A 115,343-nucleotide genomic window follows, 5' to 3' on the forward strand; every position below is an offset into this window, starting at 1 on the left:
ATCTGATGCTGATTTCTAAAACAGAAAAGGCGACCCGCGGGTCGCCTTATTTGCTCTGCTTAGTGCTACTTCAGATACTGACCGCTGCGCAGTGCTTCAATACGCTTATCTAACGGCGGATGCGACATAAACAGCTCACTGAATGATTTGCCTTTGCCGTTGATGCAGAACGCCATCATGCTGCTCGGCTCCTGCGGTTCATAGCTGGTTTTCAGACGCTGTAACGCCGCAATCATCTTCTCACGACCAACCAGCTTCGCTGAACCGGCATCGGCATGGAACTCACGGTGACGGGAGAACCACATGGTAATGATGCTGGCGAGAATACCAAACACCAGTTCCAGCACCATCGACACCGCAAAGTAGACCAGCGGATTGCCGTTGCTGCTCTCCTCACCATCACGGTTGCCGGACATAAAGCCTGCCGCGATCTGCGCCAGAATGCGTGAAACGAAAATCACAAAGGTGTTCACCACGCCCTGGATTAGCGTCATGGTGATCATGTCGCCATTAGCGATGTGCGACACTTCGTGTGCCAGTACCGCTTCCGCTTCATCACGGCTCATGTTTTGCAGCAGACCGGTTGAGACAGCAACCAGTGAGGCGTTACGTCGTGCGCCGGTCGCAAAGGCGTTGATGTCAGGTGCGTGATAGATTGCGACCTGTGGCATCGCAATGCCCGCCTGCTGGGCCTGACGGCCAATAGTATCCACCAGCCAGCGCTCGGTTTCGTTGCGTGGCTGTTCAATCACTTCACCGCCAACCGATCGCAGCGCCATCCACTTCGACATCAGCAGTGAAACAAACGCACCGCCGAAGCCAAACAGGCCTGCCATGATCATCAGGCCCTGAACACTGCTTGACTGGATCCCTGTCAGGCTGAGAATCAGCCCGAATACCAACATCACAGCCAGGTTGGTCATCAGGAAAAGAGCAATACGCATCATTTTTGTTAATCTTCCTCAGTAGTTCACGCGCCTATACGCGGATCCATATCCTATGGGCATTGGGCTGCTTTTCAAGCAACCTTAACGTTTAAGTGCCTAAAAAGACATAACTTTACATTCTGACACGCCTGATGAGCAACCCAGCCTGCAGGCGGCTTCTCGCGCGCTAATCATTGGTTAATGGAAACTTTTACGGACGCAAAAAAAAGCACCGCTTAGCGGTGCTTTTTCTGGCAACAGCGGCTTATTTCGCCGCGGGTGCGTCTGGCTGGGATTTCTCCAGCTGGGCAAGATCATTTGCGATCTTCACCGTCTCGTCGAGATACGGATCCGGTTCTTTATAATCTTTCGGCAGCTCATCCAGGTTTTTCAGCGGTTTTTTGCCTTCTGCCTGATAGCGCGCGTTGATGCGCTCCAGTCGTGATGCATCATCTTCGTGGTTCTCTTTCTCGCGCTGAGCAAGATTAAGTGACACGATATTGCGCTTATCTTTCAGAGCATTGTAACGGGCAATGTCCTTCATGATGTACTGGAACTCGCGATCCTGTGCGATGCGATCAGCATGCTGCTTCGTCAGCTGCGCAACCAGCGGTTTAACATCACCGGTTTTGGTGTAGGTTGCCGCTTTGATGCTGTCCCACGGCAGTGCGTTATCCTCAAATTTCTCACCGGTTTCAGCCGCTTCTACGCCGGTTGGCATCAGCAGATCCGGCGTGACGCCTTTGCGCTGTGTACTGCCGCCGTTAATGCGATAGAACTTCTGGATGGTATAAGAAACGGAGCCTAACGCTGGCCACTCCGGACGCAGCATCTGATCATAGATGCGGTTCAGAGAGCGATACTGCTGAACGGTGCCTTTACCAAAGGTTGGCTCGCCAACAATCACTGCACGACCATAATCCTGCATCGCGGCAGCGAAGATCTCAGAGGCTGAGGCGCTGAAGCGATCGACCAGCACCACCAGCGGACCTTTATAGTAAACAACGCCGTCGTTATCGCTGTCTTCGCGCACCCGACCATTGTTGTCGCGAACCTGCACCACCGGACCACTCGGAATAAACAGGCCGGAAAGGGATACCGCTTCGGTCAGCGCGCCGCCGCCGTTGGTACGCAGGTCGATGACCACGCTGTCGACGTTCTGTTTCTGCAATTTCTGCAGCTGGACCTTCACGTCGTCGGTCAGACCGACATAGAAGCCAGGAATATCGAGCACGCCGACTTTCTGCTTGCCGACATTTTTAATGGTCAACTTCACCGCACGGTCTTCCAGACGGATTTTCTCACGCGTCAGCGTGACAGTACGGGTTTTCGTGCCCTTACCGGCTGGCAGAACTTCCAGGCGCACTTTGCTGCCTTTAGGCCCTTTGATTTTTGCAACAACATCATCAAGACGCCAGCCGATAACATCTTCCATTGGCTTGCCTGGCTGCCCGACACCCACAATGCGATCGCCAACGGTTATGGCTTTGCTTTTCGCTGCCGGACCGCCTGCCACCATTGAGTTGATCACGGTGTAGTCGTCATCCATCTGCAGAACCGCACCGATGCCTTCCAGAGAGAGGCTCATCTCCGTGTTGAACTGCTCGGTGTTACGCGGCGACAGATAGCTGGTGTGGGGATCGATTTCGCGGGCGAAAGCGTTCATCACCAGCTGGAAAACATCTTCACCGTTGCTCTGGGCCAGACGGCGGATCGCGAAGTTGTAACGCTTAGTCAGAACGTCGCGAATCTCATTGTCGTCTTTACCGGCCAGCTTCAGGCTCAGCTGGTCATATTTAACCTTGGCATCCCAGAGCGCGTTTAGTTCAGCCTCATTTTTCGGCCATGGCGCTTTGGCGCGGTCAATGTCGATAGTGTCATTGCCGCTGAAATTCATCGGACGCGCCAGCACCGTCAGCGCATACTGATAGCGCTCAAAACGGCGCTTCTGCGCCAGATTATAAATATCGTAAAAAAGATCCAGCTTGCCACTGCGGAGCTCATCGCCCACGGTGGTTTTTTTGCTGGCAAACTGCGCCACATCCGATGCCAGCAGCACATTGTGGCTGTAGTCGAGCATGTTCAGATAGCGATCAAAAATTTTCGCTGAAAAGTTCTGATCCAGATCGAACTGGCGATAGTGGGAACGGGTAAAGCGCGACGTGACGCGCTCACTGACAGTGGGATCCTGCGGGTCTTCGTGAAGCTGGGGAATCTGGTCGGCGCGCGTAATGTTCTCTGCGCCGAAGGATGGGCCTGCTAATAGCAGGCCCGCAATAAGTCCAACTTTAAAAAGGGTGTTCATGCCGGGGTTAGCCTCCGTTTCAGAACTGCAAGTGTTCTGCGCGCACAATCATTGCCATGCCGGAAGCGAGCTGGACCCGAACGCCGTCTTTTGATACTTCAAGAACGGTAGCGTCCATCGCACTTTTGCCTGCTTTAACTTTAATACTCTGGCCGGGTTGCAAAGTTGAGGTATCAGTGATGGGTCGGGCTTCCTGCTCCGGACGTGGGGCTGGCTTGCGATGCTGTGAAGCGGTCGCACGCGGTGCTGCAGTGGTCTGCGGACGCGGTTTACGCGCAGCGTCACCTTCTGCAGGCTTACGAGCCGCGGGCTTGCGTGGACGACGCGGTGCTGCGCCCTCTTCGCTTTCACCGGCTTCACGACGTGCAGCGCGCTGCTGGTCACGCTGCGCCTGGACGCGGGCTTTCGCTTCTTCCAGCTGCTTGCGTGCATGCTCTACGTGTTGCTCATCCAGCACGCCACAGGCGTTGCCGTCGAGATCGACACGGATAGCACCGGCTTTAATGCCGTACAGATAACGCCAGCTTGACGTATAAAGACGCAGCGCGGAACGCAGCTGTGTTTTGCTCAGACCCATTTCGCCCTGAACACGCTCGACCAGATCCTGAAAGATACCGATTTTGAGCGGACGCGCTTCACCTTCAGCGCTAAAGCAGTGCGGAAAGCGCTCCGCCAGAAAAGTGATGACTTCTTTACTGCTATTCAACTTAGGTTGATTTTCCATGAAATTTCCTGATTACAACGGGTTTGCCGACCAGCGCAGGCATGAACAGGCGACATTATAATGACAACATCGCTAAATGCCATGTGATCCAGTCGATTAGCTGCGCGTCAGCTGCAGATATTTTTCTAAGTCGCTGTTCGCAAGCACTTCACAAAGCCCATCAGTCAGTGTGACCAGCCCCGATTCGTCTTCGCTGTCAAAGCGATTGTATGTCACGCTGTCGATGTCCAGCACGCCAACCACCGTGCCATTCACTTTCAGAGGAATCACAATCTCAGCATTGCTGGCAGCGTCACAGGCAATGTGGCCCGGGAAGGCATGCACATCGTCAACGCGTTGCACTTTTTCTTCTGCCAGCGCCGTGCCACACACACCTTTACCGACCGGAATGCGCACACAGGCAATTTTGCCCTGGAAAGGACCCAGAACCAGCGTATCGGCTTCCGTCAGCAGGTAGAAACCCGCCCAGTTCACGCCATCGAGACGTTCATACAGCAGCGCGCTGAAGTTTCCCATCGCGGCGAGGAACGCCGTTTCTCCCGCCAGTAAGGCGCGCATATCGCGATTCAAATCGGCGTAAAAGGCAGTTTTGTTCATTATCCAACCGTTACCAATGACATCTGTACAGGAGATACAGACCGTTCGTTAAAAATAAGTTTTAAATATCCAGAGCCACAAGGTGAATCATAGCGTTAGTTGCTATACCCTTAGCATTCTGTGGATCGAAGCGTGATGCCCGAGACAGGCACACAGACAATGTCTTAATGACCGATATCTGTTACTTCTGAAGAGCGAAGATTGCATCACCCTATGAAAATTCACGCTATCAGCCAGACATTGCCTCACGCACGTTATCAGCGTTGCCCGCAATGCGATACCCTTTTTTCCTTACCGGATGTGAAATCGCATCAGTCGGCTTATTGCCCGCGCTGTAACGCCGAGATTCTCAGTGGTCGGGACTGGTCAATGACTCGCCTTATGGCGATGGCCGCCACCATGATGGTATTGATGCCCTTTGCATTCTCATTGCCGCTGGTGGATATCCGGCTGCTTGGCATGCGCATCAATGCCAGCGTGCTGGAAGGCGTGATCCAGATGACCCAGCAGGGTGATGTACTGACCGCCTCAATGGTGGCGTTCTGCACCATCGGCGCACCGGTGACGCTGGTGGCTGGCATCTGTTATCTCGGCATTGGTCATCAGCTTGGTATGAACCTGCGACCGGTGCTGCTGATGCTGGAGAAGCTGAAAGAGTGGGTCATGCTCGATATCTATCTGATCGGCATCGCCGTGGCGTCGATTAAAGTGCAGGACTATGCGTCGCTGGAGATCGGTTACGGGCTGGCAGCTTACATTGCCCTGACGGTACTGAGCGTGCTCACGATGATCCACCTGAATATTGAGCAGCTGTGGGAGCATTTCTACCCGCAACGTCCCGGCAATATGGCCCGCAACGAGATGCAGGTCTGTCTGAACTGTCACAACACGGGCGTAGCCGATGAACGGGGCCGCTGCCCGCGCTGCCATACGCCGCTCGACTTCCGGCGCCGTCACAGCCTTCAGAAATCCTGGGCCGCACTGATCGCCTCGATTGTGCTGCTGATTCCTGCGAACCTGATGCCCATTTCCGTGGTTTATCTGAATGGTTCACGGCGTGAAGACACGATCTTTTCCGGCATCCTGGGGCTGGCTGAAGGCAACATTCCGGTGGCAGCAATTGTTTTTATCGCCAGTATTTTAGTGCCCTTTATCAAGGTGCTGGTGATGCTGACGCTGTTGCTCAGTATTCATTTTCGCTGTGAACAGGGGCTGAGAACCCGCATACGGTTATTGCGCTTTGTCACCTGGGTTGGCCGCTGGTCAATGCTCGATCTGTTTGTCATTTCGTTAACCATGTCGCTGGTCAACCGTGATCAGCTGCTGGCTTTTACCATGGGACCGGCGGCGCTGTTTTTTGGCGCGGCCGTCATCCTGACCATTATGTCTGTTGAGTGGCTGGACAGCCGCCTGCTCTGGGATGCACATGCAACAGGAAACGCCGACTACACCGACTAACGCCACGCTGCGCAATAAGCGTAAAATTTCGCCTTTCTGGCTGCTGCCGATCATTGCGATGCTCATCGCAGGCTGGCTGCTTTGGGCTAACTATCAGGAGCGCGGCACCACCATCACCATCAATTTCCAGACGGCGGATGGTATCGTGCCGGGCCGCACACCGATCCGGTATCAGGGTGTGGAAGTGGGCACCGTGCAGGGCATTAATCTCAGCGACGATTATCGCCGCATTCAGATTAAAGCCAGCATCAAAAGCGATATGCGCGACGCGCTGCGTGAAGACACGCAGTTCTGGCTGGTGACGCCTAAAGCCTCACTGGCAGGTGTGTCGGGGCTGGATGCGCTGGTCGGCGGTAACTATATCGGGATGATGCCAGGCAAAGGTAAACCCAGCGAGGCGTTTACCGCGCTGGATACTCAGCCTAAATATCGCGTGAATACCGGCGAACTGATGATTCATCTGCATGCGCCGGATCTTGGCTCGCTCAATACCGGCTCGCTGGTCTATTACCGCAAAATTCCGGTTGGCCGTGTTTATGACTACAGCATTGATAATAAGGCTGATGGTGTGGCAATTGATGTACTGATTGACCGTCGCTTTATCAATCTGGTGAAGACCAACAGCCGCTTCTGGAACGTGTCGGGCGTCAATGCTGACGTCAGCCTGAGCGGCGCTAAAGTCCAGCTTGAGAGCCTGGCAGCGCTGGTGAATGGTGCAATTGCGTTTGACTCCCCTCAGGGTTCGGAAACCGCCAAAGCGGAGCAGAATTACCGGCTCTATCCCGATCTGGCACACAGTCAGCGTGGCGTTCAGATCACACTGGACCTGCCTGACGGAAAAAATCTTAAGGCAGACAGCACTCCGCTGATGTATCAGGGCCTGGAGGTCGGCACACTGACCAAACTGAACCTGCTGGATGGCGGCAAAGTCACCGGCGAGCTGACCATCGATCCTTCCGTGGTGGGTCTGATGCGCAGCGGCACCCGCATTGAGATGCACAGCCCGAAAATCAGCCTGACCGATACCAGCCTCAGCTCCCTGCTGACCGGCAACACGCTGGAACTGGTGCCTGGCGAAGGCGAGCCGCAACAGCACTTCACCGTGCTGCCATCCAGCGAGACCCTGCTGCAGAAACCTAACGTGCTGACGGTCAAACTCAGTGCACCGGAGAGTTATGGTATCGACCAGGGCCAGCCGCTGATGCTGCACGGTATGCAGATTGGCCAGGTGATATCACGTTCGCTGGATGAAAATGGCGTTAACTTCGTGGTGGCGGTTAATCCTGAAAATCGCGATCTGGTGCATGGCGACAGCAAATTTATCGTTAACAGCCGGCTTGATGTGAAGTTTGGCCTTGATGGCATGCAGGTGTTAGGCGCCAGCGCCCGTGAGTGGGTGGATGGCGGTATCCGGCTGGATCCGGGCAAAAAGGGTGAGCCGAAAAGTGCCTATCCGCTGTTCGCTGATGCTGAAAAAGCGGAAGAAGGCATCACGGGTGATGGCCCTTCTACAACGCTGACGCTGACCGCCAACAGTCTGCCCGACGTGCAGGCCGGTTCTGTCGTGCTTTATCGCAAGTATCAGGTGGGTGAAATTGTCAAAGTCACACCGCGCGCGGATGCCTTTGATATTGCGGTCCATATCCAGCCGGAATATCGCAAGCTACTGACCAGCGAGAGCGTGTTCTGGGCTGAGGGCGGCGCACGTGTGAGCCTTAACGGCAGCGGCCTGACGGTGCAGGCATCGCCGCTTAACCGTGCGCTGAAAGGCGCAATCAGCTTCGACAATATGAGTGGTGCGCAGTCGGCCAAAGGGGCAAAACGCGTGCTCTATCCGTCTGAGACGGCGGCACGCGCGGTGGGCAGTCAGATTACGCTGCACACCTACGACGCCAGTAAGCTCTCGGCCGGTATGCCGATTCGTTATCTGGGAATTAATGTCGGCCAGGTAGAGTCACTGTCGCTGAGCAAAGATAACAACCAGGTCGTAGCGAAAGCGGTGCTCTATCCGGAGTATGTGAATGATTTCGCCCGTCTCGGCAGCCGTTTCTCCGTGGTTTCACCGGAGATTTCCGCCACCGGAGTGAATCATCTGGAAACCCTGTTGCAGCCTTACGTTAACGTGGATCCAGGCAAAGGCGGTGCGGTGCGCACCTTCGAGCTGCAGGAGAGCACGATCACCGATTCACGTTACCTGAATGGCCTGAACATTTATGTTGATGCCACGGAGGCAGGCTCGCTGTCGCTGGGCACGCCGGTGCTGTTCCGCGGTGTCGAAGTGGGTACGGTGACCGGCACCTCGCTGGGTACGATGGCAGATCGCGTGCAGATCGCCCTGCGCATCAGTAAGAAGTACCAGCATCTGGTGCGTAATAACTCGGTGTTCTGGCAGGCGTCCGGTTACAACCTCGACTTCGGCCTGGTGGGCGGCGTGGTGAAAACCGGTACCTTCCAGCAGTTTATTCGGGGTGGCATTCAGTTTGCGACGCCGCCGACGGTGCCGCTGGCACCGCAGGCGAATCCGGATAAACACTTCCTGCTGCAGGATGAAGCGCCGAAAGAGTGGCGTAACTGGGGAACGGCGATTCCGTCTCCGCGTTAATTGAGTCTGAACGGGCCGCTTCTTTCAGACGGCTCAAAACGTAAAGCGATGGGAGTATACGCCTGTAGCAAAGCATCGCGGCCCAGGGATGGGCCGCGCTGAGCATGCCAGGGATGCCCGGCCCTCGCCATCTCTGGCGCGGGACGCTTTCCTCTTCTGCCCGTGTTCCCTGCGCGTTGAGTTTATCCGTTGCGGTCAGATTCACCCTGATTTGGATTTGTCAGCAGCCTCAAACGGGCAGCAAGGCTACCCGTTTCCTTTCCGCATGATACACTGCCGCCTTTGCCTTAACTGGAATGTGCCCGTGTCCGAAGCTTCTTCGTTTTTCCCCGCCGATTTTCTCTCGTTAATGCGTCAGAGCCTGCCCGATGAGGGGAGCTTCGCGCAATTTATTGCGTACAGTCAGCAACCCCTGCGCCGCAGTATTCGCGTCAATACCCTGAAGATAAGCGTGGCCGATTTCCTGAGCCAGACTGCAGGTTATGGCTGGCAGCTGACGCCCGTGCCGTGGTGCGAAGAGGGATTCTGGATCAGCCGGGAAGATGAGAGCCTGCCGCTGGGCAGCGTCGCTGAGCACCTCAGCGGCCTGTTCTACATTCAGGAAGCCAGCTCCATGCTGCCGGTAACCGCCCTGTTTGACGCTCAGCCAGAGGTCAGCGCGGTGATGGATATGGCGGCGGCGCCGGGTTCTAAAACCACCCAGATCGCTGCGCGGATGGGCAATCAGGGCGTTATCCTGGCAAACGAATTCTCATCCAGCCGGGTAAAAGTGCTGCACGCCAACATCAGCCGCTGCGGCGTCAGCAACAGTGCCTTAACGCACTTTGACGCGCGGGTATTTGGCCCAGCATTGCCGGAACAGTTCGACGCCATCCTGCTCGACGCGCCCTGCTCCGGCGAAGGGGTGATTCGCAAAGATGCTGACGCGCTGAAAAACTGGTCGCTGGCCAGCACAGAAGAGATCGCCGATACTCAGCGCGATCTGCTCGACAGCGCCTTTCACGCACTCAAAGCGGGCGGCACGCTGGTTTACTCGACCTGTACCCTGAACCAGATTGAGAATCAGCAGGTGATTGACTGGCTGTTGCAGCGCTACCCGGATGCAGTTGAGGTCGTGCCGCTGGAGGGGCTGTTTAGCGGTGCCGAAAAGGCCGCGACGCCAGAAGGTTATCTGCATGTCTTCCCGCAGATGTTCGACAGCGAAGGTTTCTTCGTGGCCCGTCTGCGTAAAACCGCATCGGTCGAGCCCCTTCCAGTGCCAGGTTATAAAGTCGGTAAGCTGCCCTTCTCTCACCTTAGCCGCAAACTGGAAAGTGAGATCGCGCAGGCCGCCGCGGCCGTCTCTATAAGATGGGATGACTCACTGGAGCTGTGGCAGCGTGATAAAGAGATCTGGCTATTCCCTAAAGCCGTCACCCCGCTGCTTGGCAAAGTGCGGTTTTCACGCATTGGCCTGAAGCTGGCAGAAACCTTTGCTAAAGGCTATCGCTGGCAACATGAAGCGGTCATCGCGCTGGCGCAACCTGATACAACGCAGTCTTTCGAGCTGACGGCGGCAGAGGCGGAAGAGTGGTATCGCGGCCGGGATATCTATCCGGAAACCGCACCCGCAAACAACGAGATGATTGTGACGTATCAGCACCAGCCGCTGGGGCTGGCAAAGAAAGTCGGTACCCGCATCAAAAACAGCTACCCACGTGAACTGGTTCGCGACGGACGCCTGTTCCGGTAACTCACTTGAGTCGCAGCAGGGTCAGATGATTGCCAAACACTGCACCGGTATCGATATAGTGCAGATTGGCAATCGTCAGCGATTGTTTTAGTGGCGTGTGCCCAAAGTAAAAGGCGTCCGCGCCACGGATGCCTGCCTGTTCACCTGACTCAATACCCTCCAGCCGCTGACGGCTCCAGACCACCTGTTGCCAGTCGAGTGGCTTATTGAGCGCGTATTCCTGAGCAGGATAATCCGCATGAGCAATGACAATAATGCGCTCGCCGAGTTGCAGATGAAGGATCAGCGGCAGCTCGCGGCAGCGGCGCAGCGCGTGACGTGCCGCGATCAGCGCCGCGCCACGCAAACGAAAAAACCAGTCTCCCCCGTTCATCTGCCAGAGCGCCATCTCCTGGCCCTGCAACGCCGACAGCGCCATCTCCTCATGATTTCCCCGTACGCAGCGAAACCAGGGTTCCTGCAGCAGCGCCAGACAACCCAGACTGTCCGGCCCGCGATCGATAATGTCGCCAACCGAAATCAGTAAGTCCTGCTGCGGATCAAACTTATGCTGCTCCAGCAATAGATCCAGTTCGCGACGGCAACCATGCAGATCGCCAACGACCCAGATCCGCCGCCACTTCGCGCCATTCAGGACGTGGTAACACATCGCTGCCCCCGCCTCTCTGCTGAAAATATCCCCAAAGTATAGTCAGAGCTCAACCTGAACCGGCATGGGGAAAAAGAAAGCAGAGTGCAAAGGAAGCAGGCAGAGAGTGTAAGGCTATTGGGGAAAGAGAAATAATGGTGGTCAAGAAGTGCGTCCCTTCCGGCGCTTATCTCCGGCACTCAGTTAAGGTGGTAGCTCTGTAATGGACGTAATTTATGATAACGACATCAGAGACGACAGGCTATTCTGTCCGAAACATTTTCGTTGTCATTTGAGATCAACTGCGCAGTTTAGCCGGGTATTTTTGCAACTTCTCTGCCGGACGCACCGGACGGCGCACCAGTTCGCCGCTGCAGTTGGGACAAATATGCGCGAGATGTTCATCGCAGTCAGCGCAGAATGTGCATTCAAACGAGCAGATGCGAGCCGCCAGAGAGGATGGCGGAAGATCAACATCGCAGCGTTCACAGTTGGGGCGAAGTTCCAGCATGGTGTATCTCCTGAAGAAGCGTATCCGTCAGCATCGCGGTTACTGGCCTGAATGTCGAGCCAGTAAACGGACAGGTGCGCGCCAGATCCGGACATCCTGCTTAAACCGTACAGACAGCGGCGAGCGTCGCAATGCCATGCGGGCGCTATTTATGTTGCTGATTCTCAGGGATATCATCCGTCAAATTTTCTTCGACCCTCGTGTCTTCGTCACTTTCGCGTTCATCTTCCGGCTCCTGACCGCCCATTGACGCATGAATCACCTCCTCTTCCAGCGTTGGGATCAGCGCAGCACCCAGTGGCGAGGTCGCCAGACTGTCAGGCATCACCACGTGCGGCAGCGGCACTTCGGTCGTCGGAAGCGGGCCAGGCGCTCGGACAAAGCTCAGTCCGCCGATCACCAGCGCGCAGAGCATAAAGAAGAGATAGAGCATATTGCTGCCGAGCGGCTCCATCAGCGCGCCCACCACCAGCGGCCCGATACTGGCGCCGATACCAAACGCCATCAGCAGACAGGCGGTTAACGAGACACGACGCTCGGGGGCAACCTGATCGTTGGCCAGCGCCACCTGCAACGGATAGAGCGCAAACTGCATCATGCTGGCAGCAAAGGCGATGCCGATCATCCAGTGGAAGGTCAGGTGCGGCAACACCACCAGCGGCACACAGGCTACGGCAAACAGGATGGCAATGATAAACAGCAGTCGCTGACGATCGAAGCGGTCAGAAAGCCAGCTCAGCGGAAATTGCGATACCAGACCGGCAAAAATCGTCAGACTCATAAAATAGCCGGTCTGGCTGGTAGTAAATCCCTTACTGCTGCCGTAGACCGGTGCCAGGCCGTAGAACGCGCCAATGGCCATACCGGTCACCAGTGTGGTGCCGAGAAGTTTGGGGATAGTGCGGATAAAATAGCCCAGCTCCATCGGCGCAGGTGTCATCGGCCTGACGTGAGTGCGGGTCGTCAGGGCAATTGGTACCAGACAGAGTGCGAAACAGAGTGCCACAATCAGCAGGGTGCTGACGCCAAAGCCCGTTTGCAGGCTCAGTATCACCTGTCCGCCACTGAGTCCAAGATAGGTGGCGACCATGTATAAGCCGAAAATCATGCCGCGCTGGGATGATTCCGCCTGATCGTTAAGCCAGCTCTCCAGCACCATGTACTGACACATCATGCAGAGCCCGATAATCAGACGCAGAAAGACCCACAGCGGAATAAAGTCGGTGAGCCCGTGACCAACCACAGACGCGGTAATGATCCCGGCACAGGCCACGTAGGCGCGTATATGGCCAACGCGGGCTATCAGGTTGTGCCCCACTTTGCCGCCGATCACCAGTCCGATGTAGTTGGCCGCAATGATTGAGCCAATCAGCGCGCCGTTGACATGCTCGCTGGCCAGCCGTAATGAGACATAGGTGGTCAGCAAACCGGAACCGAGCAGCATCAGCAACGTGGTCGTGTAAAGCGGCAGAAACGTACTGAATATTTTTCCCATCATGACTCCCTGTCTGTGCTTTTCTGGCATCAGGCCAGAAAGCCCTAAAGATAGTCGATTTCGTCAGGTGAAGACGGTTAGTTCAGGACGACGGTAGCGAAAAAAAAGCCCGCCAGCAATTGCTCACTGACGGGCCCTGTTCAGACGCTCGGGAAGCTGATGTTGCTGCCCGGTGCTTCACGGTTGAGATGGATGAAGTTCAGGTGTCGCTCATACTGATCCAGTATGTCGATGATCACCTGCTCTTTGCTGTAATCCATCAAGTCGTTGCCCTGACTGCCCTCCATCAGGAAGGTTTCCAGGCGGTAGTAGGTCGACTTACCGCTCCGGGCGCGATAGGTAAAGCCCGGGATCGAATATTGCTGCGGCCAGACCTGATAGACAAAGTCCTGCTCTTCGCCCAGATGAACGCGCAGATCCAGATAGCCAATCGGGTTAGCCTCATCAGCCTCAACGCTTTCCAGCGTGACGCGGCCATCACGCAACTCCAGCTCCTTCGCCACCTCCTGCATCGCCGGATAAATGGTCTTTTCCATCATCTGCTGGGTGTAGCGCGAGCCAGGATAGTTCATCAGACGCGACAGGCGTTTCTTCCAGGTCAGACGATCGGTGGCATGCGCCAGATAAGGCGCAGTGTCGCGCGTGGCGCTGGCCCGACGGTGGTCTTCAATCTTCAGAGATTTAAACAGCCCGGCCATCACAAAGAAGATAACAAAGCTGAACGGCAGCCCCATGATCACCGTGGTGTTCTGCAAGGCAGTGATACCGTTGGTCATCAGCATGCTCAGGGTCAGTACCCCAATCGCCACAGACCAGAAGATGCGCAGCCAGTTCGGTGCATCGCTATTGATGTCTTTCAGGCGTGAGGTGAAGTTACCCAGTACCAGCGAACCGGAATCCGCCGAGGTCACATAGAACAGCATACCGGTGATGGTGGCGATCGATGCGCTGAGTTTAAACGCCGGATATTGCGCCAGCAGGCTATAGAAGCCGCGTTCTGCATGGTTCATCACTTCCTGCGCAAACTCGGTATTGCCATGAATGATCTGATATAGCGCGGCATTACCGAACACAGAGAGCCACAGCAGCGTAAAGGTGAAAGGAATAATCAGCGTGCCCAGTACGAATTCACGGATGGTACGACCGCGTGAGATACGTGCCAGGAACAGGCCGACAAATGGCGACCAGGCCACCCACCACGCCCAGAAGAAGAGCGTCCAGCTGTTCATCCATTGGGTCGGACGATCAAAGGCAAAGGTATTAAGCGTCATGCCCATAAAGCGGTTGATGTAATCGCCGACGTTCAGTACCAGCGCATTCAGCAGGAACTCGGTGTTGCCAAAGAACAACACAAACAGAATCAGCCCCAGAGCCATGATCACGTTGAGCTCAGAGAGAAAACGAATTCCTTTATCGACGCCTGATGTGACAGAGATTGTAGCGATCACGACGGAAAGGACTATCAGCGCAGCCTGTGCGGTAAGGCCTTCCGGAATATCAAACAGCACTTTCAGGCCGTAGTTCAGCTGTACGACCCCTATCCCTAATGTAGTGGCGATACCAAAAATGGTGCCGACCACGGCTGCGATATCCACCGTGTGACCAATCGGGCCATAGATGCGTTTACCAAAAATAGGATAGAGCGCCGAACGGATAGTCAGTGGCAGATTATAACGATAGCTGAAGTAGCCCAGTGCGATGCCCATCAGTGCATACATCGACCAGCCGGTCAGTCCGTAGTGGAACAGCGTCCAGACCATCGCCTGACGGGCCGCTTCAAGGGTCTGCCCTGCGCCCTCCGGTGGCTGCATGTACTGCGTCACCGGTTCAGCGACCGAGAAGAACATCAGGTCGATGCCGATCCCGGCGGCAAACAGCATGGCAGACCAGCTGAGCACGCTGAACTCGGGTTTGGAGTGCTCAGGCCCGAGCTTGATCGAGCCAAAGCGTGAGCAGGCCATGTAGAGCACAAACACGATATAGAGCGTGGCAGCCAGCATGTAGTACCAGCCAAAGGTGGCGGAGACCCAGTTTACCGCCTTGAGGATCCAGCTCGCGGCCAGTTCACTGTAGAGAATCGTCACAAGTGAAAACGTCAGAATCAATCCGGCAGAGGTATAAAATACAACGGGATTGAGTCTGTCTTTTTCACCGGCAGGTGGATTATTCATCGATTACCTCTGGTTAATGTCCTGAAAATACGCAATGGATACGTTGTGCCGCCCCCGGACTACGGGCCGTGCGGCTATGTTTCTATCTGTGACTTCCTGTTAGAGCGTGCAGCAAACCAGCCTATTTTAGCACTCATTGCCGTTTCGCTTTTGCTACATTTTAAGAACAGCATCCTAACAAAGTTTCTTTTTATATTGAACGTGCAATCAAAAAAAGTTTAAATAGGGGCTCGATTTGAGGGTGGAGCTGGAGCAATGCCAAAGGTAGGGATGCAGCCGATACGACGTCGGCAACTGATTGATGCGACCCTGAGCACGATTAATGAAGTAGGGATTAATGATGCCACTATCGCCCAGATCGCCCGTCGGGCGGGTGTGTCCACCGGCATCATCAGTCACTATTTCAAAGATAAGAACGGTTTGCTGGAAGCAACAATGCGTGATGTCACGCGCCAGCTCCGTGAGGCAGTACTGTCGCGGTTACAACCGCTTCGCGATGCACCGGCAGAAGAGCGCCTGCGTGCCATCGTTGACGGGAATTTTGATGAAACTCAGGTGCACACGGCAGTGATGAAAGCCTGGCTCGACTTCTGGTCGAGCAGCATGCATCAACCCCAGCTCAACCGCCTGGAGCGGGTCAGCAGCAGGCGACTCTACTCTACGCTGGTGGTCGAGTTCCAGCGTGAACTGCCACTGGAAAAGGCACGACTGGCCGCACATGGTCTGGCCGCCCTGATAGATGGTCTCTGGCTCCGCGCCGCGCTGAGTGGAAAGCCCTTCAGCCCGGTCATCGCCCGTACACTGACCACCCAATTCATCCGTCAGCAACTGGCTGGCGAGCACGAATAACGGAAGGAGAAAACATGTCCCGATTTACCGAGCAGAAACTCTACATTGATGGCGCTTATGTTGCCGCAGCGTCTGGCGAAACATTCCAGACGATTAATCCGGTCAACGGCGAAGTGCTGGCAGAGGTTCATGCCGCCGGCCAGGAAGATGTCAATCGCGCCGTTGCTGCCGCCAGAAAAGGCCAGAAAGTCTGGGCCGCGATGACCGCCATGGAGCGTTCGCGCATCCTGCGTCGCGCTGTTGATATTCTGCGTGAGCGGAATGATGCGCTGGCTGAGCTGGAAATGCTCGACACCGGTAAGCCTTACAGCGAAACCTCAGCGGTCGATATCGTCACCGGTGCAGACGTGCTGGAGTATTACGCGGGCCTGGTTCCGGCGCTGGAAGGTCAGCAGATCCCCCTGCGTGAAACCTCTTTCGTCTATACACGCCGTGAACCGCTGGGCGTAGTCGCCGGTATCGGTGCCTGGAACTACCCGATTCAGATCGCCCTGTGGAAATCAGCCCCAGCGCTGGCTGCGGGTAACGCAATGATTTTCAAACCCAGCGAAGTGACGCCGCTTACTGCCCTGAAGCTGGCTGAAATCTACACCGAAGCAGGTGTGCCGGATGGCGTATTTAACGTGCTGCCGGGCATCGGTTCGGTCACCGGCCAGTTGCTCACTGAGCATCCTGGCATCGACAAAGTCTCCTTCACCGGCGGCGTTGTCAGCGGCAAAAAAGTAATGGCGAATGCAGCGGGTTCAACGCTGAAAGAAGTCACCATGGAACTGGGCGGTAAATCCCCGCTGATTATCTTTGATGATGCCGATCTCGATCTGGCCGCCGACATCGCCATGATGGCGAACTTCTACAGCTCCGGACAGGTCTGCACCAATGGCACCCGCGTCTTTATTCCTGCAAAACTGAAAGCGGCATTCGAAGCCAAAATCAGCGAACGCGTTGCCCGTATTCAGGCCGGCGATCTGCGTGATCCCGCCACCAACTTTGGCCCGCTGGTCAGCTTCAGCCATCGCGATAACGTGATGCGCTACATCGAATCGGGCATTGCTGAAGGCGCACGCCTGCTGTGCGGCGGTAAACGTCTGACCGGTGGTGATTTCGACCAGGGTGCCTGGGTTGCACCGACTGTGTTTACCGACTGCCGTGATGAGATGAAGATCGTCCGTGAAGAGATCTTCGGACCGGTCATGTCGATCCTGAGCTATGAAACCGAAGAAGAAGTGATTCGCCGTGCCAACGACACCGAATTTGGTCTGGCCGCCGGACTGGTGACGCAGGATCTTAATAAAGCGCACCGCGTGATTCATCAGATCGAAGCAGGAATCTGCTGGATTAATACCTGGGGCGAATCAGCCGCAGAGATGCCAGTGGGTGGCTATAAGCACTCCGGCATTGGCCGTGAGAATGGCCTGATGACACTGCAGAGCTACACCCAGGTGAAGTCCGTGCAGGTTGAGCTGACGCGTTTTCAGTCAGTCTTTTAATCACTTAACCTGAGGAACGACGAATGGAATATGATTACATTATTATTGGCGCCGGATCCGCAGGAAACGTTCTGGCCACCCGCCTGACCGAAGAGAGCAACGTCAGCGTTCTGTTGCTCGAAGCGGGCGGCCCGGATTACCGTTTTGATTTTCGCACTCAGATGCCTGCTGCCCTCGCCTTCCCGCTGCAGGGAAAACGCTATAACTGGGCGTATGAGACTGAGCCAGAGCCGTACATGAACAATCGCCGCATGGAATGTGGTCGCGGAAAAGGCCTGGGCGGTTCATCACTGATTAACGGTATGTGTTACATCCGTGGTAACGCAATGGACCTCGATAACTGGGCCAGTGAACCAGGGCTGGAGAACTGGAGCTATCTGGACTGCCTGCCTTATTACCGTAAAGCGGAAACCCGTGATATCGGCCCGAACGATTTCCACGGTGGAGATGGCCCGGTATGCGTCGCCACGCCTAAAGCCGGCAATAACGTGCTGTTTGAAGCCATGATTGAGGCAGGCGTGCAGGCGGGTTATCCGCGCACTGATGACCTCAACGGCTATCAGCAGGAAGGTTTTGGTCCGATGGATCGTACCGTAACACCAAACGGTCGCCGTTCCAGCACCGCACGTGGCTATCTCGACATGGCCAAAGGCCGTGCAAACCTGAAGATCATTACTCATGCCACCACCGATCGCATTGTGTTCGATGGCAAACGCGCAGTCGGCGTGGAATATCTGCAGGGCGACAGCAACACCATTAATAAAGTGACCGCTCGCCGTGAAGTGCTGCTGTGTGCCGGTGCTATTGCCTCGCCGCAGATTCTGCAGCGTTCTGGCGTGGGCTCACCGGAGCTGCTGAAGCAGTTCGATATTCCACTGGTTCACGATCTGCCGGGCGTGGGTGAAAACCTGCAGGACCATCTGGAGATGTATCTTCAGTATGAGTGTAAAGAGCCGGTTTCAATCTATCCGGCCCTTAAGTGGTGGAACCAGCCGAAAATCGGTGCAGAGTGGATGTTTAATGGCACCGGTATCGGCGCCAGTAACCAGTTTGAAGCGGGTGGTTTTATCCGTAGCCGCGAAGAGTTCAGCTGGCCGAACATTCAGTATCACTTCCTGCCGGTAGCAATTAATTACAACGGTTCTAACGCCGTTGATGCGCATGGCTTCCAGTGTCACGTCGGCTCGATGCGTTCGCCAAGCCGCGGTCATGTGCGCCTGAAGTCACGCGATCCGCGTCGTCATCCGGCCATTCTGTTTAACTACATGTCGCATGAGCAGGACTGGCATGAGTTCCGCGATGCTATCCGCATCACGCGCCAGATCATCAATCAGCCAGCGCTGGATAAGTATCGTGGACGTGAAATCAGTCCGGGCCTGGATTGCCAGACGGATGAACAGCTGGACGAATTCGTCCGTAATCACGGCGAAACCGCTTATCACCCGTGCGGTACCTGTAAGATGGGTAACGATCCAATGTCTGTCGTTGATGGCGAAGGTCGCGTGCATGGGCTGGAAGGATTACGCGTGGTGGATGCGTCGATTATGCCGTTGATCATCACCGGTAACCTGAATGCGACCACCATCATGATTGGCGAGAAGATTGCCGATAAGATCCGTGGACGCGACCCACTGCCACGCAGCACCGCTTCATACTATGTTGCTGGTGACGCCCCGGTTCGTACAGTCCCCCAGCGTGCTGAATAGTTAGTTACAGTGTCACTTATAAGGTGCCGGGCAGACTGTTGTCCGGCACTTTTTTTGCCCGATTTATCGCACTTATTATTACACGCCATCATTTTCTAAACTCGCCCCGGTAAACCCCTGAACCTTAACCGCAATCAAACCAGGCAGTATCTGCTGTTGATTTAATGATTTGCAGAATGCTGTAAACCCAGCATCTGTTTTACCGGAGACACTATTCGTCCACTGATGAGAAGCAACAATGTGGATGCGTTGTAAATTTTATGAGCAGAATGTTCATGTCCTGCCTCTTCCCCGCTTTCCCCTCTTGCTGGAATGCCGCCGATCAGCACTGGCGTAACGCCCTGTAGTTTCCTCACCACATCGATACTGTTTTGAGTCTGCCTGCACACTGTGCGTTATGGCAGGTCGTCATTTTTCGTTGCTGGAGAGTTCCCATGCGCGCCTGGGTTTTATTGTCACTCGCGATTATCACTGAAATTATTGGCACCCTTTTTATGAAATGGTCCAGCCTCAACGGCAGCCACTCAGGCTACCTGATGATGCTGGGCATGATTGCCTGTTCTTATATCCTGCTGAGCTTCGCCATAAAACGTATTGCTCTGGGCGTGGCTTACGCCCTGTGGGAAGGCGCTGGCATCCTGCTGATTACATTATTCAGCGTACAGCTGTTTGATGAAGTGTTGTCTGCGATGAAAGTCTGCGGACTGATGACGCTGGTCGCTGGAATTGTGTTGATCAAAACCGGCATGCACTCATCAGCGGAGGTTAATCATGGTCATCGCTGATTTCGTCCACGCAGCCTGGCTGGCGCTGGCTATCGTGCTGGAGATTGCCGCCAATATATTCCTTAAATATTCTGATGGGTTTAAAAGACCGCTGCACGGTCTGCTTTCACTCTGCTGTGTCCTGCTTGCGTTCAGCGCACTGGCTCAGGCGGTAAAAGGTATCGATCTGTCGATGGCCTATGCGGTCTGGGGTGGTTTTGGAATTATCGCGACTGTCACGACCGGCTGGGTATTGTTCGATCAACGGCTGAATCGTAAAGGCTGGGCTGGCCTGACCCTGCTGCTGGCCGGCATGATCCTGTTAAAGCTGGCATAACAGGCATTTTGATTCAGTTATTTTTGTTATGGGTGTGCCTTTGTACACCCTTAACTTTCCGTGCTCTCTTCTCCAGTTTGAGTTGATTTCCCCTTCCCGACCGCGTCGGAATCTTCTCACTTTTGTAAAGACCCGTTTACATATCTGTTGTCTTAAGGCTTAGTGAGCGCCAAAAGTCGGATAAAAACGAGGAAGAGTTATGTCTGCAACACGAGGTTGGTCCACGGAGCTGGAGGGGTTACGCGGCATCGCCTCTCTCTGGGTACTGGTTGGCCATATCAGCTTACTGATACATTGCCACATCACACTGATTTCATCGCCTGGCATCGGGGTCGATCTGTTTATTCTGTTATCGGGTTATCTGATGGCGAAAAACTATGTTGAACGTCAGCAGAAAGAGCCGTGGCAGAGCATGGAGACCATTAAAAAGTTCTGGATCCGTCGCTTCTTCCGTATCGCCCCGCTCTACTATCTGCTTTTAATCATCGCGCTGATTTATGGCCCGTGGTTTGGCGAGATGCGTGACACTATCGCGCATTTTTATTCCGGCACCGCCACTGAATCGTCGCGTTACACCGATCAGTCGCTGGCAAACATCCTCACTCACTTCAGCTTCCTGTTCGGCCTGCTGCCCGAATATGGTTTCAATACCGTGCTGCCTGACTGGAGCATCGGGCTGGAGATGCAGTTCTATGTGCTGTTTCCGTTCATTATGCTGGTGACGCTGCGCTTTGGTTATGCGGCCTCACTGATAGGCATTATGGCGCTCTGCTGCGCCGGACGGTATGTGCTGGCAGATTATTATGAGGCGTTTGAAATGCCTTCCATGATTCTGATAAAGCTAAATATGTTCCTGGCGGGCATGCTGCTGGCGGAAGCAATTCGCCGTAAATCTCTGCTCTATGTCGCCTTCGCGCTGTTCGGCCCGGTCGTGAGCGTGGCAATGGGAATGGGCGCGATCAAGCTGCAGGTGATAATGGAAGCGCTGATGATTGTCGGGATGGCAGCAATTCTGTGGCAATATCCACAGGGCAGCCTGATGGCAACGCTGATTGCTCTGCCACGTAAGCTGCTGAACAACCGTCTCAGCACCTGGCTGGGTGACGTCTCGTTCTCGGTCTACCTGCTGCATCTGCTGATTGTGATACCGATGATTGCGCTGCTGCTCACGCACACCGACATTGAGTTTAAGAGCGACATGATGCGCTTCCTGATCGTCTGTGTCTCAACCATCCCGCTAACCTATGCCCTGGCCTCTTTACTCTATAAGTATGTTGAGAAGCCCGGCATTCAGATGGGTAAACGCGTGCTGAAGCCGAAGCTGGCCGATCAGACCAGTTGAGTTTTTAACACCGGCCGTTCTTTTTTTAAAAGCCCGGATGGGGCTTTTTTATTGCCGCTTACACAATCTATCTGCTCTGAACAGGTGTTTATCACATGCCGTCGCCAGCACGCCTGCTGAGGTGAACTAGACTTTGCTGGTCGAACTCCACACCACCCGCTAAATGTCTGGCATAAAAATATACCATTGCCAAAACGCGGTATCAGGATTTAAAACGAGGATAAGCATTATGGAAAAGAAGAAGTGGTTTGTTTCTTACGTGATCAAGCCAAAAGGTGAAAATCATGTTACGACTCACGCCTTTATTGAGGGTGACGATGTCGAGGAGGCGCTGGAAACCTTTATGTTCGAAACCAAAAAAAGTCTGTCGCTGGAAACCGAAGAGCTGATACTGCTGTCAGTGAGTCTGGTATAACGTCAATTCAACCTCGCCATCGCGGGGTTGTTTGCCCTGTGAGAGGGTCATTTTATTAATGCTTTCCCTGGTGTGGCACTCAGTTACTGATTGGGATAAGGCCAGGCATGATCCACGCCTGTTGATGACAGTAACCCTGTCAAAATCAGATATGCCAGTATCAGAACAAAGAGCACAATCGCTGTTATTTCAATGGATTTAAGTAAGTGATGCTTCGCCATAAATAACCCTCCTTCACGTGTGTGTAATAACCTTTCACCCCATAAACTATAATGTTACCGGTAAAGTTCAAGTCAAAATCACATCATGAAACATAAAGACTGGCTTATTAATGGTTAGAAGGATTGTGCTCTGAAGGGCTCAGAGAGATCTTAACGATATTAAAAAGCCCGCAGGATGCGGGCCTTTGCAGGAGTCAGATGAACTTTAATCAGCAGAGTGACCGGTGAAGTCGATTACCATCCTGCCACGGATTTTGCCCTGCACCATCTCATCAAAGATGTCATTGACCTCACCAATCTTCCTTTTGGTCACTTTAGGCACGACTTTCCCTTCTGCCGCAAACTGGAAGGCTTCTGCCAAATCGTTTCGCGTTCCGACCAGTGATCCCACCACCTGAATGCCATCAAGTACCAGACGGGGAATATTAAGACTCATCGCTTCCGGCGGCAGTCCGACAGCCACGACGCGCCCTCCTGCTCTCACCGCATCCACCGCCGAGTTAAAGGCCGCTTTAGCTACCGCCGTGACCACAGCAGCATGTGCTCCGCCGGTTTTCTCCTGAATAATGCGCGCTGCATCTTCGCTGGCCGAATTGACCACCAGATCGGCTCCCATCTCCTTCGCCAGTGCCAGCTGACCATCACTGACATCAACCGCGATCACTTTGGCGTTGAAGACATTTTTTGCATATTGCAGCGCGAGATTTCCCAGCCCGCCAAGACCATAAATGGCCAGCCATTGTCCCGGTTTAACTTCTGACACCTTAACCGCTTTATAGGTGGTGACACCGGCACAGGTGACGCTACTGGCAGCGTAAGGATCAAGTCCATCAGGGACTTTGACCGAGTAATCTGCAACGACAATGCACTCTTCAGCCATGCCGCCATCGGCTGTGAAACCGGCATTGATGACCGATCTGCAGAGGGTTTCGTTACCGGAGTTACAGTATTCGCAGTGACCGCAGCCCTTGAAAAACCAGGCGACGCTGGCCCGATCGCCAGGCTTGAGTGACGTCACATCCGGTGCGACTTCCTCAACGATACCGATCCCTTCATGACCCAGGGTCACACCCGTTTTATCGCCGAAATCACCGTTCTTCACATGCAAATCGGTATGGCATACACCACAGCATTCCATCCTGAGCCGGGCTTCACCGGTTTTGAGAGGACGCAGCGTCTTCTCAACAACTTCAACCTTGTGTTCACTATTAGCAATTGCCGCTTTCATAAACGTTACTCCTTTTGATTGAATCTCAAGAATATGCCATACGGGAATGATGGCAAGATTACAGATTAGCTTTGGGTGCGGGACAGAAAGAGTTGTTGCTGCCTTTGTGAGTGAAGTCAGTTTTGAGGTGCGTTGCTAAAGGGATTTTGCGTGTTAAAGCTTTGGAAATCATGAGTGACTTACTGGATGCGTGAAGCACGTTTATCGTGAAGAACCTTTTCAGACGGCGATTACCGGTTAAAAGGGGCGATAGCGCCCCTGTTCATCTAAATGCTTCGTATCAATTACTCAGCGGAGTCGCTCGGTTGCCAGCGGTGAATGCCACTGTCAGTTGCCGGTCCCCTGTGTTCAGTAGAATCATCCGAGGCTGGCGGTGGCCCCAGATGCTGGGCTGCACTATACGTCGCTGGCGGTGGCCCCAGATGCTGAGAAGCGTTATTTTCTGATGCGGCTGGTCCGGCATGGTGGCTCCAGCCATTATCATTTTGCTGGTCCTGATAAGACGCATGGTGATGATGCCATTCAGATGATGGGCCGCGATGGTATCCTCCCTCTGCCATCACACAACCAGACATGGATGCACTCGCTAACGCTACGAGCGCACAAGGAATAACTTTTTTTAAGAACATAATAAACCCTGGTTAAAAATCACCGGGGCAGGTTACGACGTGGTTTTTATACGTTAAATAAACGTGGAGGACCGTTCGGGGAAGATGTTTAGATATATTGATTGAGATCAATTTTGAGGAGAAGCGTCCGGAAAGCCTCTGTTCTGCTGGCAGTAAAATGGGGGGTATCATGAGTATTAAGGGGACCCAAAGTAAGAATAACAGAGCAGTTATTAAGATGATTTACATATCAAAAAATAAGAAATAGCGCGAGCCTGATTCAATCATATCTCAGACAGGACTTAACCAGAGAAACCAGATTATATAATCGCTAAATGGCAGCCAACCTCACTAAGGAGATCATTTTTTTCGTCACACTTCACACTTTAACGCTATCGATTAAATCAGGATCACGAAGATCTCTTAACAAACCTAATACCATCGATTGTATTTAATATACACATAAGAAACAACCATCACCCATATTATGCTAATAATCGCCGCATGTTCAGGAATAAATCGAATGAAAATATAAACTCCTGCAACAATCAAAACAGCAGGAATTAAATAGATAAATGATTGCATGAGCCATAAAAATACACGCTTCACTTATTCAACCTCTCATTTATAGCATCTGATTTTTATTCGTTGTAAACACTGCATCTACGTGAAATAGTGTCATGATCATTTTAATATCCAATAAGCATATAGAATGTCAGAAGAAACATCCAATCAGACAGGACGAGATGTTATAACGCGCATGGCGTAGCCATTTTCCTGCCGCAACGGGCTGGCTATGCGTAACTGATGTTAGCTTTAGCTTGTGGGGAAAATAAAATCTAAATCATGAATGAACAACCCGAAGACATTCAGCGCCCGCGCGGGTAAAACCCGCTCCTGGAATGCGCCGTCAGTGGGTAAGCAGGTGCTTGAACTGTGCCTCGGTGGTGAACTTGATACCGGCTTTGTGATGCCGGGAATTTTCTCTTATGACAATCCGGCTCCGTCTGCCTGGGCCGATGCGCTGGTCATTTCCTGACGATGCGGTGATCGAATACGAGCCGGAAACCGGCGCACTGACCGCAACCGGCATACAGACGGCAACCATCAAAGCGACGGTAAAATCCTGTTCGACTCGCCAGAAGTGGAATGCGCAACGCTGCTCAAAACTGCGCAGCTGGAAGTCAAAAAGGGCGGCACGATGAAAGCCAACATTAGCGTGCCGGACCATCGCGGTGAAACGGCTTACCCGATTTCAGGCGGCGCGCCGGTGAAAATCACGGTACTGGGCGACAATCCGGCGGACACCATAACGCATTCTCCGGCAACCGCGTTTGATAAGTGGGACGGTGAAAAGTGGCTAACCGACAGCGATGCGCAGCAGCAGCTACTGCTTGACGCAGCGGCCAGCGAAAAGTCAGCGGGCGTGAGTGAGGTCAACGGAATTACTCAGGCATGGCAGACGCAGCTGCTGCCCGGCATCATTACTGATGCGGATAAAGCCACGCTGACCACCTGAATGAAGTACGTGCAGGCGGTACAGGCTGCAGATATCACAAATGCGCCAGCTATCAGCTGGCCGAAAACGCCTGAATAGAAAATTCGTTTTACGCCCGTAGCTTTCTATTAAAATTTTCAATGGCAGAATGTTTAATTCTGCCATTGAATCATTTCATCAAGTCGATTCAGAATGTCGGGGAAATAGCTTTCATCAAGGCCAAAGCTGCCTTTAACCTGGACGCTGTCGGCATGTGGTTCCGGGCGAAGAATGAAATCAACAGTTACGCCATCAATACTTTTTTCATTGGTCAGTATCATGTCCAGTTGATGAATATCGCTCTGATAGTTAAACGACTTGATCTTTTGCAGATTAATAAGCGCCTGATGAAAAGCTGAGAATTCTTTTTTCAGCATTTTCAATTCTCCAACGGTGAACTCCGTTTTAAATGCCACTTTCAGGCCGCTTACCGAAAACTCCACCCAGGACTGTATCCAGTCCCAGTGATGGTTAACAGGATCGGCTTCGTTATCCACTACGCGTTCAAAGGGAGCGATTGCGAATGTAAACTCTTCATTCCTGATATCAAACATTGAAATTTCCTTGTCAGCTAATAAAAATATTTAAAATGAGATATTGTCCAGTCTGATTCCCTGACTATTACTTCAAATTTGTATTTCTGATGAACATATTCCCTTCGCTGCTTATCGTAGCGCAGTTTATAAATATCCGTTTCGTATCGGAACATTCCTTTTCCTTCACGAGGGTCTGGCATTCGCTTACCAAAACGAATAGCTCTTTCCTGAATCTGCAAAGGTACATACCGACTGGGTTCAAGCATATGTTTTGCTGCTGTTTCGGTCATTTTCAAATTGCGCGCATGCAGCCCGATTTTAAGCCGCCCTCGCAAAAGAGATATGGTCCCTTGACTGATTCTGGCTGTAACAGCCGCGCGCGCGCCTGCTGTAAGCGCCTCATTTTGTGAAGACTGTGATGCCCCAATTCCTGAAAAGCGCAGGCGCGCGTATCTGGGTGTGACTCGCTGCGTTTCCTGCCAGGAAATTGAGGAACATCGCAGTAAACACCGGCAGGGTAATTCCTGATGCATGAGGAATTTGCTTACCCGTGGAATGCTCCACGGGAAGCCATCGCCAGCCCCTATCCCACCTATGAGGAAATGCACAGCCGCACTCAGATGATTGCGGCTTTAGTGCGTGCGCAGGAGTTGCTCGTTATGCAGCCTGCTCTGATACAACTCGACGTTAAACGCCGCGTCAGTGATCTGGAAAAGACACAGGGAACAGCCCGCGCCAATGCGTACTTAACAAAGACATTTGTTGAGCGCACATTGCCACGCGTTGAAACCGTTAACGCTAAATATCGTGTCGGCGTAATGAAGGGGTGCACATTAAATTTACTCGGGGGTAACGCAACTGAGCGTGACAACACGGCTCTAGCAGGTGGTCAGCTTTTCAATCTAATGCGCCGCTTTAACCGACTGCCTGACATGGCGCGTGCCGACGTCGATCTACTGGCAGGGGATGTCGCTAATTTCATCCTCGCCGAGCTGGTACAGGCTCACGCGCAGTCCAGCGACGAGTCAGATTACAAATACACGCACCGCGTTTACATGACTGCCGCCACCATCACCCGCGAGCTGAGCCAGACGCCGCCATTGTGGGATAAAGTCACGTCGCGGCTGTTTGACCCGGAGGAAGTTACCCCGGCGATCATGCGTATGCAGACGGAAAAATGGTGGAAAGGCCGACTGCGCCGCGTGGCCGCATCATGGCGTGAGCATCTTCAGATTGCCCTGGCTAACGTCAGCAAAAAACACACCCCCTACGCCAGCAGCATGACCGTTTCAGAGTGGCGCGAGCAGAAGCGCCGCACCCGTGAATTTCTGAAGGGAATGGAGCTGGAAGACGAAGAAGGCAACCGCATCAGCCTGATTGAGAAATATGACGGCAGCGTGGCCAACCCGGCGATCCGCCGCTGCGAGCTGATGACCCGTATTCGTGGCTTTGAAAACATCTGCAATGAAATGGGCTTTATCGGCGAGTTCTACACGCTGACTGCCCCGGCGCGCTATCACGCCACGATTAAAACCGGGCATCGTAACCGTAAAATGGAACGGTTCCAGCCCGGCCGACACCCAGCGTTATCTCTGCAGTGTCTGGCAGAAAATTCGCGCCAAGCTGCACCGCGAAGAAATCCGCATCTTCGGGATCCGCGTTGCTGAGCCTCATCATGATGCGACTCCGCACTAGCACATGCTCATGTTTATGCGTCCGGAGCAGGCTGAACGCGTGCGCGAGATTATGCGCGACTACGCCTGGCAGCAAGACGGCAGCGAGCTGACAACCGACAAAGCCCGTAAGGCCCGCTTTCACGCCGAGGCTATCGACCCGGAGAAAGGTAGCGCGACGGGTTACGTTGCTAAATACATTTCCAAGAATATCGACGGCTACGCGCTAGACGGCGAGACGGACGCCGAAAGCGGCAAAGACCTTAAGGAAACTGCCTCGGCCGTTTCTGCCTGGGCGGCACGCTGGCACATCCGGCAATTTCAGTTTGTGGGCGGTGCGCCGGTCACGGTTTACCGCGAACTGCGCCGCATGGCAGACAGCGAAACCGCGCACGGCCTGAGCGTTGAGTTTGCGGCCGCGCATGACGCCGCCGACGCAGGAGACTGGGCCGGATACGTTAACGCGCAGGGTGGCCCATTTGTGCGCCGCGACGAGCTGGCTGTGCGCACCTGGTATCAGGCAAGCGAAGACATGAATGAGTACGGAGAGGAAACTGTGCGTATCAAGGGTGTTTACGCAACTGAAGTTGGCAACGATACGCCAATTTTAACCCGTCTGATGCAATGGAGGATTGTCCCGAAACGTGCCGTTGATTTGGATTTTGAATTTAAGGACGCGCCTGCGTCCTCTCGGAGTTCTGTCAATAACTGTACGGAGCCGACAGGCTCTGAAGCCGCTATCGATTTCACAAAGCCCCCTACTCGCGCCGAGCGAAGAAGGATTCTTAAGCGATTAAGAGAAAAGCCAGCGCAGGAGCAACCTGAGCCGGACAAATATCACTCTGAACGGAGTCATTGCGCAGAACGTGAGGCGTTGAAAAAGAGTTTCTTTGAGATCTCCAGGTTAACACTGTCCGACGGTGAAGCTGTGCGCATGATGAAAGGCCACACAATCAAGATTGGAGAGCTTTCTTATTGGAGCGGAACAAGCGGCTATCTGTTCCATAGACGTCGCATAAATGCCGCCCCATTAAAGCGCTTCAATGCACTAGCGAGAAAAAGAGGCATACAGTTGCCTGATTAATAAAACGGCAGTCGGACTAATCTGAGCCGCACGATTGTTTACGATTTTAGTTCATCATGACACTGTTTACACATACAGTACATTTTGACTAAAAGGAGTTAATCATTTGATGAAAATAGATAATCTAAGTGAAACGGTTGCACGCATTCAGTTCATTGCTGACGTATCGCTGATCGCACATTGCAAAGAAGATGAATTAAAAATGGCACTGTCGATGATTAGCGACATGGCAGGGACAATCGACACAGCTATTTTCGAAGCCGCTATTTACTGCCAGGCAGAATGATTAATTGCCCCTTCCCTACCGTTCACTAGCCACCTTTAAGGTGGCTTTTTGCTTCTGCATCAAAGTGCATATGCTTGCATTAATCCGCATGATCCAAAGTGGATCGCTAAGCGTCTGTAAGACCAGAGCTGGCGCGCTCAGAGGTTGTACATGCAAATGCATGAAAAGCGATACATAAAGCGGGCAGGCGTGGCGGGGATAGCATTGCGCGCGAGGGGTACAAACATGCATGCGGAGGCTGCGCCAGGGGCACGGAGGGGCACGCAATGGTTTGATGAGATTGAACTGGTGAAGAGGATTTGAGCCTCGCAAATCGGGCCTGAGAGCGGCAGATGAGGTATGGCACTGATCGGAATTAATATGATAAATTTTTGACCAATACGGTTAACCATGTAAGGGAATAATATGGATACAACTGAGCAGTTAAACGGGACTTACTTCTATGGCGGGCTTACCAACCTTTCCCCGGCAGAGCTTTATTTCTGGATTATGATTGATGTGACCGCTGAGCATTTTAGCGGTGCAAAGGATATCATAGCCATAGCTGCAATTTACTCGGGACAGAATACGATTGACGTGTCAGGAAAGTTAAAGGGTGCCTGGAAAGGTACCTCTTATGCCTCGGTGTATTCTCGCAAGCTGTTGCGCGATTACCGTCTCCCGTTCAGGTTGCCTACGTGGATACAAAACCCTAAAAAACCATTCCAAATTAAAATGTTGATGACCCATAAATTGGGTACTTTCGTCGGTCGCACAATACCGGTTTTAGGATGGGTAATTATGGCCGCTGATGTGGCGGAGATAGGCTGGAAAACTACGGTAAAATACAACCTTATTGCCCATAAGGACGACAGAATATGGTAAGTGAGGATATAGAGAAGGCAGTATTTGCGCTGGTTGAAGATTATAACGGCAGAAGCTTGTTTACATTAAAACGTTACAAGCTTGAGCTGGACACTGATCTGAACAACGACTTTCGCATGGATCCCATCGACGCTTATGAATTACTTGAGCGGTATGCTGACAGTTTTGGCATTGACCCCGGCACCATCTCTTTTAACGACTATTTCCCGGAAGATTTCACCGCACCGCATGATCCGCTTACTCTCCGTTTGTTGGTTGAGTCTGCACAGGCCGGGCGCTGGTTGGGTAAATAACTAACGCCTGCACAGGCAGGCGTTACATCTTCAGTTTGTTGCCGCTTCCAGCGAATAAGGGCGGAAGGCGATCACCTCTTCGCCCAGCCAGTTATTGATTTCCTTCAGACGTTCCTGCAGCGGTGTCAGTTTGTTACGCACAAACACCTATGCCGCTTTCACCGCATCACCGAATCCGCCGGAGTTGTCCGGGATAATCCCCATCATCTGCGGCGGCACGCGGTGTGCGCTTAGCAGGTCGTCGCGGCTGGCCTTCTTGATGTTAAAGAAATCGTCCTTCGTCGCTACCTCGCTGAGCGGCAGAATCTTGATCCCGTCCGGCTTACCGTTCGGCGCGTACATAAACAGGTTGCGGAAGTTGCCGATCCCTTTCGTGTCGCGCATAGCCTGGCACATCCGGTCAACGTCGCTGCTGCTCTGCGCCGCGTCGGTCATATACAGGATGTAACCGGCGTGCGCGCCGTTCTGGTAATACTTGCGGCGGAACAGGGTCGCCGCCTCATTCAGCCAGGCGGAATTAAGCGCGCTGAGGTATTCCGGCAGGCCGTAAAGTTCCTGATTAATATCCGGCTCCAGCAGGTGAAACACGCTGCCGGCTGAAAACTCATGCAGCTCTTTCCAGTCATTCACAAACCAGTAAACACCATCCTTCACGCCTCTGCGGGTGAATTTAGCTGGGGTGGTCTCAAGGCGGAGCGGCTTACCCAGACCATTGCGGCGCAGCTCGGCAAAGGCGTTACCGAAGACCAGATAATCCAGCGCAAACTTGCTGAACTCCTGCTGGCTCATCATCGGATGCGGGATAAAGGTCGAGGCCAGAATGTTGCGCTTTACGTAAATCGGCGAGCTGTGATGCACGGCCGAGCGCAGGCTCTTAGCCAGCCCGTTAAAGCTGACCGGCGGCTCAAACCAGCGCCCGTTACCGATGCACTCGGCATAATCCAGAATGTCGCGCTTATCCATGACCGGCGTCGGATCGCCAAAGGTAAACGCCTCGGCGTGCTGCTGGGGTGCGGTTGGCTGTACAGGCTGCGCGGTGGCGGTGTGAGCCTTGCGGCCTCTGCGTTTGCTCATCAGTAAAATTCCAGAATTGAGGGATTAGCGCCGCCGCTGGCTGCGGTAGCCTTCTCCTGCGCGTCAGCAATCTTCTGGCTAAGAGCGGCGTCAGCCTTGGTATAAGCTTCCTTATCAACAAGCTTTTTGTCGTAATTTGCCTTCAGTTGATTGCGTTGAACCTGAAGTTTTTCCACCTCAGATTGTCCTGCGCTGATTATGGCCTGCGCTGAGTTTTGTGCGGTTTTAGCCGCGAGGTTTCTTATATATTCAGGGGATTCACCGCCCGCAGATTGTCCTGATGTTGCTGACTGAACCTCTTTTGCTGTCTGCTTAGAGAGATTCAATATCCTCTGCTCACCCTTGAGCCGATCAACCGTTGCTTGGGCTTGCTTCGTTGCCCAATCTACGCCTGATTTTTTCGCCAAGCTAAGTGAGTTTTCAGCAGTCTTTAAATCATCTGCATTTTTTATTAGTTTCTAGTCTATCTGGTCAATCGCAGATGCGTTGCCGGTAACTAAGTTTATCGTTAGCGCGGCACCATCCAACAGCTTGGCAAAATACTTCGTAGCTCCAATTCTCTGGTCTATTTGCGCCGCAGCCATGCCAAGGCTGTTAACTAGAGCGTTGCTGGCCTGCGCCACTGTGCGAGGCATATCCTCAAATTTTGAGTTGATGTTATCTGTTTGGTTATAAATGGCATCCAGAACCGACCCAATATCCAGCTTTCCTGCAAGCATTAACTGCCTGAGTTGGTCAAACGGGATGCCCATACCTTCCGCAATTTGTCGGCCAAGTTCTGGCATTTGCTCGATTATTGAGTTGAATTCCTCTGCCTGAACACGTCCGGAAGCCATTGACTGCATGAATTGGCGCAAGGCATTGTTCATCTCCTCCTGAGAAGAGCCGCCAATTGTACCTATCTTCTGAAGGGTGCTAACAAGTCGCTGAACATCACCAGACGTTGCACCAACGCTTTTTAAAGTTGCGCTCATCTGCGTGAATAGATTTACAGTTTCTTTAAGGTCAGATCCATTCTGTGCAGAGATAGCAAGTAGAGCGCGAAAGTTCGCTTCTCCTTCCGCGGCGCTTTTTGATGCCATTGTCACGCGGGTAGCAAGAAGTTCAAACTGCTGAGCGGTCTCAACAATTTTCATTGCCGCCTGTACCGTAATGTATGCTTTCACAGCAGATGCCAGACTGGTAAACCCACCGCCTAAGCTGTCGGTTTTTTTCTCTAACCTGTCCAAGCTATTGCCTGCTTTGTCGGCAGTTCCACTCATCTTATCTAATCGATTGTTAACCTCACGCTGCGCCTCAATAAGCTTTGCAACTTCAAGCTCTACCTCATAGACGATATTTCCAAGCTGTTTCTCGCTAGCCATAGGATCTCCGGGCAATAAAAAACCCGCCGAAGCGGGTTCATGTCTTATTCTTGTGTGTCATTGAATGTCTTTACCGCAAAATCGGCAGAGTATGGCCTCTTTTTTTATTTCTTCTGCACAGAATGGGCACTTCTTAGTCTCCGAGGAGCTATTTTTCATCGCATTCATTGGGTGCAAAGATGGAGAGTGCTTGCCGTGTTCAGGGTTTGTAAATGACCAAACCAATGCAACAACCCACCCAAGACCAGTCCATCCTAGAACTACCGTAAGCACCCATATAGCAGTTGAGTTTTTGTGGCCCCTGCCGCTTGCGATAATTCCAGGCAAAAGATAAAAAATTAAACCCAGAATAAAAACTATCATCTCTCCCATCAACCCGCCCATCCTTCAAATTTACGCTTAGATTCAATCCGTTCTAGTGTATCAAAATCCTTTAAACGGCGCAGGATGATAGCGTACTGCCGATAGCCATGATGCGCAGGGGCCGAAAAGACACCATTAGAATACATATGAGGGTTTTGCTTCATTGCCTGTATCGTAAGGGGCGCAAGAGCAATTTGCTGCTCGCAAAGGGCGATCGCCTTCTTCAGATGCTCTGGTTCAGAGCGAAGCTTGTAATGTTTTATGATCTGCTCTTGCAGGCTGAAGTGGGCTTGCAATATCTGCTCGCTGCTAAGGTGGCGAAGGCCATCAAGCCATTCTTCTTCAGTCATGTCCCTATCCCCAGAGGTAAGTATGGCAATCCTAAAGCGGAACTGATGCAATGGGAAGCGAGAAACCTGCAGTTAAGCGGGTTAAGGGCTTTTGCGCGACTTAGTGATAAAGGTGACGATCTGTGAGGATAAACTCTCACGAACTTTTGCTGTTGTCTGGTCTCTGATTTTTGTAATCGCTTCTTTTTGCTGAGAACCTAAACCAGACCACTGTGCTTGGTCAGGACCAATTGAGTCATGGTACTCAGAGAGTTCAGTACTACATTTATTAAAAGATTCATCAGTGACGATGTCAGCTGATTTGGTAGTTTTGATTTGGCTGTCTGCATATTGGGTTACGCAGTCGCTTAAGTTTTTTGCAGCACTCTCTAAATCAGCATACGCCATGGAACACATCAGAAATCCCATCACAACTAAAGCTAATTTCATGTCCCTATCCCCAATGTTATCTGTCTGATGAATCCTAGCCGGGTTGGGATGCAATAGGAAGTAATACAACTATTTGGTAGCCGCGGTCTCTTTGACGTTTCTTTCATGCTCATTGCGTAAGAAAGTCACCATGCCAATTCTTGGGTTAATGTCTTTAGTGCAGGTTTTGAGATTACTTGATATGTTCTCAAGCTCCCCCCCTCTGATGGTGTTGATGTCACGATCTAACAGTGACATGACGCTGTTAGAAGCATCTTCCTGACAATTCACCATCTGCTTTAGAAACATTCCTTCCTTCAACTGCAGACCTGACATTGTTAAGGGAATGCCAAAAATCATGCTCACTCCAACTATGACTAACTTTGCTTTGCTGACCATCATCCACTCCTCCTATAGACTGCTACCGATGTCGATATCGGCAAATAGGAAATGAACTTCATCGTTATTACAGTTATTTACGGTATTGCAAAGACTATGAGCAAGAAGCCCGCCGGAGCGGGTCAACTGAATTTAATGATTTTTTTTATCTTATAGTGATAGGAATGGAAGGTTTAACCCTATGCCCAAGCGTATAAGTATATACTTGTTTTCCTTCAGATCTTGCGAACTTAATAATTGGCGCAAAATCTGAATCACCAGTTACTAAGCAAAAGATGTCTGCTTGGTTTTTGAGTGTCATTGAAGAAATATCCAATGCAATCCTCATGTCTACGCCTTTTTGCTGCAAGTTTGGCGAGACATCTTGGGCGGTAATTGTAGCATTTCCATTGGCGCCGGCCTGTAATGCTCGATCTGCGACTTTCCACCCGCGAAAATTCAACTCCCCCAAGCGAACAGCAAAAGAAGCAGGCGCTTATTAAGCACATTGAGTATGATTGAGATATGCTGCGAAACATGACGCTGACACAGTGCGATCAATGTGAATGTTAATATGCTGAACACTCCATCGAGGTTCGGATGATTGCACTCATTACCCTGACCGCTCCGCCAGTTAAGTTGCTTTAAGGTATGTGACGAAGAACAAATCTAATGATAAAGTTTTTATGAGAATATAGAGTTATTAACTTGATAACACAAATGAGGTGATTTTTTATGACGCAATCAATTAATGAGAGTAAAAATCCGCCCCCTCAAATAAGACAAGACAGTAAAAATCCTCCCCAGCCAAAGGTATCCGTAAGGCCAGCACCGCCACCAATGCCCCCTAAAGCAGAAAAAAAATGAGGCGTAAACTGATATAATGGAAGCTGTGAGCGGAGACCTCTTCAAGATTTTGATGTTACTGTTGCCTGGTTTTTTGACTGCGTGGATTTTCCACGCCTTCACCGCATACCCAAAGCCTTCTCAGTTCGAGAGAGTTATACAGGCGTTAATTTTCACTGTCTTCGTTCAGGCATCAATACACCTTGTCAAACCTGTGGCGCTTTGGATTGGAGGTTTTCACAGCTTTGGAAGTTGGGATTCAACTACTACTACATTCTGGTCGTATGTTAATGCATTCGTTCTTGGAATAGCATTTAGCTCATTAGCAAATAATGATAAATTCCATGCACTTATGCGATTATGTAAAGTGACTAAACAAACTTCTTACCACTGCGAGTGGTTCGGAACTTTCAATTCGAACATAACGCATGTGATACTCCATCTAACAGATGACAGAAGAATCTTTGGATGGCCAGAAGAATGGCCAGCAGATCCCGAGAAAGGTCAGTTTCTACTTCGAAATCCTTCCTGGGTGACTGAAAGCGGCTATGTAGATATGCCAACAGTTAAGTTCATAATGTTCAAGGCATCGGACATTAAATGGGTTGAATTTATGCAAGATAATCCTGAGGTAATATATGTCGAGAAAGATTCCGAATCCTCCTCCGTACAACATACCTAGCCCAGATGGTTCAAGAGGAGGTAAAAACCCCCCGCCTCCAACTACTTATCAAAGGCCAGCAGCGCCCCCTTCGCCACCGCCTGGAAAGAAGAGTTAAAAAACCCTGCTTAGCGGGGGTGTTTGTTGCCAATTCTATAAGCGCTGGCTAAATTACTGTTTATGTAAACAGCTGTTTGTGCAAAAGATGGGGAAGTACCAGTGCGGCACAGACCCGGTTTACCAGAAGGAGGAAGAAAAATAGCCTATAAGCCCAGAACATGCCCCTTCTGCAATTTCTGGGGGCCGAACAAAAACCCTGGCGGAAAATGGTCCTGCGGTATGTGCGGACTCGAATGGAAGCCAGAGCAGGATAAACGCGACAAAGACAAACAATGAAACCTCGCCCAAGCGGGGTTTTTTATTGCCTGCGCAGCTAAACTTTTATCTTGAAAGGTAGATGAAGTTTCCACGGGGATCGGACCCGGTTTATCAAAGGGAGGAAAAATGATGGGCTCAATTAAAACGCCTGATGATGGGATTGACGAGTGGTTCGAAAAGCAGCGCTTACTAGCTGAGCAAGTAAAGGTCAGTGATGGCTGTATCGTCGTAAGCGTCCACTACGACTACAACATCCCACTGGATGCTTGCGAAACCTATGAGCAAATAATTAAGTGGACATGGCAGCTAGCTGAAAAGAGTTGGGCATCAAAAGAAGTTATCATGATGTTTATTAAGGTAGCGTGCACGCATCATAAATTGCAGTATCGACTCTAGAAATAGTAAGCACATCGAACCTCGCCGCGGCGGGGTTTTTTATTGCCTGTAAAATGGAGATGACTATGAACTTTCCAGACCCAGCAGATGAAGCTGCACAGCTTGAGCAGCAGATGATTGAGATTGCCCTGGCTAACCGGCCAAAGCCTACAATGACCTTTACCGGCACATGCCACAATTGCGAGGAGTCAGTCGATAAAGGCTTTTTCTGTTGTCCAGAGTGCTGTGAGGATTTCCAGCGCATTGAGCGCGCTAAGCAGCACCGCAGGGTGGCGTGACGCCGGTAGCTGAGAATGCGCTAAGGGCCGTAGCGCGTAAGTGCAGGAGCGAAATCATCAAAGCCATAGACGGCAGGCCCAAGAAAGAACACGACCGCATCATCACTGCCATTCTCGACAAACACGCCAGATCAATCACCGCACTGCCGCCGAATACGTTTCCAGCAAAGCTGTGGCTGAGCTATTACGTGCGGCAGGTAGATAGGGAGATAAGACAATGAGAGGAATAAATGAATGAGCTGGCTCTTTTCGCAGGCGCTGGCGGAGGAATACTCGGCGGGCACCTCCTTGGATGGCGAACAGTTTGCGCCGTTGAGCGTGACGCATACGCAGCACAAGTTCTGGCGCAACGACAAAACGATGGAGTTCTCCGACCTTTCCCGATTTGGTCTGACGTGTGCAGTTTTGACGGAAAACCATGGAGAGGAATTGTTGATGTCATTTCTGGCGGGTTTCCCTGCCAGGACATTTCAGCGGCAGGCTCCGGAGCAGGAATATCAGGAGAGCGATCCGGACTTTGGAAGCAAATGGCAAGAATCGTCGATGAGGTTCGACCTCAATACGTGCTGCTGGAAAACTCACCTCTGCTTGTGGGAAGAGGACTTGCCGTGGTCCTTGGTGATATTGCCTCGCTGGGGCTCGATGCGGAATGGTGTTGTATTTCAGCATCAGAGTGCGGAGCGTCCCATAACCGCGACAGAATCTGGCTTGTTGCCTACCCCAAGGGCCAGCATGGGCGGGCATGGAATAGCATGGTGTCGGGCGAGGACTGGCGATCACAGGCACAACCTCGAGGATTATCTAGCCTGGCAGCACCTGGAGGCTGGCGGGGAAGAAACGCCTGGCCTGAACGCCTGCCCCGATTATGTCGAGTGGCTGATGATGTGGCCTATGGGGTGGACAGACTTAAAGCCCTTGGCAATGGGCAAGTTCCACGAGTGGCAGCAATTGCATTCCACATCCTGAGCAGCAAGACATGAACACCATCCGCGACATCTCCCCTGGCGAGTTCACTCTGTGGCTCGCCTTTTTTATTTGCATCGTGCTGGTCTGGAGCTGGTCGCTTAAGGAGTAGAAGTCGCTCCGAATGAAAACTTGCGTTAGTTTGCGAACAAGTTCTGTTAAAAAGTGCAGGAGAAATTATGGCTAAGCTAATGAACCTTCAGGAGTGGGCGTCGGCAACATATTCGCAGCCGCCCTCTTTATCCACCCTGCGCCGCTGGGTCAGGGAGGGCAGGATTTATCCGTGCCCGGAGCTTCACGGAAAAGAATACAAACTCGAACCGGATTCGGTGTACGTTGACCCGCGCAAGAAGATGATGAAGCGCAGGCCAGAATACGTAGCGCCACCGAAAAAGGGATCGCTGATGGAGAAACTGAAACATGTCGAACAGGCCAAAGCGGTACGACGCTAATCTGCCAAGGAACCTGACGTTTCGTAAAACGAAGCAGATTTACTCCTGGTGAAATCCTATGACCGGTCAGGAGATTTCACTGGGTAAGATACCCCGCAAGGACGCGGTTGCTCAGGCTATCGAAGCGAACAGCTACATTGAACAAAACTACCTACCATCCGCCCTTCTCGATCGGCTTAAAGAGACGCCTGATTTCACAGTGAGTAAATGGCTTGAGCGGTACGACGTCATCCTGGGGCGTCGCAACCTCAAGCCAAGCACCATGAAAATACGTAGCAACCAGTTGCTTACCATTCAGGTCGAGTTCGGTCGGCGGCCTATTACCGCGATCAGTACGCGTGATATTGCAGTTTTCCTTGAATCGTATGTCCAATGTGGAAAGCACAGCATGGCGGTTGCATTGCGATCGCTGCTGATGGATGTTTTCCGCGAGGCTGTTGTTGAAGGTATTATCGACAGGAATCTTGTAGAGCCAACCAGAACCCCATCACCTGAAGTCAGGCGCGAGCGCTTATCACTTGAGCAATTTCTAGCTATCCGCAAGGCTGCTGAAAGCATGGGAGATTGGCTGCAGAATGCGATGAACATCGGCCTGCTCACAGGGCAGCGCCGGGAGGATGTAACGCGTATGACCTTCAGCGCGATCAGAGATGGGCGGCTTTTTGTGACACAAAGCAAGACTGGCCATAAGCTGGCGATGCCACTGGATTTAGAGCTGAAAGAACTGGGAATATCACTGAAGGGGATCGTAGAGGAATGCCGGAAGGATAACCCATCGGATAACCTGATTTATTCTGCAGTCCGTCGGGGGGGCAGGAAGCCGGGACCGGTTTCACCAGATGCACTCACAGGTGCATTTGCAGAAGCGCGTGAAATAAGCGGAATTAAATTTGGCCCTAACCCTCCGACATTTCATGAAATCAGAAGTCTTGCCAGCCGACTGTATGAAGTGGAAAATGGAGAGGATTTTGCGCAAAGGTTACTCGGCCATAAAAATCTTTCTATGACTAAAAAGTATCTCGATTCACGCGGTCAGGAATATGTGATGGTATAGGTTGGATATAGTGATTTCGGGAGATTTCGTAACCACTGCAAAAAATACCATATAATTCATAGCACTAAAAAAAGACCGAATACGATTCCTATATTCGGTCCAGGGAAATGGCTCTCAAGGAGCCGTGCGCTAAAAGTTGGCATTTATGAAGGCGGTGTCGCCTTGCCATTTAAGATTAGAACAGCGCGGTGGAAATGCCAGCAAACGCGGGAATCAGGGCCATAAACTGGATCAGATTGTGATCGCAACGGCAAAATTTCGGAGAGTGGGCGCAGCGCGAGGCTGCACCCGAAAGGCCTATTTTCCGCACAGCGCCTGAGTGCGTTCGATAATCGGCTGCAGGCTCATCATCTGGCCCGGATGGGCTTTGTCTTCGGCCTGAATCACGCTGATCGGCTGGGCTTTCACCTGCTTGTTTTTAAACAGTGTGTCAGCGATGTCGTTCAGCGGGTATGTCATCAGCGTACTCGGATTGATGGCAAACATCGCACCATCTTTCTCGCAGGTCAGCATCACCTCTTCACGATTAAAGGGCCACTTATCTTTACCGATCTCAAAGCGGCTGACGGTAATGATTTGCGCCGCCAGCGCCTGGCCGCATACGGATAACAACAGGATTGCGGGAATCACTTTCTTCAGCAACATAACTACCCTTTTCTCTCTTAAACTACATTCAGGCTGGCGACAGCGTGGCAAATACGCTGACCAGCCCAACCACGCCGCATGCCAGCAGTAGTTCAAGCTGCGTCATGCGAATAAATTTTTGCTGCGCCCCGCTGCCCGCCAGGCGGAATCGCGGCACCAGCCAGTATCGATTAATCAGCGCCACCAGTACCATCAGAGCAACCAGCAGCACTTTGCACAGCAGCAATATAACGTAGCGTGAATCGTGCCACATCAGCGGCCAGCCCGCGATCATTACGCTGTTTATCACCCCGCTGAGCAGCGTTAACGCCACCGCCAGATGACCATAGCGTGAGAAACGCATCATAGTGCGAATCGCATCGGTGCGGCGATCAATCTGCCGTGCCTCGCGCATCAACAGCAACAGTGGCAGTAATCCACCTGCCCAGAACGTCGCCGCAATCAGATGCAGTGCATGGTTAATCTGCTGAAGATCGCCGGGCCAGCTATCGCGCATCGCAGCATGGCCTATCAGCGCCATGCAGGCCAGTTGCAGAACGCCAGCCAGCAGTAACACCTGCTGACGCAGGCTTCCGGTCAGTAATAGCGCGCCAACAGCCAGCACGCCGAAAATGATTTCCCACTGCCACACTTCACCAAAGTGCGTGCCCAACACTGCCAGCCAGATATCGATGTCGGTCAGGTTAGTGCTGGTGCCGCTCATTAACACATTCTGGCAGGCCAGCATCGCCACCGCACTGAGCAGCGCCAGCCAGGCACTCCCCTTCACCAGCGGATTTAATTGAATCGCCAACAGGGATCGGTAGCGTTTGGGCGCCAGCAGCGCACTGTAACAGGCGCTGCCGGTCAGCAACATCACGGCAGTAAAATGCAGCGCGCGCAGCAGGATCCAGAGGGTTGTCACCGGGTTACTTCACACTAAAGCGATAGCTTCCAGCGGTTTTATGTCCATCCACCGACAGCACATGCCAGTTAACCTGATAGCTTCCCGCTTTTAGCGGCTGCGGCAGGCCGACAATCAGGCGTTTTTTCTGGTCAGACTCAACACGGGCTTTGGCGGTCTCGACGGGCTTCTGTGCACTGTCCAGCAGCGTCACGCCACTGAACGCCGCTTCAATATCTTCACTAAAGTTCAGCGTCAGCGCATCGGGGGATGTCGTGACCTGCGCTTTAGCCGCCGGGAGAGAAGACTGGAGGTGTGCATGCGCCCCCGCCAGCGAGCTGAAGGCCATCATGCCCGCTGCCGTCACTGCTATAATCATGCGGGAAATAGTTTTTTTCTGCATAAGATCATCCTTTTAACCGCCGCCAGGGCGATAAACGTGGCAAAAGGATACGCTGCTGGTTTTACACTGTCGAGGCCAGCGATGCGATCCTTTATCCTTGATTCAGACCGACGAAAACATTACTTTTGCCGGCTATCGTCAGGAGATAATTATGAGCCGTAACCTTGCATTGCTGTCCCAGGAAGAGAAAGACAAGATAAATGTCGATTTGGCGGCCGCGGGCGTGGCGTTTAAAGAGCGCTATAACATGCCGGTCGTCGCCGAGATGGTGGCGCAGGAGCAGCCTGAAGCGCTGCGTGACTGGTTTCGTCAGCGTCTGATGCAATACCGTCAGGCATCACTCAGCCTGTCGCGCCTTCCTTATGAACCGAAGATGAAGCAATGATGTTCCGCGTTATTGATACCGAAACCTGCGGCCTGCAGGGCGGCGTAGTTGAAATTGCGTCCGTGGATGTGGTCGACGGTAGAATTGTGAATCCAATGAGCGATTTGACCCTACCGGACCGCCCGATCAGCCGTCAGGCGATGGCTGTACATCGCATCACCGAAGCAATGGTCGCCGGTAAACCCACGATTGAAGAGGCGATTCCACGCTATTACGGCAGCGCTTTTTATGTCGCGCACAACGCCAGTTTTGATCGGCGGATGCTGCCTGAAATGTACGGCGAATGGATCTGCACCATGCAGCTGGCGCGCCAGCTCTGGCCGGGCATTAAATATGGCAACCAGGCGTTACGTCATTCGCTGAAGCTGGATGTCACGCCACCCGCTGAACTTCATGCGCACCGCGCACTGTATGACTGCTATGTCACGGCGGCGCTGCTGATCCGTATCATGGAGACCTCCGGCTGGAGTGCCTCCGAAATGATTGTGCGTTCGCAACCGGCGGCCCAGCGCGACGACATTCTGCCATTCGGCAAATATCGCGGCCAGGCGATTGCCGTAATTGCCAGAAAAGATCCTGGCTACCTGAAGTGGGTACTCAATAATGTCAGTGATTTGCGCCCGCCATTGCGGCAGGCGCTGAATAAATACCTCTCTGAATCTCAGTAATCCTGGGCTGGCGGCAAGGTACCCTGCGCCAGTCCGAGCAGGAAAGTGTACTCCATCGCGATCCCTTCGTAGGCTTTGTAGCGTCCGGACTTGCCGCCGTGACCGGCATCCATGTCGGTGCAGAGCAGCAGAAGATTATTGTCGGTTTTCATCGACCTTAGCTTCGCCACCCACTTGGCCGGTTCCCAGTACTGCACCTGTGAGTCGTGCAGGCCAGTCGTGACCAGTAGATGGGGATAATCCTTCGCCTCGATATTGTCATAGGGGCTGTACTGGCGGATATAACGGTAATATTCAGGATCATTGGGGTTGCCCCACTCGTCATACTCACCGGTAGTCAGCGGGATCGATTCATCCAGCATCGTGGTAACCACATCCACAAATGGCACCTGAGCCACCACGCCGTGGAACCGTTCTGGTGCCAGGTTAATCACCCCGCCCATCAACAGCCCGCCTGCGCTACCGCCCATGGCATAAAGCCGCTCCGGGTGGCCGATGCCGCGTGCCACCAGCGCATCCGTCACCTCAATAAAATCAGTAAAGCTGTTCATTTTGTTCAGCAGACGACCACCGTCATACCATTGCTGTCCCAGCTCACCGCCACCGCGTACCTGAATCAGGGCATAGACAAAGCCGCGATCCAGCAGGCTCAGACGGCTGACGCTGAAATCGGCATCCATGCTGCTGCCATAAGCGCCGTAGCCATAGACCAGCATCGGGTTCTGACCGGGCTGATAATGCTTGCGGTGATAAACCAGCGAGACCGGCACTTCGGTGCCATCGCTGACTTTGATCCAGTGGTGCTCGCTTTTGTAATCTTCCGCGTTAAAGCCTTTCACCGCGCTCTGTTTCAGAATGCGACGTTCACCCGTATCCATATCCAGTTCAAACAGCGTGGTCGGCGTGGTCATGGACGAGTAGCCATAACGCAGTTTGCTAGTGCGGGGCGTGGGATTATAAGCAAGCCACGTCACATAGGTCGGATCGTCAAAGGCGATGCCGCTGGTCTCGCCGCTGGTCCAGTTGATCTGACGCAGACTGGTTAAGCCGCGCTGACGCTCTTCCACTACCAGCCAGTCGCGGAACAGCTGAAAATCTTCCATCACCACCTGTTCCCGCGCAGGAATCAGCGTTTCCCAGCGTGACTCATCCAGATAGCGACTGCGGTAGAGCCCGAAGTTTTTCCCGTCACGGTTTGATCGAATGAAAAACTGATGATCGTAATGATCGATGCTGTATTCGTGATCGCGACGGCGGGGCAAAAACACATGCGGCTGCGCATCAGGGAAGTTCGCATCGATTAACTGGATTTCGCTGGTGTTAGTGCTGTAGAGCGCAATCATGATGAACTGCTTGGAGGTGCTCTTGTGCACGCTGAGATGATAGGTGTCATCGCGTTCTTCATAGACCAGCTTATCATCGGACTGCGGCGAACCGAGTTCGTGTCGCCAGACCTGATAAGAGAGCAGCGTCTGCGGGTGCTTGCGCACATAGTAAAGGGTGCGTGAGTCATTGCCCCAGGCGAAGCTGGATGAGGCGTTGCTCAGTACTTCGGGATACCAGCTGCCACTTTCCAGGTTACGGAACCGGATGCCATATTGCCGCCGCGACAGGAAATCTTCCGCCAGCGCCATGACCCGGTTATCCGGGCTGATATGCAGCGCGCCCATGGTGTAGAAATCGCTGTGCGAGGCGCGCTGATTGGCATCCAGCAGCAGGCTCCACTCGCCCGATTCATCGCTTACTGCAGGCTGACGGTAATAGGCCGGGTATTCGTTACCGCTCTGATAACGGCTCTGATAGCGGTAACCGTTTTTGACATAAGGCACGGAGTGATCTTCCGGCGGCAGCCGATCAATAATCTCTTTTAACACCCGGTCCTGCAGCGGTTGCTGCGACGACATGATTTTTTTGCCGTAATTATTTTCGGCTCGGAGGTAATCAAGAACCTCGCTGTTTTCGCGTTTGTCGTCGCGCAGCCAGTAATAATTATCAACGCGGGTCTCGCCATGCTGCGTCATCTCGTGGGGTATTTTTTTTGCGATGGGTGCTTTCATCCATCCGTCTCCATCAACGTAATGATCTGTAAGCGTAACACTTCAGCAGCGGGAAGCCAGACATAGGGTGAGAAGCTGCCGCCAGCGGAACATCTTCAGTGACCCGCTGGCGGAGAATCGAAGGTTTAACTGGCAGGCAGACGGGCTTTTTCGGCCTCGAGGTCCTGCTGAATGCCATCACGAACATCCTGAGGAATTTTCAGGGCGTCGCCCAGGGCGGAGAGATAGCTGCGCTCCATAAAGTGGTCGACGTCGATAGCGGCACAACTCAGGAAATAAAGCTCCAGCGCCTCCTCTTCATTTTTCACATCAGCCGACAGCCACTGCGGATCCAGTGGGCGATTCATCGCTTTCTGAATCAGTTGCTCTGCATCCTGACCATAACCGGATTGATGAATGTTCTGCTCAATCGCGGCTCGCTCCTGATCGTCGATATGCCCGTCACTTTTAGTAGCAAACACCAGCGCAGTGACCAGACGCTCAGCGCGCAGGTCCACGGGCGTCTGTGCCACACCAAAGTCAGGCTCATTCTGATGCGCTTCGCTAACCCGCTGCTTGTATTTGTTCCACAGTACCGCGCCTGCTGCCGCACCCCCTCCCACAATCAGGGCTTTGCCGCCATATTTGGTCAGCAGTTTGCGCGACGACTTACTGGAGATCAGCATCGCAGCCAGACCGCCCAGCGCGCCGGGTGCCAGCATGTCACTTAAGCCGCCGCCCGGATTGCTCTCACCGCTCTTCTTTGTCAGCACCGACTGAATCTGTTGCAACCAGTTATTCATCGTTCACTCCTTTCAGGATGTCAGCCGTTATCCTGACCAAAAGGATGTCAGGAAACGTCAGAGCGGGAAAAGTACGGCAAAAAGCGGTGTCACAAGGATGGAAGATGAGAACGCAAACGTTTTCGTTTATACTTGCGCGCGAATTTTGACTGCTTAGGGGAATGTATGACAACTCTCGGAACAGCACTGCGTCCGGCGGCGACGCGTGTAATGCTATTGGGTTCAGGTGAACTGGGTAAAGAGGTGGCGCTGGAGTGTCAGCGTCTGGGGGTGGAAGTGATCGCGGTTGATCGTTACGCCGATGCCCCGGCGATGCATGTCGCCCATCGCAGCCATGTGATTAACATGCTGGATGGCGCGGCCCTGGCTGCGCTGATAGCGGAAGAGCAGCCGGATTTTGTGGTACCGGAAATTGAAGCCATCGCCACGGATACCCTGGTTGAACTGGAGCAGCAAGGCCAGCGCGTGGTTCCGACTGCCCGTGCCGCACGCCTCACGATGAATCGCGAAGGCATTCGTCGCCTGGCGGCTGAAGAGTTGTCACTGCCAACTTCCCGTTATCGCTTTGCCGACAGCAAGGCGCGCTTCGACGAAGCCGCTGCAGAGATTGGCTTTCCCTGCATTGTGAAGCCGGTGATGAGTTCATCGGGTAAAGGCCAGAGCTTTATCCGCGACGCCAGCCAGCTTGATAAAGCCTGGGACTACGCACAACAGGGCGGTCGCGCCGGAGCCGGTCGCGTCATTGTTGAAGGCGTCGTCAACTTCGATTTTGAGATCACCCTGCTCACTATCAGCGCCGTCGATGGCATTCACTTCTGCGCACCGATTGGTCATCGTCAGGAAGATGGCGATTACCGTGAATCATGGCAGCCGCAGCAGATGAGTGAGCTGGCGCTGCAGCGGGCACAGGATGTTGCCGCAGAGGTCGTTAAGGCGCTTGGCGGCTATGGTCTGTTTGGCGTTGAGCTGTTTGTCTGCGGAGATGAGGTGGTGTTCAGTGAAGTATCACCGCGCCCACACGACACCGGCATGGTGACGCTGATCTCGCAGGATCTGTCTGAGTTTGCGCTGCACGTGCGGGCGTTTCTGGGTCTGCCTGTTGGCGGGATTCGTCAGTATGGTCCATCTGCTTCCGCCGTTATCCTGCCGCAACTGACCAGCCAGAACGTACAGTTTGTGAATGTCGAAGCAGCACTGGGTGCAGGGCTGCAACTGCGACTGTTCGGCAAGCCGGAGATCAGCGGTCAGCGTCGTCTTGGTGTGGCGCTCGCCAGCGGTGATAGCACCGAACAGGCGATTGCGCGTGCGGTTGCCAGCGCAGCCGCGGTCACGGTTCAGGGTTGACGTTATGCGGTGAGCAAATGCTCACCGCCATTACTTACTTCGCGCCTTCCACAGCTTCGCGTGCCAGGCGGGTAATGCGATCCCAGTCGCCCGCTTCCAGCGCATCGTTAGGCACAAGCCATGAACCCCCGATGCAGAGCACGCTTTTCAGCGCCAGATAGTCACGATAGTTGGCCGGGGAGATACCGCCGGTCGGACAGAAACGCACCTGCGGGAAAGGTCCGCCAATCGCCTGCAGCGCTTTAACGCCACCATTCGCTTCTGCCGGGAAGAACTTAAACTCGCGCAGACCGTAGTCCATACCCGTCATTAACTCAGAAACGGTGCTGATACCCGGAATCAACGGAACCGGCCCGTCAACCGCCGCTTTCAACAGCGATTCGGTGACGCCGGGGCTGATAACAAACTGCGCACCGGCATCGGTCACTTCCTGTAACTGCTGCGGGTTAATTACGGTTCCCGCACCAACGATCGCATCCGGCACTTCTTTGATCATCGCCCGTAAGGCATCCATCGCCACCGGTGTGCGCAGCGTCACTTCCAGCACTCTGACACCGCCCGCCACCAGTGCTTTCGCCATCGGCACCGCGTGTTCGAGTTTGTTCACCACGATGACCGGCACCACAGGTCCGGTGGTCAGAATCTGTTCAGCACTCGTTTTCCAGTTTTTCATCAGTTCCCCTTGCTTGATAACACCGGGATTATGACCCGGTCATGGAGCATCGGCTCCTGCCCTGTAAATTGCGTCACTACCATACATGATCCGCTTCCTGAGCGTCTATCACCCTGCGACCATTTTGAAACAGCAGTTCAATTTTACCTGCATGCTCTGGCCCGGTTTAACGGCGAAAAAAAAGCCCGCGTTGCGGGCTTTATCATCACTTTAGTTATTCAAATTCGTTCCACGACCGGCCATCGCGGGTGATCATCGCGACCGAAGCCACCGGACCCCAGGTGCCCGCCTGATACGGTTTGGAGGAATCGCCATCCGCAGCCCATGCTTCGATAATAGAATCGACATAGGTCCATGCGGCTTCCACTTCATCACGGCGCACAAACAGCGCCTGGATACCGCGCATGCTCTCCAGCAGAAGACGCTCATAAGCATCAGCGAGGTGCGACTGGTTAAATGTCTCGGAGTAACTCAGATCGAGCTTGGTGGTCTGCAGTTTGTGCTTGTGATCGAGGCCTGGCACTTTATTCAGGATCTCGATATCCACACCTTCGTCCGGCTGCAGACGAATCGTCAGCTTGTTCTGTGGCAGTTCTGAGTAGGAATCCTTAAACAGGTTCATCTCAGGGTTTTTGAAGTAAACCACAACTTCAGAGCACTTGGTCGGTAAGCGCTTACCGGTACGCAGGTAGAACGGCACGCCTGCCCAGCGCCAGTTATCGATATCGACACGAATCGCCACGAACGTCTCTGTTGCGCTCGTTTTATTGGCGCCCTCTTCTTCCAGGTAGCCCGGCACTTTTTTGCCCTGCACAAAGCCAGCGGTGTACTGACCGCGCACGGTTTTCTCACGTACGTTGGTCTGATCGATGCGGCGCAGCGAGCGCAGCACTTTCACTTTTTCGTCACGGATGCTGTCGGCGCTGAGATCGGACGGCGGCGACATCGCAATCATGGTCAGAATCTGCAACAAATGGTTCTGGATCATGTCGCGCATCTGGCCCGCTTTATCGAAGTAACCCCAGCGGCCTTCAATGCCCACTTCTTCGGCCACGGTGATCTGCACATGGTCGATGGTGCGGTTATCCCAGTTGTTCACGAAGATGGAGTTAGCAAAGCGCAACGCCAGCAGGTTAAGCACGGTCTCTTTGCCGAGATAGTGGTCAATACGGAACACCTGGCTCTCTTCAAAGTATTCGCCAACGCTGTCGTTGATCTCCTGAGAGGTTTCCAGTGAGGTGCCCAGTGGCTTCTCCATTACCACGCGCGCCGGTTTGGCATTCAGCTTCGCCGTGCCCAGGCCCTGACAGATCGCGCCAAAGGTGCTGGGTGGCATCGCAAAATAGTTGATGGTGGTGCGGTTTTTCTGATCCAGCATCTTGCCCAGTTTCGGGAAGTGCGTGGTGTCATTAACATCGAGGTTGCAGAAGTCGAGACGGTTGCTGAGTTTATCCCACAGCGCTTCGTCAATCTTCTCCTTCATGAAGGTTTCCAGCGCTTCACGTACCACTTTGGTGTATTCCGCTTTATCCCACTCAGCACGGCCGACACCAATAATGCGGGTTTCTTCATGGATCTGACCCGCTTTCTCTAACTGGTACAGTGAAGGCAACAGTTTACGGCGTGCAAGATCGCCTTTGGCACCGAAAATCACCAGATCGCATGCCTGGGCTATTTGTGTTACCGCCATTTTCCTCTCCTCGTTGCAGGATAATCCGGTGGTGATGCATCTTCTGCCACCGGGTCCAGGTTATTATTTTCTTTCAGCACAATGTACTTTTTTCCCTGCGCCAGGTAAACCGACTCGCCGGGTCAACCGCATTAACTCTGTACCGGATGTGCTAAACACGTGTGATGACACGTGCGGATTGCCGTTTTTTTCTGTTTCTGTTGGTGTCAGGAAAATCTGGCACCGGTCAAAGTATCCCAAAAAAAAGAGCAATCAACTTGTCAGCCGTTGCGCTTGCCAGGTGCTGCCGCGATATAGTCTCTGTTAATCGGCGCCTGCGACAGTGATAATTGAAATGATAAAAGTGATTATGGTCATCAGCTTATGAATATGCTGGAAAAAATTGAGGCGCAGTATGCAGCGCTGAGCAAAGCGGAAATGAAAGTCGCCCGGCAGATTCTGGCTGAACCGCAGGCGGCGATGCACTCCAGCATCGCAACACTCGCCGGCATTGCCGGCGTCAGTGAACCCACCGTGAACCGCTTTTGCCACCGACTGGGTGCACGGGGCTTTCCCGACTTTAAACTGCATTTGGCGCAGAGCCTGGTGAAGGGCAGCAACTGGGTCAGCCGGGGCGTTGAAGACGACGACACAGCAGAGAACTACAGCCACAAAATCTTCGACTCAGCGCTTGCAGGACTGCAGCGGGTGCGCGATCAGCTGAACAGCGCGCATCTGCAACAGGCGGTAACCCTGCTCGCGCAGGCCGATAAACTCGCCTTTTTCGGGCTCGGTGCGTCCGCTGTAGTGGCGCATGACGCTTTCACCAAATTTCTGCGTTTTAATCTGCCGGTCATCTGGTCGGACGATATTGTGATCCAGCGCATGAGTTGCATAAATAGTCGAGCCGGTGACGTATTTGTTCTTATTTCGCATACTGGACGCACAAAAAATATGGTAGAACTGGCTCGCCTGGCCCGTGTAAACGGTTCCACCGTTATTGCCATCACCTCTCCCGATTCACCCCTTGCTCATGAAGCAGCGATAGCTTTAGTGCTTGATGTACCGGAAGATACTGATGTCTATTTGCCGATGGTGTCGCGCCTGGCGCAGTTGACCGTGATTGATGTGCTGGCGACTGGTTTTACTCTGGAACGGGGTGCGCCCTTCCGGGAAAACCTGAAACGCGTGAAAGAGGCGTTGAAAGCGTCGCGTTACGAAAAGAACACCCTTCGGGAAAAGGATGATCAGCAAAAAAATTAACATCACATTTACAATGTGAGTCGTATCACAACCCATCGATCATATAGAATAGATAACCTTGCTGTGTCCACTGTCCATGACACGCTTAAATGTTTACGGAGTCCTCGATGTCAAGACGTCTCAGAAGAACCAAAATCGTTACAACCCTCGGCCCGGCTACCGATCGTGATAATAACCTGGAAAAAATCATCGCTGCCGGCGCGAACGTTGTACGACTCAACTTCTCTCACGGCACGCCAGAAGACCACCAGCTGCGTGCTGATAAAGTGCGCGAAATCGCGGCAAAACTGGGTCGCCATGTGGCTATCCTCGGTGACCTTCAGGGCCCAAAAATTCGCGTTTCAACCTTCAAAGAAGGCAAAGTTTTCCTGAATATCGGCGACCGTTTCCTGCTGGATGCCAATCTGGGTAAAGGCGAAGGCGATAAAGAGCGTGTCGGAATCGACTACAAAGGCCTGCCTGCAGATGTGGTGCCAGGCGATATTCTGCTGCTGGATGATGGTCGCGTGCAGCTGAAAGTGCTGGAAGTTCAGGAGATGAAAGTGTTCACCGAAGTTACTGTCGGTGGCCCACTGTCGAACAACAAAGGCATTAACAAGCTGGGCGGCGGCCTGTCGGCTGAAGCGCTGACCGAAAAAGATAAAGCGGATATCATCACCGCCGCTAAAATCCGTGTTGATTACCTGGCTGTCTCCTTCCCCCGCTGTGGTGAAGATATGAACCTGGCACGTCGCCTGGCGCGTGAAGCCGGTTGCGACGCCAAACTGGTGGCTAAAGTGGAACGTGCCGAAGCGGTTGCCAGCCAGGAAGCGATGGATGACATCATTCTGGCCTCTGACGTGGTGATGGTTGCGCGTGGCGACCTGGGCGTTGAGATTGGCGATCCGGAACTGGTCGGCATTCAGAAAGCGTTAATTCGCCGTGCCCGCCAGCTTAACCGCACTATCATTACCGCGACCCAGATGATGGAGTCGATGATCACTAACCCGATGCCGACCCGTGCAGAAGTTATGGACGTGGCAAACGCCGTGCTGGATGGTACCGATGCCGTGATGCTGTCTGCGGAAACCGCCGCAGGTCAGTATCCGGCTGAAACCGTTTCAGCGATGGCGAAGGTCTGCCTGGGTGCAGAGAAGATTCCAAGCGTTAACGTCTCCAAACACCGTCTGGATGTGCAGTTCGACAACGTCGAAGAAGCGATCGCTATGTCTTCTATGTATGCTGCGAACCATCTGCAGGGCGTGACCGCCATCATCACCATGACCGAGTCTGGCCGTACGCCGCTGATGACCTCGCGTATCACTTCAGGCCTGCCGATTTTTGCGATGTCGCGCCATGAAAGCACCCTGAACCTTACCGCACTCTATCGCGGTGTCACGCCGGTGTTCTTCGACAGCAACAACGACGGCGTCGCTGCTGCACACGACGCGGTTAACCTGCTGCGTGATAAAGGCTTCCTGGTCTCCGGCGATCTGGTCATCGTGACGCAGGGTGATGTGATGGGCGCCACCGGCACCACCAACACCACCCGTGTGCTTCGCGTGGATTAATTGAGTCTGGGTTGACATTGTCGGTGTAGAATCAATGACGCGACTGCCAGGCAGTCGCGTTTTCTTTTCTGACAAGGAGGCAAGATGCCCCGTTTCCAGCCTATCAGCCAGCTTACCGGCCGAATTTTACTTTTTCCTCTGGCGTTAGTGCTATTCGAGTTTGCTACCTATATTGCTCACGACATGATCCAGCCTGGTATGCTGATCGTCACCAGTGAGTTCTCTGTTGGCCCTGAGTGGGTCTCTACTTCGCTAACCGCCTACCTGATTGGTGGTGTAGTGCTGCAATGGCTGCTGGGTCCGCTCTCTGATAAGTTTGGCCGGCGACCGGTGATGCTGTCTGGCATCCTGTTTTTTGCTGTCGCCTGCATGCTGACGCACTGGGTCAGCTCGATTGAGGAATTTGTCAGCCTGCGCTTCATTCAGGGCATCAGCCTCTGCTTTATCGGTGCAGTTGGCTATGCCGCGATCCAGGAAGCCTTTGATGAGGCGCTGGCGGTGCGGATGATGGCGCTGATGGCTAACGTAGCGTTACTGGCTCCGCTGGCAGGCCCACTGGCTGGTGCCGCCTGGCTCACTGTTGGCAGCTGGCGCAGCATGTTCTGGCTGTTTGCCGCCTGCAGCCTGGTCGCTTTTGTGGTGCTGTGGCGTGTGATGCCCGAAACTGCAGGCGACCGCAGTCATTCTATCGCCCTGCCCAATCTGGCGCGCAACTATGGCCGGTTAATGAAAGACCGTCTGGTGGTGTCTGGCTCTTTTGCGATCGGGCTGGTGTTTATTCCAATCCTCACCTGGGTTGCCCTTTCGCCGGTGATCCTGATGCATGATGAAGGTCTGTCACGCATGCAGTACGCCCTGCTGCAGCTGCCGGTGTTTCTGGCGATGATCGCCGGTAACCTGACGCTGAGTAAGCTGGCGGGACGGGTGCCGATTGAACAGCCGGTGAAGTTCGCCGCCTGGCCCATTCTGATTGGCCTGAGTCTTGCGCTGGCCGCAAGCCTGCTCAACAGTCATAGTTATCTGCTGATTACCGCCGGCCTGAGTCTCTACGCTTTTGGTGCCGGAATGGTAAATGCCGGGCTGTATCGCCTGACGCTTTACGCCAGTAATGAAGGTAAAGGTAGCGTAGCCGCGATGCTGGGTATGATCAGTATTCTGACGCTGGCGGTAGGAATTGAACTGGCGAAAAGTGGCTATTTCAGTGGCGGCACGCTGTGGTTCTGTCTGATTAACTTTATCAGCGGCGTGCTGTGGTTTGGGCTGGTTATTCTGTTTATGCGTGAGCGTAAACGCCGCAGCCGGCTCGAGGCGTTATAACAAGCTGCGCAGTCGTTTTTCTCAGACGGCGACCCTGGCCAAAGCGATGGAGCATAGGCCTAGTGCAAAGCATGCTCCGTAGCGCAAACTTCATGATCAAAAAAGGCCGCGAGAGCGGCCTTTTTCTATTTGCGCGGATAAAGCTCTTTGCGCGAATAAGGTTCGATGTCACCCTCTTTGCGGGTTTTCAGCAGCTTGAGGATCCAGGTGTACTGCTCGGGATGCGGACGGACAAACACTTCCACCTCTTCATTCATCCGGCGCGCCAGCTGACGATCGTCTGCTTCCAGCAGGTCATCCATCGGTGGACGCACATAAATCTCAAGCTTGTGCGTGTCGCTGTTATAAACCGGGAACAATGGCACCACGCGGGCACGACACACCTTCATCAGTCGACCGACTGCAGGCAATGTTGCTTTGTACGTGGCAAAGAAATCGACGAACTCGCTGTGCTCCGGGCCATGATCCTGATCGGGCAGATAGTAGCCCCAGTACCCCTGCCGAATCGAACTGATAAACGGCTTAATCCCGTCATTGCGGGCATGCAACCGGCCTCCATAACGGCGACGTGCCGTATTCCAGGCATAATCCATCAGCGGGTCGCTCTGATTATGGAACATCGCCGCCATCTTCTGCCCTTCTGACGCCAGCAACATCGCGGGGATATCCACCGCCCAGCCGTGTGGCACCAGGAAAATCACATTCTGCTGGTCAGCCATCATCTGATCGATAATGTCACGGCCGTGCCACTCAACACGCTCACGGATACTCGCCGGATCGCGCAGCACCAGCTCGGTCATCATTGCCATTGCCTGCGGTGCGGTCGCAAACATCTCATCGACCAGCGTTGCCCGCTGCGCTTCACTCAGTTCCGGCAGACAATAATAGAGGTTAATCAGTGCACGGCGACGTGCACCCTTTGCCAGCTTACCGGCAAAACGGCCTAAACGGCCCAGCAGCGGATCGCGCACTTTCGGCGGTAAATAAGCCAGACCCGCCAGCGCACCAATTGCCAGCCAGCTGCCCCAGTACTTAGGTTTGAGAAAAGAACGTTCAAAAACGGGAATAAATTCAGTGTTATTTTTTTTACGGGTTTCCATGCACTCGCCTCAAGCAATGACCGGCTTATGATAGTGACGACCTGAAAATTTGCAATCATCCTGCGCCAGATAGCAAAAAACCGACGGAGATGCCGTCGGTTTTTGTGCGATTTGACGAAATTCGCTTACTTCAGACCCAGCTGAGGCAACCAGGCTTTCACCTGCGCCATATAATCACTGCGATCTTTGCCGGTCAGACCTTCCATGCGCGGCAGTTTCGCCGTTAATGGGTTAACCGCCTGATTGTTGATCCAGATTTCGAAATGCAGATGCGGGCCGGTAGAGCGTCCGGTATTACCTGACAGCCCGATACGGTCGCCACGCTTCACTTTCTCACCGGGTTTCACCAGCACTTTCTTCATGTGCATATAGCGGGTCATATACTGACGGCCATGACGGATAGCCACATAGTTACCCGCAGCGCCGCCGTTCTTCGCCACGACAACCTCACCATCCCCGACTGCCAGCACGGGCGTACCGATTGGCAGCGCAAAGTCGACGCCTTTATGCGGCGCAATGCGACCGGTCACCGGATTAAGACGACGCGGATTAAAGTTCGATGAGACACGATACTGCTTAACCGTCGGGAAACGCATAAAGCCGCGCGCCAGACCGGAGCCGTTGCGATCGTAGAACTTGCCATCTTCAGCGCGGAAGGCGTAATAGTCTTTCCCGCCGCTACGCAGGCGCACACCCAGCAACTGGCTCTGTGCACTCTTACCCTCCAGCATTTCGCGTGACATCAGAACGCTGAACTGGTCTCCCGCACGCAGTTTGCGGAAGTCCATCTGCCACTGCATCGCTTTAATGACGGCGCTGGCTTCGGCACTGCTCAATCCCGCCCGCATGGCGCTGGCGGCAAAACTGCCGCGCACTTCACCCTGCATTACGCTGTTGCGCCATTCACCCTTCTGCATCTCCGCTTCCATCTTAAAGCCACCCGATGGGGTGCGCTCATAGGTGCGGGTTTCGCGGCGGGAAATTTCCCAGCTCAGGGTTTTCAGGCCGCCATCATCATCCAGCGTCCAGCTCAGTTGCTGACCCACCTGCAGATTACGCAGATCCCGGTCGCTTACCACCAGCGCGTTAATGTCGCTGATGTCGATGCCATACTGATTCAGTGCGCTGCTCAGGGTATCGCCGGATGAGACGGTGTAGTCGTGAACCCCAGCCGTTTCCGGCGCGTCGGTGTCCACATCGTCCGCTGGCAGCTCTTCGTCCGGTTCCGGTGTGCTTTGATCGATCGGCTCACTGGCTTCCGGCAACAGCGTGCGGAAGGTGTTCTTATCCAGCTCAATGTTTTTAACGATGGGCGTCACATCATCCGTGGGATGATAAACGTAAGGCCGCCAGACAGCGACGGCCAGAGTGACGACAGTTAACGATCCCAGCATTACGCGGTGGGGGCGCGGCAAATTATTAAATGCGAGGGCGACAGAGCGGGCTATCTGCTGCACTTTTACCTATTCCTCATGCTCCATTCAGGCAGCTTTCATACTGGCTCGACAGTTGTGAGAGGAATTTCACATAGCTGTCTTTGGCTAAGCTGATGTCTGTGCCCAGAGGATCGAGTGTGCCTTTACGCACCTGCGTTCCACGGGAGACAGCATCGATGACTGCTGGCCTGAATTGTGGCTCAGCAAAGACGCAGACCGCCTTTTGCTCAACCAACTGTGTTCGTATCTGGTGTAAACGCTGAGCGCCCGGTTGAATTTCAGGATTGACGGTAAAGTGCCCGGTGGGCGAAAGACCGTAGTGCTTTTCAAAGTACGTGTAAGCGTCGTGAAAAACGAAATATCCTTTATTTTTAACCGGAGCAAGTTGTGCGCTAACGCGTTTGTCCGTGTCCGCCAAAGCTACCTCAAACTGCTGGAGGTTGGCGTCAAGTTTGGCTTTATCTTGCGGCATAAGTTCCAATAATTTTCCATGGATTGCAACCGCGGTTTTGCGCGCAATCTCTGGCGACAACCACAGGTGCATATTAAACTCGCCGTGATGATGGTGATGAGCATCTGCGTCCTGATCTTCGGATTTTTCCGCTGCATGTTCCTCTTCATCTTCACCACCGCTAATCAATAACGGTTTTACCCCGTCGATGTTCACCATGGCGAGGTTTTTTTGGGCTGGAAGTTCGGCTGCAGATTTCGCCATAAAGGCTTCCATTTCAGGCCCGACCCAGACAACTAAGTCCGCGTTTTTTAAGCGTTTTGCATCAGAAGGTCGCAGGGAGTAATCGTGTTCAGATGCCCCGTCCGGCAGCAGCACTTCTACCGGCGTGACGCCATCGGCGATGGCCGCAGCGATAAAACCTACCGGTTTGAGTGAAGCCACGACATTTGCCTGGACAGGAAGGGTTAATAAAGCTGAAACAGTTAAAGCCCCTAAGGCGAAAATTGCGCCCTTTTTATTGTGTAACATATTGCGTCATTCCATCGTGACCATGAGGTGGAGTGTGATATTATAACATTCGAAATTCTGTGCAACCTGTAAATACTATGACCTCACTTGTCACACTCGATAACGTTTCGATAAAGTTTAACCAGCGCAATGTGCTGTCTGGCGTCAGCCTGACCCTGCAGCCTGGTCGCATCCTCACTCTGCTGGGTCCCAACGGTGCCGGTAAATCAACACTGGTGCGTGTGGTGCTTGGCCTGCTTGCCCCGACGTCCGGTTCCGTTCAGCGTGATCCCGGCCTGCGTATTGGTTATGTCCCTCAGAAGCTGCACATCGATCCTACTCTGCCGGTAACAGTAGAGCGTTTTATGCGCCTGACGCGTGGCAGTAAAAACGCGGAGATTCTGCCGGCCCTGAAACGGGTGCAGGCGGGCCACCTGCTTCATTCGCCGCTGCAAAAACTGTCGGGTGGGGAAACTCAGCGTGTGCTGCTGGCCCGCGCGCTGCTGAATCAGCCTCAGCTGCTGGTGCTTGATGAGCCAACGCAGGGTGTGGATGTGAACGGTCAGGTTGCGCTGTATGACCTTATTAATCAGTTACGCGTGGAACTGAACTGCGCCGTGATGATGGTCTCCCACGATCTGCATCTGGTCATGGCAAAAACTGACGAAGTGCTGTGCCTTAACCACCACATCTGCTGTTCCGGTACCCCGGAAGCGGTCTCGCAACATCCGGAATTCATCGCGATGTTTGGCCCGCGTGGCGCAGAAGAGCTGGCGATTTACCGTCATCATCATAATCACCGTCACGACCTTCAGGGACGTATCGTTTTACGCAAAGGACAGGGTTCATCATGATTGAGTTGCTATTACCGGGCTGGATAGGCGGTGTGATGTTAGCGCTGGCTGCCGGTCCGCTGGGTTCGTTTGTGGTCTGGCGCAAGATGTCCTATTTCGGCGATACCCTGGCGCACGCCTCTCTGCTCGGGGTGGCATTTGGCCTGCTGTTAAATGTGAATCCTTACTATGCGGTGATTCTGGTCACGGTATGCCTGGCGCTAGGCCTGGTCTGGCTGGAGCGTCGTCCGCATCTGGCTATTGATACCCTGCTGGGCATTATGGCGCACAGTGCGCTGTCGCTGGGTCTGGTGGTGGTCAGCCTGATGAAGAACGTGCGCGTCGATCTGATGGCGTATCTGTTTGGCGACCTGCTGGCGGTCACACCCGACGATCTCTGGATGATGGGTGGCGGCGTGGTGATCGTGCTGCTGGTGATGGCGTGGCAGTGGCGGTCGTTGCTGTCGATGACCATCAGCCCGGAGCTGGCGCAGGTCGATGGCGTCAATATCCAGCGTACCCGGTTGGTTCTGATGCTGGTCACGGCGCTGACAATTGGGGTAGCGATGAAGTTTGTCGGTGCGCTGATCATCACCTCACTGCTGATTATCCCGGCGGCGACCGCACGCCGTTTCGTGCGCTCACCGGAAGGCATGGCGGGCGTCGCGGTGGTCATCGGTGTGATTGCCGTCACCGGCGGTCTGACCTTCTCCGCGTTCTACGACACGCCTGCCGGGCCGTCGGTTGTGCTCTGCGCTGCCATCCTGTTTATCTTCAGCATGGTACGCAAACCGGCCATGTAGTTACTCTTCGCGCGTCATACCGAAGTGACGATAAGCATGCTGCGTGGCCATCCGGCCACGTGGTGTGCGCTGAATGAAGCCCTGCTGAATCAGGAAGGGTTCAATCACATCTTCAATGGTTTCCCGCTCTTCACCAATGGCAGCAGCCAGGTTGTCCAGCCCCACCGGCCCACCCATAAATTTGTCGATGATCGCCAGCAGCAGTTTACGGTCCATATAATCGAACCCTTCGCTGTCAACGTTAAGCATATCCAGCGCGCTGCAGGAGACTTCACCGCTGAGATCACCGTTTGCCCGCACTTCTGCGAAGTCACGAACGCGACGCAGCAGGCGGTTGGCGATACGCGGTGTGCCGCGTGCGCGACGGGCGATCTCTAATGCCCCTTCATCACTCAGCGCCAGGCCCAGACAGGCGGCACTGCGACCCACGATATGCTGCAGATCTTTAACCTGATAGAACTCCAGACGCTGCACAATGCCAAAACGGTCGCGCAGCGGCGAGGTCAGCGAGCCAGCACGCGTGGTGGCACCAATCAGCGTAAACGGCGGCAGATCGAGTTTGATTGAACGCGCAGCCGGGCCTTCACCAATCATGATATCCAGCTGATAATCTTCCATCGCCGGGTAGAGTATCTCTTCCACTACTGGTGAGAGGCGATGGATTTCATCGATAAACAGGACGTCATGGGGCTCAAGGTTGGTCAGCATCGCCGCCAGATCGCCCGCCTTCTCCAGCACCGGACCGGATGTGGTGCGCAGATTGACGCCCATCTCATTGGCCACGATGTTGGCCAGAGTGGTTTTACCCAGCCCTGGTGGACCGAAGATCAACAGATGATCGAGCGCATCGCCGCGCAGTTGCGCTGCCTTGATGAATATTTCCATCTGCTCACGCACCTGCGGCTGACCGACATATTCGGTCAGCATCTTCGGGCGAATCGCGCGGTCAATAACCTCTTCTTCGCTGATACTGGCAGCGGAGATCAGGCGGTCGGCTTCTATCATGACTTACCTCAAATGGCGGCGCGTAGCGCTTCGCGGATCAGGGTTTCGCAATCCGCATCCGGTCGACCGACTTTACTGATCATACGGCTCGCTTCCTGCGGTTTATAACCCAGTGAAACCAGCGCTGCAACCGCTTCGGATTCCGCATCATTGGTTTCCGGCTCGGCGCTCGGCGTGGTGAGCGTAAACGCAGAATCGCCGCCAAACAGGTCGCCGTGCATCCCTTTGAAGCGGTCCTTCATCTCGACCACCAGTCGCTCAGCCGTCTTCTTGCCCACACCGGGCAGTTTAACGAGTGATGCGATCTCTTCTTTCTCGACGGCAGTCACAAACTGCTGCGCCGACATGCCGGAGAGGATCGCCAGCGCCAGCTTGGGCCCGACGCCATTCACTTTAATCAGTTCGCGAAACAGCGCGCGCTCCTGCTTGCTGTTAAAACCAAACAGCAACTGCGCATCTTCACGCACCACAAAATGGGTAAAAATCACCGCTTCGTGCTGAAGTTCAGGTAACTCATAAAAACAGGTCATGGGCATGTAAATTTCATAGCCGACGCCGTGTGCCTCAAGCAGCACCAGTGGCGGCTGCTTTTCCAGAATATTGCCCCGTAAACGACCTATCACCTGAATGCTTCCTTAACTAAAGAATGTGGCGGATTTTATAACATAAAAAAGGCTGGATGAATATCCAGCCTGAGAGTGAGACCTGAGCGATAAGCGCTAACCTGAGCGCAATCGTCCGCGCGTCAGCACCAGCTTGCTGTCACTCATGCGCGCCGCGTTTTGGGCCACGTGACAATGAGTGATGGCTATCGCCAGGGCATCGGCGGCATCCGCCTGCGGGTTTGCGGGCAGCTTCAGCAGGGTTCGCACCATGTGCTGCACCTGACTTTTCTCGGCGCTGCCGATGCCAACCACGGTCTGTTTCACCTGACGGGCGGCATACTCAAACACCGGCAGATCGTGGTTAACCGCGGCAACAATGGCGGCACCGCGCGCCTGGCCAAGCTTCAGCGCCGAGTCGGCATTCTTCGCCATAAACACCTGTTCAATGGCGAAGAAATCGGGTGAAAACTGCGTGATGATTTCGCAGACGCCCGCATAAATCAGCTTCAGACGGGCGGGCAACTCGGTGGTATTGGTGCGGATACAGCCGCTGCCCAGATAGGTGAGCTGGCGGCCAGTCTGACGAATAACACCATAACCGGTGATGCGTGAGCCGGGATCAATTCCCAGGATAATCGACATTACGCCTCTCCGGTTAACAGGGCGACAGACGCCATTACAGCGTTTCCGCCACCTCGTCGGAGATCTCACCGTTGTGATAAACCTCCTGCACATCGTCGCAATCTTCCAGCATGTCGATCAGACGCAGCAGTTTTGGTGCGGTTTCCGCATCCATTTCGGCTTTGGTCGTCGGGATCATCGCCACTTCTGCTGTATCCGCTTTCAGACCAAGTGCTTCCAGTGCATCACGCACCGTGCCCATCTCTTCCCATGCGGTGAAAACATCAATCGCGCCGTCGTCATAGGTGACAACGTCTTCGCCGCCCGCTTCCAGGGCCGCTTCCATTACCGCATCTTCATCCTGACCTGGCGCAAAAGAGATCACGCCTTTCTTGTTGAACAGGTAAGCCACGGATCCGTCAGTACCCAGGTTGCCACCGGTTTTGGTAAAGGCGTGACGCACTTCACCCACGGTACGGTTACGGTTGTCACTGAGGCATTCAATCATGATGGCTGAACCGCCTGGACCATAACCTTCATAAATGATGGTTTCCATGTTGGCGTTGTCATCGCCGCCCACACCGCGCGCGATAGCGCGATCCATGGTGTCGCGGGTCATGTTGTTCGCCAGCGCTTTATCCATCGCGGCACGCAGACGCGGGTTTGAGCCCGGATCACCACCGCCCAGCTTGGCCGCTGTCACCAGTTCACGAATGATTTTGGTGAAGATTTTGCCGCGCTTAGCATCCTGCGCCGCCTTACGGTGTTTGGTGTTTGCCCACTTACTGTGTCCTGCCATTTTAACGTTTCTCCGATCTTTTACAGGGTGCAGGCTATCCTGGCTGCGAGCCTGTTTACCGTCGGTGCTTACACCGTTTTTAAAAACCCGTGTACCCGCTTTGGGCGAGCATCGCGCATGATCATCACGTACAACAGTATGCTGATGACTTCACGCGGGTGGTAAACAACGTCGCAGCGTAGATGATGCCTGGCTGTTCAATATATTGGTGAAGTCCTGTTAAAACTCACCAGATTCATAAAATTTAATCTATCCGCCGCCGGAATACCGGGCGATGGCGAGCATTCAGATAAATTCTTCAATTGCCTGGCGGTTACTCCATGATCGGGTTAATGCTGCAGCGTCAGCAGGTGCCAGCCAGCGAAACGCCAGATGCTCCGTGAGCGTCACATCGCGCTCTTCCGGCAGTTGCAGGCGAAACCAGTGCTCGTGATTATGGGTGACATCAGGCGCATAGCGATGGCGGAAATGGGGAAAGATTTCAAAGTCGATTTGACGATGACAATCCTCCACCTCCAGCTGCTCAGTCAGCACGTCAATGCCGACCTCCTCATTCACTTCACGACACGCGGTCGCCAGCGGTGACTCCCCCGTTTCCAGGCTGCCGGTAACCGACTGCCAGAATGAGGGATCGTCACGCCGCTGCAGCATCAACACCCGGCCAGTATCGCGCGCCGAAATAACCACCAGCACTGAAACCGGGTGTTTATAGCCCATTATTTAATCTCAGGCTTTTCTTTTTTAATGACCTGAATGCCCAGTTCCAGCAGAGAAGCCGGGTTCGCTTCGCTTGGCGCTTCGGTCATCATGCAGGCTGCCGCCGTGGTTTTCGGGAACGCAATAACGTCACGAATGTTGTCGGTGCCGGTCAGCAGCATGGTCAGGCGATCCAGACCAAACGCCAGGCCCGCATGCGGTGGTGTACCGAATTTAAGCGCATCCAGCAGGAAGCCAAACTTCTCGCGCTGCTCGTGCTCTTCAATACCCAGAATGCTGAACACCGTCTGCTGCATTTTGCCGTTGTGGATACGCACTGAACCGCCGCCCACTTCATAACCGTTGATCACCATGTCGTAGGCATTCGCCACGGCACGGGTTGGATCCGCAGCCAGCTCTTCTGCGCTCATCTCTTTTGGTGCAGTGAACGGATGGTGCATCGCAGCCAGACCGCCTTCCTCGTCCTCTTCGAACATCGGGAAGTCGATCACCCACAGCGGTGCCCAGGCTTTTTCATCGGTGATGTTCAGCTCGCGACCCACTTTCAGGCGCAACGCACCCAGTGCATCCGCGACCACCTTGGCGCGATCGGCACCAAAGAAGATGATGTCGCCATCCTGCGCGCCGGTGCGGCTCAGAATGCTTTCGACGATCTCTGCATTCAGGAACTTGGCAACCGGACTCTGCACGCCCTCCAGGCCGTCCGCGCGGACGTTAACTTTCATCCACGCCAGGCCTTTCGCGCCGTAAATTTCTACGAACTTGCCATATTCATCAATCTGCTTACGGCTCAGCTGCGCACCAGTTGGCACACGCAGTGCCGCAACACGGCCTTTTTCATCGTTAGCCGGGCCAGAGAAGACCTGGAACTCCACATTTTTCAGCAGGTCACCTACGTCCACCAGCTCCATCGGGTTACGCAGATCCGGCTTATCAGAACCGTAACGATGCATCGCTTCCGCAAAGGTCATCTGCGGGAACTCGCCGAGATCAACGCCCTGCACGTCCTGCCACAGATTGCGGATTAAACGCTCCATGATTTCACGCACCTGCGGCGCGGTCATAAAGGAGGTTTCAACGTCGATCTGGGTAAATTCGGGCTGACGATCGGCGCGTAAATCTTCATCACGGAAGCATTTAACGATCTGATAGTAGCGGTCAAAACCCGACATCATCAGCAGCTGTTTGAACAGCTGCGGTGACTGCGGCAGCGCGTAGAACTTGCCTTTATGAACCCGGCTAGGCACCAGATAGTCACGCGCGCCTTCTGGCGTCGCTTTGGTCAGCATCGGGGTTTCGATATCCAGGAACCCTTCGTCATCCATAAAGCGACGGACAAAGCTGGTGATTTTTGCGCGGGTTTTCAGACGCGTCACCATCTCAGGACGACGCAGATCCAGATAGCGGTATTTCAGGCGCGCTTCTTCGCTGTTGGTCTGATTAGAGTCCAGCGGCAGTGGCTCAGAGCGGTTGATGATGGTCAGCGCCTGGGCAAACACTTCGACTTCGCCGGTCGCCATGTCGCTGTTTTTATTCTTCTCATCACGCGCACGCACGGTGCCGGTGATCTGGATGCAGAATTCGTTACGCAGTTCAGAAGCCAGCTTAAATGCGTCCTGACGATCGGGATCGAAAAACACCTGCACGATGCCTTCACGGTCGCGCATGTCGATAAAAATCAAACTGCCCAGATCGCGACGGCGGTTTACCCAGCCGCAAAGCGTGACTTGCTGACCTACATGAGACAGATTGAGCTGTCCGCAATATTCTGTACGCATAACACTATCCTTTTAACTTCGCCGCTGCAGCTGACAGCATCCGGCCGCGTTACCTGTTGCGATGCTGTCGCAAAAATGGCGGTCATTATAATGGAAAAAGCCAGGCAGGATAAGCAGATCCACGCCAAAGCACCGATTTCCTGTGTGCATTTGCCCACCTGACCGAACATAGAAGATAATGGGGCATCTTAACCCATCGCCAGGAGCGCGCGTGACACTTCGTATTGGCCTGCCCCAGTGGGGGCATTCACACTGGAAACGCTGGGGTATCACGAGCCTGGCGGACTATGCCCGATACTTCCATTGTGTAGAGGGAAACACCACGCTTTATGCGCTGCCTGATACCGAAACGGTGATGCGCTGGCGCGATATGACGCATGATGCGTTTCGCTTCTGCTTTAAGTTTCCCAACACCATCAGCCATCAGGCGGCGCTACAGCACAGTGACGACCTGCTGACCGATTTCCTGCGCCTGATGGAGCCGCTGGCCGATCGCATCGGTCAGTACTGGCTGCAGCTGCCTGCCAGCTTCTCTCCGGCGCAGATCGCCGATCTGTGGCGCTTTCTGGATAGTTTGCCGCGTCGTTTTCACTACGGCGTCGAAGTCCGCCATCCCGCTTTCTTTGCCAAAGGTGACGCAGAGCGGGCGCTGAATCGCGGATTGCTTGAGCGCGGCATCAATCGCGTCATGCTGGACAGCCGCCCGGTTCACGCCTCCACCTCGCAAAGCCCGGCAGCGCTGGTGGCCCGTGCTCAGAAGCCTAAAGTGCCGCCTCATGCCTTACGAACCGGCTCGCAGCCAATGGTCCGTTTTATCGGCAGCGACAGTGTGGAAGAGACCGTGCCGCTATTTCAGATCTGGCGTGACAAGCTCTCGCAATGGCAGCAACAGGGCGACGCCATGTTGTTTCTGCATACGCCCGATATGGGTCAGGTGTTTCCGCTGGTGCAGGCGCTATGGCCGCAGCTGCAGCAGATCGATCCGGCTATTGGCAATGGACCCGACTGGCCGCAACAGACATCACTGTTTTGATCACTGCACAGGACAGCGTGCTGTACGCTGGATAGAATAGCTACTTTACGGATGGATACCGGAGTGACAATGATTAGCGCGTTATACGTCGTACTGGGTGCATTGCTGGTAATGAAATTTACAATGGACGTGGTGCGTTACCGCCGTTTCTATCGCGTGGCGTATGGCGATGGCGGCTATCACGACCTGAAAATGGCGATTCGCATTCACGGCAATGCCATCGAAACTATCCCGCTGGCGCTGTTGCTGCTGGTGATGATGGAGATGAATGGCGCCGATATCTGGATGGTGCATCTCACTGGCCTGCTCTTTTTCATCAGCCGGTTACTCCATGCCTGGGGTTTACGCAGCAGCGCCATGGCTGGCCGTAAATATGGCATGCTGCTGACGCTGTTTTCCCTGTGCGGCATGGTCATTTTTAATCTTATTTATCTGCCGTGGGAACTGGTGCTGACACTCCATTAAGTCGCCCTGGGTTAAGGGGTGCAGGCCGCCCCACTTTCTGCGAGAATAGCGCCCTTTCCGTCGTCTCTTCGGATTTTCGATATGTCTGACCGCGATCAACTCTTCTCAGCGCCCATTGCAAAACTGGGCGACTGGACTTTTGACGAGCGCGTAGCTGAAGTCTTTCCAGACATGATTCAGCGCTCGGTGCCGGGCTACTCCAACATCATTTCGATGATTGGCATGCTGGCAGAACGTTTTGTTACGCCCGACAGCACGGTTTATGACCTGGGCTGCTCGCTGGGCGCCGCCACCCTCTCGGTGCGCCGCAATATTCATGTCCCGGGTTGCCAGATCATCGCAGTGGATAACTCCCCGGCGATGGTGGAGCGTTGCCGTCGTCATCTGGATGCGTTTCGCGCTGATACGCCGGTGACGGTGCTGGAAGCGGATATCCGTGATATTGACATAGAAAACGCCTCGCTGGTGGTGCTTAACTTTACGCTGCAGTTTCTGGAGCCACCCGCACGTCTGGCTCTGCTGGAAAAAATCTGGCAGGGACTTAAACCCGGTGGCGCGCTGGTGCTGTCGGAGAAATTCAGTTTTGAAGATGCCGAAGTCGGTGAACTGTTGTTCAACATGCACCATGACTTCAAGCGCGCCAACGGCTACAGCGAACTGGAAATCAGCCAGAAACGTAGCATGCTGGAAAATGTGATGCTGACTGACAGCGTCGAAGCCCATAAAGCCCGCCTGAAACAGGCCGGTTTCTCGCACGCCGAACTCTGGTTCCAGTGCTTTAATTTTGGATCTCTGGTGGCGTTGAAATGATCGACTTTGGCCGTTTTTATCAGCAAATTGCCGTAGGTCCACTGGCGAAGTGGCTGGAAGTTTTACCGGCGCAAATCAGCGAGTGGCAGCGTGAAAACCTGCATGGGCACTTCCGTGACTGGTACAAGTCGCTGGAGTATCTGCCGCTGCTGGAGCCGCAAAAGCTCGACCTGCTGCATAGCGTCACCGCCGACCGCGATGACATCAGCGATCGTCATCGTCAGGGCATTGAGAAATTACTGCGTAACCTGATGCCATGGCGCAAAGGGCCCTATTTCCTCTATGGCACCCATATCAACACTGAGTGGCGTTCTGACTGGAAATGGGAGCGTGTCCTGCCGCATATATCCTCGCTGGCGGGCCGGACGGTGCTGGATATTGGCTGTGGCAGCGGTTATCACATGTGGCGAATGATTGGTGCGGGTGCGCATCTGGTGGTCGGCATTGATCCGATGCAGCTCTTCCTGGTGCAGTTTGAAGCCGTGCGTAAGCTGCTCAACGATGATCGCCGGGCGCACATGCTGCCGCTGGGTATTGAACAGTTACCGGCGTTACAGGCATTTGATACCGTATTTTCGATGGGTGTGCTCTACCATCGCCGTTCCCCGCTGGATCACCTGTTACAGCTGAAAAATCAGCTGGTGAGCGGCGGTGAACTGGTGCTGGAGACGCTGGTCATTGAGGGCGATGTGAATCAGGTGCTGGTGCCCGGTGAGCGCTATGCGCAGATGCGCAACGTCTTCTTTATCCCCTCCGCCGAGGCGCTGAAAAGCTGGCTGGAGAAAAGCGGCTTTGTCGATGTACGGATTGTCGATTTCGCCCTGACCACCACCGAAGAACAACGTCGGACAGACTGGATGACCAGCGAGTCGCTGGCGGAATTCCTCGATCCCGATGATCCGAGCAAAACGGTTGAGGGCTATCCGGCTCCGCTGCGCGCCGTGCTGGTCGCCACCAAACCTTAAATCTCAGCGGCGAGACAACGCCAGTTTCGCCGCAAATCCAATAAACACGCAGCCGGTCAGGCGATCCATCACCTTTAATACCCGCGGTTTTTGCAGATGACCCGCAAAATAGTGACTGCCGCCGATTAACACGGCATTCCATATCAGCCCCAGCAGCATGTGTGCCAGCGCCATCAGCGTACACCAGAGCGCCACGGACGCCCCGGCCGGAATAAACTGTGGCAGGAAGGTGACGTAAAACACGCCCACTTTTGGATTCAGCAGATTCCCCATCAACCCCCGACTGAAGCAGGCCAGATAACCCTGCGACCTGGCAGGCTGTTCGTCCACGATGAGCGGTTGCTGACGCGGTTTAAGCAGTAGCCTGATACCGAGCCAGAGCAGCCAGGCCGCCCCCATCCACTTCAGCAGGTTGTATGCAATTTCAGAGGCCAGCAATAGCGCACCCAGCCCCAGGCCTACCGCCACTCCCCAGATCAGACAGCCCAGCGTCACGCCGAGCGCGGTGGCGCAGGCGCGCTGCCAGCCCTGCGCGATAGCGGTTCGCAGCACCAGTGCGGTGTCAAATCCGGGTGTGAGCGTCAGAATGGTTATCGCAAGCAGAAATGAAAAGAGCATTGCGCTCATCATGATTTCTCCGTTATCTCCTGGGTGTTCACGCAGCTTAACAGCTCCGGTGACCGCAATCCTTCATCAACTGTCACTCTTCCCGGATTGTGCCAGACTGGATCAGGTTGATTCATTCATATCAGGGAGTTTTGATTATGAGTAAATTTATTTTTTCCTCACCCCGTAAATATGTACAGGGCGCAGGAGTGCTGGACGAGCTGGGAACGTATCTGACTGAACTGGGCGATCAGGCTTTTCTGGTGGCTGACAACACGGTCTGGACGTTGATTGGCGAACGGACGCAACACGCCCTGCATTCCGCTGGCGTGACATTCAGCTGGCAGCAATTCAATGGCGAAGCCTCCAGTAATGAGATTTCCCGACTCAGTGCGCTCGCAAAAAGTCAGGGCTGTAATGTGATTGTCGGCCTGGGCGGGGGAAAAACGCTGGATACGGTTAAAGCGGTGGCGGATGAACTTAAACTGCCGGTGGCTATCGTGCCAACCATTGCGTCCACCGATGCGCCCTGTAGCGCCCTGTCGGTCATCTATTCTGACAGCGGTGTATTCGAGAGCTATCGCTTTTACAGCAAAAATCCAGATTTGGTGCTCGTGGACACGGCAGTCTGCGCCAGTGCGCCAGCACGGCTATTTGCATCAGGCATTGCAGATGGACTGGCGACCTGGGTTGAAGCGCAGGCCGTGGCACGTTCGCATGCGAAATCAATGGTTAACGGTGATCCGACACTTGCCGGGCTGGCCATTGCCCGAGCCTGTGAAGAAACGCTTCTTACATGGGGTTACAGCGCCTATGTTGCCGTTTCCGAAAAACGGGTAACGCCAGCGGTGGAAGCGGTCGTTGAGGCCAATACGCTGCTCTCGGGACTGGGGTTTGAGAACGGTGGTCTGGCAGCCGCTCACGCGATTCATAATGGTTTTACCGCCATCGATGGCGATATCCACCATCTGACTCATGGCGAGAAAGTTGCCTATGGCACGCTGACGCAGATGGTGCTTGAGAAGCGTACGGATGAGGATATTGCGCGCTATATACGCTTTTATCGCTCAATCAATATGCCAACCACACTCCGGGAGCTGCATCTGGAAAATGAAAACTGGGAGAATCTGGTGAAAGTGGGGGCGCTGGCAAACAGTGAGGGAGATACGCTGAAAAACCTCAACCCACACCTGTCACCCGAAGATATCGCAAATGCCCTGCTGGCACTGGATGCCTTTAGTCAGACCGTAAAATAGGTCAGGAGCGGGCGATCACCCGATCGCCTGTTACTCTTCTGCCGCAGGCTGGTTCCAGTACTCATATTTGTAAGCCGAACTGAGGTGGCGCTCGATAGTGCCACGCGTAAAGATCTCGGTCTCATGCAGATAGCTGAGTGTACAGTTGCCGACCTCATCCCATGACTGGCACTCATCAACCGACCGGATGGTGCTGAGCGGTGTGGTCTCGGTGCCGTTAAGTCGTACTTCACGCCATTGAGGATCATAGGTGTATTCGTCGGTGCCTCTTGCAGATGTGGTGCGCGTGACCAGACCTTTTGGGTTCCAGTGATAGTGAAATTCACCGTTGGTCAGCGGATCGCTACCGCGCGCCACGCTCTTCTCCAGCCGTAGCTGGGGATCATAGCGATAGGTGATGTCGGTAAAGCCGCTTTTCCCCATGCTGGTAAATCTATCAGAGGCGCTGGTAATCGTGCCATGCCGGCCTTTCTGCCAGTTAATCGTTCCCTGTCGATTATCCACGACGACTTCCTTACCTTCTTTCAGCACTTTGACCAGATAGGCGTATTCCGCCACCCAGCCGCCCTGCACTCTGGCGATATGTTGCTCCATGCTGAGAATCACATTACGTTCGCTTTTATCGTAGCTGACGTCGGCGACGGTCAGATCGCCGCAGGCGTCAAATTGCCCCAGCACCCGCTTTTGCGAGTTCACATCTTTGCCAAACTCGCCCGCAATCACCTGCTTCACAGCGCCTTTCGCGTTTCCCCCCAGCAGAATAAGGTTATTGCTGTTTGCAACGGCCGCATTATTCGGGCTGCAGGCGCTGGCCGCTGCGCTTTCAGTCCAGGCAGTCAGCATCAGGCTTAAAACAAGAATCTGATTGCGTTTCATAGGGTAATTTCCAGGCGACGTTGCTTTCAGTGTAAACGCTGTGGTGATAAACAGCGCCAATCTTTGACGATTCCGGCCTGCAGTGCTTTAAATGATGAGAGAGGTGAAAAGGCACAAACGTCAGATATCATCTCCCCCTCACATCATGACAATGCCAGAGAACCCCGGAATAAGGTCACTGCACTTGAGAGGGCTTCAGACAAAAAGAACCCCAGCAAGAATACTGGGGTTTGGTACTTGCAAACACCACGTCAAGAATCGGCGTGCTGCGCGGCAAAATCTGTTGTGATTCAGGCGACCCGAACGGTGCTCATCTGCATCACACTTTTCATCGCCTCAACGACATCGCCGTCTACACAGTAGCGGCTGAACTCATCGCTTTCGGCTTCAGAACACATGGAGACCCCCGCTTTGCGGTAGCGCATCGGCGACACCATCAGGCGACTTGCCGAGCTGTGAACTTCATCAATCCCCATGTCGAGAAACTTTTGCAGGTTGCTGAGACGAACCCCGGCACCCGCCATAATAATAGGACCGGTGCTGGCCTCATTTAGTTCCCTGAGGAGTGCAATTCCGTTTTCAGCACTGTGTTGCTGACCGGATGTCAGAATGCGCGCCACCCCCAAATCTGTTAATTCTTCCAGCGCTCGCTTAGGGCTGTGGCACAGATCGAAGGCGCGATGGAACGTCACTGACAGGCCGTCACACAGCGCCATAATCTGCCGCATCTGACCATGATGGATATGCGCGTCCTCATCAAGCATCCCAATGACCAGCCCCGGAAAACCCAGTTCGCGTATCAACGCCACATCCGATTTCATCGCTTCAAACTCGCGCGCGGTATAACAAAAGTCACCACCCCGTGGCCGGACAATAGGATGAACCGGGATTGAAACCTCGCGCCGGGCGGCATTCAGCATTCCTGCCGATGGGGTCAGACCACCCTCACGCGGTGCGGCACAAAGTTCAACCCGATCGGCGCCCGCCTGTTGTGCGGTCACGGCGCAATCCACGCCATAGCAGCAAATTTCCAGTGTGGTCATTCTCTTCTCCTTTACATGACTCTGGTTCAAGGCAGATTCATCAGTTAGTCTGGCTGCTGATATGAGTTTACCGGGAAAGTTAACTATGGCATTCAATTTCGACCAACGGATAGACCGTCGTCACAGCGATAGCCTTAAATGGAACAAATATGCGGACCAGGACATTCTGCCGTTGTGGGTGGCAGATACCGATTTCCGATCGCCTGACTGCGTTATCGATGCGATCAAAACCCGCGCCGGGCATGGCATTTTCGGCTATGGCGATACGCCGGTAGCGTTTCTCGACAGCGCAGTTGCGTGGCTCGCCTCACGCTATCAGTGGCACGTCAATCCGGAATGGATTGTGGTTTTACCCGGCGTGGTGAGTGGACTGAATCTCGCCGTGCGTGCCTTCACTGCGTCGGACGAGCTGACGATTTCTCCCACGCCGATCTATCCACCGTTTCGCGGGGCGGCAAAACTGGCAGAGCGAGGTCAGATCAATGTGCCTGTCACGTTGCAACAGGGGCGCTGGCTGCTGGATCTGGATGCAGCCGAAGAACAGACTGGGGGTAAAGAACGGCTGTTAATGCTGTGTAACCCGCAGAATCCGGGCGGCACGGTCTATCGCCAGGACGAACTACAGGCGCAGCTGGAATTCGCCCGGAAACACAATCTGATTGTCTGTTCCGACGAGATCCACAGCGATTTGCTACTGGAACCGGGCGTGCAGCACATTCCGTTTGCTTCGCTAAGTGAGGATGCGGCCCAGCGAAGTGTCACGCTGATGTCGCCCTCCAAGAGTTTCAATATCGCCGGTCTGGGTGCGTCCATCGCCATCATACCGAATGCTGAACTGCGCGCGCGCTTTAACCGGGTGCGACGCGGCATTGTGCCGGATGTAGATATTCTGGCCATCACCGCAGCAGCAGCAGCCTGGCGCGAAGGTGAGCCCTGGCTGAAGGCACAGAATGCTTACCTGCGCAGTAACCGGGACTGGCTGGTATCTCAGGTCAATAAAATGCCCGGTCTGTCAGTTGCCACGCCGGAAGCAACCTACCTGGCCTGGATTGATGCCAGCGCGCTGGGTGTGGCCAGTCCTGCCCTCTATTTTGAGAAGCACGGACTGGGCTTAACCGCCGGACGTGAGTTCGGCAACGACCAGTTTGTCCGGCTCAATTTCGGCTGTACCCGAGCGCTACTGGACGAGGCGGTTGCCCGACTGAAACGCGCCGTGGCTGCCCGCATTTAGTGCTGCTCACTGGCGACAATTTCCTCCAGTCGCCACGGATGAAACTTGATGGTTGTCTGCCCGTCCGTCACCGCCAGGGTCGGATTAGGCAGACGCTCATTCTCGCCCTGCGGTGAGCTGGTTTTAAAGGAAATGCCGGGCTGCGTCAGTGCCTCATCAGACAATAATGCCATCGCGCGCATGCCCAGCGTTCGATGATCGCCACGTAACACCACTTCAATGTGCTCCCAGCCTTCATGGCGATAACGCTTCTCACCCGGCCACGGCAGCTCAACCACATCGATCTCTCTGCCCGCCACAACCAGTGGATCATGTAGTTTAAACAGGCAAATCTGCCGTCCGTTAATCATCGTCGCGGAAAACTGCGTACCCATCTGCTGCAGGCCTTGCTGCCAGCGGATCGCCGTCGTGTCCTGATGACAACGCACCGAAATATGGTCCACTTCAAGATCGTTAAGGCGCAAACCAAGTTGCTGCGCAAAACTTTGCAACGATTTTTCAAAACGCCTTAAATCTGTCCTTAAATCGTCCAATTCTGTCGGAAAAGATCGCTCTGACACCGTAAATCCTCTCAATTTGTTTAGCATTTATAAACAGTCTCGTTTATGGAGCGCCGCGTGCCTGACGTCACATAATGATAAGATTCATCTTATTTGGACTGAAATTTAACGCAAAACCTCATAATAACATCTTTCATTTCGGATTTATCTCCTGTTTAGGGCCATAAGTTCCTTGATGAAATTGAGTTAACTATATGATTATAATCAACTTCTTTAATACAATAAGATAAGTCTCAATTGACTGATAAACAATTGCAGCATTCTCTGCCTTCCTATAAATTTGACCTAACACAAACAAAAGGAATGGCTATATGTCTATGCTCATCGTTGTCGCTGTACTGATCGCACTGATGGGATTCGCAATTGCGCGCCACTGGAAGGTGCTTGAAGATAAAAGCGTAAAGAACCCACGTCGTCATCTGCGACGTCGTTAACGCCTCCGGGAAACATCTTCTTCAGCTCTGTTTCCCCGCTTCATCCAACTGCTGACGCCCATCCACATTTCACGTATACTTTTCCCCTCATTTTTTTCCATTTTGTCTGCCCCATCCGTTTCTGCCCCGCCGTAACGCGATGTGCTCAGGCAAGATGATGACAGCCCGGTTTAGCAGTCCAGGGCGTTGTTCAGCTTATGAAGGTAACTCGGTGAATATTCAGGCACTTCTTTCCGCAAAAGTCAGTCAGGCAATGGTTTTAGCCGGCGCACCCGCCGATTGCGAACCACAGGTTCGTCAGTCTGCACGGGTTCAGTTTGGAGACTATCAGGCCAACGGCATTATGGCCGTGGCGAAAAAGCTGGGACAGGCACCGCGACAATTAGCGGAAGCGGTGATTCAGCACCTCGACCTGACCGGCATCGCCAGCAAGGTTGAAATTGCCGGGCCGGGTTTCATTAATATTTTCCTTGACCACAACTGGCTGGCAACACACGCCCGTCAGGCACTTAGCCTGCCGCGTCTTGGCGTGCAGCTGGCTGAGCCGCAGATCATCGTGGTCGACTATTCCGCCCCTAATGTTGCAAAAGAGATGCACGTCGGTCACGTCCGCTCCACCATCATTGGTGATGCGGCGGTGCGTACGCTGGAGTTTCTCGGCCATAACGTTATCCGCGCTAACCACGTTGGCGACTGGGGTACGCAGTTCGGCATGTTGATCGCGTTCCTTGAAAAGCAGCAGAATGAAGATCACGCAGAGATGGCGCTGGCCGACCTCGAAGGCTTCTACCGTGAAGCAAAACGCACTTATGATGAAGATCCTGAGTTTGCCGAGCGTGCGCGCAGCTATGTCGTGAAACTTCAGGGTGGCGATGAATATTGCCGCCAGATGTGGAAGAAGCTGGTCGACATCACCATGAGTCAGAACCAGAAAATCTACGACCGCATGAACGTGACGCTGACGCGCAACGATGTCATGGGTGAAAGTCTTTATAACGACATGCTGCCCGGCATTGTTTCCGACCTGAAACAGAAAGGCTTAGCGGTCGAGAGCGAAGGCGCAACCGTGGTGTTCCTGGATGAATTCCAGAACAAAGAGGGTGAGCCGATGGGCGTCATCATCCAGAAAAAGGATGGTGGCTACCTCTACACCACCACGGACATCGCCTGTGCGAAATATCGTTATGAAACGCTGAAAGCCGATCGCGTACTCTATTACATCGATTCACGTCAGCATCAGCATCTGGTGCAGGCATGGACGATTGTCCGTAAAGCGGGTTATGTGCCGGAGTCTGTGCCGCTGGAGCACCATGCATTCGGCATGATGCTGGGCAAAGATGGACGACCATTTAAAACACGTAGCGGCGGTACTATTAAACTCTCTGATCTGCTGGATGAAGCCTATCAGCGTGCCTACTCGCTGGTGCGTGAGAAGAACCCGGAGATGAGCGAAGCGGAAGTGAAAACCCTGGCGGAAGTGGTGGGGATCAGTGCTGTCAAATATGCTGATCTGTCAAAAAGCCGCACCACCGACTACATCTTCGACTGGGATAACATGCTGGCGTTTGAAGGCAATACCGCGCCTTACATGCAGTATGCCTATACCCGTGTGCTTTCCGTGTTCCGTAAAGCGGGCATTAATGCCGATTCGCTGGATGCAGAGATTGTGATCAGTGAAGAGCGCGAAGCACAGCTGGCCACGCGTTTGCTACAGTTCGAAGAGGTCATTACTCAGGTCGCTCGCGACGGCACGCCACATGTGATGTGTGCCTATCTCTACGATCTGGCCGGTCTGTTCTCCGGCTTCTACGAGCACTGCCCGATTCTCAGCGCAGAATCAGACGCAACGCGCCTGAGCCGTCTGCAGCTGGCCGCGCTGACGGCGAAGACGCTGAAGCAGGGTCTGGATACTCTGGGTATCGACACCGTCGAGCGCATGTAACCTGTAAAACGGAGAGGGATTTCCCTCTCCGTTGCTGTTCCCAGTTATCCGCTCTGAACGCCCCCCAAATTTCCGCAGCAGGATGGTGTTATGTCTGTCGCCGCGCACCTTATCAGCAGTCATCTTCCCACCATAAAGCAATTGCAGTGCTTTCTGGCTGTTGCGCACGAGCTAAATTTTCGCCGGGCCGCAGAACGCCTCAGCATGACGCAGCCGCCGCTCACCCGTCAGGTTCAAAGCCTGGAAGATCTGCTCGGTCAGCCGCTGTTCAGCCGAACGACTCATGAGGTGATGCTCACCGATGCTGGCCGTGCGCTGGTTGCAAAAGCAGAAGCGATTCTTACCGCGCTGAATAGCCTAAAGCAGCCTGCTGCTGTGCGACCACGTATCGGACTGACCCGCACGCTCAACTTTGAATTAATGGCACCGCTTAACCGGCAGCTCGCCAGTTTCCATGCCAGCGATGAAATGGAGATGCCCAGCCTGACCTCCGCTCAACTGCTGCAAAGCCTGGCCAAAAACAGCCTGGATTTAATTCTCACTGGCGAAAAAGGTCCTGAAGCGGAAACCCTGGTTCAGTACACCTGGGTTTACCGTGAACCGTTGCTGCTCGCTATGCCGTCAACGCACCCTGCCAGTCTGGCAGGAGAAAAGGTCGCACTGGAGGCGCTGGCCGACCTGCCGCTGTTCTGGTTTGCGCGCAGTGCCAATCCGCAGTTTTACGATAAATGCGAACGCTACTTTGCGACGCTCAACGTCACGTTAAAACGAATAAGAGAGCCGGATGATTCTCTGCTGATGCTGTCGCACATTGCCAGAGGCAAAGGATTCGCCCTGATGCCGCAGTCAAAATGTACCTTTAACCAGACAGGACTCTGTTATCGCCCGCTGACTGAAAGCGCGGCGCGGCAATTGACGATTGATGTTTATGCGGCCATTCGCGCCAATGAAAAAAATGCGGCAGTGCTGAATGCGCTGAGCGTGCTTTCACAGTCGGCTGATCACGACGCTCACCCGCATTCATCGGACTGAGTCGCCGCCCTCTTACGTCGCGCTGCCTGTGGCTGATGATGCGCGGTTCCGCCCGCTCCTGTGTTGTCCCCGGTCTTACCTTTCCTGATACCTTTTTTGCATGACGAAAAGAGCAATTCATTGCCTTCACGCGGGGTGAAACAATCGCCTTTCACTCTCGAGGAGAAACAATGAAAAAGCGAACCTTAAGTCAGGGTCTGGATGTCAGCGCCATAGGCTATGGCGCAATGGGGCTGAGCGAATTTTACGGTCACTCCGACGACCGCCAGTCTCTCCAGCTGCTTAGCCAGCTGCGCGACCTGGATATCACCTTCATTGATACCGCCGATCTTTACGGACGTGGCCACAATGAGCAGCTGATCGGTGAGTTTCTTGCCGGGATGAGCAAGGCTGAACGCCTGACGTTCACCGTCGCCACCAAATGTGGTATCGAGCGTCCGGCAGATGAGGCTTATGCCCGTACCATTAACAATAAGCCGGACTACATTACCCGCAGCTGCCATGCCTCCCTGAAACGATTGGGCGTCGAGCGTATCGATCTCTTTTATCTGCATCGTATCAGCGCGGCAACACCGATTGAGGAGAGCATGCAGTGTCTGAGCCGTCTGGTAAAAGAGGGGAAAATTGCCCGTATTGGATTGTGTGAAGCGTCTGCTGCCACGCTCAATCGGGCGCACGCCGTCCATCCGCTGGCCGCGCTGCAGACGGAATATTCTCTGTGGACGCGTGACATTGAAGAAGACATCCTGCCAGCGGTGAAACAGCTCGGTATCGGTCTGGTGCCCTATTCCCCGCTGGGCAGAGGTTTTCTGACCGGTAAATACCGCCAGAACAGTGATTTTGCCGGGGATGATTTCCGCAAAAATAACGCGCGTTTCCAGCAGGAGAATATCGATCACAACCTGCAGCTGGTAAATGCGATTACGCCGCTGGCGGAGAAATATCACGCCACCACCGGGCAGATTGCGCTGGCCTGGCTCCTGGCCCAGTATGAAAGAATTGTGCCGATACCGGGCACCAGGCAGATCGCATATCTTAATGAAAACGCGCAGGCCGCGGATATTCAGCTGGAAGAGAACGATCTCCTGTTGCTGAATGCACTTCACCGGCAAATAGAAGTTAAAGGGGGGCGTTACTCGGAAGAGGGAATGAAAGGCGTTAATGCCTGAATTCTGACCTTTGCGTCGGTGCCTGATGTATCGGCTGAGAGTCAGTGCGTTAATTGTTGCTCTGTAAACGACGTAACAGCCGATGCACATATCTGATGTGCATCGGCGTGTCCCGCGCAGGCATCAACGTTGCTGATACATTATTCGTAATTGACCATCACTTCACTGCTGACCACCCGTAATCCGGGTGGAAGCGCCCCACTGCCCGCAAAACCAAACACCATGTGCAATGTCTCACCGGCATTCAGATGCGCCAGCCCGCGCGTGGTGCCGCTGGCACCTTCAAGCGACGTGCAACGCTGTTCGCCGCACAGCCGCACTTCCAGGCCAGAGGGCGCCGGCCTGCTCAGCTCATAACGCCAGTTAATGATGCTGACTTCCCCACCAACGCCGGCGGGTGGCGTCAGCGGCTGCGCCCGTTGCCAGCTGCCACGGTTCGCCAGTAGCGGCCCGTTAGCCGAGGCACTCCAGGCCCCTCCAGCCGCCTGAGCCATCAGTGGCATCATTAACAATGCCATGATCAGTCTGCGCATTATTTGCCTCCAATGGTGGCAGTCATACGGATCTGACGGTTATCGCTCAGCTCCAGGTTTGAGAGCACCACCAGCTGTGGCAGATTGCGGCGCAGGAATCGCGCCAGCAGCGCACGCAGTGGATGATTGACCAGCAGCACCGGCGGTGCTCCCAGCATCTCCTGGCGCTGCAATGCGGCCTGTGCCTGACTCAACAGCCGATCGGCCAGACCCGGCTCCAGTCCGCCACCACCCTGCAACGCCTGCAACAGCAGACGCTCCAGCGTTGAATCGAGCCCGATAACCTGCACTTCGTCATTACCCGGGAACCACTGTTGCGTAATCGCACGGCCCAGCGCCACACGGACCACGCTGGTCAGCTCCTGGGGATCGCTCTGCACCGGCGCGTGTTCCGCCAGCGTTTCGATGATGGTGCGCATATCGCGAATCGACACCCGCTCCACCAGCAGGTTCTGCAGCACCTTGTGCAGCGTGGTGAGTGAAATCACGCCTGGCACCAGATCTTCGGTCAGTTTCGGCATCTCCTGGGTTACGCGATCCAGCAGTTGCTGCGCTTCCTGACGGCCAAACAGTTCGCTGGCGAACTGGCCGATCAGATGGTTAAGATGAGTTGCTACGACGGTACTGGCCTCGACGACAGTAAAGCCCTGAATCTGCGCCTGCTCTTTGAGTGCGCTATCAATCCAGACCGCTGCCAGACCAAAGGCGGGATCGACGGTCGCTTCACCAGGCAGACTTCCGGCAGCCGTCCCCGGGTTAATCGCCATCCAGCGGCCAGGATAGGCATCACCGCTACCAATCTCTACCCCTTTCATCAGGATGCGATAGCGCGCAGGCGGCAGCTCCATGTTGTCACGGATATGCACCACCGGCGGCAGGAAACCAACATCCTGAGCAACCTTCTTACGAATACTGCGGATACGTCCCAGCAGTTCACCGTTTTGCTGATGATCGACCATCGGAATCAGGCGATAGCCCACTTCCATGCCCAGGGTATCTTCCAGCTGCACATCGGTCCAGGACGCTTCGGTGGCGGCTGGCGTGTCGGCTGGTTTGTTGCTGATGCTGCCTGCAACATCCACTTTCTTCTTCGGCTGTGCTTCGCGACCACGCAACCACCAGGCCAGACCCAGTAAGGCGGCGGTGAACAGCAGGAAAACAAAGTTAGGCATGCCAGGCACCAGACCCAGTAAGCCAATCACCCCGGCGCTGAGCATCAGTACGCGGGGATCTTTGAACAGCTGAGTGACCATCTGCTCACCGACATCCTGATCGGTGGCAACGCGCGTCACGATAACACCGGCAGCAGTGGAGATAACCAGCGCCGGGATCTGCGCGACCAGTCCATCACCGATGGTCAGCAGCGTATAGGTCTCTGCGGCATGACCCGCATCCATACCGTGCTGCACCACGCCCACCAGCAGGCCGCCGATGACGTTGATGACCATGATCATGATACCGGCGATGGCATCACCACGAACGAACTTACTCGCACCGTCCATCGAACCGTAGAAGTCGGCTTCCTGGGTCACTTCTGCACGGCGGCGTTTGGCATCATCTTCACCGATCAGACCGGCGTTGAGGTCGGCATCGATTGCCATCTGCTTACCGGGCATGCCGTCCAGCACAAAGCGCGCACCCACTTCCGCGATACGACCGGCACCCTTGGTGATAACCATAAAGTTGATGATCACGAGGATGATAAACACCACGATACCGATGGCGAAGTTACCGCCCACCAGGAAGTGACCGAACGCTTCAACCACCTGTCCGGCCGCAGCGGCACCAGTGTGCCCTTCCATCAGGATGATACGGGTTGACGCAACGTTCAGCGCCAGACGCAACAATGTTGAGAAGAGCAGAATGGTCGGGAACGCCGCAAATTCCAGGGTCCGCTGGGTGAACATCGCCACCAGCAGGACCATGATCGACAGCGCAATGTTAAAGGTGAACAGCAGATCGAGGATAAACGGCGGCAATGGCAGAACCATCATCGACAGGATCATCAGGATCAGTACCGGCCCGGCCAGTACCTGCCACTGCATATCTTTAAAGCCCGGTAGACGTAGCTTTACGGCCAGGTTATTAGCCATCGTTTTTGCTCTCTCCTGCAAAGTCCATCTCTGCCGGAACCGGCAGGTCTTTTGGTTTGGTTGGAATCAGGCCGCCTTCGCGCTTCCAGCGACGCGACTGCCAGACCCACGCCAGCACCTCGGCCACGGCAGCATACAGCGCGCCAGGGATGTGCTGACCAATTTCGGTATGACGATATAACGCACGCGCCAGCGGCGGTGCTTCCAGAACCGGGATGCGGTGTTCAGCAGCCAGTTCACGAATTCTCAGGGCGATCTCGCCGGCCCCTTTCGCGACAACTTTTGGCGCACTCATCTTTTTCTCGTTGTACTGCAGGGCGACGGAGTAGTGCGTCGGGTTGGTAACGATGACATCGGCTTTTGGCACATCTGCCATCATTCTGCGTCGTGCAGCGGCGCGCATCTGCTGACGGATGCGTCCTTTAACATGCGGGTCGCCTTCCTGCTGCTTATGCTCGTCGCGAATCTCCTGCATCGACATCTTCAGCTTTTTAAAGTGGCTGTAGAGCTGCCAGAAAACGTCATAGCCCACCATCGGTATCAGCCCCAGCATCACCAGCGAGCAGCAGACCGCAATCATCTCCATGCCGTGGATGAGCGCGGTCACCGGTGCTTCGCTGATCAGCCGCAGCATCTCAGGCCAGTGACTCCAGATGTACCACCAGCCCACTGCGCCAACCAGGATAGTCTTGAGGATCCCTTTAAACAGTTCGGTCCAGGCCTGAGCGGCGAACATTCGCTTAAAGCCGGCAATCGGGTTCATCTTTTTCGGATCAAACTTGATCGATTTACCGCTGAAAACGATACCGCCCAGCAGCATAGGGGCGGCAATCGCCACCAGCACCAGACCGCCCATCAGCGGCAGCAGCGCCATCAGTGCCTGCGTGATCAGGCTGCCAATGTGGCTGACGATAATTTTGTCATCTCTGACCATGCCGTGGTCAAAACGAAGCCCGGTAGCGACCATCGCCGCCAGCCGGTGCGCCATCATGTTGCCGCCCATCCACAGGATCATGATGCCGGCCAGCAGCATCAGTACGGATGTCAGTTCGCGCGAACGCGGAATCTGGCCCTCTTCACGCGCTTTCTCAAGTCGGTGGGCCGTGGGCGATTCTGTTTTGTCCTCGTCGCTATCAGACACGACAAACCTCGGTTGGCAGGAATTCTGAGCATAGGATGCCAAATCTGGCTTAAGTCAAAGCGGAGATAAGATGGGAAAAACAGGCGTTCTTTCGGGGATGGATCTGACAATGCAGAACGGGGCCACCGGAAGGTGACCCTGTTTAATATAATATGCCGCTGTTTCGCCCGCACGCGGGCGAACGACGCTTAAAACCCTAAGCTGTCCAGCAGGTCATCAACCTGATCCTGGTTCGCCACCACGCCTGGAGCATCAGCGTGAATCTGCGGTCCGTTCAGCAGGCTGGTGCCTTCCTGACGCTTTTCAGCACTGACTTCTGGCATGTTTTCCAGCAGCACCATTAACAGCTGGCGCTCAATTTCCTGAATCACATCCATCATACGCTTGATCACCTGACCGGTAAGGTCCTGGAAATCCTGCGCCATCATGATTTCAAGCAACTGCTTGTTGGTAAAGGCGGTATGCTCTGGCACGGCGGTGAGGAATGCGCGCGTATCCGTCACCAACTCCCGCGCATCACCCAGTTCAATTGGGTTCTCAAACCACTCATCCCAACGTCCTTTCAGCTGGGTTGCCCCGGCTTCCATTTTATCCTGATGAGGTTGTGCTGCTTCAACACAGTTCAACGCACGGTCAGCGGCCTGCGCCGTCATCTGCACAACATAATCCAGACGATCGCGGGCATCAGGAATGGCTTCAGCCGCATCGGCAATGGCTTTATCCAGCCCCAGCTCGCGCAGACTGTCGCGCAGCATGCGCGTCAGAGAGCCAATACGTGAAATGATGTCGTGTGCCGCGGCATCCTCAGTTGGTTTCGGAAAGTCGCTCATCACATCCCCTTACATGCCCAGTTTTTCGAAAATTTTACCCAGCTTTTCTTCCAGGGTTGCCGCAGTGAAAGGTTTCACTACATATCCACTGGCACCCGCCTGGGCGGCGGCGATAATGTTCTCTTTCTTGGCTTCCGCAGTGACCATCAACACCGGCAGCGAACTCATTGCCGCGTCAGCACGAATGGTCTGCAGCAGCTGCAGGCCATCCATGTTTGGCATGTTCCAGTCGGAAATCACGAAGTCGAAACCACCCGCTTTCAGTTTGCCGAGGGCATCCACACCATCTTCCGCTTCTTCAACATTATTGAAGCCAAGCTCTTTCAGCAGGTTACGCACAATACGACGCATCGTATTGAAGTCGTCTACTACCAAAAAGCGCATGTTTTTATCTGCCATATCTACTCCTGAGTTGTCTCGCCCGGCGGGACGGGCCTGTTAAATACGCAATGCCTGTCCGGCGCTAATTTTCGCCAGCATGTGCTGGCTGATGTTGCTTAAATCTACGACTTCGCTCACGCCGCCCGTGGCAATAGCCTCACGCGGCATGCCAAATACCACACAGCTGGCTTCGTTCTGGGCGATGGTCCAGGCGCCTGCCCGGTGCATTTCCAGCATCCCGGCCGCACCATCGTTGCCCATTCCGGTGAGGATGACCCCCACCGCATTTCGTCCGGCGTTAATCGCCACCGATTTGAACAGCACATCCACAGAGGGTTTGTGCCGGTTTACCGGGGGCCCTTCATTCAGTTTCACCACATAGTTGGCACCACTTCGGCCCAGCTCCATGTGCATTGCGCCTGGAGCGATATAGGCGTGGCCTGGCAAAATACGTTCACCATCTTCGGCTTCTTTTACCGTGATCTGACACAGCTTGTTCAGACGCTCGGCAAAGGAGCGGGTAAAGCCTGGCGGCATATGCTGGGTAATCAGCAGTGCCGGGCTGGTTGCCGGTAACGGCTGCAGCACATGGCGAATCGCCTCAGTTCCGCCGGTTGAGGAGCCAATCGCAATCAGCTTCTCACTACTCAGCAGCGGACCCGCTTTCAGTGTTGCCGGCACCGGCATCGCTGTGCGGTTGTGCAGGCGCGCACGGGAAGCCGCACGAATTTTGTCGCCAATCATCTGGCTGTACGCCAGCATCCCTTCGCGGATGCCGAGCTGCGGCTTGGTCACGAAATCCACCGCGCCCAGCTCCAGCGCCCTCAGCGTAATTTCGGAGCCTTTTCCGGTCAGCGATGAAACCATCACCACCGGCATTGGCCGTAACCGCATCAGTTTTTCCAGGAAATCGAGGCCATCCATGCGCGGCATTTCCACATCCAGTGTCAGCACCTGCGGATTGAACTGCTTGATCAAATCGCGGGCGACCAGCGGATCGGGCGCCGTAGCGACCATCTCCATATCCGGATGGCTGTTGATGATCTCTGTCATCAACTGCCGCATCAGCGCAGAGTCATCTACGCACATCACGGTGATTTTGCTCATCATCTTTCCTTCGTCAGTCCATAGACGGTTTGCCCACGCAGCCAGAACTCTTTACTGATCTGACTGAAGTTTTCTGAGTGTCCGGCGAAAAGGATTCCGCCCGGTTTTAGCAGTGGGACAAACCGACGCAGAATCTTCTCCTGCGTCTCTTTATCGAAATAGATCATCACATTGCGACAGAAAATAGCGTCGAACTGACCCGGCAGCGCCCAGTCATTCGCCAGCAGGTTAAGCTGCGCGTAAGTGACCATATTGGTCAGCTCGGGACGCGCCCGCACCATACCGGCATGCGGACCGGTTCCGCGCAGGAAGAAACGCTGCATTTGCGCCGGTGACAGCGTGCGCAGCTCTTCCTGGCGGTAAACCCCTGCCACCGCCTTTTCCAGTACCTGAGTATCGATATCGCTGGCATGAACCTGGAACTTGCCAGGTCCTGTGCCCAGCGTTTCCGCCAGCGTCATGGCGATCGAATAAGGCTCTTCACCCGTTGACGCTGCGGTACTCCAGACGCTGAAGTTGCCCTGTCGCTTACGTGCATGCTCCGCCAGAATCGGGAAGTGATGCGCTTCGCGGAAGAACGCGGTCAGGTTGGTCGTCAGCGCATTGATAAAAGCCTGCCACTCGGCACTGTTTGGATCGGACTCCAGCAGCGCCAGGTAGCGACCAAAATCGTCGATATTCAGCGTACGCAGACGACGAACCAGACGGTTGTAAACCATCTCACGCTTGTGGTCGGCCAATACGATGCCGGCACGCTGATAGATCAGCTGGCTGATACGGCGAAAATGCGTATCGGAGAGCGGCAAACGCTGCACCATTTGCGACAGCAGTGTTGTCGTCTCATTTTGATCTAAAATCGTCGATTTTTTCATCTCTGCACCTGGCCCGAACTTTATACATTAACTGTCTGCTGCGATGCCCGGCGCTATAACAGCGAACGGACCACGGGCGTTTAAAAGGTTTCCCAGTTGTCGTCGCTGCGTGACGCAGACGAACGACCAACGGCTAACGGTGCATCTAACTGGAGAGTTTTCATCGCCGTTGTCTTGTTAACGGCCTGAGCGACAAATTCTTTACCAATATTGAACACTGAAACCGCTTGTTTTAAGTGACTTGCCTGATCTTCGAGCGCTGCAGCGGCGGCGGCTGACTCTTCAACCAGTGAGGCGTTCTGCTGTGTAACGCGATCCATCTCGGTCACCGCAAGGCCCACCTGGTCAATGCCACGGCTCTGCTCGTCTGACGCGGAGGCGATCTCACCCATGATGTCGGTGACGCGGGTAACCGCGCTGACGATGTTGCTCATGGTGTCACCGGCACTCTCTACCAGCACTGAGCCGGTATTAACGCGGCTAACGGAATCTTCAATCAGCCCTTTAATCTCTTTGGCGGCCTGGGCGCTGCGCTGTGCCAGGCTGCGGACTTCACCCGCCACTACCGCAAAACCACGACCCTGTTCTCCGGCACGCGCGGCTTCAACCGCGGCATTCAGCGCCAGGATGTTGGTCTGGAAAGCAATGCCATCAATCACGCTGGTGATATCGGCAATCTTCTTAGAGCTGCCCGCAATCTCTTTCATGGTGGTGACCACGCCATCCACCACTTTGCCGCCCTGCTGCGCGGTTTCTGAGGCAGTCAGCGCCAGCTTCGACGCCTGACGGGCGTTTTCAGCATTCTGTTTCACGGTTGCGGTGAGCTGCTCCATGCTGGCTGCAGTCTGCTCCAGCGAGGCGGCCTGCTGTTCCGTTCGCGAAGAGAGATCGTTATTGCCGATGGAAATTTCGCTGGCGCCGGTATAGATGGCGTCGGAGCCATCACGGACAGTGCGAACGGTACGCACCAGCTCCTGCTGCATGTGCTGCAGTGAAGTCAGCAATTCGCCGATTTCATTTCGTACGTTAATCTCAACCGGCTGGGTCAGATCACCACGTGCAATGTGCTGGATGTGCTCAATGCTCTGACGCAATGGACGGATCAGCACTGAACGCATCACGTTCCACACCAGAACAATCATCAGCAATGTCACAGCCAGCGTGGCAATGACAATGGTGATAGAGCGGCTGTAAGCCTGCTGGTTTGTTTTTACACCCTCCTCTGCAAGCTCTTTGTTGTGCTCAAGCCAGGCGCTGTAATCTTTCTGGAACTTGTCCTGGAAACTTTGCGTAGGCTGATCGACAAAACCTTTGAAGTTACCGGTCGTGAAGAAGACCATCAGTTCTGCCAGGGCATCATGATAGGCCTTATAGTTCGCCTGTAACGTCAGGACGTTTTCAGCTGTTTTGCCCTTTTCTGACAGGTTATCGTTGAAAATCTGATAGCTGGTTTCGGCCTGTTTCAGCTCCTCGCCCGCCAGGGCGACCAGCTCTTTCACGCTGGCTCCCGACCCCGACATCTGTGCATCCTGCAAAAAACGGATACCGGCGCGGTTAAGGGTGTTTCGCGCCTGAACAAGCGAAACCCATGAGGTGCCCATCGCCTGTTGCAACGTATTCAGACGCTGGTTGTAAGCAAAATTCTCTTTATCTGAGCTGACAGTTTTGAAAAACATTCCGCCGGAAAAAAGCTGCAGCAGCGCAAACAGCGCCAGCACACACAGCAGGCCGGAAACGACTCGTACACGACTAAACATACACACCTCATTGGTTGGCGATTCGTGTTTATTTATCGGCGGAGTCAGGGGGAACTTTATGCATGGCAGCAGCTTAAAGCCGCTGCCATGGTGAAAAGCAGAAAATCAGGCGCGGGAAATTTTGAATACGGAGACTGCCTGGGTCAGAACGCTGGCTTGCTGCTCCAGAGCGGCGGCGGCGGCGGCAGACTCCTCAACCAGAGAAGCATTCTGCTGCGTCACGCGATCCATTTCAGTAACGGCCACGCCGACCTGTTCAATACCGCGGCTCTGTTCATCAGACGCTGAGGCGATTTCGCCCATGATGTCGGTAACGCGGGTCACGGCACCCACAATCTCATTCATGGTACTGCCGGCGCTTTCAACCTGCAGTGACCCATCGTTAACGCGAGAGACGGAGTCTTCAATCAGGCCTTTGATCTCTTTGGCGGCCTGGGCGCTACGCTGTGCCAGGCTGCGCACTTCACCCGCCACTACTGCAAAACCACGCCCCTGCTCACCGGCCCGCGCGGCTTCAACGGCGGCATTCAGCGCCAGTATATTAGTCTGGAAGGCGATACCGTCGATCACACTGATGATGTCAGCAATTTTCTTCGAGCTGTCCGCAATCTCTTTCATCGTGGTGACAACGCCATTAACCACTTTCCCGCCCTGCTGTGCGGTTTCGGAGGCGGTCAGCGCCAGTTGCGACGCCTGACGGGCGTTGTCCGCATTCTGCTTCACCGTGGCGGTCAACTGCTCCATGCTGGCGGCAGTCTGTTCCAGTGAGGCGGCCTGCTCTTCGGTGCGTGACGACAGGTCGTTGTTACCGGCGGCGATTTCGCTGGCACCGGTAAAGATGGCATCTGAGCCATCACGGACATTACCCACGGTCATTACCAGAGACTGTTGCATCTCATGGATGCCTGCGGCCAGCTGGCTCATCTCATTGCGTCCCTCAACCACAATAGTCTGTGTCAGATCACCGGAAGCGATAGCACGAATCTGTGCCAGCAGCTGTTGCAGGGGCTGAATCAGTACCTGACGCAGGCCAAACCAGCAGGTAATAATCACCGCCAGTACCGCAACGCCAATGGTGGCCAGCAGCCACATCATCTGGGTGTACGCGTTGTGGTTCTGTTCCATGCCCTTGTCAGAAAGTGCAGTCTGCAGCGCACGCCATTTATTGTAACTCTCCTGCATCGCCACCTGCTTCTGTTCGATGTTCTGTTTGAACATCCCTTCCAGGTCACGTGCCTGCAGACTTTTTACCATCGCTTTCAGGCCGTTTTCATAATTGCCGTAATCAGCTTCAAGCTTGTCCCCCAGCGTCTCGTCAAGACCAGCGGTGGTAGGCAGATGGTAATAGATTTTGAAGTGACGATCGGCCTCTGCTAACTGGTTATTGGCTTTGGTGATAAGTTCATCAAGCTGACCGCCGTTCATCTGCGAAGCCATGCTGGTCTGTAACCGAAGCATGCCGCGGTTCAGCGTGGTACGGCTGTTGTTTAAGGAAATATAAGCATCTGTCATCTCAGTAACATTACGATTAGAGACCTGAGACAGCGCGAAGGAAGCTTTGTCTTTATTCAGTGCTGACCAAAAAAGGCTGCCAGAGACTAACTGGAGCGCGCCAAAGATAACCAGTACTGCGATTAAACTGGTTACCACTTTTATTTTTTTTAACATCTTGTTCCCCTGCAGGTTGATTAAGGTGCAGCGGCTATATCGGCGACCCTTCAGGATTAATTAACGCTTTTTGGCGCTTTCAGGAGAGAAGTGGCTTTTGTAATTATTTTTATCAGCATGAGCTGCTGAGTTTGGCTTTAAGCAGAGGAATAACGGGGAGTGTTGCGCATCCCTCAGGATGCGCAACGGGACATCAAAAGGTTTCCCAGTGGGTATCACTGACGGGGGCCGTCAGGGCTTTGCGGGGGATCTGCGCAACCGTGGCTGGCGCGGCAATCGGCAGATGCTTTGTCAGCGTCTGCTGCACGGTGCCGCGTGTAATGTTGAACACCGACACGGCCTGGCTTAACCGGCTGGCCTGGTCTTCCAGCGAGGCGGCCGCCGCAGCGGATTCCTCCACCAGCGAGGCGTTCTGCTGGGTCACGCGATCCATCTCAGTAACCGCCTGACCGACCTGATCGATGCCGCGACTCTGCTCGTCCGACGCCGAGGCAATTTCACCCATGATGTCGGTGACGCGTGTGACGGCACTGACGATATCGCTCATAGTTTCGCCCGCGGTGCCAACCAGCTGCGAACCGACGTTGACCCGGCTCACGGAGTCATCGATCAATCCTTTGATCTCTTTGGCCGCCTGGGCGCTGCGCTGCGCCAGACTGCGCACTTCACCCGCCACCACAGCAAAACCGCGACCCTGTTCTCCGGCACGCGCCGCTTCAACGGCCGCATTAAGCGCCAGAATATTGGTCTGGAACGCAATCCCATCAATCACGCTGGTGATATCGGCAATTTTCTTCGAGCTGCCGGCGATTTCGCTCATGGTTTTCACCACGCCAGCCACAACGTTTCCGCCTTTCTCTGCGGTTTCGGAGGCGCTGAGTGCCAGCTGTGACGCCTGGCGGGCGTTTTCAGCATTCTGTTTTACCGTGGCGGTGAGCTGCTCCATGCTGGCTGCCGTCTGCTCAAGTGAGGCCGCCTGCTGTTCTGTGCGAGCGGACAGGTCATTGTTCCCGCTAGCGATCTCACTGGCGCCGGTGAAGATCGCATCCGATCCTTCACGCACATTGGTCACGGTGCGCACCAGCGACTGCTGCATATCATGCAGGCTGGCTGCGAGCTGGGTCATCTCGTTGCGCCCTTCCACCACGATCGGCTGGGTTAAATCGCCCCGGGCGATATGCTGGATGTGGTTAATGCTGCTGTTCAACGGCGTTATGACGATTTTGCGCAGGCCAAACCAGCAGAGCACGATCACCGCCACCACCGCGGCCATAATGATGGAGAGGATCCACATCATACGGGTATAGGCACTGCTGTTTTCTGCCACACCCAGGCTGGTCAGACGACTCTGGTCGGCGCGCCACTCACGGTAGAGCGTCAGAAATGCACTCTGGCTCGGTGCGACCGGGGCTTTAGCGGCCGCGACCATGTCGTTTACCTGCAGCGCGCTCTGCAGGCTGCTCAGCGCGCCCGCATAGTCTCTGAAGCGCTGGTCAAGCTGGCTGCCGAGTTGCTCATCCATTCCTGGGGTTTCTGGCGTCTCTCTGAACGCCTTGTAGAAGCCCGCGGCCGCCTGCTGGAAACGCTGACTCTCTTCAAACAGCGTAGCAACATCCGCCGGTTTGCCTTCAAGTTTACTGGTGGCAAAACGCAGCTGAATGCGGGTCAGCAATACACGGCTCTGGTTAAGACTCATATAGGCATCATTAAGCCCCTGCGTATTTTGCATGGCAAGCTGTGACACGGCGAAGTTTTGCTTATCGTGACTTAATGCGGAGTAAAAGACAGAACCGGAGAAGGCCTGTAACAGCCCGAACACCAGCAACACCAGTAACAGGCTGGTGACAACACGGATTTTCGTTAACATGAGTAACCCTGAACAAAGTAGGTAATTAAAAAGTGACTCAGGGATTATCGGCAGGTGATCGCAGGAAATTAGGGAGGACGTAACTTTATTCTATGAATTTAAAGGGATTATCACATGAAGTAATTATCACGGGCCAGCCATAACTGGCCCGTGAAGATTCGATTACGCGCTACGCAGATTATCAACCAGCGCCATCTCGTCGCTGCTCAGCAGCTTTTCGATGTCGACCAGAATCAGCATGCGATCGCCCAGTGCACCCAGACCGGTCATGTACTCGGTCGACATGGTCACCGCAAACTCCGGTGAAGGTCGGATCTGATCCTGAGTCAGCGACAGCACGTCAGAAACGCCGTCAACCACAATACCAACCACACGATTTTCCAGATTCAGCACGATAACCACAGTGTTTTCATTGTACTCAACATCGGGCTGCGCAAACTTCACGCGCAGATCGATAATGGGCACGATGACACCGCGCAGGTTAGTCACTCCGCGGATAAAATCAGGGGTATTCGCAATACGTGTTACCTGATCGTAACCGCGAATTTCCTGAACTTTGAGGATATCGATGCCGTATTCTTCGTCGCCCAGCGTGAAGACCAGAAACTCCTGACCCACAGTTTCGCCAGCAATTTTTGTCACGGTTGCCATTCCATTCATGTTATTTACCCTTTCGTTATCAATCAGGCGGCAGCGCCAGCCACACGTTTTTCACGGTTAAGTGATTGCAGTGCTGAAACATCGACAATCAGCGCTACGCTACCATCGCCAAGAATGGTGGCAGCAGAGATGCCCGGCACTTTGCGATAGTTACTTTCCAGGTTCTTCACCACCACCTGATGTTGACCAATCAGCTGATCGACCAGCAGCGCATAGCGTTTGCCCGCGCTTTGCAGGATCACCACGATGCCCTGAGTGGCTTCGGTTTTAGCATCCTGCACATCAAAGACGTTCCACAACTCAACCAGTGGCAGATATTCACCACGGACTTCCAGTACGCACTCGCCACCGGCCATCGGTTTGAGATCTTCGGCACGCGGTTGCAGCGACTCCATCACCGCATTCAGCGGCAGAATAAAGACTTCATTGGCGACGCGAACGGACATGCCATCAAGGATGGCCAGCGTCAGCGGCAGCAGAATACGAATGGTCGTGCCTTTGCCCTGCTTCGAGGCGATTTCAACGTGACCGCCCATCTCCTGAATATTTCGTTTCACCACGTCCATACCGACGCCGCGTCCTGAAACATCCGTCACCTGCTCCGCTGTAGAGAAGCCTGGTGCGAAAATCAACATGCCGACCTCTTCGTCGCTCATGTTCTCATGGACTGGCAGGCCCGATGACAGTGCTTTTGCAAGAATACGTTCACGGTTCAGACCGGCACCATCATCAGAAACTTCGATGCAGATGTTGCCACCCTGATGTTCCGCTGAAAGCGTCAGGTTACCGGTTGCCACTTTACCGGCGACAAGGCGTTTCTCTGGCGTTTCGATACCGTGGTCAAGACTGTTACGCACCAGGTGTGTTAATGGATCAATGATGCGTTCAATCAGGCTCTTATCGAGTTCGGTTGAACTGCCCAGCAATGTCAGTTCGACCTCTTTGCCAAGTTTGCTTGCCAGGTCACGCACCAGACGCGGGAAGCGGCTGAAGACATATTCCATTGGCATCATACGAATCGACATCACCGATTCCTGCAGATCGCGGGCGTTACGCTCCAGCTGACCCATGCTGTTCAGCAGGTCGCCGTGCGCCACCGGATCGAGTTCGCCGGAACGCTGGGCGAGCATTGACTGGGTAATCACCAGTTCGCCCACCAGGTTGATCAGCTGATCGACTTTCTCCACGGCTACGCGGATGCTAGTGGATTCGCTTGATTTAGCCGGCGCTGCAGCGCGCTTAGTTTCACGCTTCGCCGCTGCCACAGGCAGTTCGGTGACGGTCGCGGTGTGAACCTCTTCCACCACAGGTGCGGCGGGAGCGGCGACGGCAACCGGCTCAGCAACAGCGTCATCAGCTGCCGGGAAGCGAATTTGCGCTTCGTCAATGACGAAACAGAGCACCGCCACGATGTCATCTTTACCGACGCCATCAATGCAGACGTCCAGCATGTTGCTGCCCTTCTGCACATTGGTCAGCGTGCCCAGATTACTCATCTCTTCCAGCATCAAATCGACCTCTTTCTCTTTGAGATCGATCAGCTGTACACGCAGGCCGCTGGTGCTGGCGGGCTCTGCGCTGGCAGTGGCAACACTGGCCGGTGCTTCAACCGGCAGACCTTTGGCCTCTAACGCCAGCTGGCGCAGCGCTTCACAGATATATTTGAAGCTCTCCGCGTTAGGCTCCTGCGCGGTTTTATAAGCATCGAGCTGTTCCTGCATAATATCTTTGGTTTCCAAAAACAGGTTGATGATGTCGGTGCTGAGCTGCATCTCGCCGCGACGAGCACCATCCAGAATGTTTTCCAGGATATGAGTCGTTTCCTGCAATACCGTAAAACCAAAGGTTCCGGCCCCACCCTTTATGGAGTGAGCGGCACGGAAGATGGCGTTAAGCTGTTCCGAATCTGGCTCCTGTGGGTCCAGACCCAACAGGTGTTGTTCCATATCCGCTAATAGCTCATCGGCTTCATCAAAAAACGTCTGGTAAAAATCGCTGATGTCCATACTCACGGGAATCACCTCGGCTGTGAGGGGGCTGCTGTATTCACCGCGCTGCCTGGTGTTGCAGGTGCGGTAATCTGTTCAATCGCCGCCGGATCGCTGATCTGGACGGCATCACTTTCTGCGTTCTCTTTTTCAATTGCCGCTTCGGTGTCGTGGTTCAACACCAGCAGGCTAATGCGGCGGTTTACTGCATCATTCCCGCCACGATTTTTCAGGCTCATGGTGTCGGCCATGCCTAACACCCGTAAAATCTTGCCACTGTCCAGGCCGCCAATAACCAGTTCACGGCGTGAGGCGTTCGCACGGTCAGCCGACAGTTCCCAGTTGCTGTAGCCTTTATCACCGCTGGCATACTGAAAATCGTCGGTATGTCCGGCCAGGCTGATGCGGTTCGGGATGTCATTAAGGATGGGCGCTATTGCACGCAGGATATCGCGCATATAAGGCTCCACCTCGGCCCGACCGGTTTTAAACATCGGGCGATTCTGACTGTCGATAATCTGAATACGCAGCCCCTCTTCCACCATGTTGATGATCAGATGCGGGCGCAGCGTTTTAAGGCGCGGATCCGCTTCGATCAACTGGTCGAGCTTTTCACGCAAACGGTTAAGGCGAATCTCATCCAGCTTGCGTTTCTGGGCATCCATATCGACGACTTTATTAACCTCGCCAATCTTTTTGGTCGGATCATCTCCACCGCCAGGGATTGGACTGGTACTGTCGCTGCTGCGTTGACCACCGGTAATCGCAACTTTAAGGGGTGTTTTAAAGTAGTCTGCAATCTGCACCAGCTCCTGCGGGTTGGCGATAGAGAGCAGCCACATCACCATAAAAAAGGCCATCATCGCCGTCATAAAGTCGGCGTAGGCAATCTTCCACGATCCGTGGCTGCCTTCATGGCCTTTATGTTTGCGCTTTTTGATCAGCACAATTGGGCGATTGCCGTGTTTCATGAAGCCTCGTCTGACGTCTGTTTAGCCGGGTTCTTGGCGTTACGCACGTGCTCTTCCAGTTCGCTGAACGATGGGCGCTCGGCGGAATAAAGCGTCTTGCGACCAAACTCCACCGCGATTTGCGGCGCGTAACCATTCAGGCTCGACAGCAATGTCACCTTGATGCACTGCATCATCTTGGTGGTTTCCGCACACTTCTGACGCAATACTGACGACAGCGGGGAGACAAACCCGTACGCCAGCAAAATGCCCAGGAACGTCCCCACCATCGCATGCGCGACCAGCGCACCCAGCTCAGCGGCCGGACGGTCAGCAGAAGCCAGTGCGTGAACCACGCCCATTACTGCTGCGACGATACCGAATGCAGGAAGACCATCACCGACTGCAGCAATACTTTGCGCTGGTACGTCACACTCATGTTCGTAGGTCTCTATCTCTTCATCCATCAACGCTTCGATTTCAAAGGCGTTCATGTTGCCGCTCACCATCAGACGTAAATAGTCAGTGATAAAATCGACTAACTGTTTATCGGCAAGAATACGGGGATAATTAGCAAAAATTTCACTCTGGCTCGGATCTTCAATATCCCGTTCCAGCGACAGCATCCCCTGCTGGCGCGACTTCGCCATCAGGCGATAAAGCAGCGCCATTAAATCCATGTAAACGGCTTTATTGTATTTGGAGCCGCGAAATAATTTAGGCAGCGCTTTCAGCGTTTTTTTAATCGACTTGCCATTGTTGCCGACTAAAAAAGCACCCGCACCGGCACCGCCGATCATTAATAATTCAGCAGGCTGATAAAGCGCGCCAAGATGGCCACCTACCAGCGCATATCCGCCCAACACGGAGCCTAAAACAATCAGGTAACCTATAATTATCAGCACAAAAAATCCTTACGTCCGTAACGTGTTGGTGGAAGTTAAGCCAGAGAGCTGCAGGTGCTATTCCTGAACCGCAAGCAAAAAAAAAGCAGCGGTATTAACCGCTGCTGGATGGCTTCCACAATGCGAACAAATTTAAACGGCGTGTTTAACCTGTTCATCCAGCAGTTGTGGAAATATATCGGCAGGTTCTGCAGAAAGTTTACGTCTTTTTACGGCACGTGATGGCGGCTGGCACAGGCTGCAGGTAAAGCTGCCAACCGGCTGATGCGCATGGTTAATAAAGCTGCCGCTGCAGCTCTTACAATCCGCCAGTTCCAGCATACCGCTATCAACAAATCGGACCAGGGTCCAGGCTCGAGTCAGCGCCAACAGTGGGCCCTCGTCCGATTGAGGACACTGTTCAAGATACAGGCGGTAAGCTTTAATCACGGCATCTACGCCGCTGCACAGGCCAGTTTTCAGTAAAAACTTCCAGGCGTTACAGAACATCGAAGCATGGATGTTCTGCTCCCACGTCATAAACCAGTCCGTGGAGAACGGCAGCATGCCTTTCGGTGGCGGACTGCCACGTAATTCTTTATAGAGCTTGATCAGACGACCACGACTGAGCTGGGTTTCACTCTCTAACATCTGTAAGCGTGCACCCAGTGTGATCAACTCCATTGCGAGCTGAATATCACGTGCTTCCTGAACAATACTTTTCTCACTCATGACATTGCTCTCTTTTTAGCAGGCGCATCATCTTTAGACGCATTACGCAGTAAACGGCTGGATAATAAAATTCCTGTATGGATTTGCTGTAAATCATCCACGCGAGATTCCTGCGTCAGCCGACTAATGCTGCTGCTGTCGGTAAAACGAAACTGACAAACCAGTTGATTGGTTTCTGCCATTTTTACCATTTCAGGCAATGTTAATTCAGATAATGCGTTCGCCATTTTCTCGTCAATGCCGAGGCGAAACATCGCTGAGGCTTTATCCTGGTTAATTAAGCGCTGTGCCAGCAGTAAATAAGACAAGTTGAGATCGTAAATATGTTTCAGTACTTCAGAGGTGCCCATTATTTTTCCATCCTGAGAGATGCGACGTAACTGTATCGCAGATAAAACTCTGCGGTTCGAGCTGCTGTTTGTTAAATCAAAAGATGGCAAAAAAAACTTCACATATAATTAATGTCACCGTTTTCGCCTTCTGTTTTTTGTGGGTTTCAGACCCACCGAAGGTCGAAAATCCATGCCATTCTATTTTCGAGTTCTGGACATCTTCCGTTACATCTTCTTACGTTTTTTAGGACTAATCCGAAAACAAGGCAAATCTATATCGTCTGATTTCGACATACAACGACAGTGACGCGTAATTTTAGATAAAGTGTGACGCAGATCACACTTTTAAGGCAAATTTCTTCAGCAACCCTTTACGATTTCTTACCGACCGGTCATTTTTTGCTCAAAAAAGAGCAATTTTAAGTCCAATTGGTCCTGAGAAAGGTTTAATAGGGGGTAAAATCATCGCTATTCGACGCTTTGAGCAGTCCGGAATGAATATTGGGTGTTAATCGTTTTAACACCCTATTTAGAACCAGCCAAACACGCGTTATCAGAAGATTGTGCTGGCAGGCGGTGCGCGTAATTGCTGTTAAATTAGTTACTTAACGGGAGTATCGCAGAAGGTAAGTAATGAAACCGTTAAGGTTTATACGGCAGTACGCGAATTTTCTGACAACGGGTGTTAACAGTTGCAGGGATGTGTCCGGGCTGAGATATCCGATGTAACAAGGGGTTACATAAGAATGTCGAATGAATTAACGAGGAGTTATAGGTTGGCACTAACACTATCGGCAGCCTGTCGGAAAACTTGAGTAAAGAAGGTAAATAAAGCGGCAGGGGCCGTGCTGACGGGGTTCGGGACATGGTGGGTGTTGCAGGGATCGCGGAGATTGCAGGAATCGCGCCACTCTGCGCACTCACGCGTGCTTACCACATTCGGTCCTTAACAGATGCGGGGCGGCTTTTCTGTGAGCGGTACCAAAAAAAAGCAGCGAAACCCTGACTCGGGTATCGCTGCTTTTATCATCTTAACCTGGACTCAGATCAAGCCAGTTTTGGGAAGGTTGCAACCTTGTTGGCCGTGTTGTGGTCAACGCTACGTGGGTCGATGCGTTCCAGGTCTTTCAGGAAGCTTTCACGCCATGCGGTAATATCATTCTTACGCAATACCGCCATCATGTCGTTGTAGCGTGAAATCCTTTCGGTACGCGGCATGGTAATCGCCTTGTCCAGTGCGGCGGCCACTTCATCACGGTCATAAGGATTGACTATCAGCGCTGAGGTCAGCTCATTTGCTGCCCCGGCAAAGCGCGACAGCACCAGTACGCCTGGATCGTCCGGGTCCTGCGCAGCAACATACTCTTTGGCCACCAGGTTCATCCCATCACGCAGCGGCGTCACCAGACCGACATCGGTGAGGCGGAAGATCTTCATCAGCAGGCGACGGTCGAAATGCTGGTTAAGATAGTAGAGCGGGGTCCAGCCCAGCGTTCCGTACTTACCGTTGATGCGCCCTGCTTCGGTCTCCAGCTGATGACGGATATCCTGGTACGCCTGCACATCGCCACGCGAAGTTGGGGCGATCTGCGAATAGCGGATCTTGCCGCGATGCTCCGGGAAGTTTTCCAGCAGCGCTTCATAAGCCAGGAAACGCTCCGGAAGACCTTTGGAATAGTCGAGACGTTCGCAGGCAATGATGTTGCGCGCATCGCCAAGCTCTTTCTTCATGGCAGCCATTTTCGGCGGCAGCGGTCCTTCGGCCATCTCTTTAATGCTGTCTGGCTCAATCCCGATCGGATACACCTCCGTCATAAAGGTGTTGCCAAAGGCACGATGCTTTTTGTCGCCCTTATTCTGTAACTGCGTGAGCTGGCTGACGCTGTCAAGGAATGCCACCCGATCGGATTCGGTCTGGAAGCCCAGCAGGTCATACTCACACAGCATTTCCAGCAGCTCTTTGTGTGGTGGCAGCGCGTTAAAGATTTCAGGCGTCGGGAACGGAATATGCAGGAAGAAACCGATGCGGTTATTGATGCCTGCGCGACGCAGTGCGGCGGCAAACGGTAAAAAGTGATAATCGTGGATCCAGACAATATCATCAGGCTTGATCAGCGGTTTTAAACGCTGCGCCACCGAATCATTGACGTCGCAATACCCTTCCCACGCTTCACGCTGGAACTGCACCAGGTCGAGGCGATAATGGAAGGCAGGCCAGATCACTGTATTGGAGAACTGACAATAATAGAGATCGTAATCGTTTTGGCTCAGCGGGAACGAGGCATATTCGATACCTTCATGTTCCTGAACCTTGACGTCCTCTACCTCCTCGCCAGTGAACTCGCTGATTTCACCGTTCCAGCCAAACCACATTCCACCGGTGCTTTTCAGAGCATCGAGAATGCCTACGGCCAGGCCGCCAGCACTGGTTTTAGACCCATCTGGCATGGCGACACGGTTAGAAACAACCACTAAACGACTCATAACCTAAACTCCTTACCGACGTTGTCTTGCTCTAATAGTAATAATGTTTTTTCCAGCCAGCCGTAAACCGCATCGACATCACTTAGCCGATAATCGGCCTGGCTGAACCCTTCGCCGACTTTGACAGAAACGCCCTGTCGTTCGTTGACGGCCAGAAAGCCCTTCTCATCAGTGAGATCGTCGCCAATAAAGACCGGCGTACGTCCGGCAAAAGGGGACTGCTGCATAAAGTCGCCTATTGCGGCGCCTTTATCGATACCTGCTGGTTTGATTTCTACCACACATTTTCCCGGCTGAAGCGCCAGTCCCGGGAAACGCTTTACTGACTGTTCGGCCAGTCGCATGACATCCTGCTCATGCTGCATCGCCTGACGATAATGAAGCGCAAAGGCCATGCCTTTGATCTCCAGTTGAGTGCCTGGCCACGCGGCCATGGCCGCCTGCAGTTCGGTTCTGAGCGGTTGCTCAACCTCAGCGGGCAGGCTGATGCGATGCAGATTACCCTCGGCATCACGGCGTTCAGCACCATGCACACCCGCGGCCGGGCCGTGCAGAGGCGCGGCCAGCGCATCAAGTTGTTCTATGGGTCTGCCAGAAACCAGCGCAAGTGCACCCTGTGAGAGTGCAGACAGTCGCTGCAGTTGCGCAATGACCTGCTCAGGAATAAATACCGCTTCGGGACGGGACTGTATCGCTGCCAGCGTGCCGTCGACATCAAAAAAGAAGGCGTATTGCCCGCTGCTTAATGTCGGGTACCTGGCATGGGTATCTGCCGCTTGAGTCACGTTACTTCTCCTGAAAATCGAATTTTAATAAAACATTGAGTTAAAACAAGAATGTCCTGACGCAGTCAGGTCAGCAAGCGGGAAATTCTGATAAAACGGTGATTGAGGGATAAAACGCGGTGATTGAATAGGTCACACTCCTCAAACTTGCAAGCGCATTGCTGACAATACTGGCTAACTGAGAACATCTTCACATTAAGTGTAGTCATTAACAGGGGTTATGCCAGAAATATGCAGTTTTCATGCCAGCCGCTGCGGTTAAGACAGCATAACAGCGCACTGCACATCTGTTTTTTTTAGCTTTACGGGCCTTCGCCGATCCACTGTTCGCTGCGGCCGTTGTTGTATCGCTGCCTCACCAGCCAGCCAGATTCAAACCTTAAGTTTCTTAAGGTATTCCTAATATTGAAAGTGCATTCTCGTGACACTTTTATTACTTTGGTTCCTGCTCACATGGCGTTAACCCTTAAAAGGCCGCTAATCAGCCGCCTTACGTTGTTGATTCTGGCTGCGGTTTACATCGCGATTTTCCTTAATATTGCCTATTACCGTCAGGTGCTGACGAGAATGCCGCTGAACGACCTGCATACCACGCTGGTGTTTTTATCAATGCCGCTGGTCGCCTTTAGCGTCATTAATATCGTGATTACACTGGCCTCGTTTATCTGGCTGGATCGCCTGCTGGCCGTGCTGTTTATTCTGCTCTCCGCGTCGGCACAATATTTTATTCAGACCTATAACATCGTGGTCGATCGCTCGATGATCACCAACATGATGGACACCACGGCTTCGGAATCTTTTGCGCTGATCACGCCAAAGCTGCTCGTGACCCTGCTTAGCTCAGGGGTGCTGATGGCGTTGCTGGTGTTCTGGCCGCGAATCAAAAAGCAGCGGTGGCGCGGCGTGCTGGCGCGACTGCTCAGCGTGCTGCTCTCAGCCGCACTGATCGTGCTGGTCGCCCTGCTCTTCTATAAAGATTACGCCTCGCTATTTCGCAACAACCGCGAGCTGGTTAAAGCGCTTAGTCCTTCTAACAGCATTGCGGCGACGCTCTCCTGGTATAAACACGAGCAGCTGCAGAACGCGCCGCTGATTCGTATCGGTGAAGATGCCCACCTGCAGCCCAGCCGCAGCAGCGGCAAGCCGAATCTGACGATTCTGGTGCTGGGTGAAACCTCACGCGCGCAAAACTTCTCGCTGGGCGGTTATGGCCGTCTGACCAATCCCTTACTGGCGAAAGATGATGTGATCTATTTCCCGCACACCACCTCGTGCGGCACCGCTACGGCGGTTTCCGTGCCCTGCATGTTCTCTAATATGCCGCGCGCACATTATGATGATGTGCTGGCCGCGCACCAGGAAGGATTGCTCGATGTCATTCAGCGTGCCGGGATCAGCGTGTTGTGGAATGAGAACGATGGCGGCTGTAAAGGTGCCTGCGATCGTGTTCCACATCAGGATATGACCAGCCTGAACCTGCCTGGCATGTGCATTGAGGGTGAGTGTTATGACGACGTGCTGTTCCACGGTCTGGATGAATACATCAGTCAGTTAAAAGGCAATGCGGTGATCGTGCTGCACACCATTGGCAGTCATGGTCCGACTTACAGCCATCGCTATCCGCCGCAGTTCCGTCAGTTTGAACCGACCTGTGATACCAATCAGATACAGGACTGTTCGCAGCAACAGCTGATCAATACTTATGACAATACGCTGGTCAATGTGGATCATATTGTCGATAAAGCCATTAATGTACTGCGTGCGCATCAGGATCGCTTCACCACCAGCCTGGTCTATCTGTCAGACCATGGCGAATCGCTGGGTGAAAATGGGGCTTACCTGCATGGCCTGCCCTATGCTATTGCACCGGACACCCAGAAACATGTGCCGCTTCTGATCTGGCTTTCCGATGATTATCAGAAACGCTATGCCGTTAATCGCGGTTGCCTGAATAAACTGGCGGCGACAGACGAATTTTCACAGGATAATCTGTTTTCAACCATGCTGGGATTAACCGGCACCGCGACTCACGAATATGTGCCAGCGGATGATATTTTGACGTCGTGTCGGAGCCAACCTTAATGAAGATACTGATTGTTGAAGATGATGCTCTGCTGTTGCAGGGTCTGATACTGGCGCTGGAAGGTGAAGGCTATGTCTGTGATGGCGTGACGCGCGTGCGGGACGCTGAAGCGCACTTCGCCAGCGGCCTCTATAGTCTGGTGGTGCTGGACCTTGGCCTGCCGGACGAAGATGGCCTGCATTTTCTGATACGACTGCGTCGCCAGAAGAAGATGACACCCGTGCTGATTCTGACCGCGCGCGACACCATCAACGAGCGGATTGCCGGACTCGACGCGGGTGCTGACGACTATCTGATTAAACCGTTTTCGCTGGATGAGCTGCTGGCGCGTATCCGCGCATTGATCCGCCGCCATGTTAATCAGGGCGACAGTCATGTCAGAGTGGGTGCGCTGGCACTGGATATGACCCATCGCCAGATTATGCTTAATGACGTGCTGCTGGATCTGACACCTAAAGAGTTTGCGATTCTGTCACGGCTGATGCTCAAGGCTGGAAATCCGGTGCACCGTGAAATTCTCTACCAGGATATTTACAACTGGGAGACCGAGCCTTCTACTAATACGCTGGAAGTACATATCCATAATCTGCGTGACAAAATTGGTAAAAGCGCGATTCGCACCGTGCGTGGCTTCGGTTATGCGCTGGTAACGCAGGATGGCGTTCGTGAGGCAACATGATAAGAGGTTTCGATCACCGTAGTATGCGCTTTCGCCTCATTCTGGCTATCGGCCTGATTCTGCTGGTCTTTCAGATCATCAGCGTGATCTGGTTATGGCATGAGAGTAAAGAGCAGATTCAGTTTCTGGTGGAAGCGCAGTTGCAGAAACGTAACATGGACAGTCACGTTAAACGTGAAATTCATGAAGCGGTAGCCAGCCTGGCGGTGCCTAGTCTGGTCATGATTACTCTGACGCTGTTGCTTTGCTATCAGGCGGTAAAATGGATTACCCGGCCGCTTTATCAGTTACAGCGTGAACTGGAGAGTCGCAGCGAAGAAAATCTCGAGCCTGTCGCCTGTTACAGTCAGGTCCATGAGATCGATGCCGTGACCCAGGCGATCAATCAGCTGGTCGCGCGTCTGAACAGCAGCCTCGAGCGCGAGCGGCTGTTCACTGCTGATGTGGCGCATGAGTTGCGTACGCCGCTGGCGGGATTACGTCTGCATCTGGAATTAATTGAGCGTAATAGCGATGTCAAAGTTCAGCCGCTGGTGCAGCGCCTGGATCAAATGACACACAGCGTGTCGCAGTTGCTGAATCTGGCGCGTGCCGGGCAGTCGTTTACCTCTGGTACCTATCAGAACGTCGGGCTGATCGAAGATGTGATCCTGCCGATGGAGGCGGAGCTGAGTATCATGCTGGAGGCGCATCAGCAGACGCTGTTGCTTGATTTGCCGCAGGAGCAGTTTGTGCGCGGTGATGCCACGCTGCTGAAGATGTTGTTGCGTAATCTGGTAGAGAATGCTCATCGCTACAGCCCGGATAACAGCACGATCAGTGTGCAGCTGCTCTCTGCTCCCGACCTGATGTTGGTGGTGGAAGATGAGGGACCCGGTATCGATGAGAGTAAAAGTGGCGAGCTGAGTAAGGCATTTATCCGCATGGACAGTCGTTACGGCGGTATCGGACTTGGGCTGAGCATTGTCAGCCGTATCGTCCAGCTACACCGGTTTCAGTTTTTCCTGGGGAATCGTCGCGACCGAAGCGGGTGTCGGGCCGTCGTTAAATTTTAAGCAGTAAACCAGGCTGACAGGAAAAGAACAACGGTGGCTGCGGCAATCAGCAATGCAGCATATTCACTCATCGGATGTGAAGCAGTAACAGGAAGAGAGACAGGTACAGTTTTCATAATATTATCCTCACTTAGAGCGGGCAGTATCGCGACTGCATATTAAGGAAACCTTAAGGTCGCGATACTGCAGTAAAATGTCACCGCTCTTCCCTCCGCTATCAACCTCGCATTTCTGACCATTGAGGCTCCTGCTCTATGCGCCGGGTGCTCTACACTTAATGGCACCCTTACGCTAAAGGAGTTATGTCATGAGCCAACGCATGCACAAATATGCTTTCCCGGTCAGTAAAGCCCGTAAATATCTTGAACCCGGGCCGGTGCTGCTGCTCAGTTCACAGTACAAAGATCACCATGACATCATGACACTTGGCTGGCACACGGTGATGGAGTTCTCGCCCTCCCTGGTCGGCTGCGTGATTGTCGGCATGAATCACAGCCATGAGCTGATTCGGAATAGCGGTCAATGCGTGCTGAATATCCCTTCGGCCTCACTGATTGATGAAGTTGTAGGGATTGGCAACAGCCACGGAGACCAGCTGGATAAGTTCGAGGCTTTTGGCCTCACGCCTGAACCGGCTCAGGTCGTGGGCGCGCCGATGATTGCCGAATGCTTTGCCAGCTTTGAGTGTCAGCTCTATGACGATTCGATGGTCGCTAACTACAACCTGTTTATTTTTGAGATCGTGAAAGCCCATGTTGCTGAGCAGCCGGAATATCCCACGACTCTGCACTATACCGGCGAGGGCCGGTTCAGCGTGATGAGCGAGAAAATAGTGGACAGGAGCAGAGATTTTAAACCGGAGATGCTGATCTAGTTGAAAGCGGTCTGTCGCGCCCCCATTCACCTCTTTCGACCTGACAGGAGTAAATTATTATGGCTATCGAATATGCAGTTATCGCCGGCGGCTGTTTCTGGTGTACCGAAGCGGTGTTTAAAGATGTGATCGGCGTAGAGTCGGTTGAAAGTGGCTATACCGGTGGTGCCCGTCCTAATCCGACTTATGAGCAGGTCTGCAGTGGTGCAACCGGTCATGCAGAAGCCATCCGCATTGGCTTTGACCCGGAGAAAGTGACCTACGGCGATCTTCTGGATATCAGCTTTGTGACGCATGATCCGACCCAGCTTAACCGTCAGGGCAATGATATCGGCACCCAGTATCGCTCGGCGATCTTCCCGGCCAACGCAGAACAGGAAGCAGAAGCGCGCGCCGCCATTGCCCGTGCTCAGGCTGACCATGATGTGCCGGTGGTAACCACCATTGAGCCGCTGAAAGAGTGGTACCCTGCCGAGGCCTATCATCAGGATTACTGGGAAGGCGCGGGCCAGCGCAACGGCTACTGCATGGCGGTAATCCCACCGAAGCTGCAGAAACTGCGCAAAAGTTTCGCGAATCGGGTGAAGAGCTGATTTAGCCTTTAACGAAGCAAAATATGCGACATAAATCCCCGGTTTTATGTCGCAGTAAATCGATTCGTTCAGAGCTTAAGCGAATAGATCAAAAGAGAAAAATAGTGCTTGACCCTTTTCAGCCGACTCCCTATAGTACCGCCCCGTTGACCCAGCGCGGTCGGCGAAGTAAATGTGGTGAGGTGTCCGAGTGGCTGAAGGAGCACGCCTGGAAAGTGTGTATACGGCAACGTATCGGGGGTTCGAATCCCCCTCTCACCGCCACATTCTGAAGAAGAGCCTGAACGTTTGTTCAGGCTTTTTTTTTGCATATTGCACTGAGAGAGGGGTATGAGAACCCCCGCCGGGGTTCGACAACGGGCCATGCCCGCTGGACAGCGGAGCCTGCGACGCTGCCCGAAGTGTGAGCGCAGCGAATCAATCCCCCTCTCACCGCCACATTCTGAAGAAGAGCCTGAACGTTTGTTCAGGCTTTTTTTTGCATATTGCACTGAGAGAGGGGTATGAGAACCCCCAACGGGGTTCGACAACGGGCCATGCCCGCTGGACAGCGGAGCCTGCGACGCTGCCCGAAGGGTGAGCGCAGCGAATCAATCCCCCTCTCACCGCCACATAATGTTGGGCGTTGCAGGGACAAAGCCCTATGTAGACTGAATCAACAACTACATTGAGACAATGGAACTACGAAAGCAGCAAAAAAAAGCATGCGAATTATACACACAAACAGAAAAACCTTTGGCGTTAACCAAAGAGATTTTCTGTTTGTGTCTAATTAAAAAAGTTAAAATTCTTCCCCAGATTAGTGCTTTTTCAGTTCTGCCGCAGCACGGATAGCGCGATGTGATCCGCCAGAATCGGTTGCATTTTTGACAGCCTTGGAATCATTCTGGAAATGTTCCCCTGTGTTATCGTTTCACCGCTGGCCAACAACTGCCAGTCAGTCTGACTCATTACCACGCAAGCCGCTTCCTAAGACTGTCCCTCAAATCCTTTTTTCATAGTGTCTCCTAATGTGATATTGAGGCTATGGTAGGCTAAATTTTCAGTTAACAAAGAGGATGATGTAATACTGTAAGACGCGTTCCAGAACTCTGCCGCTTTTGCCTCTAGCTACGTCATTGCCCAGTCGCCAAGTTTTTTTATGTGCTCGACATTAAAAGATCGATTCCTTGATCATCGCCTGGCACGATGACAAAATCCGGTATCTTTTTTTCAGGTGTTCCCATGGCTAAATTATTTGCCCGATACGTGACGATTGGAGTTCTTAACACGCTTATCCACTGGGTTGTGTTTGCCATTTGCATAAAGAACGGCCAAAGCCAGTCTGTCTCCAACTTCATTGCCTTCTGTACTGCGGTAACTTTTTCCTTCTTCGCCAATGCCAGGTGGACCTTTAACGCCGAAGCGACCACGTTCAGATACATGATGTATGTGTTCTTCATGGGGGCTGTGGCAACTCTCATTGGAGCATCTGCAGACCGGCTGCATGTCAACCCTGTAGCAACCCTTGTCGTATTCTCTGCAGTGAGCCTTGTATGCGGATTCCTCTATTCTAAATATTTTATTTTTAAAGAGAAAAAATGAAGATATCGCTAGTCGTTCCCGTCTTCAATGAAGAAGATGCAATAAAGTTTTTTTACAGTGCGGTAAGAAGCAAAGACTTTTTGAAGCCATATGAAATTGAGATTGTCTTCATAGATGACGGAAGCTCAGATTTCACGGCACAACTGATGAAAGATATGCAGGAAGGCGATCCCTTAGTGCGGAATGTATTCTTTACGCGAAATTTTGGTAAAGAAGCCGCACTTTTCGCGGGGATCGAATGTGCCACTGGTGATGCGATTATCCCTATTGATGTCGATTTGCAGGACCCGCTTGAAATTATTCCACTACTGATTGAGCGATGGCAGTCAGGTGCGGATATGGTACTGGCTAAACGTACTGACAGAAGTACTGACGGCCACATGAAGCGTAAGACTGCAGAGTGGTTTTACCAACTACATAACAAAATCAGTTCGCCAAAGATTGAGGAAAACGTAGGCGACTTCAGGCTGATGTCCCGTGGCGTGGTTGAGAGCATCAAACTTCTGCCTGAGCGTAATCTGTTTATGAAAGGAATTCTGTCATGGGTTGGTGGCAAAACGGAAATCGTTGAATATGCCCGTGCGGAACGCGTTGCCGGGACCACGAAGTTTAACGGATGGAAGTTATGGAATCTTGCGCTGGAAGGACTGACCTCATTCTCTACCTTTCCGCTACGCATTTGGTCATATCTGGGTTTTCTGGTGGCCTCGTTGGCCTTTCTGTATGGACTATGGATGATCGTGGACAAATTGCTGTTCGGTAATCCGGTGCCTGGCTACCCCTCTATTCTGGTTTCCGTACTGTTTCTTGGTGGCGTTCAGCTTATTGGCATTGGAGTGCTGGGTGAGTATATCGGCAGGATTTACACTGAGACCAAAAAAAGACCACGCTATATAGTAAAAAGGGACAATAATGTTTAAGATAAACTTTAAAAAAAATTCAATTTACCTCTCGCTAATTATATTTTCATTATTAATTTCATACATTCTGACGTCGCGATATTTCCCCATAGAACCTGACGCGGCTAATAGCTCACTTGTTTGGAGAGCTTTTGTTACTGAAGGGTTTTCAGCCTTTAAAAACTGGCAGCCAACCCCGGATAACTGGTATTTCACAACTTATCCGTTTAATTTTTTATTTTTCTTTTTATTGAATCATGATGGAAAACTCCCACTTATTCTTTCAACATCATCATTTATTGGCCTGACAGCAATATATCTGACTTATATAGCCTACGCAATCAGCAAGAGTAGATCATCACTCTTGACATTGCTTAGCTTGGTACTATTGCCTTCCTACGTTTACACTTTTGGTTTTGCAGCTCATCCTTTTTCTCATTACTCAACAAACTTCTTTGGGGTAGTTGCTTTTTCCCTCGCCTTTATTAACCTGAAGCGAAAATCGCTAATTTTAACGTTAACCTACAGTGTTATTTCGATTTTCTCTTCCGTTTCTGATCCTTGGTTTTTAGCTACATATTTCTTACCATTGTTGCTGACCCATGCTTATTTTAGCTTTAAAAAAGAAATCTCATTCAAAATCACCTTAATTTTAGCCATTGGTTTTTATATAAGCATGTCCCATATGGTTCAACGCTTATTTAAGTTGCCGATTCAAAGATTCAAAATTGTTCACTTTGATCAATGGAGGGATAACGCTGGGTGGGCTATTGAGGTACTTGGTAAAAGTTTGAATCTGTTTTTCGTGAACAACACATTCACTATTTTAGCTTCAGTTATTATCTGGCTGCTGGTTTGGCTGTACTCTCTACGTATATGCATCTCAAAGAGCAGTCCCGCTACTTTCGTTTCTATATTCAGCTTCCTGAGCGTAGCCGGAATAATCTCATCCTTCATCATCAGCTATGACCTACCAGCAGACATTAGCGCAAGGTTCTTTGTCAATGTCATATGCTTCGTAGTAGTCCCGGTAACATTGGGGTATTCATTCTCACGAAACCCACTAGTTTTATTGATTTTCATTATATATATAGCTTCTTCAACCTACTCATACAGTGTAAATAAGACGCCACTATATGACCAAGAGGGAAACACTAAAAGTTTTATTGCCTTCCTGAATAAAAACAACCTCTATTTCGGATATGGCGACTATTGGAAATACTCAAATAGCGTTAATTGGTTATCGTCAGGTTCTCTTCACATCTCCCCCGTGATTTTTGACGAGACTGACTATCATATTAAATTTGACAGCATTCGTGTTCAGACAATGAAGTCATGGCTGACAGAAAAATATATAAAAGCATCACCCAATCGACAATTTGTCGCTATACCAGGCTTAGAATCAGACGACTCTGGGAAAATTCGCTTAGAAGCAATCAAAAAGCAACTAGGAGAACCTGATGAAAAACTCACTTTTCAGGATATGACGATCTTTGTGTATAACCATAAGATACCGCTAAAATAAATTCTCCGAAGCGGCTACATAAACACTTCGCATGTAAAAAAGAAACATGTAGCCGCATTTAATTACAGATTTGGGATATCAGACCATGCAATGTTCGGCGCTTTTGTCACAGCAGTTTGGTTAAGTAATAGTCGATATTTCTCGGGCAAAAAGTTGTTTTTCCAGAATCCGTTGCATCATCAAGTGGAAAATGAGGGCGTAAAAATTACTAGTTATTACAATTTTTTGAAGCTGTCTGTTCATGGGTTCGAATCCCCCTCTCACCGCCACATTCTGAAGAAGAGCCTGAATGACGGTTATTGTGAGAGCCGCACACCTTTAAATGCAAAGTCACAGCCTTAAATTAACGCATGGCAGACACAAGTCCTGGCGCCTGCCACCAGCATCACACCGCCACAGCCTGCGGCGCCACTGAATCCCGGCTTACCAGCGTTCCCTGATGAGAAGACGGGACGCTCTCATCGGGATGCAATAAAATCTTAATCGCATCCTGTATCATTTCATCAATAGGCACACGAACAGTCGTTAGAGAGGGTGTGTAATACTTTCCAATCACTGAGTCATCAAACCCGGCAAGTGAAATATCGCCAGGTATAGTTTTGCCCGCGTCCTGAAACGCTTTTGCCACACCAATGGCCATGTCGTCATTGGCCGCCAGCACGCAGGTGAACGGAATATTGCGCGCTAATAGCTGGAGTCCGGCGTCGTATCCACTCTCTGTGCTCCAGCTACCCTGCACCACTAATTGCGGATCCGGGTCGATCCCCGCGTTCAGTAGTGCATTACGATAGCCCTGTAAACGACGCTCACCTGTCGGTGAATCATTGCATCCCGATATAAACGCAATCCGGGTATGCCCATGCGCCAACAGATGCGCCATCATCTCTTCACTACTGCGCTGATGGTCGGTGAACACACAGTGGCGTCGATTTCTGATGAGTTCACGATTAATGACCACTATCGGCGTCTGAATTTTATCGACAATATCATCCAGCTCACTGACTGAAAGATACTTGGGGTAGAGCATAATCGCTTCGCAACGGAGCTCAATAAGTAAGTCAATCGCATTGCGCTCGTCCTGAGCACTGTGTTTACCGTCCGCGAGCACCAGCTGACGGTTTTGTTTCTCGCTGAGCGTTGCCGCCTGATAAACCAGGCTTGAAAAAAACGGCCCGTTGTACAATCCGTTAGTGATAACCAGCCCAATCGAATGCGTTTTATTAGTAGAAAGGTTTCGTGCCAGCAGATTAGGTCGATAACCCGTATCAGCTACAGCCTGCATAATTCTGGCTTTCACCTCTTCCCGCACAAAAACCTTGCCACTTAACGCACGCGATACGGTGGCTTTTGATACACCAGCCACCCTGGCGATGTCCTGTATTGTGACCATTAAGGAACCTCAATCATTGGATGGCTTAAACCACCCAGGCTGAACCAGGCTATAAAGTGAGATACACATTAATCGTATCGACTAAAACCTGGGTCATTTAACCTGTGCGCGCCCAGCCCCCTCTCTTTGTGTCATAGACATCAGCGGCATCCCTGGCCCGATGGGACCCTGAGACTGATATTCTGTTAAAATAAAGTCTTCGCTATTCACCACCAGGACGGGTGTTGTCAGGTCATAGCCTTCACGTTCAATGCAGTCTTTGTCGAATTCAAGAAGTGGCGTACCTGCTTTAACCACATCCCCCTCTTTTACCAACGGTCGGAAATATTGCCCCTGCAACTCGACCGTATTTAATCCAACATGGATCAGCAATTCGGCGCCATTATCACACAATAACCCGATGGCATGATGGGAAGCGATCAGGGATTCCACCCTCGCATTACAGGGTGCCACCACTTTTCCCGCGGCCGGCTTAATGGCGATACCGTCACCCATCACCTTACCGGCAAAGACCTCATCAGTAACACTTTCCAGCGCGAGGACCTCTCCTTTTAACGGGCTAAGAATATCAATCGCCTGACCACTCGCCGCTGTGGATGTTGCCTGCGGGGTGGATGCCAGAGGCGCAGACTCTTCTTCATCGATGGGATCGTCGAAGCCTACAAACTGCACCATCAAAATAGTCAGCACTATTGTCGTACCCGCACCTGCAAGCTCACCAATAAACGACATCGGCGCATCAGGGCTGATGGCATTAACCAGCGTAAACAGACCCGGCAGTGCAGCATACGCGTAGTAAAGGCTACCGAACAGGCTGGCAACAACGGCACCAATTGCCCCGCCAATACAGCCACAGATAAAGGGTTTTTTAAAGCGCAATGTCACGCCATAAATCGCCGGCTCAGTGATGCCAAAAATAGCGGTGACGCCGGCAGAGAGCGAAGTTGCTTTTAACCGCGCGTTGCGGGTTTTCAGAAAGACACCTAACACTGCCGCCATCTGACCGATAACCGCGATAGTCTGATAAGCCTGGAAGGAGTCATGACCCTGCGTATCGAAGTTCGCCATAATGACGGGCGTAATACCCCAGTGAACGCCAAAAATAACGATTATCTGCCAGATGCCTCCAATTACCGCGGCGGCCAGCATGGGCGCAGCATGGAACAATGCGTTATAGCCATTTGCTACCGCCAAAGCCGCCCATGTGGTAATCGGACCAATAACGATCAGAGTCAGCGGCACAATCACCACAAAGCAGATTAATGGGGTAAAAAGCGGACTGATGACCTCTGGTAACCACCTGACTACACGATGTTCAAGCCAGGAGAGTGCCCAAACCAGAAACAAGGGAGGTAAAACTGAAGAGGTATAAACTGTTTCAGAAAGCGGGAAGAAAAGGAAATTGATGCTTTCTCCCCCGGCAATGCGCGCTGCCAGCGAAGTCCAGTCCGGACTAATTAACGCACAACAACACAGGACAGCAATAAACGGGTTACATTTAAAATGCCGTGCGGCCGTAATCGCGATAAATACGGGCAAAAAAGCAAACGGCGTCCAGGACATGAAGTTGAGTACAGCAAATGTACCGGTTGTTTTAATATCAACATTAATCAAACCCAGAACAATCAGCAGTCCCTGAAGGATACCTGCCGCTGCAAGAATATAAACAATAGGCGCAAATACCGCCGACATCGTGGCAATGACCTCATCCAGTTTGCGTGTTTTTCCCAGCTGTTTCGGTGTTCCTGTCTCTTTAACCAGGCCGGACATTGCATTAAACACATCGGCGACATGTGTACCGATCACAACCTGAAACTGCCCGCCACTCTCAACTACGGCAATGACACCTGACAGACGTTGCACGTTACGCTTCGCCTCAGCGGGCGTTTTAACAAGCACCAGCCTTAAACGCGTGGCGCAGCGGGTAAAACTTTGGATATTCTCTTGCCCACCAACTTCATGAAGAATATCGCTTGCTAACTTATTGTAATCCCTGATGCCTGTCATATTTTTTCCCTTTCATTGTCACTGACTACACCGTCTGAAAAAGTGAAAATATTTGCATGGCAATCTGGAAACCTGCCATGCAACCGGTTTCACGGTATCCTGCGAGATATTTCATGCAACCGGTTTCATGGGAAAATGAGAGTGAAATCACTTATTAGATGAGAATGAATTCTGTTGAGGGATTGCCTGAAAAGAAAACCCGGCCGAAGCCGGGTTTGGGCGCTACACTTCTACTCAATCAAACGCTAGCTATACGCGTGCAGGGTGCGCTGACACAGCGCAGAACGCACACAATCCTCTTTGCCAAAGCGCACAATGCCAACCATCTCGTCCTCTTCAAAACGCGCCAGCGCGTCCGCGAGACCGGAAGGCACCCCAGCGGGCAAGTCGCACTGGGTAATATCGCCGTTAACAATGACTGTGACGTTTTCGCCCAGTCGGGTCAGGAACATTTTCATCTGCGCGGCGGTAACGTTCTGCGCCTCATCCAGAATCACCACAGCATTTTCAAAGGTGCGGCCTCGCATGTAGGCGAAAGGCGCAATCTCTACCTTGGCAATTTCCGGACGCAGACAATATTGCATAAATGATGCGCCAAGACGTTTAACCAGAATGTCATAAACCGGGCGGAAATAAGGGGCGAATTTCTCAGAAATATCACCGGGCAGGAAACCCAGATCCTCATCTGCCTGTAGTACCGGGCGCGTAACGATAATCCTGTCGATATCCTTATTAATCAGGGCCTCAGCTGCTTTCGCAGCACTGATCCAGGTTTTACCACATCCGGCTTCACCGGTTGCGAAGATCAGCTGTTTCGTTCCTATGGCATTAAGATAGTGCGCCTGAGCTTCATTACGGGCCTCAATCGGTAACCGGTCACGCGTATCACGCGCCATGCCAATTGCATCCAGTCCGCTCATATGCACCAGCGAAGTGACCGACTCTTCTTCGCGCTGACGATGACTTCGAGAGTCACTGCGAAGCACTCTTCTTGCTTCACGACGCGCTTTGATCACTGCTTTCTGTCTTCCCATAGTGGCACCTTTCAGTTGGTTTCATTTCCCGCGCGAGGTCGTTGACCCGTTGCGATTACGTGAACGCTTTAGAGGTTTCAGTTGGCTTCCTTTAGAGCCATGACAGGACAGGATAATGGGTATGCAGCAACACAATGACGTGGCTGAACACCGGATAAAACAGGATGCGATAAGACAAAAGAAATGGTTGAAGGAAGGGAGAAATAACGAGGCAGAATTGCCCTCGCGGTCAGGCGCAATTTATTTAGTGACAGTGACTTTCCATTAAAGACTCGACCCATTCGCGAACTCCAGTGTGATACATCAACACATACGATTACGCCTGATTAATAAATTGCACCATTTTGTTGGGCCTTTGCAACAGTAATTTTACCTGCTGGCAAAGGAATTGCTAATCGCGGGTAAGTATTTCTTTTAAGGCAAAATGTAAAATCATTATATTTCAGTTAATTACCATATTTTATATACACCCGGCACCCGGTAAATCTCAGTAAAAACTTAGCCAATAATACCTGAAAGTGGTAAACCGCGGGCGGCATGAGACAGGCCCGCCCGCATTGTTCAAAAATTAATCAAGTCTCCAGTAGCGACTGTCCTAAATAATGGCTGGCGTCGGCAACTCCGGGTAAAGCGAAAAAGTAACCACCGCCAAAAGGACGGATATATTCTTCCAGCGCTTCACCGTTGAGACGCTGCTGCACCGTGAGAAAACCACGCTCCAGATCGTGCTGGTAGCAGACGAACAATAATCCCATCTCAAGCTGCCCGGATGCAGAGATACCCGCAGAGTAGCTGTAGCCACGTCGCAGCATCAGGCTACTGGCGGTCTCAGGTGTGCGGGGGTTCGCAAGACGAATGTGCGCATCCAGTGCAATGACCTCACCATCCGGATCACGCGCGTAATCCGGCACGTCATGTTCATGCTGCATGCCCAGTGGCGCGCCGCTCAGCTTCTCGCGACCAAAGATAGTCTGCTGCTCACCCAGTGGGGTGCGGTCCCACATTTCAACGTGAAAGCGAATAAGTCGTACTGCCTGATAGCTGCCATTGCGCGCCCAGACAGGCTCATCCTGATCGGCGGTCACCCACAGCAACTGGTTCATAAGAGCAGGATTGTGCGTATCCGGGTTGGCGGTGCCATCTTTAAAACCCAGCAGATTGATCGGCGTCTCCTGCCCCTGACTGCGTGCCGCGTGGTCCGAGATAAAACCTTCGCGTCGCCAGCGTACACCCAGCAGGTCAGGCGTATGCTTGATGATGTCACGCAGAGCATGAATCACCGTATCCTGCGTGTTAGCACAAATCTGCAGCAGCAGATCGCCATGACACTGACTGGCATCAAGCGAATCATTGGGGAAGCGCGTCATCGGCTGCAATTTTTTCGGCTTGTGAGGCGCTAAACCGAAGCGTTCATCAAACAGCGAATGGCCGACCGACACAGTAATTGTCAGATTATCAGGCGCGATAGTCGCCCCAAGAATGCCGGAATCCATTGGCGGCAGTTGCGGATTAGTCACCGCAGGTGCCGGCCCTCCCGTGGTGAGAAAGGCGATACGCTGGGTCAGTAGCTGGAACAGACGCTTCAGCTCCGCTTTATCACTACTGAGCAGATCAAATGCCACCAGCATCATCGATGCCTGCTGGGGCGTCGTGATGCCCGCCTGATGTGGACCGTAAAACGGCTGCGTCTGCTGTCGCGCCTGCGGCGTTACCGTACCCGGCGAAAAGCTGTCCGCAGCAGCGGCGTGGAACGGACAACCGCCGCCGATCGCCGCCGCGCCGCCCAGCAGACCCAAACCTTTCAGTAAACGACGACGCGCAGGCTGCGCGTCATCTTCCTTACGACTCATGATTAATCCAGACCCAAAGTGCCACGAAGTAACGAAAGATCTTCCGCCAGCGCGGTGATCGGTCCTTTCAGCGCGTTACGGTCGGCGCTGGTCAGTTTCTCATAGGATTCGAAACCGGTTTTGGTGCGGTACTTGCTCAGGATTGCATCGACTTTTTTGAAGTTAGCGTCAACCTTAGCCTGCAACTGCGGGTTCGCTTTGCTCACCATCGGGCGTAGCAGCTCAACAATTTTCTGCGAGCCATCAATGTTGGCCTGGAAGTCCCACAGGTCGGTACGACTGTAGCGATCTTCCTCACCGGAGATTTTGCTGGAGGCCACTTCTTCAATCAGACCGGCCGCGCCGCCAACCACTTTAGCTGGCGGGAAGGCCAGTTCGCTGATGCGCACCTGCAAATCTTTCACATCTTTATTCAGCTTATCCGCGTAGTCCGCCATGCCTTTGGTGCTGTTATCCGCAAACAGGGCTTTTTCCAGACGGTGGAAACCGGTGAACTTAGGATCGGCTGCCTTCTTCTCGTAGTCATCTTCGCGGGCATCAATGCTGCCGTCGAGATCGGAGAAAAGCTCAGCAATCGGCTCAATGCGCTCATAATACTGACGGGTCGGCGCAAACAGCGTTTTGGCTTTTTCCACATCACCCGCTTTAACAGCGTCAGTAAACGCCTGGGTGTTACTGACCAGCTGATTCACCTGATCCGTCACATACGCTTTATAGGCGGTGATCGGGCCTTCTAACTGCATACGCGCGGACGTGGTGCTTTTCGCCGTGCCCTCGCCCGCCTCAACAATCAGCTTGCCTTTAGGATTGCTCAGCAGACCACAGGTCATCTCATATTCGCCTGCTTCCAGATTGGCGGTCAGCTTCTGACTGAAGCCTGGCGCGATGTTCTCACGCTCTTCAACCACCAGCACGCCTTTGAGGATTTCCCACTCCAGCGCTTTCTGGCTGTTGTTTTTGATCAGGAACTGAGTCTTGCCGGCCTTGACCGTTAAGCTCATCGGCTCACACTGCTTGTCGTTGACGCTAACGGTAACCTGAGGAACCGCTGCCGCGGCCGAAGCGGAGATCGCCAGCAGAGGAAGCAGCAGTGCCTTGCGGCGGAAACGCATTGTCATCTCGATATTCCCTGTTAAGTTGCCGGCGCGGCGGGCGCGCCTGTTAAATGTCTGATTACACCGTGGCCGACGCAGCAGGACGCGCAGGCATAAAGAACAAAATTAGCGCGGGGATCAGGTAGACGAAGTAAACGGTCACTTCACTCACGCTTGGGGCCTCCTGATATCCCAGAATCCCTTCCAGCAGGGTGCCGAACAGCGAATGGGTCGATAAAGTACTACTGAGGTCGAACGCCACATCCTGAAAGCGATTCCAGAGGCCTGCTTCGTGGAACGCACGAATTGCCCCCGCCGCAAGGCCCGCCGCAACAAATAAAATGAACACGCTGGTCCAGCGGAAAAAGTGCGCCATATTCAGGCGGATACCGCCCCAGTAGAGCAGCATGCCCAGCACCACCGCCGTTGCCAGCCCCAGCACCGCGCCAATCGGCGGCGCATAACCGACATCCTGAGTAAAGGCGGCCAGCAGGAAGAAGACAGACTCCAGCCCTTCACGTGCCACGGCCAGAAATACCATCAGCACCA

107 protein-coding genes, 1 tRNA gene, 2 other RNA genes and 5 pseudogenes (1 of these 115 cut by a window edge) are annotated in these 115,343 nt (G+C 53.3%); 52 read left to right on the forward strand and 63 right to left on the reverse strand.

Going from position 1 to position 115,343, the window contains the following annotated elements; translation table 11 throughout:
• Positions 1-65: 65 nt before the first annotated feature.
• The 4 genes from htpX to H7K52_RS06530 all read right to left on the reverse strand — a co-directional run bounded on the left by htpX (position 66) and on the right by H7K52_RS06530 (position 4,552).
• A complete protein-coding gene (gene htpX, locus H7K52_RS06515; RefSeq protein ID WP_003852678.1) occupies positions 66-947 on the reverse strand; it encodes a protease HtpX in 882 nt (293 codons plus the stop codon).
• Between the two features lie 244 nt (positions 948-1,191).
• Positions 1,192-3,231: a carboxy terminal-processing peptidase gene (gene prc / locus H7K52_RS06520; RefSeq protein ID WP_003852677.1), complete on the reverse strand. Its 2,040-nt coding sequence runs from the start codon at positions 3,229-3,231 to the stop codon at positions 1,192-1,194.
• Positions 3,232-3,250: 19 nt separating this feature from the next.
• Positions 3,251-3,955: an RNA chaperone ProQ gene (gene proQ / locus H7K52_RS06525; protein WP_003852676.1), complete on the reverse strand. Its 705-nt coding sequence runs from the start codon at positions 3,953-3,955 to the stop codon at positions 3,251-3,253.
• Between the two features lie 96 nt (positions 3,956-4,051).
• Complete coding sequence (locus H7K52_RS06530) at positions 4,052-4,552, reverse strand: GAF domain-containing protein (protein ID WP_003852675.1); 501 nt, start codon at positions 4,550-4,552, stop codon at positions 4,052-4,054.
• 213 nt (positions 4,553-4,765) lie between these two features.
• Here H7K52_RS06530 and yebS point away from each other — a divergent pair, with 213 nt between their 5' ends.
• From yebS to rsmF, 3 genes are all read left to right on the forward strand, one after another.
• Entirely contained in the window at positions 4,766-6,010 is a 1,245-nt protein-coding gene (gene yebS / locus H7K52_RS06535) for a membrane integrity lipid transport subunit YebS (protein ID WP_003852674.1), read from the forward strand.
• Positions 5,979-8,612 carry a PqiB family protein gene (locus H7K52_RS06540; RefSeq protein ID WP_003852673.1) on the forward strand — a complete coding sequence of 878 codons (2,634 nt, stop codon included), beginning with the start codon at positions 5,979-5,981 and terminating at the stop codon, positions 8,610-8,612. Before yebS ends, H7K52_RS06540 begins: the two co-directional genes overlap by 32 nt.
• Positions 8,613-8,916: 304 nt before the next feature.
• Positions 8,917-10,344, forward strand: a complete 1,428-nt coding sequence (rsmF, locus tag H7K52_RS06545; RefSeq protein ID WP_259400640.1) for a 16S rRNA (cytosine(1407)-C(5))-methyltransferase RsmF — start codon at positions 8,917-8,919, stop codon at positions 10,342-10,344.
• A gap of 1 nt (position 10,345) precedes the next feature.
• On the opposite strand, the gene H7K52_RS06550 is transcribed toward rsmF, so the two are convergent.
• The 4 genes from H7K52_RS06550 to H7K52_RS06565 form a co-directional block, all read right to left on the reverse strand.
• Positions 10,346-10,993 (reverse strand): metallophosphoesterase, encoded by a 648-nt coding sequence (locus tag H7K52_RS06550; protein ID WP_003852671.1) that lies wholly within the window; start codon positions 10,991-10,993, stop codon positions 10,346-10,348.
• Between the two features lie 277 nt (positions 10,994-11,270).
• Positions 11,271-11,483 (reverse strand): DUF1272 domain-containing protein, encoded by a 213-nt coding sequence (locus tag H7K52_RS06555; RefSeq protein ID WP_003852670.1) that lies wholly within the window; start codon positions 11,481-11,483, stop codon positions 11,271-11,273.
• Between the two features lie 145 nt (positions 11,484-11,628).
• A complete protein-coding gene (locus H7K52_RS06560) occupies positions 11,629-12,978 on the reverse strand; it encodes an MFS transporter (RefSeq protein WP_078804473.1) in 1,350 nt (449 codons plus the stop codon).
• Between the two features lie 140 nt (positions 12,979-13,118).
• A complete protein-coding gene (locus H7K52_RS06565; protein WP_003852668.1) occupies positions 13,119-15,149 on the reverse strand; it encodes a choline transporter in 2,031 nt (676 codons plus the stop codon).
• Between the two features lie 255 nt (positions 15,150-15,404).
• On the opposite strand from H7K52_RS06565, the gene betI reads away from it, so the two are divergent.
• The 7 genes from betI to H7K52_RS06600 all read left to right on the forward strand — a co-directional run bounded on the left by betI (position 15,405) and on the right by H7K52_RS06600 (position 22,049).
• Complete coding sequence (betI, locus tag H7K52_RS06570) at positions 15,405-15,998, forward strand: transcriptional regulator BetI (protein ID WP_110411350.1); 594 nt, start codon at positions 15,405-15,407, stop codon at positions 15,996-15,998.
• A gap of 14 nt (positions 15,999-16,012) precedes the next feature.
• Positions 16,013-17,485 (forward strand): betaine-aldehyde dehydrogenase, encoded by a 1,473-nt coding sequence (gene betB / locus H7K52_RS06575; RefSeq protein WP_003852666.1) that lies wholly within the window; start codon positions 16,013-16,015, stop codon positions 17,483-17,485.
• A gap of 23 nt (positions 17,486-17,508) precedes the next feature.
• Positions 17,509-19,191, forward strand: a complete 1,683-nt coding sequence (betA, locus tag H7K52_RS06580) for a choline dehydrogenase (RefSeq protein ID WP_140033332.1) — start codon at positions 17,509-17,511, stop codon at positions 19,189-19,191.
• A gap of 434 nt (positions 19,192-19,625) precedes the next feature.
• Positions 19,626-19,976: a multidrug/spermidine efflux SMR transporter subunit MdtJ gene (gene mdtJ, locus H7K52_RS06585; protein ID WP_003852664.1), complete on the forward strand. Its 351-nt coding sequence runs from the start codon at positions 19,626-19,628 to the stop codon at positions 19,974-19,976.
• The gene (gene mdtI / locus H7K52_RS06590) at positions 19,963-20,292 is read left to right on the forward strand and encodes a multidrug/spermidine efflux SMR transporter subunit MdtI (RefSeq protein WP_182629840.1); all 330 of its coding nucleotides are present in this window, start codon (positions 19,963-19,965) and stop codon (positions 20,290-20,292) included. The genes mdtJ and mdtI overlap by 14 nt, the downstream gene beginning before the upstream one ends.
• A 199-nt stretch (positions 20,293-20,491) precedes the next feature.
• The gene (locus H7K52_RS06595) at positions 20,492-21,634 is read left to right on the forward strand and encodes an acyltransferase family protein (RefSeq protein WP_182629841.1); all 1,143 of its coding nucleotides are present in this window, start codon (positions 20,492-20,494) and stop codon (positions 21,632-21,634) included.
• Positions 21,635-21,863: 229 nt separating this feature from the next.
• The gene (locus H7K52_RS06600) at positions 21,864-22,049 is read left to right on the forward strand and encodes a hypothetical protein (protein WP_003852661.1); all 186 of its coding nucleotides are present in this window, start codon (positions 21,864-21,866) and stop codon (positions 22,047-22,049) included.
• 83 nt (positions 22,050-22,132) lie between these two features.
• Here H7K52_RS06600 and H7K52_RS06605 read toward each other — a convergent pair whose 3' ends face one another.
• A complete protein-coding gene (locus H7K52_RS06605) occupies positions 22,133-22,270 on the reverse strand; it encodes a hypothetical protein (protein WP_003852660.1) in 138 nt (45 codons plus the stop codon).
• A gap of 205 nt (positions 22,271-22,475) precedes the next feature.
• A complete protein-coding gene (adhP, locus tag H7K52_RS06610; RefSeq protein WP_003852659.1) occupies positions 22,476-23,498 on the reverse strand; it encodes an alcohol dehydrogenase AdhP in 1,023 nt (340 codons plus the stop codon).
• A gap of 1,479 nt (positions 23,499-24,977) precedes the next feature.
• On the opposite strand from adhP, the pseudogene H7K52_RS06615 reads away from it, so the two are divergent.
• Positions 24,978-25,325: pseudogene (locus H7K52_RS06615) on the forward strand (phage baseplate assembly protein V); the annotation flags it as partial.
• A pseudogene (locus H7K52_RS06620) lies at positions 25,308-25,703 on the forward strand (tail fiber assembly protein). The pseudogenes H7K52_RS06615 and H7K52_RS06620, both read left to right, overlap by 18 nt.
• A 53-nt stretch (positions 25,704-25,756) precedes the next feature.
• Here H7K52_RS06620 and H7K52_RS06625 read toward each other — a convergent pair.
• Complete coding sequence (locus H7K52_RS06625) at positions 25,757-26,197, reverse strand: WapI family immunity protein (RefSeq protein WP_182629842.1); 441 nt, start codon at positions 26,195-26,197, stop codon at positions 25,757-25,759.
• Positions 26,198-26,605: 408 nt separating this feature from the next.
• Here H7K52_RS06625 and H7K52_RS06635 point away from each other — a divergent pair, with 408 nt between their 5' ends.
• The 5 genes and pseudogenes from H7K52_RS06635 (at position 26,606) to H7K52_RS06655 (ending at position 30,379) form a co-directional block, all read left to right on the forward strand.
• Positions 26,606-26,707 carry a TraR/DksA C4-type zinc finger protein gene (locus tag H7K52_RS06635; protein ID WP_373681448.1) on the forward strand — a complete coding sequence of 34 codons (102 nt, stop codon included), beginning with the start codon at positions 26,606-26,608 and terminating at the stop codon, positions 26,705-26,707.
• A pseudogene (locus tag H7K52_RS06640) lies at positions 26,707-28,936 on the forward strand (replication endonuclease). The gene H7K52_RS06635 and the pseudogene H7K52_RS06640 overlap by 1 nt, the downstream one beginning before the upstream one ends.
• Before the next feature lie 109 nt (positions 28,937-29,045).
• The gene (locus H7K52_RS06645) at positions 29,046-29,222 is read left to right on the forward strand and encodes a hypothetical protein (RefSeq protein ID WP_008925343.1); all 177 of its coding nucleotides are present in this window, start codon (positions 29,046-29,048) and stop codon (positions 29,220-29,222) included.
• A gap of 405 nt (positions 29,223-29,627) precedes the next feature.
• On the forward strand, positions 29,628-30,086 hold the full coding sequence (locus H7K52_RS06650; protein ID WP_039660063.1) for an STM2901 family protein: 459 nt from the start codon (positions 29,628-29,630) through the stop codon (positions 30,084-30,086).
• Complete coding sequence (locus H7K52_RS06655) at positions 30,080-30,379, forward strand: DUF1493 family protein (protein ID WP_003854584.1); 300 nt, start codon at positions 30,080-30,082, stop codon at positions 30,377-30,379. The genes H7K52_RS06650 and H7K52_RS06655 overlap by 7 nt, the downstream gene beginning before the upstream one ends.
• A 30-nt stretch (positions 30,380-30,409) precedes the next feature.
• On the opposite strand, the pseudogene H7K52_RS06660 reads toward H7K52_RS06655, so the two are convergent.
• The 8 genes and pseudogenes from H7K52_RS06660 to H7K52_RS19035 form a co-directional block, all read right to left on the reverse strand.
• Positions 30,410-31,453, reverse strand: a pseudogene (locus H7K52_RS06660) (phage portal protein).
• Complete coding sequence (locus H7K52_RS06665; RefSeq protein ID WP_182629843.1) at positions 31,453-31,860, reverse strand: hypothetical protein; 408 nt, start codon at positions 31,858-31,860, stop codon at positions 31,453-31,455. Before H7K52_RS06665 ends, H7K52_RS06660 begins: the two are co-directional and overlap by 1 nt.
• 51 nt (positions 31,861-31,911) lie before the next feature.
• Complete coding sequence (locus tag H7K52_RS06670; RefSeq protein WP_182629844.1) at positions 31,912-32,817, reverse strand: tape measure protein; 906 nt, start codon at positions 32,815-32,817, stop codon at positions 31,912-31,914.
• A gap of 57 nt (positions 32,818-32,874) precedes the next feature.
• Complete coding sequence (locus H7K52_RS06675; RefSeq protein ID WP_182629845.1) at positions 32,875-33,201, reverse strand: superinfection immunity protein; 327 nt, start codon at positions 33,199-33,201, stop codon at positions 32,875-32,877.
• Positions 33,189-33,530 carry a hypothetical protein gene (locus H7K52_RS06680; protein WP_182629846.1) on the reverse strand — a complete coding sequence of 114 codons (342 nt, stop codon included), beginning with the start codon at positions 33,528-33,530 and terminating at the stop codon, positions 33,189-33,191. Before H7K52_RS06680 ends, H7K52_RS06675 begins: the two co-directional genes overlap by 13 nt.
• A gap of 81 nt (positions 33,531-33,611) precedes the next feature.
• Complete coding sequence (locus H7K52_RS06685) at positions 33,612-33,959, reverse strand: hypothetical protein (RefSeq protein WP_182629847.1); 348 nt, start codon at positions 33,957-33,959, stop codon at positions 33,612-33,614.
• A gap of 69 nt (positions 33,960-34,028) precedes the next feature.
• Positions 34,029-34,340 carry a hypothetical protein gene (locus H7K52_RS06690; RefSeq protein ID WP_182629848.1) on the reverse strand — a complete coding sequence of 104 codons (312 nt, stop codon included), beginning with the start codon at positions 34,338-34,340 and terminating at the stop codon, positions 34,029-34,031.
• Between the two features lie 142 nt (positions 34,341-34,482).
• Complete coding sequence (locus H7K52_RS19035) at positions 34,483-34,788, reverse strand: NYN domain-containing protein (protein ID WP_409072674.1); 306 nt, start codon at positions 34,786-34,788, stop codon at positions 34,483-34,485.
• Between the two features lie 411 nt (positions 34,789-35,199).
• Between H7K52_RS19035 and H7K52_RS06700 the strand changes: the two genes are divergently transcribed.
• The 6 genes and pseudogenes from H7K52_RS06700 (at position 35,200) to H7K52_RS06725 (ending at position 39,344) form a co-directional block, all read left to right on the forward strand.
• On the forward strand, positions 35,200-35,844 hold the full coding sequence (locus H7K52_RS06700; protein ID WP_182629850.1) for a DUF6338 family protein: 645 nt from the start codon (positions 35,200-35,202) through the stop codon (positions 35,842-35,844).
• A 483-nt stretch (positions 35,845-36,327) separates the two neighbouring features.
• Complete coding sequence (locus H7K52_RS06705; RefSeq protein WP_182629851.1) at positions 36,328-36,597, forward strand: hypothetical protein; 270 nt, start codon at positions 36,328-36,330, stop codon at positions 36,595-36,597.
• A 65-nt stretch (positions 36,598-36,662) separates the two neighbouring features.
• Positions 36,663-36,875 (forward strand): hypothetical protein, encoded by a 213-nt coding sequence (locus H7K52_RS06710; RefSeq protein ID WP_259400641.1) that lies wholly within the window; start codon positions 36,663-36,665, stop codon positions 36,873-36,875.
• A gap of 230 nt (positions 36,876-37,105) precedes the next feature.
• Complete coding sequence (locus H7K52_RS06715) at positions 37,106-37,855, forward strand: DNA cytosine methyltransferase (RefSeq protein WP_182629853.1); 750 nt, start codon at positions 37,106-37,108, stop codon at positions 37,853-37,855.
• Between the two features lie 162 nt (positions 37,856-38,017).
• Entirely contained in the window at positions 38,018-38,290 is a 273-nt protein-coding gene (locus tag H7K52_RS06720) for an excisionase (RefSeq protein ID WP_095707051.1), read from the forward strand.
• Positions 38,259-39,344, forward strand: a pseudogene (locus tag H7K52_RS06725) (tyrosine-type recombinase/integrase). Before H7K52_RS06720 ends, H7K52_RS06725 begins: the two are co-directional and overlap by 32 nt.
• 297 nt (positions 39,345-39,641) lie before the next feature.
• On the opposite strand, the gene H7K52_RS06730 reads toward H7K52_RS06725, so the two are convergent.
• From H7K52_RS06730 to copC, 3 genes are read right to left on the reverse strand one after another with little or no spacing between them, the layout of a single operon-like run.
• Positions 39,642-39,989, reverse strand: a complete 348-nt coding sequence (locus tag H7K52_RS06730; RefSeq protein WP_003849240.1) for a YebY family protein — start codon at positions 39,987-39,989, stop codon at positions 39,642-39,644.
• Positions 39,990-40,017: 28 nt separating this feature from the next.
• Positions 40,018-40,893 (reverse strand): copper homeostasis membrane protein CopD, encoded by an 876-nt coding sequence (gene copD, locus H7K52_RS06735; RefSeq protein WP_078804481.1) that lies wholly within the window; start codon positions 40,891-40,893, stop codon positions 40,018-40,020.
• Positions 40,894-40,897: 4 nt separating this feature from the next.
• Positions 40,898-41,275 (reverse strand): copper homeostasis periplasmic binding protein CopC, encoded by a 378-nt coding sequence (gene copC, locus H7K52_RS06740; protein ID WP_078804482.1) that lies wholly within the window; start codon positions 41,273-41,275, stop codon positions 40,898-40,900.
• 151 nt (positions 41,276-41,426) lie between these two features.
• Here copC and H7K52_RS06745 point away from each other — a divergent pair, with 151 nt between their 5' ends.
• A complete protein-coding gene (locus H7K52_RS06745) occupies positions 41,427-41,660 on the forward strand; it encodes a DNA polymerase III subunit theta (protein ID WP_008925353.1) in 234 nt (77 codons plus the stop codon).
• On the forward strand, positions 41,657-42,328 hold the full coding sequence (gene exoX, locus H7K52_RS06750; RefSeq protein WP_182629854.1) for an exodeoxyribonuclease X: 672 nt from the start codon (positions 41,657-41,659) through the stop codon (positions 42,326-42,328). The genes H7K52_RS06745 and exoX overlap by 4 nt, the downstream gene beginning before the upstream one ends.
• Here exoX and H7K52_RS06755 read toward each other — a convergent pair.
• Positions 42,322-44,385: a prolyl oligopeptidase family serine peptidase gene (locus tag H7K52_RS06755; protein WP_182629855.1), complete on the reverse strand. Its 2,064-nt coding sequence runs from the start codon at positions 44,383-44,385 to the stop codon at positions 42,322-42,324. The genes exoX and H7K52_RS06755 overlap by 7 nt on opposite strands.
• A 125-nt stretch (positions 44,386-44,510) precedes the next feature.
• Positions 44,511-45,167: a tellurite resistance TerB family protein gene (locus H7K52_RS06760; protein ID WP_182629856.1), complete on the reverse strand. Its 657-nt coding sequence runs from the start codon at positions 45,165-45,167 to the stop codon at positions 44,511-44,513.
• Between the two features lie 165 nt (positions 45,168-45,332).
• Here H7K52_RS06760 and purT point away from each other — a divergent pair, with 165 nt between their 5' ends.
• Positions 45,333-46,511 (forward strand): formate-dependent phosphoribosylglycinamide formyltransferase, encoded by a 1,179-nt coding sequence (gene purT / locus H7K52_RS06765; protein WP_008925357.1) that lies wholly within the window; start codon positions 45,333-45,335, stop codon positions 46,509-46,511.
• A 34-nt stretch (positions 46,512-46,545) separates the two neighbouring features.
• Here the strand turns inward: purT and H7K52_RS06770 are convergent, their stop codons facing one another.
• Positions 46,546-47,184 (reverse strand): bifunctional 4-hydroxy-2-oxoglutarate aldolase/2-dehydro-3-deoxy-phosphogluconate aldolase, encoded by a 639-nt coding sequence (locus tag H7K52_RS06770; RefSeq protein ID WP_008925358.1) that lies wholly within the window; start codon positions 47,182-47,184, stop codon positions 46,546-46,548.
• 214 nt (positions 47,185-47,398) lie between these two features.
• Entirely contained in the window at positions 47,399-48,874 is a 1,476-nt protein-coding gene (zwf, locus tag H7K52_RS06775; RefSeq protein WP_003849222.1) for a glucose-6-phosphate dehydrogenase, read from the reverse strand.
• A gap of 363 nt (positions 48,875-49,237) precedes the next feature.
• Here zwf and H7K52_RS06780 point away from each other — a divergent pair, with 363 nt between their 5' ends.
• The 3 genes from H7K52_RS06780 to H7K52_RS06790 all read left to right on the forward strand — a co-directional run bounded on the left by H7K52_RS06780 (position 49,238) and on the right by H7K52_RS06790 (position 52,983).
• On the forward strand, positions 49,238-50,116 hold the full coding sequence (locus tag H7K52_RS06780; protein WP_003849221.1) for a MurR/RpiR family transcriptional regulator: 879 nt from the start codon (positions 49,238-49,240) through the stop codon (positions 50,114-50,116).
• A 107-nt stretch (positions 50,117-50,223) separates the two neighbouring features.
• Positions 50,224-51,666: a pyruvate kinase gene (gene pyk, locus H7K52_RS06785; RefSeq protein ID WP_182629857.1), complete on the forward strand. Its 1,443-nt coding sequence runs from the start codon at positions 50,224-50,226 to the stop codon at positions 51,664-51,666.
• Positions 51,667-51,750: 84 nt separating this feature from the next.
• Positions 51,751-52,983, forward strand: coding sequence for an MFS transporter (locus tag H7K52_RS06790; RefSeq protein ID WP_003849218.1), 1,233 nt, complete (start codon positions 51,751-51,753; stop codon positions 52,981-52,983).
• 125 nt (positions 52,984-53,108) lie between these two features.
• Here the strand turns inward: H7K52_RS06790 and lpxM are convergent, their stop codons facing one another.
• The 3 genes from lpxM to znuA all read right to left on the reverse strand — a co-directional run bounded on the left by lpxM (position 53,109) and on the right by znuA (position 56,501).
• Positions 53,109-54,083 (reverse strand): lauroyl-Kdo(2)-lipid IV(A) myristoyltransferase, encoded by a 975-nt coding sequence (gene lpxM / locus H7K52_RS06795; RefSeq protein ID WP_008925360.1) that lies wholly within the window; start codon positions 54,081-54,083, stop codon positions 53,109-53,111.
• Positions 54,084-54,208: 125 nt separating this feature from the next.
• Positions 54,209-55,540: a murein DD-endopeptidase MepM gene (mepM, locus tag H7K52_RS06800; protein WP_078804487.1), complete on the reverse strand. Its 1,332-nt coding sequence runs from the start codon at positions 55,538-55,540 to the stop codon at positions 54,209-54,211.
• Positions 55,541-55,553: 13 nt separating this feature from the next.
• Positions 55,554-56,501 (reverse strand): zinc ABC transporter substrate-binding protein ZnuA, encoded by a 948-nt coding sequence (znuA, locus tag H7K52_RS06805; RefSeq protein ID WP_140033328.1) that lies wholly within the window; start codon positions 56,499-56,501, stop codon positions 55,554-55,556.
• A 77-nt stretch (positions 56,502-56,578) separates the two neighbouring features.
• On the opposite strand from znuA, the gene znuC reads away from it, so the two are divergent.
• Both znuC and znuB read left to right on the forward strand, forming a co-directional pair.
• Positions 56,579-57,334, forward strand: coding sequence for a zinc ABC transporter ATP-binding protein ZnuC (gene znuC / locus H7K52_RS06810; RefSeq protein WP_110411337.1), 756 nt, complete (start codon positions 56,579-56,581; stop codon positions 57,332-57,334).
• Positions 57,331-58,116, forward strand: a complete 786-nt coding sequence (znuB, locus tag H7K52_RS06815; protein ID WP_003849211.1) for a zinc ABC transporter permease subunit ZnuB — start codon at positions 57,331-57,333, stop codon at positions 58,114-58,116. Before znuC ends, znuB begins: the two co-directional genes overlap by 4 nt.
• Here the strand turns inward: znuB and ruvB are convergent, their stop codons facing one another.
• The 6 genes from ruvB to aspS all read right to left on the reverse strand — a co-directional run bounded on the left by ruvB (position 58,117) and on the right by aspS (position 63,641).
• Entirely contained in the window at positions 58,117-59,121 is a 1,005-nt protein-coding gene (gene ruvB, locus H7K52_RS06820) for a Holliday junction branch migration DNA helicase RuvB (RefSeq protein WP_003849208.1), read from the reverse strand.
• Between the two features lie 8 nt (positions 59,122-59,129).
• Positions 59,130-59,744 carry a Holliday junction branch migration protein RuvA gene (ruvA, locus tag H7K52_RS06825; RefSeq protein WP_003849207.1) on the reverse strand — a complete coding sequence of 205 codons (615 nt, stop codon included), beginning with the start codon at positions 59,742-59,744 and terminating at the stop codon, positions 59,130-59,132.
• Positions 59,745-59,840: 96 nt separating this feature from the next.
• The gene (gene ruvC, locus H7K52_RS06830) at positions 59,841-60,368 is read right to left on the reverse strand and encodes a crossover junction endodeoxyribonuclease RuvC (RefSeq protein WP_003849205.1); all 528 of its coding nucleotides are present in this window, start codon (positions 60,366-60,368) and stop codon (positions 59,841-59,843) included.
• 34 nt (positions 60,369-60,402) lie between these two features.
• Positions 60,403-61,146, reverse strand: a complete 744-nt coding sequence (locus H7K52_RS06835) for a YebC/PmpR family DNA-binding transcriptional regulator (RefSeq protein ID WP_003849201.1) — start codon at positions 61,144-61,146, stop codon at positions 60,403-60,405.
• Positions 61,147-61,431: 285 nt separating this feature from the next.
• Positions 61,432-61,863, reverse strand: a complete 432-nt coding sequence (gene nudB, locus H7K52_RS06840; RefSeq protein WP_003849197.1) for a dihydroneopterin triphosphate diphosphatase — start codon at positions 61,861-61,863, stop codon at positions 61,432-61,434.
• Positions 61,863-63,641, reverse strand: coding sequence for an aspartate--tRNA ligase (gene aspS / locus H7K52_RS06845; RefSeq protein ID WP_003849194.1), 1,779 nt, complete (start codon positions 63,639-63,641; stop codon positions 61,863-61,865). Before aspS ends, nudB begins: the two co-directional genes overlap by 1 nt.
• A 211-nt stretch (positions 63,642-63,852) precedes the next feature.
• Here aspS and H7K52_RS06850 point away from each other — a divergent pair, with 211 nt between their 5' ends.
• The 4 genes from H7K52_RS06850 to cmoB all read left to right on the forward strand — a co-directional run bounded on the left by H7K52_RS06850 (position 63,853) and on the right by cmoB (position 66,914).
• Positions 63,853-64,674 carry a DUF72 domain-containing protein gene (locus H7K52_RS06850; RefSeq protein WP_003849190.1) on the forward strand — a complete coding sequence of 274 codons (822 nt, stop codon included), beginning with the start codon at positions 63,853-63,855 and terminating at the stop codon, positions 64,672-64,674.
• A gap of 69 nt (positions 64,675-64,743) precedes the next feature.
• Positions 64,744-65,139 (forward strand): MAPEG family protein, encoded by a 396-nt coding sequence (locus H7K52_RS06855; protein WP_003849188.1) that lies wholly within the window; start codon positions 64,744-64,746, stop codon positions 65,137-65,139.
• 81 nt (positions 65,140-65,220) lie between these two features.
• Positions 65,221-65,949 (forward strand): carboxy-S-adenosyl-L-methionine synthase CmoA, encoded by a 729-nt coding sequence (gene cmoA, locus H7K52_RS06860; RefSeq protein ID WP_003849187.1) that lies wholly within the window; start codon positions 65,221-65,223, stop codon positions 65,947-65,949.
• Positions 65,946-66,914, forward strand: a complete 969-nt coding sequence (cmoB, locus tag H7K52_RS06865; RefSeq protein ID WP_039660042.1) for a tRNA 5-methoxyuridine(34)/uridine 5-oxyacetic acid(34) synthase CmoB — start codon at positions 65,946-65,948, stop codon at positions 66,912-66,914. The genes cmoA and cmoB overlap by 4 nt, the downstream gene beginning before the upstream one ends.
• Before the next feature lie 3 nt (positions 66,915-66,917).
• Here the strand turns inward: cmoB and H7K52_RS06870 are convergent, their stop codons facing one another.
• On the reverse strand, positions 66,918-67,541 hold the full coding sequence (locus H7K52_RS06870) for a LysE family translocator (RefSeq protein WP_003849184.1): 624 nt from the start codon (positions 67,539-67,541) through the stop codon (positions 66,918-66,920).
• A gap of 137 nt (positions 67,542-67,678) precedes the next feature.
• On the opposite strand from H7K52_RS06870, the gene H7K52_RS06875 reads away from it, so the two are divergent.
• Entirely contained in the window at positions 67,679-68,776 is a 1,098-nt protein-coding gene (locus H7K52_RS06875; RefSeq protein ID WP_182629858.1) for a glycerol dehydrogenase, read from the forward strand.
• Between the two features lie 30 nt (positions 68,777-68,806).
• Here the strand turns inward: H7K52_RS06875 and H7K52_RS06880 are convergent, their stop codons facing one another.
• Both H7K52_RS06880 and cutC read right to left on the reverse strand, forming a co-directional pair.
• Complete coding sequence (locus H7K52_RS06880; RefSeq protein ID WP_105099095.1) at positions 68,807-69,652, reverse strand: hypothetical protein; 846 nt, start codon at positions 69,650-69,652, stop codon at positions 68,807-68,809.
• A gap of 290 nt (positions 69,653-69,942) precedes the next feature.
• Positions 69,943-70,695 (reverse strand): copper homeostasis protein CutC, encoded by a 753-nt coding sequence (cutC, locus tag H7K52_RS06885; RefSeq protein WP_003849180.1) that lies wholly within the window; start codon positions 70,693-70,695, stop codon positions 69,943-69,945.
• 85 nt (positions 70,696-70,780) lie between these two features.
• Here cutC and H7K52_RS06890 point away from each other — a divergent pair, with 85 nt between their 5' ends.
• Positions 70,781-71,926: a MalY/PatB family protein gene (locus H7K52_RS06890; RefSeq protein WP_003849179.1), complete on the forward strand. Its 1,146-nt coding sequence runs from the start codon at positions 70,781-70,783 to the stop codon at positions 71,924-71,926.
• Here H7K52_RS06890 and H7K52_RS06895 read toward each other — a convergent pair.
• Positions 71,923-72,513, reverse strand: coding sequence for a VOC family protein (locus H7K52_RS06895; protein WP_182629859.1), 591 nt, complete (start codon positions 72,511-72,513; stop codon positions 71,923-71,925). The two genes, H7K52_RS06890 and H7K52_RS06895, sit on opposite strands and share 4 nt — an antisense overlap.
• Before the next feature lie 284 nt (positions 72,514-72,797).
• Between H7K52_RS06895 and H7K52_RS18935 the strand changes: the two genes are divergently transcribed.
• The 4 genes from H7K52_RS18935 to H7K52_RS06910 all read left to right on the forward strand — a co-directional run bounded on the left by H7K52_RS18935 (position 72,798) and on the right by H7K52_RS06910 (position 77,063).
• The gene (locus H7K52_RS18935) at positions 72,798-72,920 is read left to right on the forward strand and encodes a hypothetical protein (protein ID WP_003849175.1); all 123 of its coding nucleotides are present in this window, start codon (positions 72,798-72,800) and stop codon (positions 72,918-72,920) included.
• Positions 72,921-73,131: 211 nt separating this feature from the next.
• Positions 73,132-74,862, forward strand: a complete 1,731-nt coding sequence (gene argS / locus H7K52_RS06900; RefSeq protein ID WP_182629860.1) for an arginine--tRNA ligase — start codon at positions 73,132-73,134, stop codon at positions 74,860-74,862.
• Between the two features lie 90 nt (positions 74,863-74,952).
• Positions 74,953-75,894 carry a LysR family transcriptional regulator gene (locus tag H7K52_RS06905; RefSeq protein ID WP_140033321.1) on the forward strand — a complete coding sequence of 314 codons (942 nt, stop codon included), beginning with the start codon at positions 74,953-74,955 and terminating at the stop codon, positions 75,892-75,894.
• A gap of 170 nt (positions 75,895-76,064) precedes the next feature.
• Positions 76,065-77,063, forward strand: a complete 999-nt coding sequence (locus tag H7K52_RS06910; RefSeq protein WP_003849169.1) for an aldo/keto reductase — start codon at positions 76,065-76,067, stop codon at positions 77,061-77,063.
• 140 nt (positions 77,064-77,203) lie between these two features.
• Here the strand turns inward: H7K52_RS06910 and flhE are convergent, their stop codons facing one another.
• The 18 genes from flhE to otsB form a co-directional block, all read right to left on the reverse strand.
• A complete protein-coding gene (flhE, locus tag H7K52_RS06915; protein WP_105099091.1) occupies positions 77,204-77,596 on the reverse strand; it encodes a flagellar protein FlhE in 393 nt (130 codons plus the stop codon).
• Positions 77,596-79,689, reverse strand: a complete 2,094-nt coding sequence (flhA, locus tag H7K52_RS06920) for a flagellar biosynthesis protein FlhA (RefSeq protein ID WP_003849166.1) — start codon at positions 79,687-79,689, stop codon at positions 77,596-77,598. The genes flhE and flhA overlap by 1 nt, the downstream gene beginning before the upstream one ends.
• The gene (flhB, locus tag H7K52_RS06925; protein WP_003849164.1) at positions 79,682-80,830 is read right to left on the reverse strand and encodes a flagellar biosynthesis protein FlhB; all 1,149 of its coding nucleotides are present in this window, start codon (positions 80,828-80,830) and stop codon (positions 79,682-79,684) included. The genes flhA and flhB overlap by 8 nt, the downstream gene beginning before the upstream one ends.
• Positions 80,831-81,018: 188 nt before the next feature.
• Positions 81,019-81,660, reverse strand: coding sequence for a protein phosphatase CheZ (gene cheZ / locus H7K52_RS06930; protein WP_003849160.1), 642 nt, complete (start codon positions 81,658-81,660; stop codon positions 81,019-81,021).
• Positions 81,661-81,669: 9 nt separating this feature from the next.
• Complete coding sequence (gene cheY / locus H7K52_RS06935; RefSeq protein WP_010258559.1) at positions 81,670-82,059, reverse strand: chemotaxis response regulator CheY; 390 nt, start codon at positions 82,057-82,059, stop codon at positions 81,670-81,672.
• A gap of 39 nt (positions 82,060-82,098) precedes the next feature.
• The gene (locus H7K52_RS06940; RefSeq protein WP_003849155.1) at positions 82,099-83,148 is read right to left on the reverse strand and encodes a protein-glutamate methylesterase/protein-glutamine glutaminase; all 1,050 of its coding nucleotides are present in this window, start codon (positions 83,146-83,148) and stop codon (positions 82,099-82,101) included.
• Positions 83,148-84,020, reverse strand: coding sequence for a protein-glutamate O-methyltransferase CheR (gene cheR / locus H7K52_RS06945; protein WP_003849153.1), 873 nt, complete (start codon positions 84,018-84,020; stop codon positions 83,148-83,150). The genes H7K52_RS06940 and cheR overlap by 1 nt, the downstream gene beginning before the upstream one ends.
• Before the next feature lie 80 nt (positions 84,021-84,100).
• Positions 84,101-85,777: a methyl-accepting chemotaxis protein gene (locus H7K52_RS06950; RefSeq protein WP_003849150.1), complete on the reverse strand. Its 1,677-nt coding sequence runs from the start codon at positions 85,775-85,777 to the stop codon at positions 84,101-84,103.
• Between the two features lie 105 nt (positions 85,778-85,882).
• Complete coding sequence (locus H7K52_RS06955; protein ID WP_039660023.1) at positions 85,883-87,445, reverse strand: methyl-accepting chemotaxis protein; 1,563 nt, start codon at positions 87,443-87,445, stop codon at positions 85,883-85,885.
• Positions 87,446-87,638: 193 nt separating this feature from the next.
• The gene (locus H7K52_RS06960; RefSeq protein ID WP_154926373.1) at positions 87,639-89,312 is read right to left on the reverse strand and encodes a methyl-accepting chemotaxis protein; all 1,674 of its coding nucleotides are present in this window, start codon (positions 89,310-89,312) and stop codon (positions 87,639-87,641) included.
• 162 nt (positions 89,313-89,474) lie between these two features.
• The gene (gene cheW / locus H7K52_RS06965; RefSeq protein WP_003849145.1) at positions 89,475-89,972 is read right to left on the reverse strand and encodes a chemotaxis protein CheW; all 498 of its coding nucleotides are present in this window, start codon (positions 89,970-89,972) and stop codon (positions 89,475-89,477) included.
• Between the two features lie 23 nt (positions 89,973-89,995).
• Positions 89,996-91,978, reverse strand: coding sequence for a chemotaxis protein CheA (cheA, locus tag H7K52_RS06970; protein ID WP_003849143.1), 1,983 nt, complete (start codon positions 91,976-91,978; stop codon positions 89,996-89,998).
• An 11-nt stretch (positions 91,979-91,989) separates the two neighbouring features.
• Positions 91,990-92,931 carry a flagellar motor protein MotB gene (gene motB, locus H7K52_RS06975; protein ID WP_003849141.1) on the reverse strand — a complete coding sequence of 314 codons (942 nt, stop codon included), beginning with the start codon at positions 92,929-92,931 and terminating at the stop codon, positions 91,990-91,992.
• The gene (gene motA, locus H7K52_RS06980) at positions 92,928-93,815 is read right to left on the reverse strand and encodes a flagellar motor stator protein MotA (RefSeq protein WP_003849139.1); all 888 of its coding nucleotides are present in this window, start codon (positions 93,813-93,815) and stop codon (positions 92,928-92,930) included. The genes motB and motA overlap by 4 nt, the downstream gene beginning before the upstream one ends.
• 132 nt (positions 93,816-93,947) lie before the next feature.
• A complete protein-coding gene (gene flhC / locus H7K52_RS06985) occupies positions 93,948-94,526 on the reverse strand; it encodes a flagellar transcriptional regulator FlhC (RefSeq protein ID WP_003849136.1) in 579 nt (192 codons plus the stop codon).
• Positions 94,523-94,876 carry a flagellar transcriptional regulator FlhD gene (gene flhD, locus H7K52_RS06990; RefSeq protein WP_003849135.1) on the reverse strand — a complete coding sequence of 118 codons (354 nt, stop codon included), beginning with the start codon at positions 94,874-94,876 and terminating at the stop codon, positions 94,523-94,525. Before flhD ends, flhC begins: the two co-directional genes overlap by 4 nt.
• A gap of 1,029 nt (positions 94,877-95,905) precedes the next feature.
• Positions 95,906-97,342 (reverse strand): alpha,alpha-trehalose-phosphate synthase, encoded by a 1,437-nt coding sequence (otsA, locus tag H7K52_RS06995; RefSeq protein ID WP_003849133.1) that lies wholly within the window; start codon positions 97,340-97,342, stop codon positions 95,906-95,908.
• Positions 97,339-98,127: a trehalose-phosphatase gene (gene otsB, locus H7K52_RS07000; protein WP_003849131.1), complete on the reverse strand. Its 789-nt coding sequence runs from the start codon at positions 98,125-98,127 to the stop codon at positions 97,339-97,341. Before otsB ends, otsA begins: the two co-directional genes overlap by 4 nt.
• A gap of 453 nt (positions 98,128-98,580) precedes the next feature.
• Between otsB and eptA the strand changes: the two genes are divergently transcribed.
• The 11 genes from eptA to H7K52_RS07050 all read left to right on the forward strand — a co-directional run bounded on the left by eptA (position 98,581) and on the right by H7K52_RS07050 (position 107,419).
• Positions 98,581-100,209 (forward strand): phosphoethanolamine transferase EptA, encoded by a 1,629-nt coding sequence (gene eptA, locus H7K52_RS07005; RefSeq protein WP_182629861.1) that lies wholly within the window; start codon positions 98,581-98,583, stop codon positions 100,207-100,209.
• The gene (gene pmrA, locus H7K52_RS07010; RefSeq protein ID WP_008925380.1) at positions 100,209-100,889 is read left to right on the forward strand and encodes a two-component system response regulator PmrA; all 681 of its coding nucleotides are present in this window, start codon (positions 100,209-100,211) and stop codon (positions 100,887-100,889) included. The genes eptA and pmrA overlap by 1 nt, the downstream gene beginning before the upstream one ends.
• Positions 100,886-101,944 carry a two-component system sensor histidine kinase PmrB gene (gene pmrB, locus H7K52_RS07015; protein ID WP_008925381.1) on the forward strand — a complete coding sequence of 353 codons (1,059 nt, stop codon included), beginning with the start codon at positions 100,886-100,888 and terminating at the stop codon, positions 101,942-101,944. Before pmrA ends, pmrB begins: the two co-directional genes overlap by 4 nt.
• Before the next feature lie 307 nt (positions 101,945-102,251).
• On the forward strand, positions 102,252-102,818 hold the full coding sequence (locus tag H7K52_RS07020; RefSeq protein WP_008925382.1) for a flavin reductase family protein: 567 nt from the start codon (positions 102,252-102,254) through the stop codon (positions 102,816-102,818).
• A gap of 59 nt (positions 102,819-102,877) precedes the next feature.
• Complete coding sequence (gene msrA / locus H7K52_RS07025) at positions 102,878-103,411, forward strand: peptide-methionine (S)-S-oxide reductase MsrA (protein WP_003849120.1); 534 nt, start codon at positions 102,878-102,880, stop codon at positions 103,409-103,411.
• A gap of 176 nt (positions 103,412-103,587) precedes the next feature.
• Positions 103,588-103,675 (forward strand) — tRNA-Ser (locus H7K52_RS07030).
• 45 nt (positions 103,676-103,720) lie between these two features.
• A non-coding RNA gene (locus H7K52_RS19080) (RtT sRNA) lies at positions 103,721-103,849 on the forward strand.
• Between the two features lie 44 nt (positions 103,850-103,893).
• Positions 103,894-104,022, forward strand: a non-coding RNA gene (locus H7K52_RS07035) — RtT sRNA.
• A 613-nt stretch (positions 104,023-104,635) separates the two neighbouring features.
• Positions 104,636-104,995: a GtrA family protein gene (locus H7K52_RS07040; protein ID WP_110411331.1), complete on the forward strand. Its 360-nt coding sequence runs from the start codon at positions 104,636-104,638 to the stop codon at positions 104,993-104,995.
• On the forward strand, positions 104,992-105,915 hold the full coding sequence (locus H7K52_RS07045) for a glycosyltransferase family 2 protein (protein ID WP_110411330.1): 924 nt from the start codon (positions 104,992-104,994) through the stop codon (positions 105,913-105,915). Before H7K52_RS07040 ends, H7K52_RS07045 begins: the two co-directional genes overlap by 4 nt.
• A complete protein-coding gene (locus tag H7K52_RS07050; protein ID WP_110411329.1) occupies positions 105,908-107,419 on the forward strand; it encodes a hypothetical protein in 1,512 nt (503 codons plus the stop codon). Before H7K52_RS07045 ends, H7K52_RS07050 begins: the two co-directional genes overlap by 8 nt.
• A 385-nt stretch (positions 107,420-107,804) precedes the next feature.
• Here the strand turns inward: H7K52_RS07050 and H7K52_RS07055 are convergent, their stop codons facing one another.
• The 6 genes from H7K52_RS07055 to efeU form a co-directional block, all read right to left on the reverse strand.
• Entirely contained in the window at positions 107,805-108,809 is a 1,005-nt protein-coding gene (locus tag H7K52_RS07055) for a LacI family DNA-binding transcriptional regulator (RefSeq protein ID WP_182629862.1), read from the reverse strand.
• A 93-nt stretch (positions 108,810-108,902) separates the two neighbouring features.
• On the reverse strand, positions 108,903-110,816 hold the full coding sequence (locus H7K52_RS07060) for a beta-glucoside-specific PTS transporter subunit IIABC (protein ID WP_182629863.1): 1,914 nt from the start codon (positions 110,814-110,816) through the stop codon (positions 108,903-108,905).
• 245 nt (positions 110,817-111,061) lie between these two features.
• Complete coding sequence (gene phoH, locus H7K52_RS07065; protein WP_003852284.1) at positions 111,062-111,850, reverse strand: phosphate starvation-inducible protein PhoH; 789 nt, start codon at positions 111,848-111,850, stop codon at positions 111,062-111,064.
• A gap of 572 nt (positions 111,851-112,422) precedes the next feature.
• Entirely contained in the window at positions 112,423-113,700 is a 1,278-nt protein-coding gene (efeB, locus tag H7K52_RS07070; RefSeq protein ID WP_110411327.1) for an iron uptake transporter deferrochelatase/peroxidase subunit, read from the reverse strand.
• A gap of 2 nt (positions 113,701-113,702) precedes the next feature.
• Positions 113,703-114,818 (reverse strand): iron uptake system protein EfeO, encoded by a 1,116-nt coding sequence (efeO, locus tag H7K52_RS07075; protein WP_182629864.1) that lies wholly within the window; start codon positions 114,816-114,818, stop codon positions 113,703-113,705.
• Between the two features lie 55 nt (positions 114,819-114,873).
• Positions 114,874-115,343, reverse strand: partial view of an iron uptake transporter permease EfeU gene (efeU, locus tag H7K52_RS07080; RefSeq protein ID WP_008925387.1) — the 3' portion only. 355 nt of this gene lie beyond the right edge of the window; only the last 470 of its 825 coding nucleotides appear in the window; its start codon lies beyond the right edge, outside the window; the stop codon is at positions 114,874-114,876.

Origin of the sequence: Pantoea hericii, from assembly GCF_014155795.1 — a bacterium.
GTDB classification, from domain to species: domain Bacteria; phylum Pseudomonadota; class Gammaproteobacteria; order Enterobacterales; family Enterobacteriaceae; genus Pantoea; species Pantoea eucalypti.

Bases quoted from the DNA above. Each gene is read 5' to 3' on its own strand.
- H7K52_RS06720 (WP_095707051.1), top strand. From the start codon at position 38,018: ATGGCTAAGCTAATGAACCTTCAGGAGTGGGCGTCGGCAACATATTCG.
- H7K52_RS07020 (WP_008925382.1), top strand. From the start codon at position 102,252: ATGAGCCAACGCATGCACAAATATGCTTTCCCGGTCAGTAAAGCCCGT.
- H7K52_RS06950 (WP_003849150.1), bottom strand. From the start codon at position 85,777: ATGTTTAGTCGTGTACGAGTCGTTTCCGGCCTGCTGTGTGTGCTGGCG.
- nudB (WP_003849197.1), bottom strand. From the start codon at position 61,863: ATGGGCTATAAACACCCGGTTTCAGTGCTGGTGGTTATTTCGGCGCGC.
- mdtJ (WP_003852664.1), top strand. From the start codon at position 19,626: ATGCGCGCCTGGGTTTTATTGTCACTCGCGATTATCACTGAAATTATT.
- exoX (WP_182629854.1), top strand. From the start codon at position 41,657: ATGATGTTCCGCGTTATTGATACCGAAACCTGCGGCCTGCAGGGCGGC.
- flhD (WP_003849135.1), bottom strand. From the start codon at position 94,876: ATGGGCACCTCTGAAGTACTGAAACATATTTACGATCTCAACTTGTCT.
- H7K52_RS06835 (WP_003849201.1), bottom strand. From the start codon at position 61,146: ATGGCAGGACACAGTAAGTGGGCAAACACCAAACACCGTAAGGCGGCG.
- znuC (WP_110411337.1), top strand. From the start codon at position 56,579: ATGACCTCACTTGTCACACTCGATAACGTTTCGATAAAGTTTAACCAG.
- cheY (WP_010258559.1), bottom strand. From the start codon at position 82,059: ATGGCAGATAAAAACATGCGCTTTTTGGTAGTAGACGACTTCAATACG.
- H7K52_RS06595 (WP_182629841.1), top strand. From the start codon at position 20,492: ATGTCTGCAACACGAGGTTGGTCCACGGAGCTGGAGGGGTTACGCGGC.
- betI (WP_110411350.1), top strand. From the start codon at position 15,405: ATGCCAAAGGTAGGGATGCAGCCGATACGACGTCGGCAACTGATTGAT.
- proQ (WP_003852676.1), bottom strand. From the start codon at position 3,955: ATGGAAAATCAACCTAAGTTGAATAGCAGTAAAGAAGTCATCACTTTT.
- H7K52_RS06680 (WP_182629846.1), bottom strand. From the start codon at position 33,530: ATGACTGAAGAAGAATGGCTTGATGGCCTTCGCCACCTTAGCAGCGAG.
- H7K52_RS06710 (WP_259400641.1), top strand. From the start codon at position 36,663: ATGAACTTTCCAGACCCAGCAGATGAAGCTGCACAGCTTGAGCAGCAG.
- H7K52_RS06530 (WP_003852675.1), bottom strand. From the start codon at position 4,552: ATGAACAAAACTGCCTTTTACGCCGATTTGAATCGCGATATGCGCGCC.
- msrA (WP_003849120.1), top strand. From the start codon at position 102,878: ATGGCTATCGAATATGCAGTTATCGCCGGCGGCTGTTTCTGGTGTACC.
- H7K52_RS06910 (WP_003849169.1), top strand. From the start codon at position 76,065: ATGAAAAAGCGAACCTTAAGTCAGGGTCTGGATGTCAGCGCCATAGGC.
- copC (WP_078804482.1), bottom strand. From the start codon at position 41,275: ATGCAGAAAAAAACTATTTCCCGCATGATTATAGCAGTGACGGCAGCG.
- H7K52_RS06855 (WP_003849188.1), top strand. From the start codon at position 64,744: ATGATTAGCGCGTTATACGTCGTACTGGGTGCATTGCTGGTAATGAAA.
- H7K52_RS06700 (WP_182629850.1), top strand. From the start codon at position 35,200: ATGGAAGCTGTGAGCGGAGACCTCTTCAAGATTTTGATGTTACTGTTG.
- zwf (WP_003849222.1), bottom strand. From the start codon at position 48,874: ATGGCGGTAACACAAATAGCCCAGGCATGCGATCTGGTGATTTTCGGT.
- H7K52_RS06705 (WP_182629851.1), top strand. From the start codon at position 36,328: ATGATGGGCTCAATTAAAACGCCTGATGATGGGATTGACGAGTGGTTC.
- pyk (WP_182629857.1), top strand. From the start codon at position 50,224: ATGTCAAGACGTCTCAGAAGAACCAAAATCGTTACAACCCTCGGCCCG.
- H7K52_RS06540 (WP_003852673.1), top strand. From the start codon at position 5,979: ATGCAACAGGAAACGCCGACTACACCGACTAACGCCACGCTGCGCAAT.
- H7K52_RS06560 (WP_078804473.1), bottom strand. From the start codon at position 12,978: ATGGGAAAAATATTCAGTACGTTTCTGCCGCTTTACACGACCACGTTG.
- htpX (WP_003852678.1), bottom strand. From the start codon at position 947: ATGATGCGTATTGCTCTTTTCCTGATGACCAACCTGGCTGTGATGTTG.
- H7K52_RS07040 (WP_110411331.1), top strand. From the start codon at position 104,636: ATGGCTAAATTATTTGCCCGATACGTGACGATTGGAGTTCTTAACACG.
- cheA (WP_003849143.1), bottom strand. From the start codon at position 91,978: ATGGACATCAGCGATTTTTACCAGACGTTTTTTGATGAAGCCGATGAG.
- flhA (WP_003849166.1), bottom strand. From the start codon at position 79,689: ATGGCTAATAACCTGGCCGTAAAGCTACGTCTACCGGGCTTTAAAGAT.
- H7K52_RS07060 (WP_182629863.1), bottom strand. From the start codon at position 110,816: ATGACAGGCATCAGGGATTACAATAAGTTAGCAAGCGATATTCTTCAT.
- cheZ (WP_003849160.1), bottom strand. From the start codon at position 81,660: ATGAGCGACTTTCCGAAACCAACTGAGGATGCCGCGGCACACGACATC.
- znuB (WP_003849211.1), top strand. From the start codon at position 57,331: ATGATTGAGTTGCTATTACCGGGCTGGATAGGCGGTGTGATGTTAGCG.
- yebS (WP_003852674.1), top strand. From the start codon at position 4,766: ATGAAAATTCACGCTATCAGCCAGACATTGCCTCACGCACGTTATCAG.
- H7K52_RS18935 (WP_003849175.1), top strand. From the start codon at position 72,798: ATGTCTATGCTCATCGTTGTCGCTGTACTGATCGCACTGATGGGATTC.
- H7K52_RS06670 (WP_182629844.1), bottom strand. From the start codon at position 32,817: ATGGCTAGCGAGAAACAGCTTGGAAATATCGTCTATGAGGTAGAGCTT.
- H7K52_RS06895 (WP_182629859.1), bottom strand. From the start codon at position 72,513: ATGCTAAACAAATTGAGAGGATTTACGGTGTCAGAGCGATCTTTTCCG.
- H7K52_RS06790 (WP_003849218.1), top strand. From the start codon at position 51,751: ATGCCCCGTTTCCAGCCTATCAGCCAGCTTACCGGCCGAATTTTACTT.
- H7K52_RS06875 (WP_182629858.1), top strand. From the start codon at position 67,679: ATGAGTAAATTTATTTTTTCCTCACCCCGTAAATATGTACAGGGCGCA.
- H7K52_RS06730 (WP_003849240.1), bottom strand. From the start codon at position 39,989: ATGTTGCTGAAGAAAGTGATTCCCGCAATCCTGTTGTTATCCGTATGC.
- H7K52_RS06555 (WP_003852670.1), bottom strand. From the start codon at position 11,483: ATGCTGGAACTTCGCCCCAACTGTGAACGCTGCGATGTTGATCTTCCG.
- H7K52_RS06715 (WP_182629853.1), top strand. From the start codon at position 37,106: ATGAATGAGCTGGCTCTTTTCGCAGGCGCTGGCGGAGGAATACTCGGC.
- H7K52_RS06685 (WP_182629847.1), bottom strand. From the start codon at position 33,959: ATGAAATTAGCTTTAGTTGTGATGGGATTTCTGATGTGTTCCATGGCG.
- H7K52_RS07045 (WP_110411330.1), top strand. From the start codon at position 104,992: ATGAAGATATCGCTAGTCGTTCCCGTCTTCAATGAAGAAGATGCAATA.
- H7K52_RS06755 (WP_182629855.1), bottom strand. From the start codon at position 44,385: ATGAAAGCACCCATCGCAAAAAAAATACCCCACGAGATGACGCAGCAT.
- motB (WP_003849141.1), bottom strand. From the start codon at position 92,931: ATGAAACACGGCAATCGCCCAATTGTGCTGATCAAAAAGCGCAAACAT.
- H7K52_RS06625 (WP_182629842.1), bottom strand. From the start codon at position 26,197: ATGTTTGATATCAGGAATGAAGAGTTTACATTCGCAATCGCTCCCTTT.
- betA (WP_140033332.1), top strand. From the start codon at position 17,509: ATGGAATATGATTACATTATTATTGGCGCCGGATCCGCAGGAAACGTT.
- aspS (WP_003849194.1), bottom strand. From the start codon at position 63,641: ATGCGTACAGAATATTGCGGACAGCTCAATCTGTCTCATGTAGGTCAG.
- lpxM (WP_008925360.1), bottom strand. From the start codon at position 54,083: ATGGAAACCCGTAAAAAAAATAACACTGAATTTATTCCCGTTTTTGAA.
- pmrB (WP_008925381.1), top strand. From the start codon at position 100,886: ATGATAAGAGGTTTCGATCACCGTAGTATGCGCTTTCGCCTCATTCTG.
- purT (WP_008925357.1), top strand. From the start codon at position 45,333: ATGACAACTCTCGGAACAGCACTGCGTCCGGCGGCGACGCGTGTAATG.
- flhE (WP_105099091.1), bottom strand. From the start codon at position 77,596: ATGCGCAGACTGATCATGGCATTGTTAATGATGCCACTGATGGCTCAG.
- H7K52_RS07055 (WP_182629862.1), bottom strand. From the start codon at position 108,809: ATGGTCACAATACAGGACATCGCCAGGGTGGCTGGTGTATCAAAAGCC.
- ruvB (WP_003849208.1), bottom strand. From the start codon at position 59,121: ATGATAGAAGCCGACCGCCTGATCTCCGCTGCCAGTATCAGCGAAGAA.
- cheR (WP_003849153.1), bottom strand. From the start codon at position 84,020: ATGAAAAAATCGACGATTTTAGATCAAAATGAGACGACAACACTGCTG.
- H7K52_RS06550 (WP_003852671.1), bottom strand. From the start codon at position 10,993: ATGTGTTACCACGTCCTGAATGGCGCGAAGTGGCGGCGGATCTGGGTC.
- pmrA (WP_008925380.1), top strand. From the start codon at position 100,209: ATGAAGATACTGATTGTTGAAGATGATGCTCTGCTGTTGCAGGGTCTG.
- H7K52_RS06745 (WP_008925353.1), top strand. From the start codon at position 41,427: ATGAGCCGTAACCTTGCATTGCTGTCCCAGGAAGAGAAAGACAAGATA.
- H7K52_RS06960 (WP_154926373.1), bottom strand. From the start codon at position 89,312: ATGTTAACGAAAATCCGTGTTGTCACCAGCCTGTTACTGGTGTTGCTG.
- H7K52_RS06880 (WP_105099095.1), bottom strand. From the start codon at position 69,652: ATGAAACGCAATCAGATTCTTGTTTTAAGCCTGATGCTGACTGCCTGG.
- phoH (WP_003852284.1), bottom strand. From the start codon at position 111,850: ATGGGAAGACAGAAAGCAGTGATCAAAGCGCGTCGTGAAGCAAGAAGA.
- cmoA (WP_003849187.1), top strand. From the start codon at position 65,221: ATGTCTGACCGCGATCAACTCTTCTCAGCGCCCATTGCAAAACTGGGC.
- H7K52_RS06600 (WP_003852661.1), top strand. From the start codon at position 21,864: ATGGAAAAGAAGAAGTGGTTTGTTTCTTACGTGATCAAGCCAAAAGGT.
- cmoB (WP_039660042.1), top strand. From the start codon at position 65,946: ATGATCGACTTTGGCCGTTTTTATCAGCAAATTGCCGTAGGTCCACTG.
- H7K52_RS06645 (WP_008925343.1), top strand. From the start codon at position 29,046: ATGAAAATAGATAATCTAAGTGAAACGGTTGCACGCATTCAGTTCATT.
- H7K52_RS06605 (WP_003852660.1), bottom strand. From the start codon at position 22,270: ATGGCGAAGCATCACTTACTTAAATCCATTGAAATAACAGCGATTGTG.
- betB (WP_003852666.1), top strand. From the start codon at position 16,013: ATGTCCCGATTTACCGAGCAGAAACTCTACATTGATGGCGCTTATGTT.
- H7K52_RS06650 (WP_039660063.1), top strand. From the start codon at position 29,628: ATGGATACAACTGAGCAGTTAAACGGGACTTACTTCTATGGCGGGCTT.
- mdtI (WP_182629840.1), top strand. From the start codon at position 19,963: ATGGTCATCGCTGATTTCGTCCACGCAGCCTGGCTGGCGCTGGCTATC.
- efeB (WP_110411327.1), bottom strand. From the start codon at position 113,700: ATGAGTCGTAAGGAAGATGACGCGCAGCCTGCGCGTCGTCGTTTACTG.
- prc (WP_003852677.1), bottom strand. From the start codon at position 3,231: ATGAACACCCTTTTTAAAGTTGGACTTATTGCGGGCCTGCTATTAGCA.
- H7K52_RS06890 (WP_003849179.1), top strand. From the start codon at position 70,781: ATGGCATTCAATTTCGACCAACGGATAGACCGTCGTCACAGCGATAGC.
- H7K52_RS06690 (WP_182629848.1), bottom strand. From the start codon at position 34,340: ATGATGGTCAGCAAAGCAAAGTTAGTCATAGTTGGAGTGAGCATGATT.
- ruvC (WP_003849205.1), bottom strand. From the start codon at position 60,368: ATGTCGATTATCCTGGGAATTGATCCCGGCTCACGCATCACCGGTTAT.
- H7K52_RS06770 (WP_008925358.1), bottom strand. From the start codon at position 47,184: ATGAAAAACTGGAAAACGAGTGCTGAACAGATTCTGACCACCGGACCT.
- adhP (WP_003852659.1), bottom strand. From the start codon at position 23,498: ATGAAAGCGGCAATTGCTAATAGTGAACACAAGGTTGAAGTTGTTGAG.
- H7K52_RS06905 (WP_140033321.1), top strand. From the start codon at position 74,953: ATGTCTGTCGCCGCGCACCTTATCAGCAGTCATCTTCCCACCATAAAG.
- znuA (WP_140033328.1), bottom strand. From the start codon at position 56,501: ATGTTACACAATAAAAAGGGCGCAATTTTCGCCTTAGGGGCTTTAACT.
- cutC (WP_003849180.1), bottom strand. From the start codon at position 70,695: ATGACCACACTGGAAATTTGCTGCTATGGCGTGGATTGCGCCGTGACC.
- H7K52_RS06565 (WP_003852668.1), bottom strand. From the start codon at position 15,149: ATGAATAATCCACCTGCCGGTGAAAAAGACAGACTCAATCCCGTTGTA.
- H7K52_RS06870 (WP_003849184.1), bottom strand. From the start codon at position 67,541: ATGAGCGCAATGCTCTTTTCATTTCTGCTTGCGATAACCATTCTGACG.
- H7K52_RS06675 (WP_182629845.1), bottom strand. From the start codon at position 33,201: ATGGGCGGGTTGATGGGAGAGATGATAGTTTTTATTCTGGGTTTAATT.
- eptA (WP_182629861.1), top strand. From the start codon at position 98,581: ATGGCGTTAACCCTTAAAAGGCCGCTAATCAGCCGCCTTACGTTGTTG.
- H7K52_RS06655 (WP_003854584.1), top strand. From the start codon at position 30,080: ATGGTAAGTGAGGATATAGAGAAGGCAGTATTTGCGCTGGTTGAAGAT.
- efeO (WP_182629864.1), bottom strand. From the start codon at position 114,818: ATGACAATGCGTTTCCGCCGCAAGGCACTGCTGCTTCCTCTGCTGGCG.
- H7K52_RS06780 (WP_003849221.1), top strand. From the start codon at position 49,238: ATGAATATGCTGGAAAAAATTGAGGCGCAGTATGCAGCGCTGAGCAAA.
- H7K52_RS06955 (WP_039660023.1), bottom strand. From the start codon at position 87,445: ATGTTAAAAAAAATAAAAGTGGTAACCAGTTTAATCGCAGTACTGGTT.
- H7K52_RS06940 (WP_003849155.1), bottom strand. From the start codon at position 83,148: ATGAGCAAAATCACCGTGATGTGCGTAGATGACTCTGCGCTGATGCGG.
- otsA (WP_003849133.1), bottom strand. From the start codon at position 97,342: ATGAGTCGTTTAGTGGTTGTTTCTAACCGTGTCGCCATGCCAGATGGG.
- H7K52_RS07050 (WP_110411329.1), top strand. From the start codon at position 105,908: ATGTTTAAGATAAACTTTAAAAAAAATTCAATTTACCTCTCGCTAATT.
- flhC (WP_003849136.1), bottom strand. From the start codon at position 94,526: ATGAGTGAGAAAAGTATTGTTCAGGAAGCACGTGATATTCAGCTCGCA.
- cheW (WP_003849145.1), bottom strand. From the start codon at position 89,972: ATGAATGGAATGGCAACCGTGACAAAAATTGCTGGCGAAACTGTGGGT.
- H7K52_RS06760 (WP_182629856.1), bottom strand. From the start codon at position 45,167: ATGAATAACTGGTTGCAACAGATTCAGTCGGTGCTGACAAAGAAGAGC.